Source organism: Pseudomonas sp. 05N433 (assembly GCF_056396925.1).
The window spans coordinates 57,672-173,014 of the sequence record NZ_JBFTML010000004.1 but is presented as its reverse complement, the minus strand read 5'-3'; the positions used below and the strand labels follow the sequence as shown (position 1 = coordinate 173,014).

91 protein-coding genes, 1 other RNA gene and 3 pseudogenes (2 of these 95 cut by a window edge) are annotated in these 115,343 nt (G+C 60.2%); 48 read left to right on the top strand and 47 right to left on the bottom strand.

Annotation, left to right across the window (positions count from 1 at the left end; translation table 11 throughout):
* A protein-coding gene (thrH, locus tag AC1DIS_RS02885) for a bifunctional phosphoserine phosphatase/homoserine phosphotransferase ThrH (protein WP_038979889.1) crosses the window boundary here: on the top strand, positions 1 to 95 show its 3' end. 523 nt of this gene lie to the left of the window's left edge; only the last 95 of its 618 coding nucleotides appear in the window; the start codon falls outside the window, past its left edge; the stop codon is at positions 93 to 95.
* A 100-nt stretch (positions 96 to 195) separates the two neighbouring features.
* Here thrH and pabB read toward each other — a convergent pair whose 3' ends face one another.
* From pabB to rloA, 4 genes are all read right to left on the bottom strand, one after another.
* Positions 196 to 1,533 carry an aminodeoxychorismate synthase component I gene (gene pabB, locus AC1DIS_RS02880; RefSeq protein ID WP_477743798.1) on the bottom strand — a complete coding sequence of 446 codons (1,338 nt, stop codon included), beginning with the start codon at positions 1,531 to 1,533 and terminating at the stop codon, positions 196 to 198.
* 257 nt (positions 1,534 to 1,790) lie between these two features.
* Complete coding sequence (locus AC1DIS_RS02875) at positions 1,791 to 2,777, bottom strand: alpha-L-glutamate ligase-like protein (protein WP_477780758.1); 987 nt, start codon at positions 2,775 to 2,777, stop codon at positions 1,791 to 1,793.
* Complete coding sequence (gene rloB, locus AC1DIS_RS02870; protein WP_018925249.1) at positions 2,777 to 4,312, bottom strand: osmotic stress tolerance membrane protein RloB; 1,536 nt, start codon at positions 4,310 to 4,312, stop codon at positions 2,777 to 2,779. The genes AC1DIS_RS02875 and rloB overlap by 1 nt, the downstream gene beginning before the upstream one ends.
* Before the next feature lie 5 nt (positions 4,313 to 4,317).
* A complete protein-coding gene (gene rloA, locus AC1DIS_RS02865; RefSeq protein WP_019579744.1) occupies positions 4,318 to 4,854 on the bottom strand; it encodes a retropepsin-like aspartic peptidase RloA in 537 nt (178 codons plus the stop codon).
* A gap of 297 nt (positions 4,855 to 5,151) precedes the next feature.
* Between rloA and AC1DIS_RS02860 the strand changes: the two genes are divergently transcribed.
* From AC1DIS_RS02860 to prpD, 6 genes are all read left to right on the top strand, one after another.
* Positions 5,152 to 5,874, top strand: coding sequence for a GntR family transcriptional regulator (locus AC1DIS_RS02860; RefSeq protein ID WP_007902102.1), 723 nt, complete (start codon positions 5,152 to 5,154; stop codon positions 5,872 to 5,874).
* Positions 5,871 to 6,761, top strand: a complete 891-nt coding sequence (prpB, locus tag AC1DIS_RS02855; protein WP_018925250.1) for a methylisocitrate lyase — start codon at positions 5,871 to 5,873, stop codon at positions 6,759 to 6,761. Before AC1DIS_RS02860 ends, prpB begins: the two co-directional genes overlap by 4 nt.
* 56 nt (positions 6,762 to 6,817) lie before the next feature.
* Entirely contained in the window at positions 6,818 to 7,945 is a 1,128-nt protein-coding gene (gene prpC / locus AC1DIS_RS02850; RefSeq protein ID WP_018925251.1) for a bifunctional 2-methylcitrate synthase/citrate synthase, read from the top strand.
* 111 nt (positions 7,946 to 8,056) lie between these two features.
* On the top strand, positions 8,057 to 10,651 hold the full coding sequence (gene acnD / locus AC1DIS_RS02845) for a Fe/S-dependent 2-methylisocitrate dehydratase AcnD (RefSeq protein WP_477743797.1): 2,595 nt from the start codon (positions 8,057 to 8,059) through the stop codon (positions 10,649 to 10,651).
* Positions 10,652 to 10,703: 52 nt separating this feature from the next.
* Entirely contained in the window at positions 10,704 to 11,894 is a 1,191-nt protein-coding gene (gene prpF, locus AC1DIS_RS02840) for a 2-methylaconitate cis-trans isomerase PrpF (RefSeq protein WP_477743796.1), read from the top strand.
* A gap of 139 nt (positions 11,895 to 12,033) precedes the next feature.
* Positions 12,034 to 13,518: a 2-methylcitrate dehydratase gene (gene prpD / locus AC1DIS_RS02835; RefSeq protein ID WP_477780757.1), complete on the top strand. Its 1,485-nt coding sequence runs from the start codon at positions 12,034 to 12,036 to the stop codon at positions 13,516 to 13,518.
* A gap of 35 nt (positions 13,519 to 13,553) precedes the next feature.
* On the opposite strand, the gene ppsR is transcribed toward prpD, so the two are convergent.
* Entirely contained in the window at positions 13,554 to 14,372 is an 819-nt protein-coding gene (ppsR, locus tag AC1DIS_RS02830) for a posphoenolpyruvate synthetase regulatory kinase/phosphorylase PpsR (protein ID WP_018925255.1), read from the bottom strand.
* Between the two features lie 173 nt (positions 14,373 to 14,545).
* On the opposite strand from ppsR, the gene ppsA reads away from it, so the two are divergent.
* The 8 genes from ppsA to AC1DIS_RS02790 all read left to right on the top strand — a co-directional run bounded on the left by ppsA (position 14,546) and on the right by AC1DIS_RS02790 (position 22,678).
* A complete protein-coding gene (gene ppsA, locus AC1DIS_RS02825; RefSeq protein ID WP_064619183.1) occupies positions 14,546 to 16,921 on the top strand; it encodes a phosphoenolpyruvate synthase in 2,376 nt (791 codons plus the stop codon).
* A 95-nt stretch (positions 16,922 to 17,016) separates the two neighbouring features.
* On the top strand, positions 17,017 to 18,006 hold the full coding sequence (locus AC1DIS_RS02820; protein WP_477780756.1) for an alpha/beta fold hydrolase: 990 nt from the start codon (positions 17,017 to 17,019) through the stop codon (positions 18,004 to 18,006).
* Positions 18,007 to 18,198: 192 nt separating this feature from the next.
* Entirely contained in the window at positions 18,199 to 18,690 is a 492-nt protein-coding gene (rraA, locus tag AC1DIS_RS02815; RefSeq protein ID WP_018925259.1) for a ribonuclease E activity regulator RraA, read from the top strand.
* Between the two features lie 37 nt (positions 18,691 to 18,727).
* Complete coding sequence (locus tag AC1DIS_RS02810; protein WP_018925260.1) at positions 18,728 to 19,723, top strand: zinc transporter ZntB; 996 nt, start codon at positions 18,728 to 18,730, stop codon at positions 19,721 to 19,723.
* A gap of 63 nt (positions 19,724 to 19,786) precedes the next feature.
* Positions 19,787 to 20,035, top strand: coding sequence for a hypothetical protein (locus AC1DIS_RS02805; RefSeq protein ID WP_007940635.1), 249 nt, complete (start codon positions 19,787 to 19,789; stop codon positions 20,033 to 20,035).
* Between the two features lie 2 nt (positions 20,036 to 20,037).
* Positions 20,038 to 20,862: a mechanosensitive ion channel family protein gene (locus AC1DIS_RS02800; protein ID WP_007940637.1), complete on the top strand. Its 825-nt coding sequence runs from the start codon at positions 20,038 to 20,040 to the stop codon at positions 20,860 to 20,862.
* A gap of 86 nt (positions 20,863 to 20,948) precedes the next feature.
* Positions 20,949 to 21,539, top strand: coding sequence for an RNA polymerase sigma factor SigX (sigX, locus tag AC1DIS_RS02795; RefSeq protein WP_017337463.1), 591 nt, complete (start codon positions 20,949 to 20,951; stop codon positions 21,537 to 21,539).
* A 107-nt stretch (positions 21,540 to 21,646) separates the two neighbouring features.
* Entirely contained in the window at positions 21,647 to 22,678 is a 1,032-nt protein-coding gene (locus AC1DIS_RS02790) for an OmpA family protein (RefSeq protein ID WP_018925262.1), read from the top strand.
* 84 nt (positions 22,679 to 22,762) lie between these two features.
* Here AC1DIS_RS02790 and cobA read toward each other — a convergent pair whose 3' ends face one another.
* The 8 genes from cobA to AC1DIS_RS02750 form a co-directional block, all read right to left on the bottom strand.
* Entirely contained in the window at positions 22,763 to 23,527 is a 765-nt protein-coding gene (cobA, locus tag AC1DIS_RS02785; RefSeq protein WP_086945139.1) for a uroporphyrinogen-III C-methyltransferase, read from the bottom strand.
* 10 nt (positions 23,528 to 23,537) lie between these two features.
* Entirely contained in the window at positions 23,538 to 26,255 is a 2,718-nt protein-coding gene (locus tag AC1DIS_RS02780) for a nitrate reductase (RefSeq protein ID WP_086945138.1), read from the bottom strand.
* Entirely contained in the window at positions 26,255 to 26,572 is a 318-nt protein-coding gene (nirD, locus tag AC1DIS_RS02775; protein ID WP_018925265.1) for a nitrite reductase small subunit NirD, read from the bottom strand. The genes AC1DIS_RS02780 and nirD overlap by 1 nt, the downstream gene beginning before the upstream one ends.
* Positions 26,569 to 29,022, bottom strand: a complete 2,454-nt coding sequence (gene nirB, locus AC1DIS_RS02770) for a nitrite reductase large subunit NirB (RefSeq protein ID WP_086945137.1) — start codon at positions 29,020 to 29,022, stop codon at positions 26,569 to 26,571. The genes nirD and nirB overlap by 4 nt, the downstream gene beginning before the upstream one ends.
* A 385-nt stretch (positions 29,023 to 29,407) precedes the next feature.
* Positions 29,408 to 31,078, bottom strand: a complete 1,671-nt coding sequence (locus tag AC1DIS_RS02765; protein ID WP_064619175.1) for a bifunctional protein-serine/threonine kinase/phosphatase — start codon at positions 31,076 to 31,078, stop codon at positions 29,408 to 29,410.
* A 7-nt stretch (positions 31,079 to 31,085) separates the two neighbouring features.
* On the bottom strand, positions 31,086 to 32,297 hold the full coding sequence (locus AC1DIS_RS02760) for a nitrate/nitrite transporter (RefSeq protein WP_477743794.1): 1,212 nt from the start codon (positions 32,295 to 32,297) through the stop codon (positions 31,086 to 31,088).
* A 317-nt stretch (positions 32,298 to 32,614) separates the two neighbouring features.
* Positions 32,615 to 33,190 carry an ANTAR domain-containing response regulator gene (locus tag AC1DIS_RS02755; protein WP_018925269.1) on the bottom strand — a complete coding sequence of 192 codons (576 nt, stop codon included), beginning with the start codon at positions 33,188 to 33,190 and terminating at the stop codon, positions 32,615 to 32,617.
* Positions 33,191 to 33,205: 15 nt separating this feature from the next.
* Positions 33,206 to 34,417, bottom strand: coding sequence for a CmpA/NrtA family ABC transporter substrate-binding protein (locus AC1DIS_RS02750; protein ID WP_477743793.1), 1,212 nt, complete (start codon positions 34,415 to 34,417; stop codon positions 33,206 to 33,208).
* Between the two features lie 226 nt (positions 34,418 to 34,643).
* Here AC1DIS_RS02750 and AC1DIS_RS02745 point away from each other — a divergent pair, with 226 nt between their 5' ends.
* A complete protein-coding gene (locus AC1DIS_RS02745) occupies positions 34,644 to 35,663 on the top strand; it encodes a quinone-dependent dihydroorotate dehydrogenase (RefSeq protein WP_026286344.1) in 1,020 nt (339 codons plus the stop codon).
* A 312-nt stretch (positions 35,664 to 35,975) separates the two neighbouring features.
* Here AC1DIS_RS02745 and rmf read toward each other — a convergent pair whose 3' ends face one another.
* On the bottom strand, positions 35,976 to 36,191 hold the full coding sequence (rmf, locus tag AC1DIS_RS02740; RefSeq protein ID WP_003223300.1) for a ribosome modulation factor: 216 nt from the start codon (positions 36,189 to 36,191) through the stop codon (positions 35,976 to 35,978).
* Between the two features lie 531 nt (positions 36,192 to 36,722).
* On the opposite strand from rmf, the gene rlmKL reads away from it, so the two are divergent.
* Positions 36,723 to 38,993, top strand: a complete 2,271-nt coding sequence (rlmKL, locus tag AC1DIS_RS02735; RefSeq protein WP_477743791.1) for a bifunctional 23S rRNA (guanine(2069)-N(7))-methyltransferase RlmK/23S rRNA (guanine(2445)-N(2))-methyltransferase RlmL — start codon at positions 36,723 to 36,725, stop codon at positions 38,991 to 38,993.
* A 143-nt stretch (positions 38,994 to 39,136) separates the two neighbouring features.
* Positions 39,137 to 41,527, top strand: coding sequence for a sensor domain-containing diguanylate cyclase (locus tag AC1DIS_RS02730; protein ID WP_477743790.1), 2,391 nt, complete (start codon positions 39,137 to 39,139; stop codon positions 41,525 to 41,527).
* 95 nt (positions 41,528 to 41,622) lie between these two features.
* Here AC1DIS_RS02730 and dacB read toward each other — a convergent pair whose 3' ends face one another.
* Positions 41,623 to 43,083, bottom strand: coding sequence for a D-alanyl-D-alanine carboxypeptidase/D-alanyl-D-alanine endopeptidase (dacB, locus tag AC1DIS_RS02725; RefSeq protein WP_477743789.1), 1,461 nt, complete (start codon positions 43,081 to 43,083; stop codon positions 41,623 to 41,625).
* Positions 43,084 to 43,317: 234 nt separating this feature from the next.
* On the opposite strand from dacB, the gene AC1DIS_RS02720 reads away from it, so the two are divergent.
* Positions 43,318 to 43,662, top strand: coding sequence for a YggL family protein (locus AC1DIS_RS02720; RefSeq protein WP_018925275.1), 345 nt, complete (start codon positions 43,318 to 43,320; stop codon positions 43,660 to 43,662).
* 38 nt (positions 43,663 to 43,700) lie between these two features.
* Here the strand turns inward: AC1DIS_RS02720 and AC1DIS_RS02715 are convergent, their stop codons facing one another.
* Complete coding sequence (locus tag AC1DIS_RS02715) at positions 43,701 to 44,891, bottom strand: benzoate/H(+) symporter BenE family transporter (RefSeq protein ID WP_018925276.1); 1,191 nt, start codon at positions 44,889 to 44,891, stop codon at positions 43,701 to 43,703.
* A 409-nt stretch (positions 44,892 to 45,300) separates the two neighbouring features.
* Between AC1DIS_RS02715 and AC1DIS_RS02710 the strand changes: the two genes are divergently transcribed.
* The gene (locus tag AC1DIS_RS02710) at positions 45,301 to 46,065 is read left to right on the top strand and encodes a GntR family transcriptional regulator (RefSeq protein ID WP_007941070.1); all 765 of its coding nucleotides are present in this window, start codon (positions 45,301 to 45,303) and stop codon (positions 46,063 to 46,065) included.
* Positions 46,066 to 46,155: 90 nt separating this feature from the next.
* Here the strand turns inward: AC1DIS_RS02710 and guaD are convergent, their stop codons facing one another.
* From guaD to xdhA, 4 genes are all read right to left on the bottom strand, one after another.
* The gene (guaD, locus tag AC1DIS_RS02705; RefSeq protein WP_477780755.1) at positions 46,156 to 47,454 is read right to left on the bottom strand and encodes a guanine deaminase; all 1,299 of its coding nucleotides are present in this window, start codon (positions 47,452 to 47,454) and stop codon (positions 46,156 to 46,158) included.
* Positions 47,455 to 47,515: 61 nt separating this feature from the next.
* Positions 47,516 to 48,361, bottom strand: coding sequence for a xanthine dehydrogenase accessory protein XdhC (gene xdhC / locus AC1DIS_RS02700; RefSeq protein WP_477780754.1), 846 nt, complete (start codon positions 48,359 to 48,361; stop codon positions 47,516 to 47,518).
* 124 nt (positions 48,362 to 48,485) lie between these two features.
* Complete coding sequence (gene xdhB, locus AC1DIS_RS02695; protein WP_477743787.1) at positions 48,486 to 50,882, bottom strand: xanthine dehydrogenase molybdopterin binding subunit; 2,397 nt, start codon at positions 50,880 to 50,882, stop codon at positions 48,486 to 48,488.
* Positions 50,875 to 52,329, bottom strand: coding sequence for a xanthine dehydrogenase small subunit (gene xdhA, locus AC1DIS_RS02690; protein WP_477743786.1), 1,455 nt, complete (start codon positions 52,327 to 52,329; stop codon positions 50,875 to 50,877). Before xdhA ends, xdhB begins: the two co-directional genes overlap by 8 nt.
* Before the next feature lie 266 nt (positions 52,330 to 52,595).
* Here xdhA and AC1DIS_RS02685 point away from each other — a divergent pair, with 266 nt between their 5' ends.
* The 6 genes and pseudogenes from AC1DIS_RS02685 to ffs all read left to right on the top strand — a co-directional run bounded on the left by AC1DIS_RS02685 (position 52,596) and on the right by ffs (position 61,997).
* Positions 52,596 to 53,255 carry a GntR family transcriptional regulator gene (locus AC1DIS_RS02685; RefSeq protein WP_064619154.1) on the top strand — a complete coding sequence of 220 codons (660 nt, stop codon included), beginning with the start codon at positions 52,596 to 52,598 and terminating at the stop codon, positions 53,253 to 53,255.
* A gap of 2 nt (positions 53,256 to 53,257) precedes the next feature.
* Positions 53,258 to 56,746, top strand: coding sequence for a chromosome segregation protein SMC (gene smc / locus AC1DIS_RS02680; RefSeq protein ID WP_477780753.1), 3,489 nt, complete (start codon positions 53,258 to 53,260; stop codon positions 56,744 to 56,746).
* Positions 56,747 to 57,004: 258 nt separating this feature from the next.
* Positions 57,005 to 57,856 carry a cell division protein ZipA gene (gene zipA, locus AC1DIS_RS02675; protein WP_018925283.1) on the top strand — a complete coding sequence of 284 codons (852 nt, stop codon included), beginning with the start codon at positions 57,005 to 57,007 and terminating at the stop codon, positions 57,854 to 57,856.
* 213 nt (positions 57,857 to 58,069) lie between these two features.
* Complete coding sequence (gene ligA / locus AC1DIS_RS02670) at positions 58,070 to 60,427, top strand: NAD-dependent DNA ligase LigA (RefSeq protein ID WP_086945129.1); 2,358 nt, start codon at positions 58,070 to 58,072, stop codon at positions 60,425 to 60,427.
* A 154-nt stretch (positions 60,428 to 60,581) separates the two neighbouring features.
* A pseudogene (locus AC1DIS_RS02665) lies at positions 60,582 to 61,745 on the top strand (zinc-binding metallopeptidase family protein).
* A 155-nt stretch (positions 61,746 to 61,900) separates the two neighbouring features.
* Positions 61,901 to 61,997, top strand: an RNA gene (gene ffs, locus AC1DIS_RS02660) — signal recognition particle sRNA small type.
* 184 nt (positions 61,998 to 62,181) lie between these two features.
* On the opposite strand, the gene AC1DIS_RS02655 is transcribed toward ffs, so the two are convergent.
* The gene (locus AC1DIS_RS02655; RefSeq protein WP_018925286.1) at positions 62,182 to 62,496 is read right to left on the bottom strand and encodes a helix-turn-helix domain-containing protein; all 315 of its coding nucleotides are present in this window, start codon (positions 62,494 to 62,496) and stop codon (positions 62,182 to 62,184) included.
* A 408-nt stretch (positions 62,497 to 62,904) separates the two neighbouring features.
* Here AC1DIS_RS02655 and AC1DIS_RS02650 point away from each other — a divergent pair, with 408 nt between their 5' ends.
* Complete coding sequence (locus AC1DIS_RS02650; RefSeq protein ID WP_477743784.1) at positions 62,905 to 64,605, top strand: putative bifunctional diguanylate cyclase/phosphodiesterase; 1,701 nt, start codon at positions 62,905 to 62,907, stop codon at positions 64,603 to 64,605.
* Between the two features lie 30 nt (positions 64,606 to 64,635).
* On the opposite strand, the gene AC1DIS_RS02645 is transcribed toward AC1DIS_RS02650, so the two are convergent.
* On the bottom strand, positions 64,636 to 65,379 hold the full coding sequence (locus AC1DIS_RS02645) for a substrate-binding periplasmic protein (RefSeq protein WP_018925288.1): 744 nt from the start codon (positions 65,377 to 65,379) through the stop codon (positions 64,636 to 64,638).
* 145 nt (positions 65,380 to 65,524) lie between these two features.
* Between AC1DIS_RS02645 and dnaX the strand changes: the two genes are divergently transcribed.
* From dnaX to recR, 5 genes and pseudogenes are all read left to right on the top strand, one after another.
* Entirely contained in the window at positions 65,525 to 67,618 is a 2,094-nt protein-coding gene (gene dnaX / locus AC1DIS_RS02640) for a DNA polymerase III subunit gamma/tau (protein ID WP_477780752.1), read from the top strand.
* 67 nt (positions 67,619 to 67,685) lie between these two features.
* Positions 67,686 to 68,024, top strand: coding sequence for a YbaB/EbfC family nucleoid-associated protein (locus AC1DIS_RS02635; protein ID WP_018925290.1), 339 nt, complete (start codon positions 67,686 to 67,688; stop codon positions 68,022 to 68,024).
* Positions 68,025 to 68,275: 251 nt separating this feature from the next.
* A pseudogene (locus AC1DIS_RS02630) lies at positions 68,276 to 68,365 on the top strand (hypothetical protein); the annotation flags it as partial.
* Entirely contained in the window at positions 68,340 to 69,338 is a 999-nt protein-coding gene (locus AC1DIS_RS02625) for an NADP-dependent oxidoreductase (protein WP_370741117.1), read from the top strand. The pseudogene AC1DIS_RS02630 and the gene AC1DIS_RS02625, both read left to right, overlap by 26 nt.
* 75 nt (positions 69,339 to 69,413) lie before the next feature.
* Positions 69,414 to 70,016, top strand: a complete 603-nt coding sequence (gene recR, locus AC1DIS_RS02620) for a recombination mediator RecR (RefSeq protein ID WP_064619124.1) — start codon at positions 69,414 to 69,416, stop codon at positions 70,014 to 70,016.
* 36 nt (positions 70,017 to 70,052) lie between these two features.
* On the opposite strand, the gene AC1DIS_RS02615 is transcribed toward recR, so the two are convergent.
* From AC1DIS_RS02615 to ccoG, 8 genes are all read right to left on the bottom strand, one after another.
* A complete protein-coding gene (locus tag AC1DIS_RS02615) occupies positions 70,053 to 70,601 on the bottom strand; it encodes an adenine phosphoribosyltransferase (RefSeq protein WP_086945126.1) in 549 nt (182 codons plus the stop codon).
* 79 nt (positions 70,602 to 70,680) lie between these two features.
* The gene (fnr, locus tag AC1DIS_RS02610) at positions 70,681 to 71,415 is read right to left on the bottom strand and encodes a fumarate/nitrate reduction transcriptional regulator Fnr (protein ID WP_018925294.1); all 735 of its coding nucleotides are present in this window, start codon (positions 71,413 to 71,415) and stop codon (positions 70,681 to 70,683) included.
* A gap of 93 nt (positions 71,416 to 71,508) precedes the next feature.
* Positions 71,509 to 72,891, bottom strand: coding sequence for an oxygen-independent coproporphyrinogen III oxidase (gene hemN / locus AC1DIS_RS02605; RefSeq protein ID WP_477743783.1), 1,383 nt, complete (start codon positions 72,889 to 72,891; stop codon positions 71,509 to 71,511).
* A gap of 117 nt (positions 72,892 to 73,008) precedes the next feature.
* Positions 73,009 to 73,692, bottom strand: a complete 684-nt coding sequence (locus tag AC1DIS_RS02600; RefSeq protein WP_018925296.1) for a sulfite exporter TauE/SafE family protein — start codon at positions 73,690 to 73,692, stop codon at positions 73,009 to 73,011.
* Positions 73,685 to 73,903 (bottom strand): cbb3-type cytochrome oxidase assembly protein CcoS, encoded by a 219-nt coding sequence (gene ccoS, locus AC1DIS_RS02595; RefSeq protein WP_007933363.1) that lies wholly within the window; start codon positions 73,901 to 73,903, stop codon positions 73,685 to 73,687. Before ccoS ends, AC1DIS_RS02600 begins: the two co-directional genes overlap by 8 nt.
* 22 nt (positions 73,904 to 73,925) lie before the next feature.
* Positions 73,926 to 76,376, bottom strand: coding sequence for a heavy metal translocating P-type ATPase (locus AC1DIS_RS02590; RefSeq protein WP_477743782.1), 2,451 nt, complete (start codon positions 76,374 to 76,376; stop codon positions 73,926 to 73,928).
* 187 nt (positions 76,377 to 76,563) lie between these two features.
* Positions 76,564 to 77,103, bottom strand: a complete 540-nt coding sequence (locus AC1DIS_RS02585; protein ID WP_018925298.1) for a FixH family protein — start codon at positions 77,101 to 77,103, stop codon at positions 76,564 to 76,566.
* A gap of 11 nt (positions 77,104 to 77,114) precedes the next feature.
* The gene (ccoG, locus tag AC1DIS_RS02580) at positions 77,115 to 78,530 is read right to left on the bottom strand and encodes a cytochrome c oxidase accessory protein CcoG (protein ID WP_007933370.1); all 1,416 of its coding nucleotides are present in this window, start codon (positions 78,528 to 78,530) and stop codon (positions 77,115 to 77,117) included.
* A gap of 486 nt (positions 78,531 to 79,016) precedes the next feature.
* On the opposite strand from ccoG, the gene AC1DIS_RS02575 reads away from it, so the two are divergent.
* On the top strand, positions 79,017 to 80,021 hold the full coding sequence (locus AC1DIS_RS02575) for a metallophosphoesterase family protein (protein WP_477743781.1): 1,005 nt from the start codon (positions 79,017 to 79,019) through the stop codon (positions 80,019 to 80,021).
* A gap of 55 nt (positions 80,022 to 80,076) precedes the next feature.
* Here AC1DIS_RS02575 and ccoP (AC1DIS_RS02570) read toward each other — a convergent pair whose 3' ends face one another.
* From ccoP (AC1DIS_RS02570) to AC1DIS_RS02535, 8 genes and pseudogenes are all read right to left on the bottom strand, one after another.
* Positions 80,077 to 81,060: a cytochrome-c oxidase, cbb3-type subunit III gene (ccoP, locus tag AC1DIS_RS02570; RefSeq protein WP_018925300.1), complete on the bottom strand. Its 984-nt coding sequence runs from the start codon at positions 81,058 to 81,060 to the stop codon at positions 80,077 to 80,079.
* A complete protein-coding gene (locus AC1DIS_RS02565; RefSeq protein ID WP_003175465.1) occupies positions 81,057 to 81,242 on the bottom strand; it encodes a CcoQ/FixQ family Cbb3-type cytochrome c oxidase assembly chaperone in 186 nt (61 codons plus the stop codon). The genes ccoP (AC1DIS_RS02570) and AC1DIS_RS02565 overlap by 4 nt, the downstream gene beginning before the upstream one ends.
* A 5-nt stretch (positions 81,243 to 81,247) precedes the next feature.
* The gene (gene ccoO / locus AC1DIS_RS02560; RefSeq protein WP_477780751.1) at positions 81,248 to 81,856 is read right to left on the bottom strand and encodes a cytochrome-c oxidase, cbb3-type subunit II; all 609 of its coding nucleotides are present in this window, start codon (positions 81,854 to 81,856) and stop codon (positions 81,248 to 81,250) included.
* On the bottom strand, positions 81,856 to 83,298 hold the full coding sequence (gene ccoN, locus AC1DIS_RS02555; RefSeq protein WP_477780750.1) for a cytochrome-c oxidase, cbb3-type subunit I: 1,443 nt from the start codon (positions 83,296 to 83,298) through the stop codon (positions 81,856 to 81,858). Before ccoN ends, ccoO (AC1DIS_RS02560) begins: the two co-directional genes overlap by 1 nt.
* A 482-nt stretch (positions 83,299 to 83,780) precedes the next feature.
* Complete coding sequence (ccoP, locus tag AC1DIS_RS02550) at positions 83,781 to 84,734, bottom strand: cytochrome-c oxidase, cbb3-type subunit III (protein ID WP_413695647.1); 954 nt, start codon at positions 84,732 to 84,734, stop codon at positions 83,781 to 83,783.
* On the bottom strand, positions 84,731 to 84,931 hold the full coding sequence (locus AC1DIS_RS02545) for a cbb3-type cytochrome oxidase subunit 3 (protein ID WP_018925303.1): 201 nt from the start codon (positions 84,929 to 84,931) through the stop codon (positions 84,731 to 84,733). Before AC1DIS_RS02545 ends, ccoP (AC1DIS_RS02550) begins: the two co-directional genes overlap by 4 nt.
* Before the next feature lie 3 nt (positions 84,932 to 84,934).
* On the bottom strand, positions 84,935 to 85,543 hold the full coding sequence (gene ccoO, locus AC1DIS_RS02540) for a cytochrome-c oxidase, cbb3-type subunit II (protein WP_007942211.1): 609 nt from the start codon (positions 85,541 to 85,543) through the stop codon (positions 84,935 to 84,937).
* A gap of 10 nt (positions 85,544 to 85,553) precedes the next feature.
* Positions 85,554 to 86,724: pseudogene (locus tag AC1DIS_RS02535) on the bottom strand (cbb3-type cytochrome c oxidase subunit I).
* Between the two features lie 111 nt (positions 86,725 to 86,835).
* Here AC1DIS_RS02535 and AC1DIS_RS02530 point away from each other — a divergent pair.
* The gene (locus tag AC1DIS_RS02530) at positions 86,836 to 87,510 is read left to right on the top strand and encodes an alpha/beta family hydrolase (protein ID WP_258612443.1); all 675 of its coding nucleotides are present in this window, start codon (positions 86,836 to 86,838) and stop codon (positions 87,508 to 87,510) included.
* A gap of 99 nt (positions 87,511 to 87,609) precedes the next feature.
* Here AC1DIS_RS02530 and AC1DIS_RS02525 read toward each other — a convergent pair whose 3' ends face one another.
* The 3 genes from AC1DIS_RS02525 to acnA all read right to left on the bottom strand — a co-directional run bounded on the left by AC1DIS_RS02525 (position 87,610) and on the right by acnA (position 92,928).
* Positions 87,610 to 89,175 carry a methyl-accepting chemotaxis protein gene (locus tag AC1DIS_RS02525; RefSeq protein ID WP_477743780.1) on the bottom strand — a complete coding sequence of 522 codons (1,566 nt, stop codon included), beginning with the start codon at positions 89,173 to 89,175 and terminating at the stop codon, positions 87,610 to 87,612.
* A 107-nt stretch (positions 89,176 to 89,282) separates the two neighbouring features.
* Positions 89,283 to 90,074, bottom strand: coding sequence for a CPBP family glutamic-type intramembrane protease (locus AC1DIS_RS02520; RefSeq protein ID WP_477780749.1), 792 nt, complete (start codon positions 90,072 to 90,074; stop codon positions 89,283 to 89,285).
* Positions 90,075 to 90,186: 112 nt separating this feature from the next.
* The gene (gene acnA, locus AC1DIS_RS02515; RefSeq protein ID WP_018925307.1) at positions 90,187 to 92,928 is read right to left on the bottom strand and encodes an aconitate hydratase AcnA; all 2,742 of its coding nucleotides are present in this window, start codon (positions 92,926 to 92,928) and stop codon (positions 90,187 to 90,189) included.
* A gap of 222 nt (positions 92,929 to 93,150) precedes the next feature.
* Between acnA and rlmM the strand changes: the two genes are divergently transcribed.
* Both rlmM and tusA read left to right on the top strand, forming a co-directional pair.
* Positions 93,151 to 94,224: a 23S rRNA (cytidine(2498)-2'-O)-methyltransferase RlmM gene (rlmM, locus tag AC1DIS_RS02510; RefSeq protein WP_477780748.1), complete on the top strand. Its 1,074-nt coding sequence runs from the start codon at positions 93,151 to 93,153 to the stop codon at positions 94,222 to 94,224.
* A gap of 77 nt (positions 94,225 to 94,301) precedes the next feature.
* Entirely contained in the window at positions 94,302 to 94,553 is a 252-nt protein-coding gene (gene tusA, locus AC1DIS_RS02505; RefSeq protein WP_007907805.1) for a sulfurtransferase TusA, read from the top strand.
* A gap of 47 nt (positions 94,554 to 94,600) precedes the next feature.
* Here the strand turns inward: tusA and AC1DIS_RS02500 are convergent, their stop codons facing one another.
* Complete coding sequence (locus AC1DIS_RS02500; protein ID WP_477743778.1) at positions 94,601 to 96,010, bottom strand: MATE family efflux transporter; 1,410 nt, start codon at positions 96,008 to 96,010, stop codon at positions 94,601 to 94,603.
* A gap of 335 nt (positions 96,011 to 96,345) precedes the next feature.
* On the opposite strand from AC1DIS_RS02500, the gene pdxB reads away from it, so the two are divergent.
* Positions 96,346 to 97,488, top strand: a complete 1,143-nt coding sequence (gene pdxB, locus AC1DIS_RS02495; RefSeq protein WP_477743777.1) for a 4-phosphoerythronate dehydrogenase PdxB — start codon at positions 96,346 to 96,348, stop codon at positions 97,486 to 97,488.
* 91 nt (positions 97,489 to 97,579) lie between these two features.
* On the opposite strand, the gene AC1DIS_RS02490 is transcribed toward pdxB, so the two are convergent.
* Positions 97,580 to 97,759: a PA1571 family protein gene (locus AC1DIS_RS02490; RefSeq protein WP_018925311.1), complete on the bottom strand. Its 180-nt coding sequence runs from the start codon at positions 97,757 to 97,759 to the stop codon at positions 97,580 to 97,582.
* A gap of 266 nt (positions 97,760 to 98,025) precedes the next feature.
* On the opposite strand from AC1DIS_RS02490, the gene AC1DIS_RS02485 reads away from it, so the two are divergent.
* Positions 98,026 to 99,810 carry an ABC transporter transmembrane domain-containing protein gene (locus AC1DIS_RS02485; protein WP_477780747.1) on the top strand — a complete coding sequence of 595 codons (1,785 nt, stop codon included), beginning with the start codon at positions 98,026 to 98,028 and terminating at the stop codon, positions 99,808 to 99,810.
* Between the two features lie 79 nt (positions 99,811 to 99,889).
* Here AC1DIS_RS02485 and AC1DIS_RS02480 read toward each other — a convergent pair whose 3' ends face one another.
* Positions 99,890 to 101,818 (bottom strand): transglycosylase SLT domain-containing protein, encoded by a 1,929-nt coding sequence (locus tag AC1DIS_RS02480; RefSeq protein WP_018925313.1) that lies wholly within the window; start codon positions 101,816 to 101,818, stop codon positions 99,890 to 99,892.
* 213 nt (positions 101,819 to 102,031) lie between these two features.
* On the opposite strand from AC1DIS_RS02480, the gene AC1DIS_RS02475 reads away from it, so the two are divergent.
* Positions 102,032 to 103,954, top strand: coding sequence for an ATP-binding cassette domain-containing protein (locus AC1DIS_RS02475; protein ID WP_477780746.1), 1,923 nt, complete (start codon positions 102,032 to 102,034; stop codon positions 103,952 to 103,954).
* Positions 103,955 to 104,032: 78 nt separating this feature from the next.
* Here AC1DIS_RS02475 and AC1DIS_RS02470 read toward each other — a convergent pair whose 3' ends face one another.
* Positions 104,033 to 104,470 (bottom strand): universal stress protein, encoded by a 438-nt coding sequence (locus AC1DIS_RS02470; RefSeq protein WP_007933196.1) that lies wholly within the window; start codon positions 104,468 to 104,470, stop codon positions 104,033 to 104,035.
* 104 nt (positions 104,471 to 104,574) lie between these two features.
* Between AC1DIS_RS02470 and AC1DIS_RS02465 the strand changes: the two genes are divergently transcribed.
* From AC1DIS_RS02465 to AC1DIS_RS02435, 7 genes are all read left to right on the top strand, one after another.
* On the top strand, positions 104,575 to 105,012 hold the full coding sequence (locus AC1DIS_RS02465) for a hypothetical protein (protein ID WP_007933194.1): 438 nt from the start codon (positions 104,575 to 104,577) through the stop codon (positions 105,010 to 105,012).
* Between the two features lie 513 nt (positions 105,013 to 105,525).
* Positions 105,526 to 107,673, top strand: coding sequence for a fatty acid oxidation complex subunit alpha FadB (fadB, locus tag AC1DIS_RS02460; RefSeq protein ID WP_018925315.1), 2,148 nt, complete (start codon positions 105,526 to 105,528; stop codon positions 107,671 to 107,673).
* Positions 107,674 to 107,703: 30 nt separating this feature from the next.
* Complete coding sequence (gene fadA, locus AC1DIS_RS02455) at positions 107,704 to 108,879, top strand: acetyl-CoA C-acyltransferase FadA (RefSeq protein WP_007933190.1); 1,176 nt, start codon at positions 107,704 to 107,706, stop codon at positions 108,877 to 108,879.
* 99 nt (positions 108,880 to 108,978) lie between these two features.
* The gene (locus AC1DIS_RS02450) at positions 108,979 to 109,215 is read left to right on the top strand and encodes a DUF1653 domain-containing protein (RefSeq protein WP_477780745.1); all 237 of its coding nucleotides are present in this window, start codon (positions 108,979 to 108,981) and stop codon (positions 109,213 to 109,215) included.
* Between the two features lie 114 nt (positions 109,216 to 109,329).
* Positions 109,330 to 111,957 (top strand): type I DNA topoisomerase, encoded by a 2,628-nt coding sequence (topA, locus tag AC1DIS_RS02445; protein ID WP_018925317.1) that lies wholly within the window; start codon positions 109,330 to 109,332, stop codon positions 111,955 to 111,957.
* A 142-nt stretch (positions 111,958 to 112,099) separates the two neighbouring features.
* The gene (locus AC1DIS_RS02440; protein WP_477780744.1) at positions 112,100 to 112,624 is read left to right on the top strand and encodes a DUF6586 family protein; all 525 of its coding nucleotides are present in this window, start codon (positions 112,100 to 112,102) and stop codon (positions 112,622 to 112,624) included.
* A gap of 141 nt (positions 112,625 to 112,765) precedes the next feature.
* Complete coding sequence (locus AC1DIS_RS02435) at positions 112,766 to 112,999, top strand: hypothetical protein (protein ID WP_007933173.1); 234 nt, start codon at positions 112,766 to 112,768, stop codon at positions 112,997 to 112,999.
* 94 nt (positions 113,000 to 113,093) lie between these two features.
* Here the strand turns inward: AC1DIS_RS02435 and sulA are convergent, their stop codons facing one another.
* Both sulA and lexA read right to left on the bottom strand, forming a co-directional pair.
* The gene (gene sulA, locus AC1DIS_RS02430; RefSeq protein WP_018925320.1) at positions 113,094 to 113,567 is read right to left on the bottom strand and encodes an SOS-induced cell division inhibitor SulA; all 474 of its coding nucleotides are present in this window, start codon (positions 113,565 to 113,567) and stop codon (positions 113,094 to 113,096) included.
* Positions 113,568 to 113,577: 10 nt separating this feature from the next.
* On the bottom strand, positions 113,578 to 114,186 hold the full coding sequence (gene lexA / locus AC1DIS_RS02425) for a transcriptional repressor LexA (protein ID WP_026286346.1): 609 nt from the start codon (positions 114,184 to 114,186) through the stop codon (positions 113,578 to 113,580).
* A gap of 230 nt (positions 114,187 to 114,416) precedes the next feature.
* On the opposite strand from lexA, the gene AC1DIS_RS02420 reads away from it, so the two are divergent.
* Together AC1DIS_RS02420 and nagZ are read left to right on the top strand one after the other, a co-directional pair.
* Entirely contained in the window at positions 114,417 to 115,124 is a 708-nt protein-coding gene (locus tag AC1DIS_RS02420) for a TetR/AcrR family transcriptional regulator (RefSeq protein ID WP_018925321.1), read from the top strand.
* A 155-nt stretch (positions 115,125 to 115,279) separates the two neighbouring features.
* Positions 115,280 to 115,343 carry the start of a beta-N-acetylhexosaminidase gene (gene nagZ, locus AC1DIS_RS02415; RefSeq protein ID WP_019579917.1) on the top strand. The gene runs 947 nt beyond the window's last position, so the window shows 64 of its 1,011 coding nt (coding positions 1-64); its start codon is at positions 115,280 to 115,282; its stop codon lies off the right edge, out of view.

Here is a 115,343-nt window from a genome sequence, read left to right as displayed (position 1 = left end):
TGATTCGCGAGTTCCCGCAGTTCCCGGCGGTGCACAGCTTTGCCGAGTTGAAGCAGGAGTTCATCAAGGCCTCGAACCGGGCTTTGAGTTTGTAGTCGTCTGCGAGGATGCCTTCGCGGGCAAGCCTCGCTCCTACAGGGCATGGTCGATTCCACGACCTGAATTCTGTAGGAGCGAGGCTTGCCCACGAAGCTTTTAGAGGCCCTGCAACGTTTCGAGCAGCACCTTCACCTTGGTAATCGATTCCTGATACTCCGCCTGCCAATCCGAATCCGCGACGATCCCCCCGCCGCCCCAGCAGCACACCTGCCCATCCTTGACCAACAAACTGCGAATGGCGATGGAGCTGTCCATCTCCCCGCGCACGTCCAGATACAGCAATGAACCGCAATACAACCCGCGACGGGTCGGTTCCAGTTCATCGATGATCTGCATGGCGCGAATTTTTGGCGCGCCGGTAATCGAGCCGCCGGGGAAGCTGCCGGCGATCAAGTCCAGCGCGTCCTTGTCATCCGCCAGTTCGCCGGTAACGCTGCTCACCAGGTGATGCACGTTCGGATAGCTTTCCAGGCTGAACAGCTCCGGCACCCGTACCGAACCGATGCGGCAGGTACGACCCAGATCGTTGCGCAGCAAGTCGACGATCATCAGGTTTTCCGCGCGGTCCTTGGGACTGGCCAGCAGTTCGGCGGCGTTCGCCGCATCTTCGGCAGCGGTCAGCCCGCGGGGGCGGGTGCCTTTGATCGGGCGGGTTTCGACGTGGCGCTCGCTGACTTTGACGAAGCGCTCCGGCGACAGGCTTAGCACCGCGTCGCCGTCGGGCAGGCTCTGGAAGCCGGAAAACGGTGTCGGGCAAGCCGCCCGCAGCGCGCAATAGGCCGCCCACGGATCGCCCTGGCATTGGGCGCGAAAGCGCTGGGCGAAGTTGACCTGATAGCAGTCGCCAGCCTGGATGTACTGCTGAATGCGTTCGAAGGCTTGCCGATAGTCGTCAGCGCTCAGGTCAGCACTCATCGGGCCGTCCAGTTTGAATGGCTGGATATTCTCGGTGGTGGGCTGAGTGAACAGTTCGATCAGCCGTTGTCGTTCACTGTCGATGAGCGTCGGGTGGAACACCAATTGACTGGTAGCCAGATGGTGATCGCTGATCAGCGCCCAGTCATACAGCCCGAAGCGTGCGTCGGGCAATTGCAGATCGTCCCGCGCCTGGCTCGGCAGGTTTTCCAGATGCCGGCCGAAGTCGTAGCTCAGGTAGCCGATCAGGCCGCCGGCGAAGGGCAAGTCGTCAGGGACGGTTGCTTCACCGAGCCGTGTAAGGTTCTTGCGAAGGCGTTGCAGGAAATGGCTGCCGCTTTCATCCGGCAACACGGCCAGTTGCTCCAGCGGCCAGGCGCTGAGCAGGTCAAAACGCCCACGTTCGGCACTCGGCCGGCCGCTGTCGAGCAGCACGGCACCGGGGGCATGACGAATCGCCGCGAAGTACTCGGCAGGGTTGGCGCGATAGGGCAGCGGGTGTACAGAACAGGTCAACATGGGCGGGGCAGATCAGCCAACGAGGCGGGGGAGCGATTGTAGTCCTCTGCAGGATTTGCTCCTAGAGGGGATGTCGGCAAGAGATACATCTGCGGCGAGGGAAGTTTGCCTGTGGCGAGGGAGCTTGCTCCCGGCGGACTGCGAAGCAGGCCCAAAGAAATCAGCCCCTCGGTTTTCAGAGAAACCGAGGATGCCGTTTTATGACTGCTGCGCAGTCAAGCGGGAGCAAGCTCCCTCGCCACAAAGAGCCAGAGGGGTCAGCCCTCAATCGTCGGAATATGCCCAAACAGTTCCTGAACGAACGCCACACGTTCCTGCGCCGTTTCGGTGATCCCGCGCGCCTTCAGCTCTTCGAGTCGCRCCTCGACCGCGTGGGTACGGGACGTCAGGCCGCAATCGTTGGCGATCTGAATGTTCAACCCAGGCCGGGCATTGAGCTCAAGAATCAGCGGCCCTTTCTCCTGGTCAAGCACCATGTCGACGCCGATGTAGCCCAGCCCGCACAACTCGTAACAGCCGGCGGCCAGTTTCATGAAACCGTCCCAGTAGGGCAGTTGCACGCCGTCTACCGCGTTGGTGGTGTCCGGGTGTTTGTTGATGATGTTGTTCAGCCAGGTGCCGCGCAATGTCAGGCCAGTGGCCAGGTCGACACCGACGCCGATGGCGCCCTGGTGCAGGTTGGCCTTGCCGCCGGACTGGCGGGTCGGCAGGCGCAGCATGGCCATCACCGGATAACCCATCAGCACGATGATGCGGATATCCGGCACACCTTCATAGCTGATGCTTTTGAAGATCTGGTCCGGGGTCACGCGGTATTCGATCAGCGCACGGTCGCGGTGCCCGCCCAGGGAATACAGGCCGGTGAGGATGCTCGAGATATGGTGCTCGAGTTCCTCATGGTCAATGATCTTGCCGGACACTGTGCGATAGCGCCCCTCGAACCGGTCGGCAACCACAATGATGCCGTCGCCGCCGGCGCCCTGGGCCGGTTTGATCACGAAGTCGGTGCGCCCGCCGATGATCTCCTTGAGGTTATCGATTTCCTTCTCGGTGGAGATCACGCCGTACAGCTCCGGCACGTGGATGCCGGCGGCGATGGCGCGTTCCTTGGTGATGATCTTGTCATCGACGATCGGGTACAGGCTGCGCTTGTTGTACTTGAGCACGTAGTCGGCGTTACGCCGATTGATCCCCATGATGCCCCGGGCCTCCAGGGCTTTCCAGGTCTTCCAGAGACCGAACATCAGGCGTCAGCCTCCTTCAGGAAAGCCTTGAAACGCACCAGTTCGGTCAGGCGGTAACCGCGATAGCGACCCATGGCCAGCATGAAAGCCACCAGAATCAGCAGGACCGCCGGGAAGGTGAACACGAAGTACACCAACTCCGGCACGCTCATGATCAGGTGCGCCAGGGAGGCGGCGAACAGTGTGCCGATCGCCACTTTCATGGCATGGCCGCCACCGCGCTCTTCCCAGGTGATCGACAGGCGTTCGATGGTCATGGTCAGAATCACCATCGGGAACAGCGCCACCGACAACCCGCGCTCCAGGCCGAGTTTGTGGCTGAACAGGCTGATCGCCGCGATCAGCACCACCACGAAGGTCAGCACCACCGACAATCTCGGCAGCATTTGCAGTTTCAAGTGCTCAAGGTAGGAACGCAGCGACAGCCCCAGCGCCGTGATGATGGTAAACAGCACGATGCCGAAGCCGAGCTGGGTTTCCCGGAAGGCCAGGGCGATCAGCACCGGGGTAAAGGTGCCGAGTGTCTGGATGCCGATCAGGTTGCGCAGGATCAGGATCACCAGCACGCCGATCGGGATCATCACCATGATCATGAAGGTCTGCTGGGTTTGCAGCGGCAGGCCGTACAGCGAGTAGTCGAGGAAATTGGCGTCGGAATTCTCGTCGGTCAGCTTGGCCAGGCGAATGGCGTTCATTTCGCTGTTGTTCAGGCTGAAGGTGACGTTGGCTTTCTTGCCGCCATCGACGGTGATCAGGTTTTCATCGCCGGTCCACCACAGCAAGCGGTCGGTGGGCAGGCCCTGTTCGCCGGTTTCCGGGTTGAAGTACAGCCAGTCGGTGCCGTTGAAACTGCGCAACCAGAGTTCAGGCGTTTGCGGCTGATCGGCCACCAGGCGGATGGTGTGGACCTTTTCCACCGGCACGTGGGCGATGGACAGAACCAGCTCGACGATTTTGGCTTTGTTCGCGGTGGACGTATCGCCGGCCAGCAGCAGTTTCACGTTGTCGTCGTTGAGGTTGTTGACACGTTTGATGGCTTCGCCGATGAAAGTTTCGACGTCGGCCGAATGCTGGCGGATCGGCGCGAGCAAGGCTTCGGCGGCGATTTTTTCCGGGCCTTCGACGGCGATGCTGTCGCGGAAGGTCGCCCCTTTGACCTTGGATTTTTCGCCGGTGTAGCGCTTGGTCAGCACCAGGCGGTAATAAAGGGTCTGGTTGCCCTTGGCCCGACGTGCCGACCAGGTGACCTTGCGGTTGCCGTCGACACGGTTCACTGCCACACCGTAGTTATTGGAAATGAAACTCTCGTTAAGGCTCACGTAGTCGCGGCTCAGCGGCGGCACGAACATCTGGATCTTGATCGGGTCTTTGGCGTTGGCGACGAACTCGACCTTGGCGTCAATGTTCCACAAGTCATCGGTGGCATCTTCAGTCACCGGAATACCGAGCACGAAAATCTGATAGGCCGTAACTGAAATGCCCAGCACCACCAGGATGGCGATCAGCAATTTCAGATGGAGGGTAAGAGAGCGCATTGGAATTACTCTGCGGTATGTGCGTCGGTGGCGCAGGCAGGTTTGCCAGCAGCGTATTTAAGACTTGGATCGACCAGCGCATCGAAACGCTTGAGTGCCTCGGAGCCGATCAAGAGCGGGTATTGGAAGGCGCTGCGGTCGGTCAGGTTCACTTCAATACTGCGTAAAGCCGACCCCATGCAGATATCCAGCTCGATGACCGGACGGGCGGTGTACTTCTTGCCTTCTTCCGGGTCGTAGTCACCGGCCCGGCGCTTGATCTTGCTGACACGGGCCAGCGGTCGTTCAATCGGGTGCGAATGCGCGGCGTCGATGGCCAGATAGAAGCGCACCCAGGATTCGCCATTGCGTTTGAAACGTTTGATGTCGCGGGCGCTCAGCGAGGCGGTTTTCGCCCCGGTGTCGAGTTTGGCGGCAACTTCCAGGTTGATGCCATCCAGCGACGCGTACTCATTGAGGCCGTACACAGTCTTTTCCCCTGCCGCGGCAAAACCTGACAGGCCAAGAAGACAAAGAAATGTGGTGAAGAGCTTGAGTCTCATAAATCCTGATGCGCAGCGGTCCGTTCTTCAATTCAAGGCCCTGGCATTGCTGCACAAGCTCCCTCGTATGCCTATCCTTTTTTTATGACAGGCAATGCAGATGACAAGCAAATGCGGGCGGCATTCTAGCACGGTGGTTTTATGGCGCCAGCGCTGGCGGACGGCTGTAACCGGGGGTGCTGCTTCTTTATGGTGCAAGCGGTTATTAGACGATTGTCGACAATGTCTATTTATCCTTTGACGTAACCGGCCTTATTCGCTAATTTTTGCGGCATTGCTTTTAAAGGTGTCGACAATATGCTGGATCAACTCGATCCCCCGGTCACGGTTCAGGACGACTCGGAAACACTTTCCGAAAACGTCTTCCGACGCATTCAGGCGGCCATCGTCAAGGGTGAGATCGCCCCGGGCAGCAAGATCTCCGAGCCGGAGCTGGCGCGCACCTACGGCATCAGCCGCGGGCCGTTGCGTGAGGCGATCCACCGACTGGAAGGCCAACGCCTGCTGGTTCGCGTGCCGCACGTCGGGGCGCGGGTGGTGTCGTTGAGTCACGCCGAATTGCTGGAACTCTACGAAATCCGCGAATCCCTGGAAGGCATGGCGTGCCGTCTGGCGGCTGAACGCATGACCGTTGAAGAAATCGACGAACTGCGCCGGGTGTTGGAAACCCACGAGCGTGATGCGGCGTTTCAGGCGGGCGTCGGCTATTACCAGCAGGAAGGCGATTTCGACTTTCATTACCGGATCATCCAGGGCAGCGGCAACCGCACCCTGACCCAGATGCTCTGCGGCGAGCTCTATCAACTGGTGCGCATGTACCGCATCCAGTTTTCCACCACGCCCAATCGGCCACGCCAGGCGTTTGCCGAGCACCACCGAATTCTCGATGCCATCGCCGACCGTGACGGTGAACTGGCCGAGTTGTTGATGCGCCGTCACATCGGCGCCTCCAAACGCAATATCGCCCGTCACTACCAGGACGGCGCTAACCCGACAGCCACTGAACGAGGTGAGTCATGAGTTCCAACAAGAGCACTCCAGGCCAGCGTTTCCGCGATGCGGTCGCCAGCGAGCATCCGCTGCAAGTGGTCGGCACGATCAACGCCAACCACGCGCTGTTGGCCAAGCGCGCCGGTTTCAAGGCTATCTACCTGTCGGGGGGCGGGGTGGCTGCCGGCTCCCTCGGCGTGCCGGACCTGGGCATTACCGGCCTGGATGACGTGCTGACCGACGTGCGCCGCATCACCGACGTTTGCGACCTGCCGCTGCTGGTGGACGTGGACACCGGTTTCGGTTCCTCGGCGTTCAACGTCGCCCGTACCGTCAAGTCGATGATCAAGTTCGGCGCGGCGGCAATTCACATCGAAGACCAGGTCGGCGCCAAGCGCTGCGGTCACCGTCCCAATAAAGAGATCGTTTCGCAGCAGGAAATGGTCGACCGCATCAAAGCCGCTGTTGATGCGCGCACCGACGACAGCTTCGTGATCATGGCCCGCACCGATGCCCTGGCGGTGGAAGGTCTGGAGTCTGCACTGGATCGCGCCGCCGCGTGCATCGAGGCCGGCGCCGACATGATCTTTCCGGAGGCCATCACTGAACTTGAGATGTACAAACTGTTCGCCAGCCGCGTGAAAGCGCCGATCCTGGCCAACATCACCGAGTTCGGCGCGACACCGCTGTACACCACCGAGCAGCTCGCCGGTGCCGATGTGTCGCTGGTGTTGTACCCGCTGTCGGCGTTCCGCGCGATGAACAAGGCTGCGGAAAACGTCTACACCGCGATCCGCCGCGACGGCACGCAACAGAACGTCATCGACACCATGCAGACGCGCATGGAGCTTTACGATCGCATCGATTACCACACGTTCGAGCAGAAGCTCGATGCGTTGTTTGCGGCGAAGAAGTAAGGCGCAATCCCCCACAACTTGCCGATTCCCTAACAAATTCAAGATTGGAGACAGCAATGGCCGAAGCAAAAGTACTCAGTGGCGCCGGGCTCCGTGGCCAGGTTGCCGGGCAAACCGCACTGTCCACCGTGGGCCAGTCGGGTGCCGGCCTGACCTATCGCGGTTACGACGTGCGCGAACTGGCGGCTGACGCACAGTTCGAAGAAGTGGCTTACCTGCTGCTGTACGGCGAACTGCCGACCCAGTTACAACTGGCCGGCTATACCGAGAAACTGAGCAAGCTGCGCGACCTGCCGCAAGCGTTGAAGGAAGTGCTGGAGCGCATCCCCGCCGACGCCCATCCAATGGATGTGATGCGCACCGGTTGCTCGTTCCTGGGCAACATCGAGCCGGAGAAAGATTTCTCCGAGCAGCACGACAAAACCGACCGCCTGCTGGCCGCGTTCCCGGCGATCATGTGCTACTGGTATCGCTTCAGCCACGACGGCAAGCGCATCAACTGCGTGACCGACGAAGCCTGCATCGGCGGCCATTTCCTGCACCTGTTGCACGACAAGAAGCCGAGCGAGTTGCACGTCAAGGTGATGAACGTTTCGCTGATCCTCTACGCGGAGCACGAATTCAACGCCTCGACCTTCACCGCTCGGGTGTGTGCCTCGACGCTGTCGGATCTGTATTCCTGCATCACCGCTGCCATCGGTTCCCTGCGCGGCCCGCTGCACGGCGGGGCCAACGAAGCGGCGATGGAAATGATCGAGCGCTTCAGCTCGCCGGAAGAGGCGGTCGAGGGCACCCTCGGCATGCTGGCACGCAAGGACAAGATCATGGGCTTCGGCCACGCGATCTATAAGGACAACGATCCGCGCAATGAGGTGATCAAGGGCTGGTCGAAAAAACTCGCCGACGAAGTGGGCGACACGGTGTTGTTCCCGGTTTCAGAAGCCATCGATGCAACCATGTGGGAACAGAAGAAACTGTTCCCGAACGCCGACTTCTACCACGCCTCGACGTACCACTTCATGGGCATCCCGACCAAGTTGTTCACACCGATCTTCGTCTGCTCACGCCTGACCGGCTGGGCGGCGCATGTGTTCGAACAACGTGCCAACAATCGCATCATCCGCCCGAGCGCCGAGTACGTCGGCGTTGAACAGCGCAAGTTCGTGCCAATCGAACAACGCTGACCGGGGAGGGCGCCGGTACTGGTTACTGAAGGAACCGGGAACCCTGCAGGTCGGGGTTCAGCCCGGTGCCAGGCGCCCACCTATTGAAATTACCGTGACCGAGTCCTGACGATGAATACTGAATTCCGCAAACCGCTGCCCGGCAGCTCTCTGGATTATTTCGACGTCCGTGCGGCGGTCGATGCCATTGCACCCGGCGCCTACGACACCCTGCCGTACACCTCCCGCGTGCTGGCGGAAAACCTCGTGCGTCGCTGCGACCCGGCCACGCTCACCGATTCCCTGAAACAACTGATCGAGCGCAAACGCGACCTCGACTTCCCATGGTTTCCGGCCCGCGTGGTGTGCCACGACATTCTCGGCCAGACCGCCCTGGTGGACCTTGCCGGCTTGCGCGATGCCATCGCCCTGCAAGGCGGCGACCCGGCGCAAGTGAACCCGGTGGTGCCAACGCAATTGATCGTCGATCACTCGCTGGCCGTCGAGTCCGGCGGCTTCGATCCCAAGGCGTTCGAAAAGAACCGCGCCATCGAAGACCGTCGCAACGAAGACCGTTTCCACTTCATCAACTGGACCAAGAAAGCCTTCAAGAACGTCGACGTGATCCCGCCAGGCAACGGGATCATGCACCAGATCAACCTGGAGAAAATGTCGCCGGTGATCCAGGTGCGCGACGGCGTGGCTTTCCCCGATACCTGCGTCGGCACCGACAGTCATACCCCGCACGTTGATGCGCTGGGCGTGATCGCCATTGGCGTTGGTGGTCTGGAAGCGGAAAGCGTGATGCTCGGTCGCGCCTCGTGGATGCGTCTGCCGGAAAGCGTTGGCGTCGAACTCACCGGCAAGCTGCAACCGGGCATCACCGCCACCGACATGGTGCTGGCGCTGACCGAATACCTGCGCAAACAAAAAGTCGTTGGCGCATGGCTGGAGTTCTTTGGTGAAGGCGCGTCAAACCTCACCCTTGGCGACCGCGCGACCATTTCCAACATGGCCCCGGAATACGGCGCCACTGCGGCAATGTTCTACATCGACCAGCAGACCATTGACTACCTGAAACTCACCGGTCGTGAAGACAAGCAAGTGCAACTGGTCGAGAACTACGCCAAACAGACCGGCCTGTGGGCCGATAGCCTCAAAGGCGCGCAATACGAGCGCGGGCTGAGCTTCGACCTGTCCTCGGTGGTGCGCAACATGGCAGGCCCGAGCAACCCGCATGCGCGTGTTGCGACCTCGGATCTGGCTGCCAAAGGCATCTCCGGCCAGTGGGAAGACGTGCCCGGCCAGATGCCGGACGGTGCGGTGATCATCGCTGCCATCACCAGTTGCACCAACACCAGTAACCCGCGCAACGTCATTGCCGCCGGCCTGCTGGCGCGCAATGCCAACCAGCTTGGGCTGACCCGTAAGCCATGGGTCAAGTCGTCCCTGGCACCCGGTTCGAAAACCGTGGCGCTGTATCTGGATGAAGCCGGCCTGACCAACGAGCTGGAGCAACTCGGCTTCGGCGTCGTGGCCTTCGCCTGCACCACCTGCAATGGCATGTCCGGCGCGCTGGATCCGGTGATCCAGCAAGAGATCATCGACCGCGACCTGTATGCCACCGCCGTACTCTCTGGCAACCGCAACTTCGACGGGCGGATTCACCCGTACGCCAAGCAGGCGTTCCTCGCATCGCCGCCATTGGTGGTGGCTTATGCCATCGCCGGCACCATCCGTTTCGACATCGAAAAAGATGTACTGGGCGTGGTCGATGGCAAGGAAATCCGCCTGAAAGACATCTGGCCGAGCGACGAAGAAATCGACGCGGTGGTCAAGGCCTCGGTCAAGCCGGAGCAGTTCCGCCAAGTGTACATTCCGATGTTCGCCATCCACGAAGACACCGGCCCGAAAGTCACGCCGCTGTACGACTGGCGCGAGATGAGCACCTACATCCGTCGTCCGCCGTACTGGGAAGGCGCGCTGGCCGGCGCGCGTCCGCTCAAGGGCATGCGCCCGCTGGCGGTGCTGCCGGACAACATCACCACCGATCACCTGTCGCCTTCGAACGCGATCATGCTCGACAGCGCAGCGGGTGAGTACCTGGCGAAAATGGGCCTGCCGGAAGAGGACTTCAACTCCTACGCCACGCACCGCGGCGACCACTTGACCGCGCAGCGCGCAACCTTCGCCAACCCGAAACTGTTCAATGAAATGGTGCAGGAAAACGGCAAGGTCAAGCAGGGTTCTCTTGCCCGCGTGGAGCCGGAAGGCAAAGTGATGCGCATGTGGGAAGCCATCGAAACCTACATGGAACGCAAGCAGCCGCTGATCATCATTGCCGGTGCCGACTATGGCCAGGGTTCGTCCCGGGACTGGGCGGCCAAAGGCGTGCGTCTGGCGGGGGTGGAAGCGATTGCCGCCGAAGGTTTCGAGCGCATTCACCGCACCAACCTGGTGGGCATGGGCGTGTTGCCGCTGGAGTTCCTGCCGGGCACCAATCGTAAAACCTTAGGGATAGATGGCAGCGAAACCTATGACGTGATCGGCGATCGCACCCCGCGCGCGACGCTGACGCTGGTGATCAACCGCAAGAACGGTGAACGCGTCGAAGTGCCGGTGACCTGCCGCCTCGACACCGCCGAAGAAGTGTCGATCTACGAGGCTGGCGGCGTGTTGCAGCGTTTCGCTCAGGACTTCCTCGAAGAGTCGGCGGTTGCCGTTTAACACGACGAGCCGCGCGGGATTTCAAGTCCCGCGCTGGCCATACAGGATCAATATGGCTCACGCATCTCAGATAAAAATCCCTGCCACCTACATGCGCGGCGGCACCAGCAAAGGCGTGTTCTTCAGCCTCAAGGATTTGCCCGAAGCGGCGCAGATGCCAGGCACCGCCCGCGATGCCTTGTTGCTGCGCGTGATCGGCAGCCCCGATCCGTACGAGAAGCAAATCGACGGCATGGGCGGCGCGACGTCCAGCACCAGCAAAACCGTGATCCTGTCGAAAAGCATCAAGGCCGATCACGACGTCGATTACCTGTTCGGTCAGGTCGCCATCGACAAACCTTTCGTCGACTGGAGTGGCAACTGCGGCAACCTGTCGGCGGCGGTCGGTTCGTTCGCCATCAGCAATGGCCTGGTGGATGCCGGCCGCATTCCGCACAACGGTGTGGCGGTGGTGCGCGTGTGGCAGGCCAACATCGGCAAGACCATCATCGCTCATGTACCGATCACCAATGGCGAGGTGCAGGAAACCGGTGATTTTGAACTCGACGGCGTGACCTTTCCGGCCGCCGAAGTGCAGCTCGAATTCATGGATCCGGCGGCGGAAGAAGAGGGTGGCGGTGGCTCGATGTTCCCCACCGGCAATCTGGTGGACGACCTTGAAGTGCCAGGTGTCGGCACGCTCAAGGCTACCCTGATCAACGCTGGCATCCCGACCATATTCATCAACGCCGAAGACATAGGCTACACCGGCACCGAGTTGCAGGGCGCGATCAACAGTGACCTGGAGGCTTTGGCAATGTTCGAAACCATCCGGGCTTACGGTGCGCTGCGCATGGGGCTGATTGAACACCTGGATGAAGCCGCCAAGCGCCAGCACACGCCGAAGGTCGCGTTCGTCGCCCCACCTGCGGATTACATTGCGTCCAGCGGCAAGAAAATCGCAGCCGCCGACATCGACCTGCTGGTGCGCGCGTTGTCCATGGGCAAGCTGCACCACGCCATGATGGGCACGGCAGCGGTGGCGATCGGCACGGCGGCGGCGATTTCCGGCACCTTGGTCAACCTGGCAGCGGGCGGTATCGAACGCAACGCCGTGCGCTTCGGCCATCCGTCCGGCACCTTGCGCGTGGGCGCCGAGGCCGCAAAGGTCAACGGTGAGTGGACGGTGAAAAAAGCCATCATGAGCCGCAGTGCGCGGGTGTTGATGGAAGGTTATGTCCGGGTGCCGGGGGATTGTTTCTAACCTCAATCCAGGCATACACAAATCCCTGTGGGAGCGCCGCTCCCATAGGTGATGCATTTCCAAAACAAGAGTGTTGTACCGACTGAGACTACCCTGAACCGAGGTCCCATCAACGAACCACTTCAAGAGTGAATCGAACATGAGCGCCAACGTCGACCTGAACACCCGCCCCGACTACGACACGGTTCTGCAGGACATCGCCGACTACGTCCTCAATTTCAACATCCAGTCGCCCGAGGCGCTTGATACTGCCCGCAATTGCCTGATGGACACCCTCGGCTGCGGCTTGCTGGCGCTGCGTTTCCCCGAATGCACCAAACACCTGGGTCCTATCGTCGAAGGCACTGTCGTCCCCTTCTGGGCCCGCGTGCCCGGCACCAGCTATCGTCTCGACCCGGTCAAGGCCGCTTGGGACATCGGTTGCATCGTCCGCTGGCTCGATTACAACGACACCTGGCTCGCCGCCGAATGGGGCCATCCGTCCGATAACCTCGGCGGTATTCTCGCGGTGGCCGACCACCTGTCGCAAAAGCGCCTGGCCAATGGCGACGCCCCACTGACCATTCGCGCTGTGCTGGAAGCCATGATCATGGCGCACGAGATTCAGGGCGTGATCGCCCTGGAAAATTCGTTCAACCGCGTCGGTCTCGATCACGTGATTCTGGTGAAAGTCGCCTCGACCGCCGTCACTGCCAAACTCATGGGCGCCAATCGCGAGCAGCTGCTGTCGGCGTTGTCTCATGCCTTTGCCGATGGCCAGGCGCTGCGCACTTACCGGCATGCGCCGAACGCCGGATCGCGTAAATCCTGGGCGGCCGGAGACGCGACCAGTCGGGGCGTGCGTCTGGCGGACATTGCGATGCGTGGTGAGATGGGCATCCCCGGCGTACTGACCGCCAAGCAATGGGGTTTCTACGATGTACTGTTCAGCCACACCAACAACGACCTGGGGCTCAAGCCTGAAGGCAAGCGAGCTTTCAGTTTTTCCCGGCCGTTCGGCAGCTATGTGATGGAAAACGTGCTGTTCAAGATCAGCTTCCCCGCTGAGTTCCACGCGCAAACGGCCTGCGAGGCTGCCGTCACCCTGCATCCATTGGTCAGGAATCGCCTGCATGAAATCGACAGGATCGTTATCACCACCCACGAATCAGCGATCCGCATCATCTCCAAGGTCGGCCCGCTGGCCAACGCTGCGGACCGCGATCACTGCCTCCAGTACATGACCGCCGTACCCCTGGTATTCGGCAATCTGGTGGCCGAGCAGTACGAAGACGACTTCCACGCCGCGCACCCGATTATCGATGTGCTGCGCGACAAAATGGTCATTGTCGAAGACCCGCGTTTCACCCGCGAATACCTGGAGGCGGACAAACGCTCCATCGCCAACGCTGTACAGGTGTTCTTCAAGGACGGTTCCAGCACCGATAACGTGATGGTGGAGTACCCGATCGGTCATCGCCGGCGCCGTGCTGATGGCATTCCGTTGCTGGAAGACAAGTTCAAGGTCAACCTGACGACGCGCTTCACGGCTCAGCGAAGCGCCGAGATCCTTGCGCTGTGCAAGGACCCGGCAGCACTTGAAGCGACGCCGGTGAACCGGTTTGTGGATTTGTTTGTGATCTAGCTGGCCGCGAAGGCGGCATAACTGCCGCCGACTATCTACTTGAACCGCCGTTCCACACCTTTCTCCACCAGAATCTTCGCCGAGATCTCTTCCACGGAGAAATGCGTGGAATTGATGTGGGGAATGTTCTCGCGTCGGAACAGATTCTCCACCTCGCGCACTTCGAATTCGCACTGCGCGTAGCTCGAATAGCGGCTGTTGGGCTTGCGTTCGTTGCGGATCGCGGTGAGGCGGTCCGGGTCGATGGTCAGGCCGAACAGCTTGTGATGATGGGCGCGCAGGGCGGTCGGCAGTTGCAGGCGCTCCATGTCGTCTTCGGTCAGCGGATAGTTGGCTGCGCGGATGCCGAATTGCATGGCCATGTACAAACACGTCGGTGTTTTGCCGCATCGCGACACGCCTACTAGTATCAAGTCAGCTTTGTCGTAATAGTGCGTGCGGGCGCCATCGTCATTGTCGAGGGCGAAGTTCACCGCCTCGATACGCTCCATGTAATTGGAGTTATGGCCGATGGAGTGGGATTTGCCGACGGTGTAGGAAGAATGCTCGGTCAGCTCCTGTTCAAGGGGCGCCAGGAAGGTCGAGAAAATGTCGATCATGAAACCATTCGACGTTGCGAGAATCTCACGAATGTCCTGATTGACAATGGTGTCGAAAATAATCGGACGAAAACCATCGTTTTCGGCGGCTTTGTTGATTTGTTGTACCATGGCCCGCGCTTTATCAGCGTCGTCGATGTACGGTCGTATGATTTTGCTGAAGGTAATGTTTTCGAACTGCGCCAGCAGGCTTTGGCCGAGGGTTTCGGCGGTAATGCCGGTGCCATCGGAGATAAAGAAAGCAGATCGTTTCATTTGCACCTTGGGCCTTAAGCTAGTGACGATTCTTGGATATAGTAGGCGCGATTTGTCGGCCACCGATGCCCGCATTCTCACTTATTTTCCAGGTCCAGGCCATACAGCCGGCAAAGGCTCCCCCGAGTCGCCGGCTTCTGAGCTTTTCCAACACAGTTAGTGGAGAGATCACCTTGGTAGAGTACGTAGTTTCCCTCGATAAGCTCGGCGTCCATGATGTAGAGCATGTGGGGGGCAAGAACGCATCCCTGGGCGAGATGATCAGTAACCTTGCAGGCGCCGGTGTATCGGTGCCAGGTGGCTTTGCCACGACAGCTCAGGCTTATCGTGATTTTCTGGAACTGAGCGGCCTGAACGATCAGATCCATGCCGCCCTCGACGCCCTGGACGTCGATGATGTAAACGCCTTGGCCAAGACCGGCGCCCAGATCCGTCAATGGATCATGGAAGCCGAGTTCCCCGAGAAGCTCAACGCCGAGATCCGCACCGCGTTCGCCACGCTGTCGGCCGGCAACCCTGACATGGCCGTGGCCGTGCGCTCTTCCGCTACCGCCGAAGACCTGCCGGACGCTTCCTTCGCCGGTCAGCAGGAAACCTTCCTGAACATCCGTGGTGTCGAAAACGTCATTCGCGCCGCCAAAGAGGTGTTCGCCTCCCTGTTCAACGACCGCGCCATTTCCTACCGCGTGCACCAGGGCTTCGACCACAAGCTGGTGGCCTTGTCGGCTGGCGTGCAGCGCATGGTCCGCTCCGAAACCGGCACCGCCGGGGTGATGTTCACCCTCGATACCGAATCAGGCTTCCGTGACGTGGTGTTCATCACCGGCGCCTACGGCTTGGGTGAAACCGTCGTACAAGGCGCGGTGAACCCGGATGAGTTCTACGTCCACAAAGGCACGCTGGAAGCCGGTCGCCCGGCCATCCTGCGTCGCAACCTGGGCAGCAAAGCCATCAAGATGATCTACGGTGACGAAGCCCGCGCCGGTAAATCGGTCAAGACCATCGACGTGGACAAGGCCGATCGTGCGCGTTTCTGCCTGACCGACGCCGAAGTCAGCGAGCTGGCCAAGCAGGCGATGATCATCGAGAAGCACTACAAGTGCCCGATGGACATCGAATGGGCCAAAGACGGCGACGACGGCAAGCTCTACATCGTGCAGGCCCGTCCGGAAACCGTGAAGAGCCGCACCCAGGCCAACGTCATGGAACGTTACCTGTTGAAAGAAACCGGCACCGTGCTGGTGGAAGGTCGCGCCATCGGCCAGCGCATCGGCGCCGGCAAGGTGCGGATCATCAAGGACGTGTCCGAGATGGACAAAGTCCAGCCGGGCGACGTGCTGGTTTCCGACATGACCGACCCGGACTGGGAACCGGTCATGAAGCGCGCCAGCGCCATCGTCACCAACCGTGGCGGCCGTACCTGCCACGCGGCGATCATCGCTCGCGAGCTGGGCATCCCGGCCGTGGTCGGTTGCGGCAACGCCACCCAGCTGTTGAAAGACGGCCAGGGCGTGACCGTTTCCTGCGCTGAAGGCGACACCGGTTACATCTTCGAAGGCGAACTGGGCTTCGACATCAAGAAAAACTCCGTGGATGCCATGCCGGAGCTGCCGTTCAAGATCATGATGAACGTCGGCAACCCGGACCGCGCCTTCGACTTCGCGCAACTGCCGAACGCCGGTGTGGGCCTGGCCCGTCTGGAATTCATCATCAACCGCATGATCGGCGTGCACCCCAAGGCGCTGTTGAACTACGGTGGCCTGCCGCAGGAAATCAAGGACAGCGTCGACAAGCGCATTGCTGGTTACAACGACCCGGTTGGCTTCTATGTCGACAAACTGGTCGAAGGTATCAGCACCCTGGCGGCAGCGTTCTGGCCGAAAAAGGTCATCGTGCGTCTGTCGGACTTCAAGTCCAACGAATACGCGAACCTGATCGGCGGCAAACTCTACGAGCCGGAAGAAGAAAACCCGATGCTGGGTTTCCGTGGCGCTTCGCGTTACATCAGCGAATCGTTCCGTGACTGCTTCGAGCTCGAATGCCGCGCCCTCAAGCGCGTGCGTAACGAGATGGGCCTGACCAACGTTGAAATCATGGTGCCGTTCGTCCGTACCCTGGGCGAAGCGAGCCAGGTGGTCGATCTGCTGGCTGAAAACGGTCTGGCCCGTGGCGACAACGGTCTGCGCGTGATCATGATGTGCGAACTGCCGTCCAACGCGATCCTGGCTGAAGAGTTCCTCGAGTTCTTCGACGGTTTCTCCATCGGCTCCAACGACCTGACCCAGCTTACCCTGGGCCTGGACCGTGACTCCGGGATCATCGCGCACCTGTTCGACGAGCGTAACCCTGCAGTCAAGAAGCTGCTGGCCAACGCCATTGCCGCGTGCAACAAGGCCGGCAAGTACATCGGTATCTGCGGTCAGGGCCCTTCGGACCACCCGGACCTGGCCAAGTGGCTGATGGAGCAGGGCATCGAAAGCGTTTCGCTGAACCCCGATTCCGTACTGGAAACCTGGTTCTTCCTGGCTGAAGGTCAGGCTTCGGCCTGATGGTGTGAGTGAAAGGGCCGATCTGTGATCGACCCTTTCAGAGATTCAAGTAGGGCGGGCTCCTCTGGATGCCGCCCTTTTTTGTGCAAGAGCATATGCAAAGTAGCAGCAACCTATTTCCTGTCGCCCTGATCAGCGCCGAGCGGCGCGGCGATCTGAGCGAAGACGTCTATCGTTTGAAACCCGGCAACAGCCCCGACGGCACCGTTGAGCTGGCTGTGACACGCCTGGGCCTGGCCGATGAGCCGGCGGTGCGTGGCGTGCCGGTGATTCTGCTGCACGGCAGCTTTTCCAATCGGCGGTTCTGGTTTTCTCCCAAAGGTTTGGGCCTGGGCGCTTACCTGACGCGTCTGGGATTCGATGTGTGGATTCCGGAAATGCGCGGTCACGGCCTGTCTCAGCGCAACCAGAACTATCGCCAGAACAGCGTCGCCGACTATGCGCGTTACGATTTGCCGGCCATTGGCGCGTTCGTGCGCGAGCAAAGCGGCCAGATCCCGCACTGGATCGGCCATTCGCTGGGCGGCATTACCCTCGCCGCGGCGTTGGGCGGCCAGTACCTGGGCGAGCCCGCCGTGGCTTCCGCGGCGTTTTTCGGCACGCAAGTCAGCCGTACTTACTGGCCGTTGAAGTTTCCACCGGTGGAGTGGAGCGGGCGCTTCATTCTCAAGCGTTTTGYCCAACTGTCGGGCTCTCGGCTCAAGCGCGGCCCGGAGGACGAGCCGATAGGCCTGGCCCTGGAAAGCATGCGTTGGTACGGGCTGTTCGGCCGTTTCGGCGATGCCGACAAGGACTGGTGGGCGGGGTTGGCCGAGGTGCAATTGCCGGTGTTGGCCGTGAGCGCCGCGGGCGATCATCAGGACCCGACCTGGGCCTGCCATAAGCTGTTCGATCAAGTCGGGTCCGAGCACAAGCAGTTCATCACCCTTGGCCGCGAGCAAGGCTTTGGCGATAATTTCGGTCACGTGGAAATGCTGGTCAGCAAGGCTGCGCAGGCTGAAGTCTGGCCGTTGGTGGCTCGCTGGTTGGCGGATCAACAGACGCCTTTACTGGGTGAAAAGCCGGATTTGGCCACAGCGATTTGAGCCTGATGCTCTAACAAGGGCATTTCTCTCTGGTCGGCTTGCGGCTAATATGTGACGCATTGAGTGGTTCTGGTCACTTTGAGTGATTGATGCGGTCGCTGTGTTCGTGCGAACGGAGCGATTTGCAACCGTCCAGCCTTGGCCCGAGTATGCTGCATACTCGATTGTCTTCCTTGTTACAGGAGTTTCTCGATGAACCATTACCTCACGCCTGACCTGTGCGACGCCTATCCGGAGCTGGTGCAGGTGCTGGAACCGATGTTCAGCAATTTCGGCGGCCGTGATTCTTTCGGCGGCGAAATCGTGACCATCAAATGTTTCGAAGACAACTCGCGGGTCAAGGAGCAAGTCGAGCTCAAGGGCAACGGCAAGGTGCTGGTGGTCGACGGTGGCGGTTCCCTGCGCCGCGCGCTGTTGGGCGACATGCTGGCCGAGAAAGCCGCGAACAACGGTTGGGAAGGGCTGGTGATCTACGGTTGCATCCGTGACGTCGACGTCATCGCGCAAACTGATCTGGGGGTTCAGGCCCTGGCCAGTCACCCGATGAAAACCGACAGGCGCGGTGTTGGCGATCTCAACGTTGCCGTGACCTTCGCGGGCGTGACCTTTCACCCGGGCCACTACGTTTATGCGGACAACAACGGCGTGATCATCTCGCCAAGCCCGCTGAAAATGCCTGAATAAGCGCTGCCGGCTTTTTGTTTCAAGAATAGGGGTGAGGATGTTCGAGGAAGAAAACGCGCAGTGGGGGCTGGTGCATGCCCTGGTGCTGGACGGTAAAGGCGGTGCGCGTTCGATAGCCCGGACTGAACTCGATGACTTGCAGCTGCAGGCCCACGAAAGCCTGTGGCTGCACTGGGATCGCAGTCACCCGCAAACCCAGACCTGGCTGCGCAAATCCAGCGGGCTGAGTGAATTTAGTTGCGATTTGTTGCTGGAAGAGAACACCCGACCGCGTCTTTTGCCGCTGCCGGACTCTGAACTGCTGCTGTTTCTGCGCGGGGTCAACCTGAATCCGGGCGCGGAGCCGGAAGACATGGTCTCGGTGCGGATCTTCGGTTCGGCTCAACGGGTGATTTCCCTGCGTTTGCGGCCGTTGCGTGCCACCGAAGAGTTGTTGGTGCAACTGGCCGACGGCAAAGGGCCGAGAAGCGCTTCCGAGCTGATCCTGTATATGGCGCAATACCTTACCCATAAAGTGCAGGATCTGGTCGGCGACCTCTCGGAAGTTGTCGATGAGGAAGAAGAAAAGCTGGATGCCGACGAACGGTATACACCTGAGCATGGGGCTGTTTTGCAGATCCGCCGCAGGGCCGCTGGGCTGAAGCGTTTTCTGGCGCCGCAGCGGGATATTTTCGGTCAGCTGACGCGGATAAAACTGCCGTGGTTCTGCGAAGACGATGGCGATTACTGGAACGAATTGAACAACAGCCTGACCCGTTACCTCGAGGAACTGGAATTGACCCGGGAGCGCGTGGGGCTGGTCCTGGAGGCTGAAGACCGGCGTTTGAGCGTGCGCATGAACCGCACGATGTATCGCTTCGGGATCATCACCGGAATCTTTTTGCCGATGAGTTTTCTGACCGGTCTTTTGGGCATCAACGTCGGCGGTATTCCGTTCTCTGCCAACCCCTACGGCTTCCTGATCGCCTGCCTGTTGATGGTCTTGGTGGCGCTGGGGCAGTGGTGGTTATTCCGACGTTTACGCTGGGTCTGACGATGAGCCATGTGACCCGACCAAATCTAACCGCGTCTTTGACAGACATCACGAGAGGTGCGTATGCACGATCCGTTTGAACAGTCTTTGCGTGACATGCTCAAAGCATCGCCGTCCAGCCGTGACGACGATGCCTGTCTGGGGCGTGTACTGAAAACCGCCAACCGCCAGGTCGGTGCCGGCGATCTGTTCAGCCTTCTGGGCCGTTGGCTGCCCGCGCTGATGATCGCCCTGAATAACGGATCGGCCCATGTAGCGCCGGTTTCTCGTCTGCGTAAACCTACCGCCCGCACTGCTGATAAGGCTGATTGAATATGGAACTTGATCTCTGGACTCAGAGCCTCGTCACTGCAATGACTGCGTTGTGGACCAAAGTTGCGAACTTCATTCCGAACCTGTTTGGCGCACTGGTTGTGCTGCTGCTGGGTTTTGTCGTGGCCAAGCTGCTGGACACGCTGCTCTCAAAATTGCTCGCCAAATTGGGCCTTGATCGCCTGATGGGTGGCACCGGACTGACCAAATTGCTGTCCCGCGCCGGCCTCCAGGTGCCTATTTCGACGCTGATCGGCAAAATTGTCTACTGGTTCGTCCTGCTGATTTTTCTCGTTTCTGCCGCAGAATCCCTTGGACTTGAACGAGTTTCGGCTACGCTGGACATGCTGGCGCTGTATGTTCCGAAAGTATTCGGCGCGGCGCTGGTGCTGCTGGTGGGTGTCTTGCTGGCGCAACTGGCCAATGGGCTGGTACGTGGCGCGGCAGAAGGTGTAGGGCTGGATTACGCCGCGGGCCTGGGGCGGATTGCCCAGGGCCTGGTGATCATCATCAGTATTTCGGTTGCGATCAGCCAGTTGGAGGTCAAGACAGACCTGCTCAACCACGTGATTGTGATCGTCTTGATTACCGTTGGTCTGGCGGTTGCGCTGGCCATGGGGTTGGGAAGCCGGGAAATTGCCGGTCAGATTCTTGCGGGAATCTATGTGCGAGAGTTGTATCAGGTTGGGCAACAAGTGCGTGTTGGCGAGGTCGAAGGGCAGATCGAAGAGATCGGCACGGTGAAAACCACGGTGCTGACCGACGAGGGTGAGCTAGTCTCTCTCTCGAATCGGATTCTCCTGGAGCAGCATGTGAGTAGCCGCTAACCCGGCAAATCCTGCTAATGTATGCCGCCGCAAAATGCCCTGAGGGGTTGCGGCGGACATTGACCTGACTGTCGGCCCGACTTGTTTTGAATAAAGCTCAATCGCTCTCCACGCGCTACGACCCCCGCGAGCTCTCTGATGAGGAGTTGGTCGCGCGCTCGCATACCGAGCTGTTTCACGTAACGCGCGCCTATGAAGAACTGATGCGGCGTTACCAGCGAACATTATTTAACGTTTGTGCACGGTACCTGGGGAACGATCGTGATGCAGACGATGTCTGTCAGGAAGTGATGTTGAAGGTGCTGTACGGCCTGAAGAACTTCGAGGGCAAATCGAAGTTCAAGACGTGGCTCTACAGCATCACGTACAACGAGTGCATCACGCAGTATCGGAAGGAACGGCGTAAGCGTCGCTTGATGGACGCTTTGAGTCTGGACCCCCTCGAGGAAGCGTCTGAAGAAAAGGCGCCGAAACCCGAGGAGAAGGGCGGACTTGATCGCTGGCTGGTGTATGTGAACCCGATTGATCGTGAAATTCTGGTGCTACGTTTTGTCGCAGAGCTGGAGTTTCAGGAGATCGCAGACATCATGCACATGGGCTTGAGTGCAACAAAAATGCGGTACAAACGCGCTCTAGACAAATTGCGTGAGAAATTTGCAGGCATTGCCGAAACTTAGTTTGGCGCAAATATCTCTTACGTGTAGGCAAGTTCTGATAGACTTGCCGCCGAGTTGTCCCCCGGTTTGCGGGACTGCTTCACAATCACCAGATGGGGATTTAACGGATGAAACTGAAAAACACCTTGGGCTTGGCCATTGGTTCTCTTATTGCCGCTACTTCGTTCGGCGCGCTGGCACAAGGCCAAGGCGCAGTTGAAATCGAAGGCTTCGCCAAGAAAGAACAGTACGACAGCGATCGTAACTTCAAGAACAACGGCAACCTGTTCGGCGGCTCGGTTGGTTACTTCCTGACCGACGACGTAGAACTGCGTCTGGCCTACGACGAAGTACACAACGTACGTGCAGATGATGGTCGCAACGTAAAGGGCGCTGATACCGCTCTGGACGCTCTGTACCACTTCAACAACCCAGGCGACATGATCCGTCCATACGTTTCTGCCGGTTTCTCGGACCAGAGCATTGGCCAGAACGGTTCGGGTCGTAACCGCTCCACTTTCGCCAACGTTGGCGGCGGTGCCAAGCTGTACTTCACTGAAAACTTCTACGCCCGTGCTGGCGTTGAAGCTCAGTACAACATCGACCAGGGCGACACCGAGTGGGCTCCTAGCGTCGGTATCGGTGTGAACTTCGGTGGCGGCTCCAAGCCTGCTGCTGCTCCAGTTCCAGCACCGGCTGAAGTTTGCTCCGACAGCGACAACGATGGCGTTTGCGACAACGTTGACAAGTGCCCAGACACCCCAGCCAACGTAACTGTTGACGCTGATGGCTGCCCAGCAGTTGCTGAAGTTGTTCGTGTTGAGCTGGACGTGAAATTCGACTTCAACAAGTCGGTAGTCAAGCCTAACAGCTACGGCGACATCAAAAACCTGGCTGACTTCATGAAGCAGTACCCATCCACCACTACTGTTGTTGAAGGTCACACTGACTCCGTCGGTCCTGACGCTTACAACCAGAAACTGTCCGAGCGTCGTGCAAACGCCGTTAAGCAAGTTCTGACCAACCAGTACGGTGTTTCGCCGTCCCGCGTTCAGTCTGTTGGCTACGGCGAATCCCGCCCAGTTGCTGACAACGCCACTGAAGCTGGTCGCGCTGTAAACCGTCGCGTAGAAGCGAAGGTTGAAGCTCAAGCTAAGTAATTAGCTCGCAGCTCAAGAAAAGCCCGGCTTAGGCCGGGCTTTTCTTTGTCTGCGATTTGGTGAAGAGGGAGTAATAGGTAGGGTTCAGGCTGATTGATCGGCCACCATCGCGGGCAAGTCGCGCTCCCACAGAGATGAAGTTGCACAGGCTGCCACGGCACCGATCACCAGGATCGCCGGGCTCTTCAACTGAAAGCTGAGGGCATCCTCTTCCATTGCTGTCAGGTCGCTCCGGCATTCCCGTTGGTGCGGCAGCGAAGCGTTTTCGATCATCGCCACGGGAGTATCGGCGGCCATTCCACCGGCCAGCAGTTGCTCACGAATCTCGCTCAGTTTTGCGACACCCATATAGACCACCAACGTGGTGCCGCCTTGAGCCAGGGCCTGCCAGTTCAGGCTACTGTCATCCTGAGTGTGCGCCGTGACCAGTGTCACGCCACGGGCGACACCCCGCAGTGTCAGTGGAATATCACATTGGGTCGCGCCGGCAAGGCCAGCGGTGATGCCATTGACCAATTCAACCTCGACCCCTCGTTCACGTAACCACTGCGCCTCTTCACCGCCGCGTCCGAAGATGCACGGATCGCCACCCTTGAGCCGCACCACGCATTTGCCGTGGCGGGTATAACGCAGCATCAGGCGATGAATGAAGGCTTGAGGCGTGGAGCGACAGCCGCCGCGCTTGCCCACGGGAATAATTCGCGCATTCGGGCAATGCTCCAGTACCGCAGGATTGACCAGATCGTCGATCAACACCACGTCCGCTTCGCGCAACGCACGAACCGCCTTGAGGGTCAGCAATTCCGGATCGCCGGGACCCGCACCCACCAGCCAGACTTTTGCGCTCATAGTGTTTTCCTCACGAGGTGACGGCGACTGGCTGCGCAGTGGCGGCCAGTAAACGCTTGATTTCCGGGACGCAGGAGCCGCATTGCGTGCCGCAGCCCAATTCTTGTTTCAAACCTTGCAAGTCCAGGCCACGGCTGATTCCGGCACAGATTGCGTTCTGGCTGACGTTCATGCAGTTGCACAGGGTTTTGCTGCCGGATGCAGGGGCGCCAGCGTTGCCTGGTGGCGCACTCAACGGTGCCAGCAGCCAACGGCGCAGTTGTTCGTCGGCGCGACCTTCGAGCCACAGGCTTTGCAGCCAATGTTGGGCGAGTGTTTCACCGGCCAGGCGAATCGCGGTGATCCGGCCGTTCTCGATACGCACCCGTTTACCGATCGAGCGCCGGGGGTCGTCGTAGGCCAATACCGGGCCGTCGTTGAGCCCCAGGCATTGATCGATATCACGCAACAACTGCGGCTCTGGCGCGGTGGCGCTGGCGGCGCGTATCAGCAGCGCGGGACGCTCACGGCCGGCCAAGCTGAGGCTGGCGTAGGAAAACGCCTCGCAGAGTGGTCGCAACGTCTCCAGGTGCTGTTGAACATCACCTTCGATCAGGGCGAAAAGCTGCCAGGGCAAATGCACAGGCTCGAGCCGCACACCGCTGTGTTTGAGTTCCGGTTGCTTCGACAACGGATCGAAGGCGGGAAGGGTGAGGGTATTCACACCGCCCTTGAGAAAGCGGTCGCCCCAATGCATCGGCAGGAAAGCCTGGCCCGGACGTACGCTGTCGTCGCTGCTGACCGGCAGGATCACCGCGCCCCGGCGACTTTTCAGATTGATCAGGTCGCCAGGTTGCAGGCGATGCCGACGCAGTTCATCCGGGTGTAGGCTCAACACGGCTTCGCTGACATGGCCGAACAGTTGCGCGGCGGTGCCGGTGCGGCTCATGCCGTGCCATTGATCGCGCAGGCGACCGGTGATCAAGGTCAGCGGGAAACGCGCATCGCGTTGTTCCTTGGCGGCGCGATAGGGGTCGGTCACGAACTGCGCACGCCCGCTGGCGGTCGGGAATACCCCGTCAAGGTACAACCGCGCGGTGCCTTCGCGGGCTCCGGCGGGGAAGGGCCATTGCTGCGGTCCGAGCTGGTCGATCAACTCATGACTGATCCCGGACAGGTCGAGGTCGCGGCCGCGAGTCAGTTGTTTGTATTCGTCGAAGACCTGTGCCGGGGTTTCAAAGGCAAACAGGCTGGAGGCTCCGGGACGCAGGTGTTTTTCCAGACGCTGTGCGAAATCCACGGTGATCGCCCAATCGGGCCGTGCTTCACCGGGGGCGCCGATGGCTCGGCGGACGTGGGAAATGCGTCGCTCGGAGTTGGTAACCGTGCCGTCCTTTTCACCCCAACTGGCGGCGGGCAGCAACAGGTCGGCGAATGCGGCGGTTTCGGTGGTGTGGAAGGCTTCCTGCAACACCACGAACGGGCAGGCTTGCAGTGCCTCGCGCACAGAGGTCTGGTCCGGCAGCGACTGGGCAGGGTTGGTGCAGGCGATCCACAGGGCTTTGATCTTGCCGCTGCGCATCTGCTCGAACAGTTCGATGGCCGTGAGCCCGGTGTTTTCGGGCAGTTGATCGACGCCCCAGTAGGCGGCCACTTGCGCCCGGTGCTCGGCATTGGCCGCTTCGCGATGACCCGGCAGCAGGTTTGACAAACTGCCGGTTTCCCGGCCGCCCATGGCATTGGGCTGACCGGTCAGCGAGAAAGGTCCTGCACCGGGCCGGCCGATCTGCCCGGTAGCCAAGTGCAGGTTGATCAGCGCGCTGTTCTTCGCGCTGCCGGCGGTGGACTGATTCAGCCCCATGCACCACAGCGACAGAAAGCTCGGTGACGTGCCGACCCATTCCGCGCATTGGTGCAGTTGCTCGACGCTGATGCCACAGAGTTGCGAGACCATTGCCGGGGTGTAGTCGCGTACCAGGTTTTTCAGCTCGGCCAGGCCTTCGGTGTGGGCCTTGATGAAGTCGCGGTCGATCCAGTCTTCCCACAGCAGCAAGTGCAAAATCCCATGGAACAACGCGACATCGGTACCGGGCAGAATCGCCAGGTGCAGGTCAGCCAGATCGCAGGTGTCGGTGCGCCGTGGGTCGATGACGATGACTTTCATCTGCGGACGATGGGATTTGGCTTCTTCCAGGCGACGAAACAGGACCGGGTGGGCGTAGGCCATGTTGCTGCCGACGATCATCACGCAGTCGCTCAGTTCCAGGTCTTCGTAGTTGCAGGGCGGAGCATCGGCGCCGAGGCTGCGCTTGTAGCCGACCACCGCTGAAGACATGCACAGCCGTGAATTGCTGTCGATGTTGTTGGTGCCCACCAGCGCCCGCGCCAGTTTGTTGAAGGCGTAGTAATCCTCGGTCAGCAATTGCCCGGAGATATAGAACGCGACGCTGTCCGGGCCGTGTTCGGCGATGGTCTTGGCGAAGACACTGGCGGCGTGATCGAGTGCGCTGTCCCAATCTGTGCGGCTGCGAGCCAGTCCTTTGCCCAGGCGCAGTTGCGGGTACAAGGCCCGCGCGGTCAGGTCGCCGGTCAGATGCAAGGTCGAACCTTTACTGCACAATTTGCCGAAGTTGGCCGGGTGCGCCGGATCGCCGCTGACGCCGAGAATGCGCTCGCCGTCGTGCTCGATCAGCACGCCGCAGCCGACCCCGCAGTAGCAGCAGGTGGAGGCGGTGATTTGGCGGTCCATCAGCTTGCTTCCCGCAGAGCCAGCAGCACCCGGCCATTTTCGACCCGTGCCGAATGATGGTGGGCACAGCCGATATCGGGAGCCTGGGCTTCGCCGGTTTCCAGGTCGATCTGCCAGTTGTGCAGCGGGCAGGCGACCCGTTTGCCGTAGATCAAACCCTGGGACAGCGGCCCGCCCTTATGCGGGCAGCGGTCGTCGAGGGCGAAAACCTCATCGTCGCTCGTACGAAAAATCGCAATGTCGCCTTTCGGGCCGGCGACGATCCGCGAGCCAAGGGTGTTGATCTCTTCCAGTGCGCAGATATCCAGCCAGTTCATACCGACACCTCCAGGTTCTTCACGGGAATGACTTCGAATTCTTTTTTCAGCAGTGGTTGCTCGAGGCGTTCTTTCCACGGGTCCTGTTCGAACGACAGGGAGAATTGCAGGCGTTCGTTGAGTGCCTTGCGCCGTACCGGGTCTTCCAGCACGGCTTTCTTGATGTGTTCCATGCCGACTCGTTGCAGGTAATGCACGGTGCGCTCGAGGTAGAAGGCTTCTTCACGGTACAGCTGCAGGAAAGCGCCGTTGTATTCGCGCACCTCTTCAGCGGTTTTCAACTTGACGAAGAATTCAGCGACTTCGGTCTTGATCCCGCCGTTGCCACCGATGTACATCTCCCAGCCGGAATCCACGCCGATAATTCCGACGTCCTTGATCCCCGCTTCCGAGCAGTTGCGTGGGCAACCGGAGACAGCCAGTTTCACTTTGTGTGGCGACCACATGTTGAACAGGTCATGTTCGAGCTCGATGCCCAGTTGCGTGGAATTCTGGGTGCCGAAGCGGCAGAACTCACTGCCGACACAGGTTTTCACGGTGCGGATGGATTTGCCGTAGGCGTGGCCGGACGGCATGTCCAGGTCTTTCCAGACGCCCGGCAAGTCTTGCTTTTTGATCCCCAGCAAGTCGATGCGTTGGCCGCCGGTGACCTTGACCATCGGCACGTTGTACTTGTCGGCCACGTCGGCGATGCGCCGCAGTTCTGAAGGATTGGTCACACCGCCCCACATCCGCGGGACGACAGAGTAAGTGCCGTCTTTCTGAATGTTGGCGTGGGCGCGTTCGTTGATCAGGCGCGATTGCGGATCGTCCTTGGCTTCGCCGGGCCAGGTGGAAATCAGGTAGTAGTTGAGCGCCGGGCGGCAGGTGGCGCAGCCGTTCGGCGTGCGCCAGTTCAGGTAGCTCATGGTGCCGGCGATGGTCAGCAGATGCTGGTCGCGGATGGCCTGGCGGATTTGCCCGTGGTTGAGGTCGCTGCACCCGCAGATGGCTTTTTCGCTTTTCGGTTTGACGTCTGCCGCACCGCCCACGGTGTTGATCAGGATCTGTTCGACGAGGCCGGCACAAGAGCCGCAGGAGCTGGCGGCCTTGGTGTGTTTCTTCACGTCGTCGACGCTGAACAGCCCGTGTTCCTGAATGGCTTTGACGATGGTGCCTTTGCACACGCCGTTACAGCCGCAGACTTCGGCGGTGTCGGCCATGCTCATGGCTTTGTCCTGGCCTTGATGTCCTACATCGCCTAAAGCATTTTCGCCAAACATCAGGTGATCGCGGATCTCGCCGATGGCATGGTTCTCACGGATCTGCCGGAAATACCAGCCGCCGTCTGCCGTATCGCCGTACAGGCAGGCGCCGACCAGCACGTCATCCTTGATCACCAGTTTTTTGTACACCCCGCCAATCGGGTCGGAGAGGGTGATGGTCTCGGTGCCTTCGCCGCCCATGAAGTCGCCGGCGGAGAACAGGTCGATGCCGGTGACTTTCAATTTGGTCGACGTCACCGAGCCCTTGTAAGTGGCGAAGCCCAGTTGGGCGAGGTGGTTGGCGCACACCTTGGCTTGTTCGAACAGCGGTGCGACCAGGCCGTAGGCGGTGCCGCGGTGGCTGGCGCATTCACCGATGGCGTACACCCGAGGGTCGTAGGTTTGCATTGTGTCGTTGACCAGAATCCCGCGGCTGCAAGGGATGCCGGCTTTTTCCGCCAGTTTGGTGTTGGGGCGAATGCCGGCGGCCATCACCACCAGATCGGCGGGGATGATGTCGCCGTTCTTGAACTGCACTGAGCCGACCCGGCCATTGCCGGCGTCGTGCAGGGCCTGGGTCTGTTCGCACAGGCGGAAATGCAGGCCACGGGCTTCCAGGGCGGTTTGCAGGAGTTGGCCGCTGGTTTTGTCCAGTTGGCGCTCCAGCAGCCATTCGCCGATGTGCACCACGGTGACGTGCATGCCCCGCAGCATCAGGCCGTTGGCGGCTTCAAGGCCCAGCAGGCCGCCACCGATGACCACGGCGTGCTTGTGGGTCTTGGCGGTGTCGATCATCACCTGGGTGTCGGCAATGTCGCGGTAGCCGATCACGCCCTGCAAGGTATTGCCGGGGATCGGCAGGATGAACGGGGTCGAGCCGGTGGCAATCAGCAGGCGGTCGTATTCAGCCTCAGTGCCGTCTTCGGCGATGACCCGGCGTTTGACCCGGTCGATCTCCACCACTTTGCGGTTGAGCAGCAGCTTGATGTTGTTTTCCAGGTACCAGTCCAGATCGTTGAGCACGATCTCTTCGAACGTCTGTTCGCCAGCCAGTACGGGGGACAGCAGGATGCGGTTGTAGTTGGTATGCGGTTCGGCGCCGAAGACCGTGATGTCGTACAGCTCATTACTCAGCTTGAGCAGTTCTTCCAGGGTACGAACCCCGGCCATGCCGTTGCCGATCATCACCAGTTTTAGTTTTTTCATCAGGTTCTCCGGGGAGCTCGGGCCTGCCTCATCAGGGCATTCAGGCCTTGCTCGACAAAATTTTGCGCAAACAAAAAAAGGCGTCCCGCTAGCTAACTAGCGAGGACGCCTTTGTCCTTGTCCCGTTCTCTCGGGCAGCGCAGCCTTCTACGTTGAAGGCCGGGCTTTATGTCTGTTGGGAAAGGTAATGCAGTGGTTGTGCCAAGTCTCGCAAGGGCCGGATTTATGGGCTCTGGTCATGGGAGGAGGGTGTTTGCGTGCACCGGTTCAAGGCGCGATGCCCGGTTTTGAAGCAGAAAAATCAAAAGCTCGCAGCCTACGGCAGCTCCCGCAGGAGATCGTGGGCTCCCGAAGGAGCTGCCGCAGGCTGCGATCTTTTGATCTTTTAACCGTGAAACAACAAAAACAGCAGCACCAGATTCACCAGCAACGACACCAGTGCCAACGTCCGCCAAACCTTCAACGGCTCGCGCTCCAGCAACGGTCTGGGTCGCACGCTCAAACTGCGTCGTTCTCCCTGTTCCAGCAGCAACAACCATTCTTCGGCCGTTTCAAAGCGCTGATCCGGGGCTACCGCCACCGCGCGCTCCAGACTTTGCGCGATCCATTCCGGCAGGTCGGGCCGGTAGCGACTGGCGCTGACAGGCACGCCAAACCGTGGGCGCTGGAACGCTTCGATTTCGCCGTAGGGATAATGCCCGGTGAGCAGGTAGTACAAGGTCACGCCGACGGCATACAGATCCTGTTGTGGTGTCGGCAGGTCGCCGCGAAACGCTTCTGGCGCGATATAGCTGGGCGTTCCAGGCAGGGCGAAGGCTTGATCTTCGGACAGCCCCGGACAGTAGGCGAGGCCGAAATCCAGCAGGCGCAACTCGCCGTCGTCCCCCAGCAGCAGGTTCTCCGGTTTGATATCGCGATGCAGGATCTGCCGTCGATGCAGGATGCCGACAGCCCGCAGCAAGCGTTCGGCCAGGTCCTGCCATTGCGCCAGTGGCAGCGTTGTGACGCGCTCATGCAACTCAGCCAGGGTCGACCCGGAATACTCACGCATCACGTAATACAAATGCTGACGCTGACTGGCGGCATGGACTTCAGGGAAATGCCGACCGGCTACACGCTTGAGAAACCATTCCTCCGACAACAATGCCTGCCCGGCCTGGTGATCGTCACGCAGAGCGCCGGGCAAGGTTTTCAGTAGCCAGCGCTGTTGTTGTGCATCGCGCACCCGGTAGAGCAGCGATTGCTGGCTCTGGCCGAGGATCCCTTCGACCTGCCAGCCTTCGAAGGTCTGGCCCGGTTTCAGTGCAGGCGGCAGAGGCCATTGCTGCAGGTGAATCAGTGCATCGCCAATGCTGGTTTCGCCAAGGGCATCGACCCGCACCAGCAGGGCGCTGGCATTATCCTGGCTGCCGGCCAGGTGCGCGGCGCTGACCAGGGTCTGCGCGGCACTGTTGAGGTCAGGTTGATCGCGCAGAATCGCCGCGATGGCGGTGTCGCCCAGCACGGCCCAGATGCCGTCGCTGAGCAGCACGAAACTCTCGTTCAGGCGCAGTTCGCCATCCAGAAAGTCCAGCACCAGATGTTGATCCAGCCCCAGGGCCCGCTTGAGCACATGCTGCATGCCCGGCTGGTCCCAGACGTGATCCTCGCTCACCCGTTGCAAGGTGTCGGCGTGCCAGCGGTAAACCCGGCAATCGCCGACATGCGCCAAAGTGAAACGCCTGCCACGCATCACCAAGGCACTGACCGTGGTCAGCAGCGGTTGCCCACCGCCGTTGGCCTGCAACCAGCGGTTTTGCGCCAGTAGCAGGCGATCGAGTGCCTGGGCGACACCCCAGGTTTCCGGTGTGGCGTAATAATCCAGCGCCAAGGCCTGCAAGGTCGAACGGGCCGCGAGACCGCCATCGGCGCATTGGCTGACGCCGTCGGCGATGGCGAACAGGTAACCCTTGCTCGCCGCCAGTGCCGGAGCCGGAGTGACCAGGCGCAGAGCGTCCTGGTTCTCTTCGCGAGGGCCGATGGCGCTGGCTTCGGCAAAACTCAGTTGCAGGCTCATTCAATCCTCACACGCGAGCAGCGGTGACGGCTGCCGAACCCCAAGTGGTTCTCCAGCGACGTTTCACCCCGTGCAGACCGAACCAGGCGAGTACGCCGAGACTGGCGAACAACCACAAGGCCATTTGATAGCTGCCGGTACTTTGCTTGATCGCGCCCATGCCGGCCGCCAGTGCGAAGCCACCGATGCCGCCGGCCATGCCGATCAAACCGGTCATCACACCGATCTCCCGACGAAAACGCTGTGGGACCAACTGGAATACCGCACCGTTACCTGCACCTAAACCGAGCATAGTGCAGACGAAAAGCGCCAATGCTGCGTAGGAACTCGGCAGATTGAAACCCACGGTCGCAATGCAGATCGCTGCCACGGTGTACATCGCCAACAGGGTGCGAATCCCGCCGAAGCGATCCGCCAGCGCGCCGCCCAGCGGACGCATCAGGCTGCCACCGAACACGCAAGCAGCGGTGTAGTAACCGGCAGTGACCGGGCTCAGGCCGTACTGGTCATTGAAGTAGCCGGGCAGGGCGCTGGCCAGACCGATGAAGCCGCCGAAGGTCACGCTGTAGAAAAACATGAACCACCAGCTGTCGCGGTCACCCAGGGCCTTGAGGTAGTCGGCCATGGACTTGGCTTTCGGCCGCTCAGGGGCGTTCTTGGCCAGCCAAGCGAAGACGATCAGGGTCAGGATCAACGGGATCAGGGCGAAGCCGAACACGTTGCTCCAGCCATACGCGGCGGCCAGCACCGGAGCGATCAGGGCGGCCAGCACGGTGCCCGAGTTACCGGCACCGGCGATGCCCATGGCTTTGCCTTGGTGCTGCGGCGGATACCATTGCGAGGCCAGCGGCAGGGCGACGGCGAAAGACGCACCGGCCATGCCGAGGAACAGGCCCAGCAACAGCGCCTGCTCGTAACTGTGGATGCCGACTTTCCAGGCAACGAGCAGGGCGCTGATGACGATTATCTGGCCGATGATCCCGGCGGTTTTTGGCGACAGGCGATCAGCCAGCAGGCCCATCGTAAAGCGCAATACGGCACCGGCCAGAATCGGCGTGGCCACCACCAGCCCGCGCTGTTGGGTGGTCAGGTGCAGGTCAGCGGCGATCTGCACCGCCAGGGGGCCGAGCAGGTACCAGACCATGAAGCTCAGATCGAAATAGAGGAAGGCTGCGAACAGTGTCGGGGTATGGCCGGATTTCCAGAAGCTTGAATTCATCGCGCACCTCAGCTGTCAGGCGTATCAAGAAGGAGTCATGAGCTTGCAGGTGGGGCGCCGCAACGGCCGCACCACCAGCCCCGGTCTCTGGGGCCAAAACGGAAAAACGCCGCTACCTGATTCGCAAAAGGGGGCGAATGAGGTGAGCGACGTCTTTGTCGTAGGTGGGGCAACCGCCGTTGGTTACCTTGCAGGGATTACTTAGCGAGATCTGTGCCAACAAGGGAAACCGAGTCGCGGCCTTCGCGGGCAAGCCTTGCTCCTACAGGTATTGTGCTTGCACTTGTAGGAGCGAGGCTTGCCCGCGAAGGTGTCCTTCAGCCAAGCAACTCACTCATGGCAATGATCTGTTCCGCCACCTGTATCAGCTTCTGCTGGCGGCTCATGGCCTGGCGGCGCATCAGGGTGTAGGCCTCTTCTTCGTTGCAGTCCTTCATCTTCATCAGCAGCCCCTTGGCCAGCTCGATGCGCTTGCGCTCGGCCAGTTGCTGGTCGCGGGCGTGCAGTTGCGCGCGCAGGGCCTGATCGCTTTCAAAGCGAGCCATGGCCACGTCGAGAATCGGCTGCAAGCGTTGTGCGTGAATGCCTTCGACGATGTAGGCACTGACGCCGGACTTGATCGCCTGGCGCATCACGCCGGGATCGTGCTCGTCGGTGAACATCACGATTGGCCGTGGTTGGTCGCGAGTAACCAGCACCACTTGTTCCATCACATCGCGGCTCGGTGACTCGGTATCGATCAGAATCACGTCCGGACGCACCGTTTCGACGCGCGCGGGCAGGTCAATGGTCAGGCCGGACTCGTCGATGACTTCGAACCCGGCTTCGGTCAGGGCCGCTTTCAGACGCCCGACTTTTTTCGCGGTGTCATTGATCAGCAGGATACGCAACATATTCGCAGGCTCCTGTCAGCGGCTGGCGAGAAGGGGAGCGCTGTCGCTCATGGCGTGCAGCGTAAAACTGCGGGCATAGCCGACCGGGTCCGAACCGTCCCAGATCTTGCCGTCGATCAGTTGACTGCTGCGCATTTCCTGACCACGGGCGGGCACGCCGACAGCGGCGGCGGCCTCACTGTATAAGTCTAGTTGCTGGACTTGGCGGGCCACGCCGAGGTAATCCGGGTCGTCACGCAGCAAACCCCAGCGACGGAACTGGGTCATGAACCACATGCCGTCGGACAGATACGGCAGATTGACCTCGCCGTCACTGTGGAAACGCACCGCGTGCGGGTCTTGCCAGCGATTGCCCAGGCCGTCGGTATAGTCACCGAGCAAGCGCGGTTCGATGCAATCGAGCGGGGCATCGAGGTATTCGGGGGCGCTCAACAGTTGCGCGGTGCTGCGGCGATTTTCGCGGCTGGCTTCGATGAAGCGGCTGGCCTCGAGGATCGCCATCACCAGGGCCCGGGCGGTATTGGGGTATTGCTCGACGAAGGCGCGGGTGCAGCCGAGGACTTTTTCCGGGTGGTCGGGCCAGATGGTCTGGGTGGTGGCCATGGTGAAACCGAGATTCTGTTGCACCGCACTGGCAGCCCACGGTTCGCCGACGCAGAACCCGTCGATGCGCCCGGCTTGCAGGTGCGCGACCATTTGCGGCGGGGGCACCACCACGCTGTCGACATCCTGCAACGGATGAATGCCCTGGCTCGCCAGCCAGTAATACAGCCACATGGCGTGGGTGCCTGTGGGAAATGTCTGGGCGAAGGTCAGTTTTGGGCGACTTTGGTGCACGTGATGGTCCAGTGCTTCAGGACTGGTCACGCCCAGGGCCTGCAAGCCGTGGGAGAGGTTGATGCTCTGGCCGTTCTGGTTCAGGCCCATGAGCACGGCCATGTCGGTGGAGGCTACGCCGCCGATGCCCAGGTGCACTGCGTAGATCAGGCCGTACAGGCTGTGGGCGGCGTCGAGTTCGCCGCTGACCAGTTTGTCCCGCAGGTTGGCCCAGGACGACTGGCGCTTGAGGTTCAGGGTCAGACCGTAAGGCTGGGCGAAGCCCTGGGTGGCGGCGACCACCACTGAGGCGCAGTCGCTCAGAGCCATGAAGCCAAGGTTTATTTCGGTTTTTTCCGGGGCATCGCTGCCGTTGACCCAGGCCAGTGGGCCGGCTGATGGTTCGTTCATCGATTTGCACCTTCCAAAAAAAACGTCGTCCCATGGCCTCTGCGCGAGCAGAGCCGGTGACGACGCCATTGTCCTTCCACTCATTCCGTCGTTGGCATGAGTGCTGATGATCATGTTGGTGCAAGGCATATGCCATCGCTGGCTGATTTTGTCGTGCGCCTCGCCTGTGGGCTCGATGCGCGGCTATAATCGCCGCCTCTCATCGCCACCCGAGTCAAGCCTGCCCATGTACACCCTGGCCCGTCAGCTGCTGTTCAAACTTTCCCCGGAAACCTCCCACGATCTGTCCCTGGACCTGATCGGCGCGGGCGGGCGTTTGGGCCTCAACGGCTTACTGTGCAAGGCGCCGGCGAAAATGCCGGTGACGGTCATGGGCCTGGAATTCCCGAACCCGGTGGGGCTGGCGGCCGGTCTGGACAAGAACGGCGCGGCGATCGACGGGTTTGCCCAACTGGGTTTCGGTTTCGTCGAAATCGGTACCATTACCCCGCGTCCGCAACCGGGTAATCCGAAACCACGGATTTTCCGCTTGCCCCAAGCCGAGGCGATTATCAACCGCATGGGTTTCAACAACCTCGGCGTCGATCACTTGCTCGCTCGCGTGGCGGCAGCCAAGTACAAGGGCGTGCTGGGTATCAATATCGGCAAGAACTTTGATACGCCGGTTGAACGTGCGGTTGACGACTACCTGATCTGCCTGGACAAGGTCTACGCACACGCCAGCTACGTGACGGTCAATGTCAGCTCGCCGAACACACCGGGCCTGCGCAGCCTGCAATTCGGCGATTCGCTCAAGCAATTGCTCGCCGACCTGGCCACGCGCCGGGCGGAATTGGCCCTGCGCCACGGCAAACATGTGCCGCTGGCGATCAAGATCGCACCGGACATGAGCGATGAAGAAACCGCTCAAGTCGCCCAGGCGTTGATCGAAACCGGGATGGATGCGGTGATCGCCACCAACACCACCCTGAGCCGCGTCGGCGTCGAAGGCCTGGAGCACGGTGACGAGGCGGGCGGATTGTCCGGCGCCCCGGTTCGCGACAAGAGCACCCACACCGTGAAGGTGCTGGCGGCGGAACTGGCCGGTCGCTTGCCGATCATCGCCGTGGGCGGTATCACCGAAGGCAAGCACGCGGCTGAGAAAATCGCCGCGGGTGCGAGCCTGGTGCAGATCTATTCGGGCTTTATCTATAAAGGCCCGGCACTGATTCGTGAATCGGTAGATGCCATCGCCGCGTTGCGCTGAAGCCTGATTTGGGCCCTGATGGTGGGGGCTTTTGTGGCGAGGGAGCTTGCTCCCGCTCGGCTGCGAAGCAGTCGTAAATCCTGCAACCGCGTTTTACCTGACACTCCGGGTTGATTGGTTTTGGGGCCGCATCGCAGCCCAGCGGGAGCAAGCTCCCTCGCCACAGAAACGACCTCACCACCGTAGTTTCTTTGCAGGCATAAAAAAGGGCTCCCCGAAGGAGCCCCTGGGCCGAAGCCCGCCGTCCGGATAGGACGTGCGTGGTTAAGTCGTAGCGTAATCAGATTGTCGTGTCGGAGTGTGTGCCCTGTATTAGCCGACGGCGTGAAGTTCGTTGAGTCTGTGGATTCCCGCAGTGCCGGTCATACCGTCCCAATTGTCGCCGCGTCCTTCTCGCCAGCCATTGATCCAGGCTTGGCGTACCGACGGTAGAGTAAAAGGGCAAAGCTCACGGGATTTACCACCAACGCCATATTGATATCCGCGCAAAAATGCTCTTTCCAACGGATCACGCTTAAGTCTTCTCATAGGGTGTTTCCCTCACTTGTTGACTGTATGTATCGCGTCGACCTCAATCGAGGTCAGGCAGAAAAATTCTGCCGTTGGTGGCTCGCTGCCGGCGTCGCGAGCCAAGGTGTTGACGCCGTTGCGACGTCAACCTGAGTGGAGTTCTAACCAATGCGTCACATCGAGGGAATGACCGTTTTGTCATAAGAACGTAACCATAAAGATGGTATGGCCATAAGTAACACGATATTTGTGCCGTGTTGATTGGCCAAAGCCCGGTATGATCGGCCCTTCGCTGGGATGCTGGGGGTTGCGCCTTAACGAGAATGACACCCGTTGCTCTTGGGTATTATTCGACGAAGGGTCGACTTATGACATTTTGTTTCATCAACTTTTTTATCTGCCCTGGCATCTAAGCTCTTTTAACCCGAGCAGTCAGGGTGGGACGGCACACCTTCGTGCCACGCGGGCGTTCTGTTAGAAAAACGCCTGATTGAAAACCGGATCGGCAACGCGTTGCCGGTTCACTTAGCTAAAGGCTCTGGAATTACCATGTCCGATCGTTTCGAACTCTTCCTCACTTGCCCCAAAGGCCTTGAAGGTCTGCTCATCGAGGAAGCCGTCGGGCTTGGCCTTGAGGAAGCACGCGAGCACACCTCGGCTGTGCGCGGCATGGCCACCATGGAAACCGCTTATCGCCTGTGCCTGTGGTCGCGTCTGGCGAACCGGGTGCTGTTGGTGCTCAAGCGCTTCCCGATGAAGGACGCCGAAGATCTCTATCACGGCGTGCTGGATATCGATTGGCAAGACCACATGCTCAACGACGGCACCCTGGCCGTCGAATTCAGCGGTCACGGCTCTGGCATCGACAACACGCACTTCGGCGCCTTGAAGGTCAAGGATGCCATCGTCGACAAACTGCGCACCCCGCAAGGCGATCGCCCGTCCATCGACAAGCTCAACCCCGACCTGCGCGTTCACCTGCGTCTGGACCGTGGCGAAGCCATCCTGTCCCTCGACCTGTCCGGGCACAGCCTGCACCAGCGCGGTTATCGCTTGCAGCAAGGCGCGGCGCCGCTGAAGGAAAACCTCGCGGCAGCGATTCTGATCCGTTCCGGCTGGCCGCGCATTGCCGCCGATGGTGGCGCGCTGGCTGACCCGATGTGCGGTGTCGGCACGTTCCTGGTGGAAGCCGCCATGATCGCCGCCGATATGGCGCCGAACCTGCGCCGTGAGCAGTGGGGCTTCACCGCCTGGCTCGGTCACGTACCGGCGCTGTGGAAAAAACTCCACGAAGAAGCCACTGAACGCGCCGCGGCCGGCCTGGCCAAGCCACCGCTGTGGATTCGCGGTTACGAAGCCGACCCACGCCTGATTCAACCGGGCCGCAACAACGTCGAACGTGCCGGCCTGAGCGAGTGGATCAAGATTTACCAGGGCGAAGTGGCAACGTTCGAGCCGCGCCCGGACCAGAACCAGAAAGGCCTGGTGATCTGCAACCCTCCGTACGGCGAGCGTCTGGGCGATGAGGCGAGCCTGCTCTACCTCTACCAGAACCTCGGCGAGCGTCTGCGTCAGGCGTGCTTGAACTGGGAGGCGGCGGTGTTCACCGGCGCTCCGGATCTGGGCAAGCGCATGGGCATCCGCAGCCACAAACAGTATTCGTTCTGGAACGGCGCGTTGCCGTGCAAATTGCTGTTGATCAAGGTCACGCCAGACCAGTTCGTCACCGGCGAGCGTCGCACCCCGGAACAGCGTCAGGCCGAGCGTGAACAGGCGGCCTACGATGAAGCACCGAGTGAGCCGCAAGAGCGCAAGTACAACAAGAACGGCAATCCGATCAAACCGGCTCCGGCACCCGCCCCGGTGATTGAGCAACCGCGCTTGAGCGAAGGTGGGCAGATGTTTGCCAATCGTCTGCAAAAGAACGTCAAGGCGCTGGGCAAGTGGGTCAAGCGTGAAGGCATCGACTGCTACCGCGTCTACGATGCCGACATGCCGGAATATTCCATGGCCATCGACCTGTATCACGACTGGGTCCACGTTCAGGAATACGCCGCGCCGAAATCCATCGATCCGGAAAAAGCCTCGGCGCGGATGTTCGATGCCCTCGCGGCAATCCCGCAGGCGTTGAACATCGACAAGAGCCGCGTGGTGGTCAAGCGTCGCGAACGTCAGAGCGGCACCAAGCAGTACGAACGCCAGAGCGCCCAGGGCAAGTTCAACGAGGTTAACGAAGGCGGCGTGAAGCTGCTGGTGAACCTCACCGACTACCTCGACACCGGGTTGTTCCTCGACCACCGGCCGATGCGCATGCGGATTCAGAAAGAGGCGGCCGGCAAACGCTTCCTCAACCTGTATTGCTACACCGCGACGGCCAGTGTGCATGCGGCCAAGGGCGGTGCGCGCAGCACCACCAGCGTCGACCTGTCGAAAACTTACCTGGACTGGGCGCGGCGCAATCTGTCGCTGAACGGTTTCTCCGACAAGAACCGTCTGGAGCAGGGCGACGTGATGGCCTGGCTCGACGCCTGCCGTGACGAATACGACCTGATCTTCATCGACCCGCCGACCTTCTCCAACTCCAAACGCATGGAAGGGATCTTCGACGTGCAGCGTGACCAGGTGCAGTTGATCGACCTGGCCATGGCGCGACTGGCACCGGGTGGGGTGTTGTACTTCTCCAACAACTTCCGCAAGTTCCAGCTCGAGGAAAACCTCACCGAGCGTTATGCCATTGAAGAAATCACGGCCCAGACCATCGATCCGGATTTCGCCCGTAATGGCAAGATCCACCGTGCCTGGAAGATCACTGCTCGCTGACACTTAAGCCTGATTGGATCCACAGAGCCTTGATTTTTAAAGGCTCTTTGGTTCTTTCAGTGCTGGTCAAATTAGTGGCTAATAGCTATAACTCAACTCATGGCCAATGGGCTTTCCGGCACCTGGCGTTATGAGTTGCGTTTATGTCGTTACACGCCGTGCGCCCCAAGATCCTGGGTTTTATCAGCGAAGATGTCTCGGCCTGGCTGGTCGCGCTGCTGGTATTGCTCGTCGGCGGGATTCTTACGGGGTTGCTGGCCTGGGCAACACTCAATCAGTTTCATCAGCAAATGCGGCAACGTTTCCAACTGCTCGCCAGTGAACGCTACAGCCGTATCGTAGAACGTTTCGAAGATCAGGAGCAGCGCCTTGATGGCCTGCGCCGGTTCTTCGCCAATTCCGAGTCGGTGTCCCGCGAGGAATTCGACGGTTACGCCAAACCTCTTTTGCGGCGCACTCAAGCCTATTCCTGGGCACCACGGGTTTCCCGCGCCGAACGCCCCTTGCTTGAACGCTTCGTGCATGACGAAGGCTTGAGCAATTTCACCTTTCGCGAACTCACCGCCGACGGCCAGTTGCAACCGGCCGCGGAACGGGACGAGTACGTGCCGGTGCTCTATACCCAAACCCAGAGCCGACTGCCCACGCCGCTGGGTTACGACCTGCTGGCCCAGCCCCTGCGCCGTTTGACCCTGGAGCGTGCCGATCGAACTGGCGGCATGGTTGTCTCGCAACCATTGCATCTGGTAGGCATTGAGCCTGCCTATTCACGGGGTGTGTTGCTGGTGGCACCGGTCAGCCGTCAGCAGCTGCCGGGCACCACGCCCGCCGGGTATGTGATGGCGGTGATCAGCATGCGCCAGCTGCTGGCGGACGGGCTGCCGGAAGAGAATCATGATTCTCTCTCGGTGCGCATTCTCGACTTGTCCACCGATGACCAACACGAAGTGCTGTACGAGTCGACCAACCCGGCGGGGGCCAGTGACTTATCCTCCACGCGCTTGCTGCGCCTGGCCGACCACGATTATCAAGTGGATATGCGCCCCAGTGCTGCGTTCCTGCAAGCCAACCATTCTTCAGTGACCAGCCAGGTGGTGCTGGGTGGTTTACTCAGCTTGTTGCTCAGTGTGTTTCTCTATGTGTTGGTCAGCCAGCGGCAACGGGCGCTGAAAATGGTCGAGCAACGGACCGAGGAACTGCACGCCCGTGAGCAAGAGCTGCGCGGCACGCATGGCCAATTGCGCGGCGTGCTGGATGCTGCGACTCAGGTGGCGATCATCGCCACCGACCTGCGGGGGATCGTCAGCACTTTCAATGCCGGTGCCGAGCACATGCTCGGTTACTCCAGTGCGCAGGCCGTGGGCCACATGACCCTGGAAAACCTGCACCTGCCCCGGGAGCTCGAGGCGCGGTCGGCGGAGTTGAGCGCGCGCTATGGCAAGCCGATTCCGACCTGTCAGGCCATGTTGGTCGAAGGCGGGGAAGAGGGCGGTCATGAAGCCCGGGAGTGGACGCTGGTGCGCCGCGACGGTAGCCATTTGACGGTGAACATGCTGGCGACCCCAGTTCTCGACGAACAAGGGCTGTGGGTTGGGCACCTGGCGATCTGTATCGACGTCACCGAGCGCAAGCGTGTCCACGAGGCTCTGGCGGCGCGGGACCTATTGTTGAAGAAGCTCAGTGCCCATGTGCCCGGCGGGATTTACCAGTTCAAGATGGAGTTCGATGGGCGCTTCAGCATTATCTACGCCAGCGACGGGATGCGCGAGATCTACGAACTCGAATTGGAGGTACTGCTGAGCAATGCCGAAGCGGTGTTCTCGCGGATTCATCCTCAGGACTCGCGCCGGGTCCGCGCGTCGATCCAGGTGTCGGCGGACAACCTCAGCCCCTGGCGCGAAGAGTATCGCGTGCAATTGCCCGAGCGTGGCCTGCGCTGGGTCCGCGGCGAAGCAACGCCGGAGGAACTGCCCGGTGGCGGTGTGCTGTGGCATGGCTACATTTCGGACATTTCCGACCTCAAGCGGGTGGAAGAGGAGTTGCGCGCACTGTCGGTGACCGACTCATTGACCGGGATCTATAACCGCCGCTACTTCCAGGAGCGCCTGACCACCGAAATGGCCCGGGTCGAGCGCGGCGGTGGCGAGTTGTCGGTGATCATGCTCGACATCGACCACTTCAAACGCATCAATGACCAGCACGGCCATGCCGTGGGCGATCGGGTATTGCAGGCGGTGTGTGAGCGTATTGGCCGTCGCCTGCGGCGCACCGATGTGTTCTGTCGCCTGGGGGGCGAAGAGTTCATGGTGCTCTGTCCGGACATCGACGGCGAGCAGGCTCATGTGCTGGCCTTGGAACTATGGCAAGGGTTGCGCAGTTCGCCGATCGACGAGGTGGGTATCGTTACCGCAAGTTTCGGGATTGCCAGCTGGCGGGCCGGGGAAGGCGCGGATGCGTTGCTGTTGCGGGCGGATTCGGGGGTTTACGCGGCGAAGCAGGCGGGAAGGGATCGGGTTGAGGGGCAGATGAGTTAGGTCTGCATACAGACCCTGTTGGAGATTCTATGTTGCAGGGTTGCCCTGCAACATAGAATCTCCAACATTGGATCTGGGGTGTTCTATGGATCCGGTTACAACACCGATGCCGTGGTCGGCAGCTTCGGCTGGCGATACAAGTCCAGCAGCACCTGATCCAGCACCGAAGACGCGCCAAACGGAGCCTTGTCGTTAAGGATCGCCACCACTGCCCAGGTATTGCCATTGACATCGCGGCTGAAGCCGGAGATGGCACGCACGGTGTTCAGGGTGCCAGTCTTGACGTGGGCTTCACCGGTCATGGCCGTGCGCTTCAGGCGTTTGCGCATGGTGCCGTCGGTGCCGGCAATCGGCATCGAGCTGATGAACTCGGCGGCGTACGGGCTGCGCCAGGCGGCTTGCAGCATCGCGGCCATTTCACGCGCGCTTACCCGTTCGGCGCGGGACAGGCCGGAGCCGTTCTCCATCACCAGGTGCGGTGCGGTGATGCCTTTCTGCGCCAGCCATTGACGCACCACGCGCTGGGCCGCTTTGGCGTCATCACTGTCGGCGTCGGTGCGGAATTTCTGGCCCAGGCTCAGGAACAACTGCTGAGCCATGGTGTTGTTACTGTACTTGTTGATGTCGCGAATGATTTCCGCCAGGTCTGGCGAGTAGGCCCGGGCCAGCACCTTGGCGCTGCTCGGCGTCGGTGCCAGACGATCCTGGCCCTGGATGCTGCCGCCCAGTTCCTTCCAGATCGCGCGCACGGCGCCGGCGGTGTAGGTCGCGTGGTCGAGTAGCGACAGGTAGGTCTGGGAGCTGCAACCTTCGCCCAACTGGCCGCCGACGGTCACGGTGACGCTGCCATCAGCCTGGGTCACCGGGTTGTAGCGCACGCCCCCGGTGCATTGCTTGGAGTTGAGCGCCTTGACCTGATTGTCGATGCGGATGCTGGCAATCGGCGGCTCGACCGACACCAGGACCTTGCCCGAATCGTTGCGGGCCACGAAACGCAGGGCCTTGAGGTTGACCAGCAGTGCGTCGGGCTTGACCAGGAACGGTTTGTTCTCGTCATTGCCGTCGTCGTTGAACTCGGGCAGTTGCGGCTGCACGAAGAAGCCGCGGTCCAGCACCAGGTCACCGGTGACCTGGGTCACGCCATTGGCGCGCAAGTCGCGCATCAGCAGCCAGAGTTTTTCCATGTTCAGCTTCGGATCGCCGCCACCCTTGAGGTAGAGGTTACCGTTGAGGATGCCACCGCTGAGGGTGCCGTCGGTGTAGAACTCGGTTTTCCACTGATGGTTCGGGCCAAGCATTTCCAGCGCCGCATAGGTGGTGACCAGTTTCATGGTCGAGGCCGGGTTGACCGAAACGTCAGCGTTATAAACGGTTGAGGTGCCCGGGCCATTAAGCGGGATCATCACCAGCGACAAGGCACTGTCCGGCAATTTGCTGGCCTTGAGGGCCTTTTCAACGTTGGGCGACAGGGCGGTGTTGATCGGTGCGGCGGAAACGGGGAGGGCCAGGGGCAGAAGAAGGCTGGCCAGCAGCAATGGACGCAAAGATTTGATCATCTGAAATAAAACCCTACAGCCGAGGGGAAAAAAGACGAGGGCATGGTGATAAATTCCCTCAGCGGTCATGAAAGTGTCGGCATTATGCCCCAAGGTGCAAGGGCTTGTGCCGCACCTTGGTCGACTAATCCGCTATTTTTTTACCGACGGTAGACGTCGCGCCGTTCTGAGGCGGGTAATCGGCGCCTTAAACTGCTAAAGTGCCGCCCGTTATTACTTATGAGGATTGTTCCAATGGCGACTAACCGTTCCCAGCGTCTGCGCAAAAAACTGTGCGTCGATGAATTTCAAGAGCTGGGTTTCGAACTGAACCTGGATTTCAAAGAAGATTTGGCTGATGAAGCCATTGATGCTTTCCTCGACGCGTTCCTGAAAGAAGCCATGGAAGCCAACGGTCTGGGTTATGTGGGCGGCGATGACTTCGGTCTGGTTTGCCTGCAGAAGCGTGGCTCGGTGACCGAAGCACAGCGTGCCGCTGTTGAAGCCTGGCTCAAGGGCCGTAGTGAATTGACCAGCGCTGAAGTCAGCCCGCTGATCGACGTCTGGTACCCGGAAAAGCCGATCAATCCGGTAGCCTGATGTTCAAAAAAACGGCGACCCAAGGGTCGCCGTTTTTTTCAGGCCTTGCGCCAATTCAGAATCACCAGCGTCAACACCCCCGCGACAATCCCCCAGAACGCCGAACCGATGGAAAACAGCGTCAGCCCCGATGCCGTCACCATAAAGGTAATCAGCGCCGCTTCCCGTTCCTGCACTTGCGCCATGGCAATGCTCAGCCCGTTGATGATTGAGCCGAACAGCGCCAGCGCGGCAATCGACAGCACCAGTTCTTTAGGCAACGCGGCAAACAACGCCGCCAGTGTCGCGCCGAACACTCCGGCAATCCCGTAGAAAATCCCGCACCAGACCGCTGCCGTGTAGCGCTTGTTGCGATCCTCATGGGCGTGCGGCCCGGTGCAGATCGCTGCGCTGATGGCGGCCAGGTTGATGCCGTGGGAGCCGAACGGTGCCAACAGCAGCGAGGCAATCCCAGTGGTGGTGATCAGCGGCGAGGCCGGGACGTTGTAGCCGTCGGCGCGCAAAACGGCGATGCCCGGCATGTTCTGCGAGGTCATCGCCACCACGAACAGCGGGATGCCGATGCTGATGGTCGCGGCCAGGGAGAAATGCGGCGTGGTCCAGACCGGCGTCGCGACTTCCAGGTGAAAGCCACTGAAATCCAGCAACCCCATGAAACCGGCCAGCGCGGTGCCGATCAACAGTGCCGCAAGCACGGCGTAGCGTGGCGACAGGCGCTTGACCAGCAGATACGTGAAGAACATCCCCAGGACCAGCGCGGTGCGGTGCTGGGCGGCGACGAAAATCTCGCTGCCGATCTTGAACAGAATCCCCGCCAGCAACGCCGCCGCCAACGAGGCCGGAATCTTTTTCACCAGCCGTTCGAAACTGCCCGTCAGGCCGCACACGGTCACCAACACTGCGCAAGTAATGTAGGCGCCGATGGCCTCGCCGTAGCTGACACCGCCCAGGCTGGTGATCAGCAACGCCGCGCCGGGGGTCGACCAGGCAATGGTAATCGGGGTGCGATAGCGCAAGGACAGGCCGATCGAGCACACCGCCATGCCGATGGAGATCGCCCAGATCCACGACGAAATCTGCCCGCTGCTCAGGCCCGCCGCTTGGCCTGCCTGGAACATCAGCACCAGCGAACTGGTGTAACCGGTCATCATGGCGATGAACCCGGCGACAATGGCCGAGGGCGACGTGTCGGTCAGGGGACGAAGCTGCGTGTGCGTGGCGTCGGTCATGACAGCGGTGTTCCTTGTTTTATAGAAATAATCAACTCCGGGGAGCTTTTGTGGCGAGGGAGCTTGCTCCCGCTGGGCTGCGAAGCGGCCCCCCAAACAATCCAATGCGCTCAGATAGATGAAGCGCGTTAGCAGCATCAACGACGGCTTCGCCGCCGAGCGGGAGCAAGCTCCCTCGCCACAATGGTCTCTTCACTTCAGTTCCCGCCCACAGGTTTGCGCGTTCAAGCCTAAACTGAAACGTAACCGGGCGTTGCGATACAGCAAAGGCGACAAACAGCCGTACAGTCGTGTTGCCACCCGCCATTGTGTACAATTGCAGTGTTTTTTACGCGATACTTGCCAGTGACCCACTGTGCCGTATTACAGTCACGGTCAATTCGCCGCAGTTCTCCCGACTCGAGTGCCCATGAACGAACAGTTGCAACCCCTCAAGAAACAACCGCGAGCAGGCAAAGCCGGCCGCAGCGGTACCCAGGACGATATTGTCTACGCGCATATCTTCGAGGCCATCCTCGAACAGCGTCTGGCGCCCGGCACCAAGTTGAGCGAAGAAGCGCTGGGGGAAATTTTCGGGGTCAGCCGCACCATCATTCGCCGCGCGCTGTCGCGTCTGGCCCATGAAGGCGTGGTGTTGCTGCGTCCGAATCGCGGCGCTGTCGTTGCCAGCCCGAGTGTCGAGGAGGCTCGCCAGGTGTTCATGGCGCGGCGGCTGGTGGAGCGGGCGATCACTGAGTTGGCGGTGCAGCACGCCACTGCCGAGCAGATTGCCGACTTGCGGCAGATGGTCAACGACGAGCGCGACAGCTTCTCCCGTGGCGATCGCGGTGCCGGTATTCGTCTGTCGGGCGAGTTTCACTTGAAACTGGCCGAGGCGGCGAAGAACGCGCCGCTGATCAGCTTCCAGCGCAGCCTGGTGTCCCAGACATCGCTGATCATCGCCCAGTATGAGAGCGGCAACCGTTCCCACTGTTCCTACGATGAACACACCCAGCTGATCGACGCCATCGAAGCGCGGGACGCGACGCTGGCGGTGGATTTGATGATGCATCACATGGACCACATCGACAGCAAACTCAACCTCGACGAAGAAAGCGCGTCGGATGATTTGCATGCGGTGTTCTCGCATCTGTTGCAGACCAAGAAGCCAGGGCGCTCGACTGCCAAGCTATAAATCGGGCCGAGTCGCGATAGCGGTCTGACAGGCGACAAAAAAATCCCCCGCAATCAATGAATGCGGGGGATTTTTTATGCCCGAAAAACCTTAACGCTGATGCACCAGATTCCCCGCCGCGTACGTCTGCAGCACAGTCCGATCATCCCCCAGCGTCATCAACACAAACAACGTCTCGGCAATGTTATTGGCCTGCTTCAGGCGATAGCTCAGCAGCGGCGTCGCGTTGTAGTCCAGCACCAGGAAGTCCGCGTCGGTGCCCGGTTGCAGGGTGCCGATCTTGTCTTCCAGGCGCAGCGCGCGGGCACCGCCGAGGGTGGCGAGGTAAAGCGACTTGAACGGGCTCAGCCGTGCGCCTTGCAGCTGCATGACCTTGTACGCTTCGTTCAGGGTTTGCAGCAGCGAGAAACTGGTGCCGCCGCCGACGTCCGTGCCCAGTCCGACATTCAGTTTGTGCTTCTCGGCCATCGGCAGGTTGAACAAGCCGCTGCCGAGGAAGAAGTTCGAGGTCGGGCAGAACGCAATCGCCGATCCGGTCTGCGCCAGGCGCGCGCATTCGTCGTCGCACAGGTGCACGCCGTGGGCGAACACCGAGCGCTCGCCGAGCAGTTGGTAGTGATCGTAGACGTCCAGGTAGCCCTTGCGCTCCGGGAACAGTGCCTTGACCCACTCGACTTCCTTGAGGTTTTCGCTGATGTGAGTCTGCATGTACAGATCCGGGTATTCGCTGAGCAACTGGCCGGCGAGGGTCAGTTGCTCCGGGGTGCTGGTCGGGGCGAAGCGCGGGGTGACGGCGTAATGCAGGCGGCCCTTGCCGTGCCAGCGTTCGATCAGCGCCTTGCTTTCGACGTAGCTCGATTCGGCAGTGTCAGTCAGGTAGTCCGRCGCGTTGCGATCCATCATCACCTTGCCGGCGATCATCCGCAGATCCAGTTGCTCGGCAGCCTCGAAAAACGAGTTCACCGATTGCGGATGCACGCTGCCGAAGACCAGGGCGGTGGTGGTGCCGTTGCGCAGCAGTTCCTTGATGAAAATATCCGCCACTTCGTCAGCGTGAGCCTTGTCGGCGAACTGGCTTTCGCACGGGAAGGTGTAGGTGTTCAGCCAGTCCAGCAGTTGCTCGCCGTAGGCGCCGACCATGCCGGTTTGCGGCAGGTGAATGTGGGTATCGATGAAACCGGGGGTGATCAGTGCGTCCTGATGATGGGCGATCTCGATGTCGGCCGGCAGCGTTGGCAGCAATTCGCTGGCGTGGCCGATGGCGTTGATCTGGCCGTTCTCGACCACCAGCAGGCCGTCTTCGAAATACTCATACGAGGCTTCGATACCCACTTCGGCAGGGTCGGCGATGCTGTGCAGAATGGCGGCGCGGTAGGCTTTGCGAGTCATTGGCTTGGGTTCTCAATTGGTTCGAAGCTTTTCAATTCGAGGCTTTTCAGTTCGAAGCTCTTCAGTTAGAAGCTTGGCTGCGGCGCGAAGCAGGCAGCAGTTTGGCGATCGATGATCCGGCGCTGGCGGTGTGCTGGCCGAAATTCGCGTTATAGGTGGCGATGATTTCGCCGGCGATGGAGATGGCGATTTCCACAGGTAACTTGCCTTTGACTTCGCCCAGCCCCATCGGGCAGCGCATGCGTTGCAGCACGGCGCTGTCGAAACCACGATCACGCAGGCGGTGTTCGAATTTCACCCGTTTGGTTTTCGAACCGATCAGGCCGAAGTAGGCGAAGTCGTTGCGCTTGAGGATCGCGGCGGTGRGTTCGAGGTCGAGCTGGTGGTTGTGAGTCATGACAATGCAGTAGCTGCCAGCGGGCAGGTCATCGACTTCATCCAGCGGTTCTTCGGTGACGATTTTGCGCACACCGTGGGGGATCTGTTCGGGGAATTCGGCTTCCCGCGAATCGATCCAGCGCACCCGGCAGGGCAGGCTGGCGAGCAGCGGCACCAGCGCCCGACCGACGTGTCCGGCGCCGAATACAGCAATCTGCGCTTGCACCTGGCCCATCGGTTCGAACAGCAGCACGGTCACGCCGCCGCAGCACTGGCCCAGGCTGGCGCCGAGGCTGAAGCGCTCCAGATGGGTGTCCTGCCGGCCGCTGGCAAGCATCTCGCGGCCGATCTGCATGGCCTTGTATTCCAGATGCCCGCCACCAATGGTGTCGAACGTTTGCGTGGCGCTGATGACCATCTTCGAGCCGGCATTGCGCGGCGTCGAGCCGAGCTCTTCGATGATGGTCACCAACACACAGGGTTCACCCCGGTTTTGCAGGTCGGCGAGGGCGTCGATCCAGTTATACATGTTCACCTCTCAAGATCGTTCCCACGCTCGGCGTGGGAATGCATCTCTGGACGCTCCGCGTCCGCTGTTCACAATGCGACGCAGAGCGTCGCGGGCTGTATTCCCACGCAGAGCGTGGGAACGATCAAACCACTACTTCCGACTCAGTTTCGACGGCCTTCACCGCCTTCAACTGACGCATCTGCTCACAGCCCCACAACACCCGCTCTGGCGTCGCCGGCGCGTCGATTTTCGGTTGATGCCGGTAGTCGCCCAAACTCGCCACGGCGTCCTTGATCGCGCACCAGACGGCGATGCCAAGCATGAACGGCGGCTCACCCACAGCCTTGGAATGGAACACCGTGTCTTCCGGGTTCTTGCGGTTTTCCACCAGCTTCACCCGCAGGTCCAACGGCATGTCCGCCACGGCCGGGATTTTGTAGCTGGCCGGGCCGTTGGTCATCAGTTTGCCTTTGTCGTTCCACACCAGTTCTTCCATGGTCAGCCAGCCCATGCCCTGGATGAAACCGCCCTCGACCTGACCGATGTCGATGGCCGGGTTCAGCGAGGCGCCGACGTCGTGGAGGATGTCGGTACGCAGCATCTTGTACTCGCCGGTCAGGGTGTCGACGATCACCTCGGCGCAGGCCGCGCCGAAGGCGTAGTAGTAGAACGGCCGACCGCGAGCCTGACTGCGGTCGTAGTAGATTTTCGGAGTCTTGTAGAAGCCAGTGCTCGACAACGACACCTGGGCGAAATACGCCTGCTGGATCAGCGCTTCGAACGTCAGGATGTGATCGCGAACCCGCACATGACCGTTGTGGAATTCCACGTCTTCTTCGCTGACCTTGTATTGTCGCGCGGTAAATTCCACCAGGCGTTTCTTGATGATTTCCGCGGCATTCTGTGCGGCTTTACCGTTGAGGTCGGCGCCGCTGGAAGCGGCGGTCGGCGAGGTGTTCGGCACTTTGTCGGTGTTGGTCGCGGTGATCTGCACCCGGTCCATTTCCACCTGGAATACTTCAGCCACCACTTGTGCAACCTTGGTGTTCAGGCCCTGGCCCATCTCGGTGCCGCCGTGGTTCAGGTGGATGCTGCCGTCGGTGTAGACATGCACCAGCGCACCGGCCTGGTTGAGGAAACTGGCGGTGAAGGAAATACCGAATTTCACCGGGGTCAGCGCCAGGCCTTTTTTCAGGATCGGGCTGTTGGCGTTGTAGCGACGAATCGCTTCGCGACGCTCGGCGTACTGGCTGCTGGCTTCCAGTTCGGCGGTCATTTCCTCGAGCATGTTGTGCTCGACGGTCTGGTAGTAATGGGTGACGTTGCGCTCGGTCTTGCCGTAGTAGTTGGCCTTGCGCACCGCCAGCGGATCGAGGGCCAGATGACGGGCTATGGCGTCCATCACTTCTTCGATCGCAACCATGCCTTGTGGGCCACCGAAGCCACGGTAAGCGGTGTTCGATGCGGTGTTGGTCTTGCAGCGGTGACCATTGATGGTCGCATCGCCCAGGTAGTACGAGTTGTCGGCATGGAACATCGCGCGGTCGACAATCGACGCCGACAAATCCGGTGAGCAACCGCAGTTACCGGCCAGCTCCAGGGCGATGCCGTGCAGGCGGCCGGTGCTGTCGAAGCCTACGTCGTACTCGACGTAGAACGGGTGACGCTTGCCGGTCATCAGCATGTCTTCAACACGCGGCAGGCGCATTTTTGTGGGTTGACCGGTCAGGTGCGCGATCACCGCGCACAGGCACGCCGGGCTTGCCGCCTGGGTTTCCTTGCCGCCGAAACCACCGCCCATGCGGCGCATGTCGACGACGATCTTGTTCATCGACACGTCCAGCACTTCGGCCACCAGTTTCTGCACTTCGGTGGGGTTCTGGGTCGAGCAGTAAACGATCATCCCGCCGTCTTCAGTCGGCATCACCGAGGAGATCTGGGTTTCCAGATAAAAGTGTTCCTGGCCGCCGATGTGCAGCGTGCCCTGGATACGATGCTCGGCAGTGGCCAAGGCATTGGCCGAATCGCCGCGCTGGTGGGTATGGCTGTCGAGCACGAAATGGCGTTTGCGCAGGGCTTCGACCACGTCCAGAACCGGTTCGAGGTCTTCGTATACGATGATCGCTGCCATCGCGGCTTTGCGCGCGGTTTCCAGGTCTTTCGCGGCGACGGCGAGAACCGGTTGGCCGACGAACTGCACATCATCGATGGCCAGCAGCGGATCGCCCGGCAACAGCGGGCCGATGTCTTTCAGGCCCGGCACGTCTTCGTGGGTGATGGCGATGCGCACGCCTTCGAAGGCGTAGCAGGGCTGGGTGTCGATGCTGATGATTTTCGCGTGGGCGCGATCCGACAGCCGTGCGTATACGTGCAGCTGATTGGGGAATTCCAGCCGATCGTCGATGTACTGCGCTTCACCGGACACATGCTTGGCGGCGCTGTCGTGCTTGACGCTGCGGCCGACGCCGGTGGTCAGGTCCTTGGCGAACAATTCAGCCAGTTCGGCTTGGGTCTTCTCTACGGCGTGATGATTAGACATAAGCGGTCACCCGAGTCTCGATGTGCGGTGTTTGCAGTTCGATGAAGTATTTGCGCAGCAGGTTCTGCGCGCTGAGCAGGCGGTATTCCTTGCTGGCGCGGAAGTCCGAGAGCGGTGTGAAATCTTCGGCCAGTGCGGCGCAGGCGCGTTCAATGGTGGCGTTGTTGAACGGTGCGCCAACCAGCGCGGCTTCGCAGTTTTTCGCACGTTTCGGGATGGCCGCCATGCCGCCGAAAGCAACGCGGGCGTCGGCGACTACGCCATTGTCGATGCGCAGGTTGAATGCTGCGCAGACTGCGGAAATGTCGTCGTCCAGACGCTTTGACACCTTGTAGGCGCGGAACAGTTGTTCAGCGCTGGCGCGGGGCACGATGATCTTCTCGATGAACTCGCTTTCCTGGCGTGCGGTGACCCGGTAATCGATGAAGTAATCTTCCAGGGCCAGGGTGCGGCGAGTCTCGCCTTTGCACAGCACGATCTGCGCGCCAAGGGCGATCAGCAGCGGTGGCGAGTCACCGATCGGCGAGGCGTTGCCGATATTGCCGCCGAGGGTGCCCTGGTTGCGAATCTGCAACGAAGCGAAGCGCTGCAGCAATTCGCCGAAGTCCGGGTACTCGGCCTTCAAAGCGTCGTAACAGTCGGAGAGGGCGGTGGCGGCGCCGATTTCCAGGCGATCGTCGAAGCGATCGATGCGCTTCATTTCGGCGACGTTGCCGACGTAGATCATCACCGGCAAGGTGCGGTGGAATTGCGTGACTTCCAGCGCCAGGTCGGTACCGCCGGCCAGCAGGCGGGCCTGTGGATAAGCGTCGTAGAGGTCGGCCAGATCGGCCACGGTCAACGGCACCAGGCAGCGTTTGTCGCCACTGTTGAGTTCACCGATGTCGGTGGGGGCGATGGCTTTCAGGCGAGCGATGGTTTGCGCTTCGCGAGCATCGAACTGGTCCGGTTGCTTGTTGCAGCAGGATTGCTCGGCGGCGGCCAGGATCGGCCGATAACCGGTGCAGCGGCAGAGGTTGCCGGCCAGCGCTTCATGGGCCTTGTGGGAGTCCGGTTGATCGCTGTTCTTTTGCAGGGCGAACAACGACATGACAAAGCCCGGGGTGCAGAAGCCGCACTGCGAGCCGTGGCACTCGACCATGGCTTTTTGTACGCTGTGCAGTTGGCCTTGGTGCTTGAGGTCTTCGACGCTGATCAGTTGCTTGCCGTGCAGCGACGAAATAAAGGTCAGGCACGAGTTGAGGCTGCGATAGCGAATGTGTTCGCGGCCATCGTCATCCGTCTGCAGCTCGCCGACCACCACAGTGCACGCGCCACAGTCACCGCTGGCGCAGCCTTCTTTGGTGCCGGGTTTGCCCACATGTTCGCGCAAGTAATTGAGCACAGTCAGGTTCGGGTCCAGGGCGTGCTCGCTACGGAGTTCCTGGTTGAGTAAAAACTGGATCACGGATGGCCTCGCAAACTCATTATTGTTGTTAACCGACATGAGCCGAATTTATCAGGTCTGACTTTCCGGTCAATGATTTTCTGACTTAAAGGTCAGGAAATGGCATTTTGTCGATCAACGACTCGTTCCTTCATTATTGACCCTCACGGGATAGCCTGCTTTTTGCTTGAATCGTGCCAAAAACCGCTGGGTGGGCACTCCGCCATGACCCCTCAATTGCGCTACACTGCGCCGCTTGTGCAGATCGAAGAGTTTGAAGGACAACCATGACGTTCAAGGCGCCGGACAGCCTCGCCGAGCAAATCGCTCACCACCTCGCCGAACGTATCATTCGCGGCGAAATGAAGCCGGGGGAGCGCATCCAGGAACAGAAGGTCACGCTGGCCCTCAATGTCAGCCGCGGTTCAGTCCGTGAGGCCTTGCTGATCCTCGAGCGCCGCCACTTGATCGCGATTTTGCCGCGACGTGGCGCCCACGTGACCGAACTGACGGCGCACAAGGTGCAGAGCCTGTGCACGCTGATGAGCGAGTTGTACATATTGCTCGGCAATGCCGTGGCCAGCGGTTGGCAAGTCCAGGCCGACATGGCGCCATTCCTGCAGATCCAGCAGCGCCTGACCGCCAGCTACGAACGCCAGGACATCCGCACGTTCGTCGACGACAGCTTCAGCGTGATGCGTGCCGCGTATCCGTTCGCCAACAACCCGTACTTGCAGGAAACCGTCGAGAATCTGCAGCCGGCCATGAGCCGTGCGTATTTCCTGGCGTTGGAGCAGCGCAAGGCCTCGATGAGCGAGTTCCTGGAACTGTTCGAACGCCTGCTGGCCGCCGTGCTGGCCCGTGACTTTGCGCAGATCCGCGTGGTGCTGACGGCGTATGCCCAGCGCAGTTGCGATCTGGTGGTTTCTGCCTTGACGGTCGCTTAAGCGTGCGGCTCAAGTGCATCAAACTGGCGGGGTTCAAATCCTTCGTCGACCCGACCACGGTGAACTTCCCCAGTAACATGGCGGCGGTGGTCGGGCCCAATGGCTGTGGCAAGTCGAACATCATCGACGCCGTGCGTTGGGTGATGGGCGAGAGCTCGGCCAAGAACTTGCGCGGCGAGTCGATGACCGACGTCATCTTCAACGGCTCCACCAGCCGTAAACCGGTGAGCCAGGCGAGCATCGAGCTGGTGTTCGATAACTCCGATGGCACCTTGATCGGCGAATACGCCGCCTACGCGGAAATTTCCATCCGCCGCAAAGTGACCCGCGACAGCCAGAACAGTTATTTCCTCAACGGCGCCAAATGCCGTCGTCGTGACATCACTGACATTTTCCTCGGCACCGGTCTCGGCCCGCGCAGCTATTCGATCATCGAGCAGGGGATGATCTCCAAGCTGATCGAAGCCAAGCCGGAAGACCTGCGTAACTTTATCGAAGAAGCGGCGGGCATCTCCAAGTACAAGGAGCGCCGGCGCGAAACCGAAAACCGCATCCGCCGCACCCATGAAAACCTGGCCCGCCTGACCGACCTGCGCGAAGAGCTCGAGCGTCAGCTTGAACGCTTGCACCGCCAGGCCGAGGCCGCCAAGAAGTATCAGGAATACAAAGGCGAAGAGCGTCAGCTCAAGGCTCAGCTGTCAGCCTTGCGCTGGCAGGCGCTGAACGAGCAGGTCGGCCAGCGCGAAGCGATCATCGGCACCCAGGAAATCACCTTTGAAGCCCTGGTGGCCGAGCAGCGCAACGCCGACGCGGCCATTGAACGCCTGCGTGACGGGCATCACGACCTGTCCGAGCGCTTCAATCTGGTGCAGGGGCGCTTCTATTCGGTCGGCGGCGACATCGCCCGGGTCGAGCAGAGTATCCAGCACGGTCAGCAGCGCTTGCGTCAATTGCAGGACGATCTGAAAGAAGCCGAGCGCGCGCGGCTGGAAACCGAATCGCACTTGGGCCATGACCGCACCTTACTGCTGACTTTGGGCGAAGAGCTGGACATGCTCACGCCGGAACAGGAAGTCACCAGCGCCGCCGCCGAAGAGGCCGCCGCCGCACTGGAAGAATCCGAAACCACCATGCATGGCTGGCAGGAGCAGTGGGACACCTTCAACCTCACCGCCGCCGAGCCGCGTCGCCAGGCTGAAGTTCAGCAGTCGCGGATCCAGCAGCTGGAAACCAGCATGGAGCGATTGGCCGATCGCCAGAAGCGTCTGGCCGAAGAGCGCGCGCTGCTTTCGGCGGACCCGGAAGACGCGGCGATCATGGAGCTCAGCGAGCAGTTGGCCGCGTCCGAGGCGACGCTGGAAGACTTGCAGGCCAGTGAAGAGGCGCAAGTCGAACGTCTTGAGCAACTGCGTCAGGAGTTGCAGCAAGCGTTGTCGGCGCAGCAGCAAGCCCAAGGTGATTTGCAGCGGCTCAACGGTCGGCTGGCATCGCTGGAAGCCTTGCAGCAAGCCGCGCTCGATCCGGGCACCGGCACCGCCGAATGGCTGCGCGAACAGCATCTGGCGGATCGTCCGCGTTTGGCCGAAGGCCTGAAAGTTGAAGCGGGTTGGGAGCTGGCGGTGGAAACCGTGCTCGGCGCCGACCTGCAAGCGGTGCTGGTGGACGACTTCGGTGATTTCGATCTGGCCGGGTTCGCCCAAGGCGATCTGCGCCTGCTCAGCCCGGCCAGCGATGGCGTGCGCATGCCCGGCAGTTTGCTCGACAAGGTTGAGGCGCAGATCGATCTGTCACCTTGGCTGGGGCAGGTCAAACCGGTCGACAGCCTTGAACAGGCCTTGGCCTTGCGCGGGCAATTGGCTGCTGGCCAAAGCCTGATTAGCCGCGACGGCTACTGGGTTGGCAGGCACTTTTTACGCGTACGTCGGGCTAGCGAGGCAGAAAGCGGCGTACTCGCCCGTGGCCAGGAAATCCAACGGCTGGGCCTGGAGCGTGAAGAACGCGAAGCCACGGTTGAAACTCTGGAAACCCAACTTCAGAATCTCAGGGCGCAACAGCGTCAGCAGGAAAACGGCCGCGAACATTTGCGCCGTCTGCTGCAAGACGAAGCGCGTCAGCAGGGCGAATTGAAAGCCCAGTTGTCGGCTGGTAAAGCCAAGGTCGAACAGTTGACCCTGCGCCGCAGCCGTCTCGATGAAGAACTCACCGAGCTCAGCGAACAGCGCGCCCTGGAACACGAAAACATCGGCGAAGCGCGCCTGCAATTGCAGGAAGCCCTCGACAGCATGGCGCTGGATACCGAGCAGCGCGAGTTGCTGCTGGCCCAGCGCGACAGCCTGCGCGAACGCCTCGACCGGGTGCGCCAGGAAGCCCGGCAGCACAAGGACCATGCGCATCAATTGGCGGTGCGCCTGGGGTCGTTGAAGGCGCAACACGATTCCACCCGTCAGGCCCTTGAGCGGCTGGAAATGCAGGCAGAGCGCCTGACCGAGAAGCGCGAACAGCTGAGCCTCAATCTGGAAGAGGGCGAGGCACCGCTGGAAGAGCTGCGGCTGAAGCTCGAAGAGTTGCTCGACAAACGCATGACCGTCGACGAAGAGCTCAAGACCGGGCAAATCGCCATGGAAGACGCCGACCGTGAACTGCGCGATGCTGAAAAGCGCCGGACTCAGGCCGAGCAGCAATCCCAGTTGATTCGCAGCCAGCTCGAACAGCAACGCATGGAATGGCAAGCGTTGACGGTGCGGCGCAAGACCTTGCAGGATCAATTGCTCGAAGATGGCTACGATCTCAATGGCGTGCTCGCCACCCTGGTGGCCGGGGCCAGCGAGAAAGACGCCGAAGAAGAACTCGAGCGTATTGCCGCGCGGATTCAGCGCCTCGGCGCGATCAACCTCGCGGCCATCGACGAATACCAGCAACAATCCGAGCGTAAACGTTATCTGGATGCCCAGAACGACGATCTGGTGGAAGCACTGGACACTCTCGAGAACGTGATTCGCAAGATCGACAAGGAAACCCGAAACCGCTTCAAAGATACCTTTGATCAGATCAATGGCGGTTTACAGGCCCTTTTCCCAAAAGTTTTCGGTGGAGGCAGCGCCTATTTGGAACTGACGGGCGAAGATCTACTCGATACAGGGGTAACGATCATGGCGCGGCCGCCAGGAAAGAAGAACAGCACCATCCATTTGCTCTCCGGTGGCGAAAAAGCCCTGACCGCATTGGCCCTGGTATTTGCCATCTTCAAGTTGAATCCGGCGCCGTTCTGCATGCTCGATGAAGTTGACGCGCCATTGGATGACGCTAACGTTGGACGCTACGCACGGCTGGTCAAAGAGATGTCGCAGACGGTGCAGTTCATCTATATCACCCACAACAAGATCGCCATGGAAATGGCCGATCAATTGATGGGGGTGACGATGCATGAACCGGGTTGCTCGCGTCTGGTGGCAGTGGATGTGGAGGAGGCGATGGCCATGGTGGACGCCTGAGTCATTGCATGTAGGACAGGTAATTTTAAGCTGTAGGGCTTTTTTACCTGGCTTGACTTGCTGGCCAATCGACATATTCGCGCAAGCCATTGTGACAGACGGTGTAAAGTTATCTTTGGTCGTGCTAGTTTAATGTCAATTTTTCGTATACGTGGGCAAAACGCCTGTCAGAACATAGAGTTGGCGCCACGTTTTAAAGCGGTTTACACAATGTAAACCCCTTATTTTTCAGCATTTTTTATAGAGGCACGGGATTACATGGAAATCGGTCTGCGCGAGTGGCTGATCGTCATCGGCATTATTGTCATTGCCGGTATTCTTTTCGATGGCTGGCGTCGCATGCGCGGCGGCAAGGGAAAACTGAAATTCCGTCTTGACCGAAGTCTGTCCAACCTGCCGGACGAGGACACCAGCGCCGAGCTGTTGGGCCCGCCCCGCGTGCTGGACACCCAGAAAGAACCGCAACTGGACGAGCACGACCTGCCGTCGGTGAGCATGCCTGCCCGTGAACCGCGCGAATCGGGTTCCAAGCGCGGCAAGCGTGGCCATGGCGAGCCGTCGCAAGGCGATATGAACCTCAGCCTGGACCTGGACGGTGGCCCGAGCTTCAGCAGCCGTGACAACGATTTCCCGGATGACCGCAAGTCCGCCAGCTCACCTGAAAAAGATCAGCCACAAGCCGAAGAAGTGCTGGTGATCAGTGTGATCTGCCGCGACCCGGCCGGCTTCAAGGGCCCGGCGCTGTTGCAGAACATTCTGGAAAGCGGTCTGCGTTTCGGCGAGATGGACATTTTCCACCGCCACGAAAGCATGGCCGGTAACGGCGAAGTGCTGTTCTCGATGGCCAACGCGGTCAAGCCGGGCGTTTTCGATCTGGATGATATCGACCACTTCAGCACCCCGGCGGTGAGCTTCTTCCTCGGTCTGCCAGGCCCGCGTCATCCGAAGCAAGCCTTCGACGTGATGGTGGCGGCGGCACGCAAGCTGTCCCAGGAGCTGAACGGCGAACTGAAGGACGACCAGCGCAGCGTGCTGACCGCCCAGACGATTGAGCACTACCGTCAGCGCATCGTCGAGTTCGAACGCCGCGCATTGACCCAGAAGCGCTAAACGAATGACTGGGGCAGGCTTCTGTGGCGAGGGAGCTTGCTCCCGCTGGGCCGCGAAGCAGCCCCATCCAGATACACCGCATTCACTGGATTTACGACGGCTTCGCCGCCGAGCGGGAGCAAGCTCCCTCGCCACAGTGTCCACAGCTTTGCGCTACCGTATTTAAAAGATTGAGCAGCCTCGGCTGCTCTTTTGCTTTATGAGAGAACACCCATGACTGCCGCCGAAACCCGCATTCTAGAGCTGCGCGCCGAGCTCGATCAGCACAACTATCGCTACCATGTGCTGGATGAGCCGAGCATTCCGGACGCCGAATACGATCGCTTGTTCCATGAACTCAAGGCGCTCGAAGCGGCCCATCCCGAACTGATCACCAGCGACTCGCCGACCCAGCGCGTCGGCAGTGCGGCGCTGTCGGCGTTCACTCAGGTGCGTCATGAAGTGCCGATGCTCAGCCTTGGCAACGCCTTCGAAGAAACCGACATGCGCGAATTCGATCGCCGGGTGACGGAAGGTCTGGACTTGCCGGTCGGCGACCTGTTCGGTGGCGGCGCAGCGGTGGAGTACAGCTGCGAACCCAAGCTCGATGGCCTGGCGGTCAGCCTGCTGTATCAGGATGGCATGCTGGTGCGCGGCGCCACTCGCGGAGATGGCACCACGGGCGAAGACATCAGCGTCAACGTGCGCACCGTGCGCAATATCCCGCTCAAGCTGCATGGCAGCGGCTGGCCGGCGACCCTGGAAGTGCGCGGCGAAGTGTTCATGTCCAAGGCCGGTTTCGAGCGGCTCAACGCCACGCAACTGGAAATGGGCGGCAAGACCTTCGCCAACCCGCGGAACGCGGCGGCAGGTAGCTTGCGGCAGCTGGATTCAAAGATCACCGCCAACCGTCCGCTGGAATTCTGCTGCTACGGCATCGGCCAGGTTTCCGCCGATATCGCCGACACGCACATTGGCAATCTGCAGCAACTCAAAGCCTGGGGTATGCCGATCAGTCATGAATTGAAATCGGCTCGTGGCATCGATGAGTGCCTGGATTACTACCGCGACATCGGCGAACGCCGCAATGCGCTGCCCTATGAAATCGACGGCGTGGTGTTCAAGGTCAACAGCATTGCCTCCCAGCGCGAGTTGGGTTTCCGTGCCCGCGAACCGCGTTGGGCCATCGCGCATAAATTCCCGGCGATGGAAGAGCTCACCGAGTTGCTCGATGTGGAGTTTCAGGTCGGTCGCACCGGTGCCGTGACGCCGGTGGCACGCTTGAAACCGGTCAAGGTCGCCGGTGTTACCGTGGCCAATGCGACGTTGCACAACATGGATGAGGTCGCGCGGTTGGGGCTGATGATCGGCGACACCGTGATCATCCGTCGCGCCGGTGACGTGATTCCGCAAGTGGTGCAAGTGGTCATCGAGCGTCGTCCTGAGGATGCACGGCCGGTACAGATTCCCGAGCATTGCCCGGTCTGCGGTTCGCATGTCGAGCGTACGCAACTGGTCAAGCGCAGCAAGGGTCGCGAGACTGTCAGCGAAGGTGCGGTGTATCGCTGCGTCGGCCGTCTGGCCTGCGGTGCTCAACTCAAGCAGGCGATCATTCACTTCGTTTCACGCCGGGCCATGGACATCGAAGGGCTGGGCGAGAAGAGCGTCGAGCAACTGGTGGACGAAGGTCTGGTGAATTCGCCAGCCGATTTGTACGCATTGACCTTCGAACAAATCGTCGACCTCGAAGGCTTTGCCGAGCTGTCGAGCAAGAACCTGCTCGGCGCCATCGAAGACAGCAAGCGCCCGAGCCTGGCGCGGTTCATCTATGCCTTGGGTATCCCTGATGTCGGCGAAGAGACGGCCAAGGTGCTTGCACGGTCTCTCGGCTCGCTGGAGCGGGTTCAGCAGGCGTTGCCACAAGTGCTCACGTACTTGCCGGATGTCGGGCTGGAAGTGGCTCACGAGATTCACAGCTTCTTTGAAGACCCGCATAACCAGCAGGTGATCGCCAATCTGTTGAAGCACGGCCTGCAGATTCAGGATCAGGGAGCGTTGGCTGCCGAATTCGCTGCAAGCACCACGCTTGGCGGTTTTCTCGACAAGCTGAACATTCCTTCGGTCGGGCCGGGCGGGGCGCAGAAGCTTGCCGACAAATTCGGCTCGCTTGAAGCGGTGATGAATGCTGACTGGCTGGACATGCGCCAGGCGTTGCCGGAGAAGCAGGCGACCTCGGTGCGTGAGTTTTTTGCGGTCGCAGAAAACCGTCAGCTCGCCGAGTCCGCTGAAAAGCAGCTGCGCGATTTCGGCATGCATTGGCAGAGCGAGAAAAAAGTCGTCGAAGGATTGCCGCTGGCTGGGCAGACCTGGGTGCTGACCGGTTCGCTGGAACTGATGAGTCGCGACGTTGCCAAGGACAAACTTGAAAGCCTCGGGGCCAAGGTGGCCGGTTCGGTGTCGGCCAAGACCCATTGCGTGGTCGCCGGGCCGGGCGCAGGTTCGAAGCTGGCCAAGGCCAATGAGCTGGGGTTGAAAGTGTTGGATGAAGAGGCGTTTGTCGAGTTTCTTGGCAAGCACAATATTTCGGTTTAACTGATCGTTCCCACGCTCTGCGTGGTAACGCATCCCGTGACGCTCTGCGTCACAGCGGACGCGGAGCGTCCGGGGCGGCATTCCCACGCAGAGCGTGGGAACGATCATGTCTGAGCAATGATCTAGTCTTGGCAGTCCCCAAAGAGAGATCGCCATGTACCGCTTCTTCGAACAGCTCAGTTCACGCATCGCCGCGCCCTTCATGGGTGAGCGTTCGCGCAACAGCAAGGTCTGGCATTGTCGCTGCGGGCAGTCGCTGTTCTTTCGCAACAGCCAGTGCCTGGCCTGTTCGGCGGCACTGGGCTATCAGCCGCAGCAAAGTCGCTTGTCATCGCTGCAACCCGGCCCGCAAGCGGATACCTGGTTGCTCGATGCCGACCCTGACGCCGGTATTTTCCGCCGTTGCGCCAATCTCGATTCCCCGGCTGCGTGCAACTGGTTATTGCCGGCCAATCATCACGATGGGTTGTGCATCGCCTGTAGCCTGAATCGCACCATCCCCGACCTGTCGATTCCCGAGAATCACGAACGCTGGCGCAAAGTGGAAACCGCCAAGCGTCGTCTGGTGGCGCAGTTGCTCAGCCTGGGCTTGCAGGTCATTCCCAAAACGGTGGACGAAGGTGCTGGTCTGGCCTTCGATTTCATCGGTATCGACCTCGAAGGCAAGCCGCCGACCACCGGGCACGCCAACGGCCTGATCACCCTCGATATCAAAGAAGCCGACGACGCCCACCGCGAGCAGGTTCGCGTGCAGATGCACGAACCCTATCGCACGCTGCTCGGTCACTTTCGGCACGAGACAGGGCATTACTACTGGGACCGACTGATCGCCAACAGTGCCTGGCTGGAACCGTTCCGCGGCCTGTTCGGCGACGAGCGTGCCAGCTACGCCGAGGCTCTTGAGCAGCATTATCAACAAGGTGCGCCGCTCGACTGGCAGCAACATTAGGTCAGCGCCTACGCCACCATGCACCCTTGGGAAGACTGGGCGGAAACCTGGGCTCACTACCTGCACATGATGGATGCGGTGGACACCGCTCTGTGTTTTGGCATGAGTGCCCAGGAAATGGAGTTCGACTATCAGCCGTTTCCACCCAGTACGCTGTTCGACCCGCAACATCCCGGCGGGCCGGCGTTCCTGTCGTTCGTCAACGCGTGGATCGAACTGGCCGGCATGCTCAACGAGTTGTCACGCAGTATGGGCCAGCCGGACTTCTATCCGTTCGTCTTGCCGCCGGCGGTGATCGCCAGGCTGCACTTCATTCACCTGGTGATCCAGCAAGAGGGCGGCCGGGCGGGTGAAGTGTTGGTGCAATAGGATCAAAAGACCGCGGCCTGGTCGCGATCTTTTGAAGGCCGGCGCATGTCCTTGAAGCAGCTCATGTTTTTTAATCCGCCCGAACGGTTGTAACTTCGTCTCAGATAGGTACAATGGCGCGGCTCGCCGTCAGGTGAGCGTCGTTATGGTGACCCCATCGGTCCCCCCGCAACGATTACCCGTGAACCTGGTCAGATCCGGAAGGAAGCAGCCACAGCGGGAACATTGTGTGCCGGGGTGTGGCTGGTGGGGTTGCCTCCATAACGCAACACGAACCCTCTCTCGTGTTTTCTATCTAAAAATACTGTTTTTCTTTACCTGCCATGGAGTTCATCCAGGGCGGCTTTTCGTCGTTTCCGAATGAAACAGCGGGATATATAAAAGGAGGCCGATCTGTCGCGTTCGACAGGTCGGCCTCCTTTTTTATTTGTTAGCATCAAGGCTTGGACAAGGCCTGGTCAACCGCTGCGATCAGCTTTCCCAGATCCTTCGGGGTGGCTTTGTGTATGACGTTGAACAGGTACGCTCGCTGTTCATCCTCGTCGCCTAGATCTGCGAAAAAGGCTTTCAGCTTCACACCCAGCACGTCGGCAAGCAGGAACAATGCTTCCACGCTGGGGGTATAGGTGCCAGTTTCGAAGCGGCTGATGGTTTTGGGGTCAAAACCGGTTTTTTCGCCGAGTTCAGCCTGAGTAAGCCCTGCGACCTTGCGGTAGCGTCGGATGGCTGGACCCAAACTTGAAATTTGCATCGCTCAATTCCCATTTAGAATCAAGAACTTAACGATAGATTTTTGCATTAGGCAACTGCATGATCCATCACCTTGCTTTGCAAAATGTGATGCATTTCGTAGAATCGCCGCTTCGGAGGGGGTTTTGGTGATCTGCTGTCTGAAGTTTAGGCGATATGAAACAGCCAGCATTGTCTTCCCTTGCCGGGTGTGCAGAGAAGTCGTTGGCGGTCTGAAACCCTCGCGAAATGTTACCAGAGTCGGTGTTGCTACCTTGCCCGAGACTAGTTGATCTTCGGCGGTCCAGGGGCCATCAAATGCTGTTCATGGAGTGATAACGTGTCTCTGCGCTGTACGTCTCAAAACATCTCTTCCGGGCATCCTGCACTGGTCGAGCGGTACCTCCGCTAGCGACAGTGAGCCTCACTCATGGATGAGAAATACCGCAGGGCCGTGGATGCCGCCGCAATTTTTTCCGAGACTGATCTCAACGGCCGGATTACTTACGTCAACGATCAATTCTGCGTCGTGTCCGGCTACAGCCGCGAGGAATTGCTGGGGCAAAACCATCGCCTGCTGAACTCCGGCCTGCATTCCGCCGATTTCTTCGCTGCCATGTGGCGCACCATTGCTCTGGGCAATGTCTGGAAGGGCGAAATCTGTAATCGCGCCAAGGATGGCAGGTTGTATTGGGTCGACAGCACAATGGTGCCGGTGCTCGACGACACCACCGGGCTCGTTGACCGATACCTGTCGATTCGTTTCGACATCAGCGAAAAACGCCAATTGCTGCAATCCCTGCAATGGCGGGTCGGGCATGACGTGCTGACCGGGCTGCCCAATCGCGCGTTCCTGTCGGATCTGCTGGATCAGGCGCTGGAGTTTTCCCGGCAGGAAAACATTCCGCTGGCAGTGTGCATGCTTGACCTCGACGGGTTCAAAGCGGTCAACGACGGCTACGGTCACGCCAGTGGCGATATGTTGCTGGTGGAAGTGGCCAAGCGTCTGCGTGACATTGTGCGCGGCGAAGATGTGGTGGCGCGATTGGCCGGTGACGAGTTCGTGCTGGTGTTGCGTTACGTGCGTGATCTGCCGGAATTGCGCGCGGCGTTGAGTCGCGTGCTGGGGGCGATCTCGGCGCCATACACATTGCACGGCAAGGACATCAATGTGTTTGCCAGTATCGGCGTCACCCTGTTTCCCCATGACAACGAAGATGCCGAAACCCTGCTGCGCCACGCCGACCAGGCGATGTATGTGGCCAAGCAGCGCGGGCGAAACCGCTTCCATCTGTTCGATGTGTCCCGGGATCAAGAGGTCAAAGCCACGCACCAGACCGTCGAGCGGGTGCGTCAGGCGCTGGTCGCCGGTGAATTTCGCCTGCACTTTCAGCCCAAGGTGAACATGCGTCGTGGCGAGGTCGTCGGTTTCGAGGCCTTGTTGCGTTGGCAGCACCCGCAAAACGGCATGGTGCCGCCTCGGGAGTTTTTGCCGCTGGTAGAGGATACCGACCTGATCATCGATATCGGCGAATGGGTGATGGACCAGGTGCTGGCGCAGTTGCACCGCTGGCAGCAAGCGGGGCAGGGCTGGCCGATCAGTATCAACATCGCGGCGCGACATTTTCAGCGCGCGGATTTCGTCGACCGGCTCAGACAGGTACTCGCTCGGCATGCTCAGGTTGCCCCGCGGATGCTCGACCTGGAAATCGTCGAGTCGGTGGCGATCGAGAATATCCAGCATGTCAGCGCCTGTTTGCAGGCCTGTCAGGCGTTGGGGGTGCAGTTTTCCCTGGGTGATTTCGGCACCGGTTATTCGTCCCTGAGTTATCTCAAGCGTTTACGCACCCAGACTATCAAGATCGACAAGTCATTTGTGCGTGACATTCTGAATGACCGGGATGACCTGGCCCTGACCACGGCGGTGATTGGCCTGGCCCGGGCATTCGGCCGGCAGGTGATTGCCGAGGGGCTGGAAAGCCTTGAGCACGGTGAGCTGTTGTTGCGACTGGGGTGCGAAGTCGCTCAAGGCTATTTCATCGCCCGCCCGATGCCGCCCGCCGAGGTGCCGGCCTGGGTGGCGGGGTTTGTCGCCCCGTCGCAATGGCAGGCACTCGATCAAATAGCCTGACTCGCTCTATATGGCAGCCTTCGGCAGCTGCTACGGGGTCGGGTTACCGGTATAGAGTCGGATGATGTCATTGATCTCCCCCGACGTTTTCATTTGCTGCAACGTACGCAAAATGCGTTGTACTGGCACTTTGGGGTCATTGCGCATGTAACAACTGATAGGCTGTTCCTGCACCAGCGCGACACTTTTCAGTTGCTGGTCGGGCAGCAGGCGCTGGTTGAACCAGTCCAGGGTCCATTGGTTGCTCACCGCGTAGCGATAGCGTCCAGCCAGCAGTTTTTCCAGCACCTGTTCCTGATTGCGTGCGTCCTCGCGGTGCAGCCGGTCGGCGTCGAACAGCGGTTGCAGGGTCGGGTAGCTATAGCCGAGCACGGTGCCGATCGACTGTCGTGGCAGGTCCGCTGGATTGACAGAGTCGGGTGGGCCTTGCCGGCCAATCAGCATGTCGCGCTGAACCAGCAGCGGAACGCTCCAGATATAGTCGCCGGACGGGGTCGACAACCAGTCTTGTGAGACGAAACAGCGCACATCGGCTTCGCCGTGCTCCATGGCGTTCTGTACTCGCGGCCGAGGCAACACGTGAAATTGCGCCGGCGCGCCGACCTGGGTCGCCAGGCTAAGCATGATGTCGTGCAGAATGCCCTGGGTCGGCCGGTCGCGCTCGATTTGCACCAAGGGCATGGCCCAGCTGTCCGGCACGACAAAGCGCAACGGCACTTCGGCGGCCGCGACGCTCAGGCTGACGAATAGCAGTGCCCCCAAGGCAAAGTGCATAAATGCTCCGGTACGGCTCAAGCCTGAGCTGATAAAAGCTCCTCAAAGTGCAGCTTAGCCAGAATAGACGAGCGCACCGGATGCAATTTTGGCCTTGCTCCGCTAGCATTAGCCGCTTCTGCTTCCTTCGCTGCGACGGTTTTCGATGAGTTATCAGGTTCTTGCACGTAAATGGCGTCCGCGCTCGTTCCGCGAAATGGTCGGCCAGACCCATGTGCTCAAGGCTCTGATCAATGCCTTGGACAGCCAGCGGCTGCACCACGCCTGCCTGTTTACCGGTACCCGCGGGGTCGGCAAGACCACCATCGCGCGGATCATCGCCAAATGCCTGAATTGTGAAACAGGTATCACTTCGACGCCCTGTGGCGAGTGCTCGGTGTGCCGCGAAATCGATGAAGGCCGCTTCGTCGACCTGATCGAGATCGACGCCGCGAGCCGGACCAAGGTCGAAGACACCCGCGAGCTGCTCGACAACGTGCAGTACGCGCCGAGCCGCGGGCGCTTCAAGGTCTACCTGATCGACGAAGTGCACATGCTTTCCAGCCATTCCTTCAATGCGCTGTTGAAAACCCTCGAAGAGCCGCCTCCCTACGTCAAGTTCATCCTGGCTACCACCGATCCGCAGAAACTTCCTGCAACGATTCTCTCGCGGTGCCTGCAGTTCTCCCTGAAGAACATGACCCCTGAGCGGGTGGTCGAGCATCTGAGCCATGTGCTGAGCGTCGAGAACGTGCCGTTCGAAGACGATGCGCTGTGGTTGCTGGGTCGCGCCGCCGACGGTTCGATGCGCGATGCCATGAGCCTGACCGACCAGGCCATCGCCTTCGGTGAAGGCAAGGTTTTGGCCGCCGACGTGCGGGCGATGCTCGGCACCCTCGATCACGGCCAGGTCTACGACGTCCTGCATGCGCTGATCGAAGGCGACGCCAAGGCGTTGCTCGAAGCCGTGCGCCATCTGGCCGAGCAAGGCCCGGACTGGAACGGCGTGCTCTCGGAAATTCTCAACGTGTTGCACCGTGTTGCCATCGCCCAGGCCCTGCCTGAAGGTGTCGACAACGGCCATGGCGACCGTGATCGCGTATTGGCACTGGCCCAGGCACTGCCGGCCGAAGATGTGCAGTTCTATTACCAGATGGGCCTGATCGGTCGCCGGGATTTGCCGCTGGCACCGGATCCGCGCGGCGGCTTCGAAATGGTCCTGCTGCGAATGCTCGCATTCCGGCCAGCAGACACCGAGGACGCTCCGAGGCAACCGCTAAAGCCAGTGGGGATCAGCCAGGCCACAGTTGATTCCGCAAACTCAGTGGCTGCCGCGCCGATTGTTGCGCCGGTAGTCGCTGCGGCCGTGGTACCGGTTCCGGTGGCGCCCGTGGTTGCACCAGCACCCGCGCCTGTCCCGGCCGTTGCGCCTGAACCTGTTGCGCTGGTGGCGGTGCCTGAGCCCGAGCCCGTGGTCGAGCCTGTAGCGGTCGAAGAAGTCGTCGATCTGCCCTGGAACGATCCGGTAGAGCCCGAGGTTGTCCAGCAGCCCGCCGTCGAGCCAATGCTGGAGACGGCCGGCGAACAACCCGAATTACCACCGATGCCCATGCCGACGCCGGACAGCGTGGTGCCGGATGCGCCTGAGTGGGCCGCTGCGCCGATTCCGGAACCGTCCGTGGCCGAAGTCGATGCCGCCACGCCAGGCATCGACCTGGATGACGAGCCGCCGCTGGACGAGGATTACATCGAGCCGGACATGGATTCGGCCTACAGCTACCTCGACGATCTGGCCAGTGAGCACACCGCCGAACCTGCGGCGCAGCCCGAGCCTGAACCGGCCGCGATGCCGGCCACCGGCCTGGCCCTGCAATGGCTGGAGTTGTTCCCGAAATTGCCGGTGTCCGGCATGACCGGCAGCATCGCCGCCAACTGCACGCTGATCGCCGTCGATGGCGACAATTGGCTGTTGCATCTGGACCCGGCTCACAGCGCCCTGTTCAACGCGACGCAACAACGTCGCCTCAACGATGCGCTGAACCAGCACCACGGGCGCACGCTGACCCTGAGCATCGAGCTGATCAAGCCTGAGCAGGAAACCCCGGCCCAGGCAGCGTCCCGGCGTCGTGCCGACCGTCAGCGCGAGGCCGAGGAGTCGATCCATGGCGATCCGTTCATCCAGCAAATGATGCAGCAGTTCGGGGCGGTGGTCCGTCACGATACTATTGAACCTGTCGAAGCCCTGGTCAGTCAGGGCTAATAACTGAAGGCGCTTGGCCGCACTCGCCGGGCGCTGTTTTTATCCAAGTACTTTTGAGGTGATTCCCATGATGAAAGGTGGCATGGCCGGCCTGATGAAGCAGGCGCAGCAGATGCAGGAAAAAATGGCCAAGATGCAGGAAGAGCTGGCCAACGCCGAAGTCACCGGTAAGGCCGGTGGCGATATGGTCACCGTGGTAATGACCGGTCGTCACGACGTCAAGCGCGTGACCATCGACCCAAGCCTGGTCGAAGGCCTGAGCGAAGACGACAAAGAGATGCTGGAGGCTGTATTCGCCGCCGCCGTCAACGATGCTGTGCGCAAGATCGAAGCCAACAGCCAGGAAAAAATGGGCAGCATGACCGCTGGCATGCAACTGCCACCGGGTATGAAATTGCCATTCTGATTCGCCAACGCGCGTCGGATGGGTTAAAAAAATGCCAGGCATCGCGCCTGGCATTTTTGTTTCCGGCTGGTTTTTGCCAACCCCTGTGGCGAGGGAGCTTGCTCCCGTTGGACTGCGCAGCAGTCCCCCTCTTTTCAGGTAGAGAGTGGGGCCGCTACGCGCCCCAGCGGGAGCAAGCTCCCTCGCCACAGTGAAAAGTAGAAACATCGAACGCGCCATCCCCACAACGGTCTGCTCCCTATACCGCCGAAATTCATCGATCAAGGAGACGCTCACATGCCACAAGCATTGACCCTCAACCAACGAATCGTCCTGGTGTCTCGCCCGGTGGGAGCGCCGACACCGGAGAATTTCCGCCTGGAACGGGTAGCGTTGCCGGATCTGGCCGACGGTCAGGTGCTGCTCAAGACGCTGTATCTGTCGCTGGATCCCTACATGCGCGGTCGTATGAGTGACGCGCCGTCCTACGCGGCACCGGTAGAAATCGGCGAAGTAATGACCGGTGGGGCTGTCAGTCGTGTCGAGCGTTCGCTGAATCCGAAATTCCAGGAGGGCGATCTGGTGGTCGGCGCCACGGGATGGCAGAGCCACAGCATCAGCGACGGGCGCAACATCATTCCGCTCCCGTCCGGGCTGCCAAGTCCATCGATGGCGCTGGGGGTGTTGGGCATGCCCGGCATGACCGCCTACATGGGGCTGATGGACATTGGCCAACCCAAAGAGGGCGAAACCCTGGTAGTGGCGGCCGCTTCCGGCGCGGTGGGTTCGGTGGTCGGCCAGGTGGCGAAGCTCAAAGGCCTGCGGGTGGTCGGCGTGGCCGGTGGTGCTGAAAAATGTCGCTACGTGGTCGAGGAGTTGGGCTTCGATGCCTGCATCGACCACAAGCGCCCGGACTTCGCCGACGAATTGGCGCTGGCCTGCTTCAAAGGCGTCGACATCTACTTTGAAAACGTCGGTGGCAAGGTGTTCGATGCGGTGTTGCCGCTGCTCAACCCCAAGGCGCGGATTCCTCTTTGTGGTCTGATCGCTTCCTACAATGCCCATGAAGCCCCGAGCGGGCCGGATCGCTTGCCACAATTGCAGCGCACGCTGCTGACCAAGCGCGTGCGGATTCAGGGGTTTATTGTGTTCGACGACTACGGCGACCGTCAGCCAGAGTTCATCAGCGCCATGGCGCCTTGGGTGCGTGACGGCAAGGTGAAATTCCGTGAAGACGTGGTCGACGGCCTGGAGAACGCGCCCGAGGCATTTATTGGCCTGCTGGAAGGACGCAACTTTGGCAAACTGGTGGTGCGGGTGGCGCCGACTGAGTAATTGGCGCTGCTATTTGACGCTAAACAGAGGCGCGGGTATAAACCGCGTCTCGTTGTTATGTCGGACTTTTTCCCCATGAGCTTCAGCCCTTTGATTCGCCAACTGATCGATGCCCTGCGAATTTTGCCGGGTGTGGGTCAGAAAACTGCCCAGCGCATGGCGTTGCAACTGCTTGAGCGCGATCGCAGCGGCGGTTCGCGACTGGCCCAGGCGCTGAGCCAGGCCATGGAAGGGGTGGGCCACTGCCGTTTGTGCCGCACGCTGACCGAAGACGATCTGTGCCCGCAATGCGCCGATTCACGCCGCGACGACACCTTGCTGTGTGTGGTGGAAGGTCCGATGGACGTGTACGCGGTGGAGCAGACCGGTTTTCGCGGTCGCTACTTCGTGCTCAAGGGCCACTTGTCGCCTCTGGACGGGTTGGGGCCGGAAGCCATCGGCATTCCACAACTGATGGCGCGGATCGAAGAGGCGGGCACGTTTACCGAAGTCATCCTCGCCACCAACCCGACGGTGGAAGGCGAGGCCACGGCGCATTACATCGCCCAGTTGCTCAGCAACAAGGGCCTGATCGCCTCGCGCATTGCCCACGGCGTGCCGTTGGGTGGCGAGCTGGAACTGGTGGATGGCGGGACATTGGCGCATTCGTTTGCCGGGCGTAAGCCGATTTCGCTGTAACGGTGCTGTCTGGGCTGACTCCTTCCAGGCGCTGCCTTACTTATCGCTCAACGCAAACTGCGTCAGACAGAAAGTCGCAATCCCCATGTCTTCCAGCCGTTGCGAACCACCCAGCTCCGGCAAGTCAATGATCGCCGCCGCTTCATGCACCCGCGCGCCCATGCGCCGAACCAGGTTGGCCGCCGCAATCAGCGTGCCGCCGGTGGCGATCAGGTCATCGAACAGCACCACCGAATCCCCCTCGCACAGGCTGTCGGCGTGGACTTCGAGGAAGGCTTCGCCGTATTCGGTCGCGTAACCTTCGGCCAGCACGTCGGCAGGCAATTTGCCCTGCTTGCGGAACAACACCAATGGCTTGTTCAGCTGATACGCCAATATCGAACCGATCAGGAACCCGCGCGCGTCCATGGCGCCGATGTGGGTGAAGTCGGCCTCGACGTAGCGATGGGCGAAGCTGTCCATCACCAGGCGCAGGGCTGTGGGCGACTGAAACAGCGGGGTGATGTCGCGAAAGATCACGCCCGGCTTGGGGAAGTCGATCACGGGGCGGATCAGTGATTTGATGTCGAAGGAGTCGATGACCATCGTCGAAGTGTCCTGGCGGGCTGCAAACGTCGCAGTATAACGGTGGCTGAACCGTTTCGCTCAGCCACCGTCAACAGGGTCAGCCTTCGATCGAGCCACCGGCCAGGGCGCAGAGCTGGATCGGGTCGAGGATGTGCACTTCCTTGCCCTCGGCGGCGATCAGTTCGTTTTGCTGGAAGCGCGTGAACACCCGGGACACGGTTTCCACCGCCAGGCCCAGGTAATTACCGATTTCGTTGCGCGACATGCTCAGCCGGAACTGGTTGGCCGAGAAGCCTCGGGCGCGGAAACGGGCCGACAGGTTGACCAGGAAGGTGGCGATGCGCTCGTCGGCGGTTTTCTTCGACAGCAGCAACATCATTTGCTGATCGTCACGAATCTCGCGGCTCATCACGCGCATCAACTGACGGCGCAGTTGTGGCAGTTGCAGGGCCAGTTCGTCGAGGCGCTCGAACGGGATCTCGCACACCGAAGTGGTTTCCAGGGCTTGCGCCGAGACCGGATGCTTTTCGGTGTCCATGCCCGACAGACCGACCAATTCACTCGGCAAATGGAAACCGGTGAGTTGTTCTTCGCCGCCATCGCTCAGGCTGAAGGTCTTCAGGGCGCCGGAGCGTACTGCATAAACGGAATCGAACGTGTCGCCCTGGCGAAACAGGAATTCGCCTTTTTTCAGCGGGCGACCACGTTTGACGATATCGTCCAGCGCATCCATGTCTTCCAGATTCAGAGAAAGTGGCAGGCAGAGAGGGGCCAGGCTGCAATCCTTACAATGGGCCTGGTTATGAGCGCGCAGCTTTACTGGCTCGGACATTTCTTTAATCCTTGTGGGAAAACACGCATAAGACGTAAGGGTACCCCACGGGAGGACATTCGGACCAGCCTGCGACAATTTAACCGCAAGGCATTAGATCACTCGTGAAAAGCGCTGGCGATTGGTGTGTTCCAGGTATGCATCGAACACCATGCACACCGAGCGCACCAGCAGTCGGCCTGCGGGGAGTACGGTGATCCGTTCATTGTCGAGCTCGATCAACCCGTCCTTGGCCATGTCCTGCAGCTGTGGCCAGAGCTCGCCGAAGTAACCGCGAAAATCGATGTTGAAGGCCTGCTCGATTTCCGCGAATTCCAGGTTGAAATGGCAAATCAGTTGCTGAATCACCGCCCTGCGCAAGCGATCGTCGGCATTGCACAGCAGGCCACGGGCGGTGGCCAGTTGCGCGGACGCCAAAGCGTTCTGGTACTGGGTCAGGTCGCTGCTGTTCTGGCAGTACAGGTCGCCGATCTGGCTGATGGCCGATACCCCCAGACCGATCAGATCGCAATGACCGTGGGTGGTGTAGCCCTGGAAGTTGCGTTGCAAGGTCGACTCTTCCTGGGCAATCGCCAGTTCATCATCGGGCAGGGCGAAGTGGTCCATGCCGATGTAGCGGTAACCGGCGGCCGTCAGTTGTTCGATGGTGCGCTGGAGCATTTCCAGCTTCTGCGCCGGTTCCGGTAGATCGTTGCTGTTGATCCGCCGTTGCGGCATGAAGCGCTCTGGCAGATGGGCGTAGTTGAACACCGAGAGCCGGTCCGGTTGCAGGTTGATGACTTCGTCGACGGTGCGGGCGAAGTTCTCGGGCGTCTGCTTCGGCAAGCCGTAGATCAGATCGATGTTGATCGAGCGATATTGCAGAGTCCGGGCGGCGTCGATCACCGCGCGGGTTTCTTCCAGGCTTTGCAGGCGATTGACCGCCCGCTGTACCGTCGGGTCAAGGTCTTGCAGGCCGATGCTGACCCGGTTGAAGCCCAGTTCCCGGAGCAGGCCCATGGTCGACCAGTCGGCCTCGCGCGGGTCGATCTCGATGCCGTAGTCGCCGGAATCGTCGTCCAGCAGATTGAAATGCTTGCGCAGCCGGGCCATCAGCTGACGCAGTTCATCGTGACTGAGAAAGGTCGGTGTGCCGCCGCCAAAATGCAGTTGCTCGACTTTTTGCATGGGGTCGAGGTGGCAGGCGATCAGCTGGATTTCCTGTTCCAGGCGCTGCAAATAGGGCAGGGCACGGCCACGGTCCTTGGTGATGACTTTGTTGCAGGCGCAGTAGTAGCAGATGTTCGCGCAGAACGGCACGTGCACATACAGGGATAACGGTCGCAGCGCCTTGCGGCTGTCGCGCAGGGCATGAAACAGGTCGAAGGTGCCGACCTGGCTGTCGAATTGCACGGCCGTCGGATACGAGGTATAGCGTGGCCCCGCCAGGTCGTAACGGCGGATCAGATCTGTGTCCCAACGAATGGCGTCGAGCATGCGGGCATTCCCCCGGATAGGCTGGCAGTGTCGGCGAGTCTAGGGGGTGCGGCGTTGCGGCATCTTGATTTGCATCAACGGTGATTGGCGATAGCGATAGTTTTTGTGGCGAGGGGGCTAATGCCCCATGAGCCAATGCTGATGCGGCCCCGGCAAGGTCCAGATGCCGAACACCATCACCAACAAGCCGCCGGTCATGCGCACGCTGCGTTTACGCAACAACGCCGTGACCCGCTCGGCGGCCAGGCCTGTGGCGAGCAGCACCGGCCAGGTGCCCAACCCGAACGCCAGCATCAGCAACGCACTGTCCAGCGCATTACCCTGACTCGCCGACCACAGCAATGTGCTGTAAACCAGCCCGCACGGCAGCCAGCCCCACAGCGCGCCGAGCAGCAAGGCGCGGGGCAGGTTCGACACTGGCAACAGTGTGTTGGCCACCGGCTGGATATGCCGCCACAGGCCGCGACCGAGGCTTTCGATGCGGGTCAAGCCGCTCCACCAACCGGCCAGGTACAGCCCCATGGCGATCAGCAGCAATCCGGCGAGGATGCGCATGAACATCGCCGCCGGGCTATTGGCCACGGCCCAGCCAGCCAGGCCGATCAGCAGGCCGGCCGCGGCGTAGCTGAGAATCCGCCCCAGGTTGTAGGCCAGCAACAAGCGCAAGCGTCGGCTGCGCTGCTCCTTGGGGATCGCCAGGGTCAACGCGCCCATCAAACCGCCGCACATGCCCAGGCAATGGCCGCCACCGAGCAGGCCGAGGATCAGCGCAGAGACCAGCAGTGGCGCCAACTCAAGCATGGGGTGGCGCCTTGTCGTCGGGTTTGGCCGGATGGCCACTGGCCTCGTCGACCGCTGCCGTGTGCTTCGGGTCCTGGTCGTCGAACAGGATGCTGTGGGCCGGGCCGTCGAGGTCGTCGTACTGACCGCTGTCGACCGCCCAGAAGAAGATGTAGATAGCGATGGCCACGATCAGCAGCGCGGCCGGGATCATCACGTAGAGAGCTGGCATCTGGACTCCATGCCCGCGCGGCTCAGGCCGGCAGCGGGCGGGTTTCTGGCGTGGCGCTGGTGGCTGGCGCGCTCGGCAGGCGAGTCAGGCGCAAAGCATTCAACACCACGGTCAACGAACTGATGGACATGCCGACCGCGGCCCACACCGGAGTGATCCAGCCGAGGGCGGCGAATGGCAACATGAGGCCATTGTACAGCGCTGCCCACAGCAAGTTCTCGATGATGACCCGACGGGTGCGACGGGCCAGGCTGAAGGCTTGCACCAGCGCGTCGAGGCGGTTCGACAGCAACACCGCGTCGGCACTGGTTTTTGCCAGATCGGTGGCCGAGCCCATCGCCACGCTGATGTCGGCGGCGGCCAGCACCGGCACGTCGTTGACCCCGTCACCGAGCATCAACACCTTGCGGCCTTCCTGGTGCAGTTGTTGCAGCACCTGCAATTTATCGTCCGGACGCAAACCGCCACGGGCCTCGTCGATGCCCAGTTCGGCGGCGACGCTGGCGACCATCGGCGAGCTGTCGCCGGACAGCAGCAAGGTGCGCCAGCCGCGAGCCTTGCAGGCCGCCAGCAGAGCGGGGGCGTCGGCGCGCAAACGGTCGTCGAGGACGAACCACGCCAGTGGTCCCTGGCTGTCGCCGAGCAGCAGCCATTGGCCGGGTTCATCGGGCATCATCGGCACTTGAGCACCGCTGAGCTCGCAGACAAAACCCGGTTGGCCAATGCGCAGGCGTTGCGCGCCGACCAAGCCTTCGAGACCCAGGCCCGGCGTGCTGTGGACCTCTTCGGCGGCCAGCGGCGCGCGGCCAAAAGCCCGGGCGATCGGGTGTTCGGAACGGTTTTCCAGGGCGGCGGCGAGGCTCAGGCATTGATCGCTCGCCAGTGCCCCAAGCGGCCGGATCGAACGCAAGGCCAGCCGACCTTCGGTGAGGGTGCCGGTCTTGTCGAAAATCACCGTGTCGATCTGGTTCAGGCCTTCCAGTACATGGCCGCGCGTCAGCAAAAGCCCCAGTTTGTGCAGCGTGCCGGTGGCGGCGGTGAGGGCGGTCGGCGTGGCCAGGGACAAGGCGCACGGGCAGGTCGCAACCAGCATCGCCAGGACAATCCAGAACGCTCGCGATGAATCCAGCTCCCACCAGAGCAGGCCGATGGCGGCCACTGCGATAAGCGTCAGCAGCAAGAACCATTGCGCGGCGCGGTCGGCGATTTCCGCCAGCCGTGGCTTTTCGGCCTGGGCGCGATCCAGCAGGCGGACGATGGCCGACAGGCGCGTGTCCTGACCCAGCGCCAGGACCTCCACGGTCAACGCACCCTCGACGTTCAAGGTGCCAGCGGTGACAGCGTCGCCCAGGGTTCGTGGTTGCGGCAGGTATTCGCCGGTGAGCAGGGATTCGTCAATGCTCGACTGACCGTCGAGGATCTTGCCGTCGGCCGGCAGGATCGCGCCGGGGTGCACCAGCACCTGATCGCCCACGCGCAGCTCGCTGAGCAGAATCCGCTCGCTCTGGCCGTCGGCACTCAGCCGCAGGCAGGAGGCGGGCAACAGATTGACCAGTTGTGCGGTCGCGGCGGCGGTTCGTTCCCGGGCGCGGCGTTCCAGGTAGCGCCCAGCCAGCAGGAACAGCGCAAACATTCCCACCGCATCGAAATACAGCTCGCCGACCCCGGTGATCGAGGTCCAGATCCCGGCGATATAGGCACTGCCAATTGCCAGTGACACCGAGACGTCCATCGTCAGGTGCCGGGTGCGCAGATCGCGCATCGCCCCTTTGAAGAACGGCGCACAGCTGTAGAACACGATCGGCGTGGTGAGAAACAACGCGACCCAACGCAAGATGGTGTGCAGTTCGGGGCTGAGGTCAATGTTGAATTCCGGCCAGGTGGCCATGGTCGCCATCATCGCCTGGAACCACAGCAACCCGGCGACCCCGAGTTGGCGCAGGGCCAGACGGTTTTCGCTGGCCAGTTGTTCGCTGGCACGGTCGGCCTGATAAGGGTGAGCGGCGTAACCGATGTGGCGCAATTCGCTGAGCACCTGGCTCAACGGCAATTGCGCGTCGGCCCAGCGCACGTGCAGGCGATGGTTGGACAGGTTCAGGCGTGCTTCGGCCACCGCCGACAGGCTGCGAAGATGCTTTTCGATCAGCCAGCCGCAGGCGGCGCAGCTGATGCCTTCCATCAACAGGGTGGTTTCGGCGAGTTCGCCTTCGTGACGGACAAAGGGTTGCTGCACGTCGGCGCGATCATACAGCGCCAACTCGTCGACCAACTGCACCGGCAAGGCTTCGGGGTTGGCCGAGGCTTCGCTGCGATGCTGGTAGTAACTTTCCAGCCCACCGGCCACGATGGCCTCGGCCACCGCCTGGCAACCCGGGCAGCAGAATTCGCGGGTATCCCCGAGGACAGCGGCGGTGAAGCGGCTACCGGCCGGGACGGGCAGGGCGCAGTGGTAGCAGGGGGTTGGACTGGTCATGTTTGTTGCCATGAAAACCATTGTGGCAGGCCCAAAGGCCTCTGTGGCGAGGGGGCTTGCCCCCGTTGGACCGCGCAACGGTCCCAAAGACAGTCAGCGCGAACTTCTCGATAGATCGAGTAGACAACTTGCGGCTGCTGCGCAACCGAACGCGGGCAAGCCCGCTCGCCACAGGAGATCGTTGTGACTATTTCTTCAGGTCTTCGGCACCTTGCAACGGCTCATCACCGAGCAGCAGATCCTTGGCATGGCTGACCTGTTCTTCCTCGAACATGCGCCAGGTCTTGTCATCCTGCACACCCAGCAATTCGACGAAGCGGCGGCCTTCGACCTTGTCGCTCAACTGGCCAATGTAGCGGCCCTGTTCAGTTTCACTGCGGGCCAGGGTGATCTTGCGATCCTTCTCCGGCTGGGTCGGCGAAATCAGATTCAGCTCAAGGGTTTTCGGTTGGCTGTTGCCGCTCAGGCGCAGGTCGACTTCGCCGGTCAGCTCATCCAGGTGCACGCTGGCTCGCAGTTGCAGGGTCTGGGCCAGCAGTTCACGGTCCAGGGAGCGGTTGATGCCTTTGCCGGCCTCGTAATAGTTGTCGTTGACCAGGTTGTCCGGGTTGTTCACCGCGATGGTCACCATCGACAGGGTCAAGGTCACCGAGCAGGCCAGGATGGCGATGATGATCCACGGCCAAAGGTGCTTGTACCAGGGACTTGCGGCAGTTGCTGCGGGCATGATCACTTCTCTCAACGAATTTGTGGGCCGATGAATCGGCTCTTGGCTTCAACGTGGACGCTGGCGTCATCGGCATCCTTGAGGATGAACTTCACCTCGTTGGTGCTCGACGGCAGTTGCTCCGGCGAGCTGGACAACTCGACCGGCTGGCTGAAAATTTCCCCGGCGGCGACTTTGATCTCGCGCTTGCCTTGCAGCTTGAGGTCCGGCAGGCCGGTGGCTTCGAGCACGTAGGTGTGGTCGCGCTGGTCCTTGTTCATGATCTTCAGGCTGTAGACGTTTTCGATCCGGCCTTCGGCGTTCTCACGGTACAGTACGCGGTCTTTGCTGACATCGAAACCGACCAGCGAGCGCATGAAGAACGCAGTCACCAGCAACGCGATCATGGTCAGCAACACCAGGGCGTAGCCGATCAGGCGAGGGCGCAGTTTATGGGTTTTTTGCCCCGACAGGTTGTGCTCAGTGGTGTAGCTGATCAGGCCGCGCGGGTAATCCATCTTGTCCATGATGCTGTCGCAGGCGTCGATGCAGGCCGCACAGCCGATGCATTCGATTTGCAGGCCGTCGCGGATGTCGATGCCGGTGGGGCAGACCTGGACGCACATGGTGCAGTCGATGCAATCGCCCAGGCCCTGAGCCTTGTAGTCGATGCCTTTCTTGCGCGGGCCACGGCTTTCGCCACGGCGCGGGTCGTAGGAGACGATCAGCGTGTCCTTGTCGAACATCACGCTCTGGAAGCGTGCATACGGACACATGTAAATGCACACCTGTTCGCGTAGCCAGCCGGCGTTGCCGTAGGTGGCGAGGGTGAAGAAACCGACCCAGAAATACGACCAGCCATCGGCTTCACCGGTGAAGAAGTCGATCACCAGTTCACGAATCGGCGAGAAGTAGCCGACGAAGGTCATGCCGGTCACGAAACCGATCAGCAGCCACATCGTGTGCTTGCTGAATTTGCGCAGGAATTTGTTGGCGCTCATCGGCGCCTTGTCGAGCTTGATGCGYTGGTTGCGGTCGCCTTCGGTGACCTTTTCGCACCACATGAAGATCCAGGTCCAGACGCTTTGCGGGCAGGTGTAGCCGCACCAGACCCGACCGGCATACACGGTAATGAAGAACAGGCCGAAGGCGCTGATGATCAGAATGCCTGAGAGCAGGATGAAATCCTGGGGCCAGAAGGTCGCGCCAAAAATGAAGAACTTACGCTCCGGCAGGTTCCACCAGACGGCCTGATGACCGCCCCAGCTCAGCCACACCGTGCCGAAATACAGCAGAAACAGTGCGGCACCACCCGTCATCCGCAGGTTGCGGAACAGACCGGTGAAGGCGCGGGTGTAGATCTTTTCTCGAGAGGCGTAGAGGTCGACGCTGTTGTTCGCGTTCTTGGCGGGTGGAGTGACGTCGTGTACCGGAATCTGATTGCTCATCATTGCATCCCACGGCAGTGGAAAAATGCCTCGGTCAGTACGTGCCGACCGCGGTCAAAAAGAGGTGTTGCAGTGGCGCAATGATACGCCTGTAGCTCTAACTCAAGGGTGCGACCTTTGGTCACGTTGGTGGAAATCAACTGACAGTGTAATGACTTGAATCAATTGACTTGTGAATTATGGACGGTTTTGAGGGGGCGGCGAGCTCATTCGAGCGCTACGGTGGCATCGACCGGCAAAATCCTGGCATCGAAGGCGGTATGACGTGGCGGCGCTTCAGCCAGGCGCGCATTACGTTTCCCTGTACGGGAGTCCTATGCTGCTGGCGAAAGCATCGACGTCAGTTGTTATAAGCAAGTCGGAAATATATTAACTGAATTGCCCGCTGTTTGATGTTTGCGGTTTTCTATTTTCTGGAATAAGTTGTTCTGGCATGCCGTTGTTATATAACGGCGTGCCTATCTAATATTACGGAAATGGAATTCTATGAACATTGTAAAAGGTGCGAAGTTATTCGCATGCATGTGGATCCTGTCGCTGGCATCTGTCGCACATTCAAATGAAGGTACACCTATTCATATGGTCTTCGCGTCTGATCCGCAGTATCCGTGGACGGATAAAACGGACAGTGAGGAATATGAACCTGACAGCGAGTTTGAACAGCGTGCCAAATGGCTGGTGGAGACCCAGTTCGCGAGTATTGCGGATTTCAGAAGCAAGATGGGCGGTCAGTCGCAGGTGCCATTGATGATCAACGGTGACATGACGGCGTTTGGTCATGGTTGGCAGCGTTCGTATATCAATTCGACGCTGCAGAAGTACTTTAATAAAGACTATCTGTACGGCTTGGGTAATCATGACTATCAGAACAATGTCGATGATTGTTTTACTAATAGTTGTGCGGCGGGCAGTATTGTCGAATATCAAGAGCATCATGCCGGCAAGGTAGATGATTTCGATTTGAAGATTACGGGCTTTTTGTTCAATAAGATGTATTCGGGCAGTCTTGCCTATTCCAAAAATATAGGGGAGGTTCATCTGGTCCAGCTTAATAATGAGCCGACTTACGCAACCAAAATTTCCCATCCCCTGAATCCTACAACTTTTAACATTACCGCTGCGCTGGATTGGCTTGAAAATGATTTACGAGTCGCCCGGGCCCAAGGTTACGCGATCATTATCAACATGCATAAACCCTATGACTGGCAGGGTGACTGGGGTCAGGAAAGTCGTTTCAGGGACATGATCGCAAAATATGAAGTGACGGCCATATTCGCCGGTCATCTTCATGAAAACGGCGGTTCCATGTCCTATAGGGGGAATGTGCCCGTTTTCCTCAGTGGCAGCGCTTCCCAGGAGACCTATCTGATTGCCAGTTTTTCCGCGGATCGCAAGCAACTGCAGGTCGATCTGGTCGAAAACAACCAGTGGCATAACCGCAAGCTTGTAGCGAAAGTGCCGGTGAAATCAATTTTCACCAGTCGCCCATGAAAAAGGCCCCGCCAGATCACTGGCGGGGCCTTTTTTGTTGCATCGAGCGTTTGCCTTACTGGGCGTCTGCCACCGGCGCTTTCTCACCGTGAGAGAGGCTGTAGACGTAAGCGGCCAGCAGGTGAACCTTGTCGTTGCCTTGCAGCTGTTCCTGCGCAGGCATCTGGCCCTGACGGCCGTAACGGATGGTCTGCTGCAGTTGAGCGAAGCTCGAACCGTAGATGAACGCTGCCGGGTGAGTCAGGTTAGGGGCGCCCATGGCCGGGGTGCCTTTGCCTTCCGGACCGTGGCAAGCCACGCAGTTGGCAGCGAACAGCTTCTGGCCGGCAACCGGGTCAGCCTTGGCGCCCTCCGGCAGTTTGCGGCCATCGAGGCTGGTCAGCACGTAAGCGGCAACGTCGCTGACGCCTTGTTCGCCGATCACTTCGGCCCAGGCCGGCATCACGGCGTGACGGCCGCCCATGATGGTGGTCTTGATGGTTGCCGCTTCACCGCCCCAGCGCCAGTCGGCGTCGGTCAGGTTAGGGAAGCCATAAGCGCCTTTGGCGTCGGAACCGTGGCAGACCGAGCAGTTGGAGGCGAACAGGCGGCCACCCATCTTCAGGGCTTGCGGGTCCTTGGCGACTTCTTCGATTGGCATGGAAGCGAACTTGGCGAAGATCGGGCCGAACTTGGCGTCCGACCTGGCCATTTCCTTTTCCCACTCGTGGACGCCGGTCCAGCCGGTCTGGCCGTTGGCGAACGCGGTCTGCTTCTCGTTATCCAGGTAGTTGTAACCTGGCAACAGGCCTTTCCAGTTACCCAGGCCCGGGTACAGGACCAGATAGCCAAGGGCGAAGATGATGGTGCCCACGAACAGCATGAACCACCATTTCGGCAGTGGGTTGTCGTACTCCTCGATCCCGTCGAAGGAGTGGCCGACCGTCTCGTCGGTCTGCTCGGCGCGCTGGCCCTTGCGGGTGGACAGCAGCAGCCAGGTCAGGGCGAAGATGGTGCCGAGACTGAGGACTGTGACGTACAGACTCCAGAACGTAGTCATTCTTTGTTACTCCTAGAAGCTTGCTCGACGTGCTTGATGGCTTCGGGATCATCCGCGAAAGGCAGCAAGGTCGCGTCTTCAAACTCCGACTTGCGCTTGGGGCTGAATACCCACAACGCCAGACCGATGAAGGCCACCATCACAACAACGGTGCCCAGGCCACGAATCATCCCGATATCCATCTAAATCACCGTTTGCTTTTGATGATGGTGCCCAGGCCTTGCAGATAGGCCACCAGCGCGTCCATTTCGGTTTTGCCCTTCACAGCATCCTTGGCGCCGGCGATGTCTTCGTCGGTGTAAGGGACGCCGAGCGTGCGCAAGACTTCCATTTTCTTGGCGGTGTCTTTGCCGTCGAGCTTGTTTTCCACGAGGAACGGGTAAGCCGGCATTTTCGACTCGGGCACCACGTTGCGCGGGTTGTACAAGTGCGCACGCTGCCAGTCATCGGAGTAACGACCGCCGACACGGGCCAGGTCCGGACCGGTACGCTTGGAACCCCACAGGAACGGGTGATCCCAGACGCTTTCACCGGCGACCGAGTAGTGGCCGTAGCGTTCGGTTTCAGCACGGAACGGGCGGATCATCTGCGAGTGGCAGCCGACCCAACCGTTGGCGATGTAGATGTCGCGGCCTTCCAGTTCAAGGGCGGTACGAGGCTTCATGCCCTCGACCGGCTTGTTGGTMACGTCCTGGAAAAACAGSGGRACGATCTGGGTCAGGCCGCCGATGCTGACGGCGATAACCATGAAGAAGGCCAGCAGGCCAATATTCTTCTCGACTGCTTCATGCTTCATCAGTGAGCTCCAACTACAGCAATCTTGGCGGCGGCTTCAGCTTCAGCCGGGTCCGAGGCACGAACGGTACGGAACACGTTGTAGGCCATCAACAGCATGCCGCTGGCAAAGAACGCGCCGCCCAGGGCACGAACGATGAAACCAGGGTGGCTGGCTTGCAGCGCTTCCACGAACGAGTAGGTGAGGGTGCCGTCGTCGTTGATTGCACGCCACATCAGGCCCTGGGYGATGCCGTTGACCCACATCGARGCGATGTACARCACGGTRCCGATGGTMGCGAGCCAGAAGTGCGCGTTGATCAGGCCGRTGCTGTGCATYTGYKCRCGGCCGAASASTTTCGGGATCATGTGGTAGATGGCGCCGATCGAGATCATCGCTACCCAGCCCAAGGCGCCGGCGTGTACGTGGCCGATGGTCCAGTCGGTGTAGTGCGAGAGCGAGTTGACGGTCTTGATGGCCATCATCGGGCCTTCGAAGGTCGACATGCCGTAGAACGCCAGCGACACGACCAGGAAACGCAGGATCGGGTCGGTGCGCAGCTTATGCCAGGCGCCCGACAGGGTCATCATGCCGTTGATCATGCCGCCCCAGCTCRGAGCCAGCAGGATGATCGACATCGCCATGCCCAGGGACTGAGCCCAGTCCGGCAGTGCGGTGTAGTGCAGGTGGTGCGGACCGGCCCAGATGTACAGGGTGATCAGCGCCCAGAAGTGCACGATCGACAGGCGATAGGAGTAGATCGGACGCTCGGCCTGCTTCGGCACGAAGTAGTACATCATCCCCAGGAAACCGGTGGTCAGGAAGAAGCCCACGGCGTTGTGGCCGTACCACCACTGGATCATCGCGTCGGTCGCACCCGCGTAGGCCGAGTAGGACTTGAACAGGCTGACCGGTAGCGACATGTGGTTGACGATGTGCAGCATCGCGGTCACGACGATGAAGGCACCGTAGAACCAGTTACCGACATAGATGTGCTTGGTCTTGCGCTTGACGATGGTGCCGAAGAACACCAGACCGTAGGTGACCCAGACGATGGCCAGCAGAATAGCCAGGGGCCATTCCAGTTCCGCGTATTCCTTGGTGGTGGTGAAACCCATCGGCAAGGTCACGATCGCGCCGACGATCACCGCTTGCCAACCCCAGAAGGTGAAGGCCGCGAGGCTGTCGGAGATCAGTCGCGTTTGGCAGGTTCGCTGCACGACGTAATAAGAAGTGGCAAACAGAGCACAACCACCGAAGGCGAAAATCACCAGGTTGGTGTGCAACGGGCGTAAGCGTCCAAAAGTCGTCCACGGCAGACCGAAGTTCAATTCCGGCCATACGAGCTGTGAGGCGATGAAGACACCAAGCCCCATGCCAAGGATCCCCCAGACCACCGTCATGATGGCGAACTGGCGGACTACCTTATAGTTATAAGCAGTCGGACTGATTGCTGTGCTCATTCTAAGGTTCCACGGTTTGGGTGTTTTATTAGGAGTAAAAATCGGCCGCAAGTATGGAGAAAGCGGGGGGTCATTGCAACGCGCCATGACCTGGGTCAATGCTTTCAAAACCTGATTCTGCGGCCTTTCCATGCGCCGCGTAAGGACAAAATTGCCCTCTGACAAAATGTCGCAGCGGATGAAAAAGGCGAGGGGTTCAAGTCAGATGTAACGGGGTGTGTTCAAACGCAACGATCGAGGGACAGACGGCAATTTGCGCGACAGCCGGTATCTACCAGCCTTTGCGGCCTGTCATCGAACAGAATCGTCGAACACATCGGGTAAAATCGACCTGGAACCGGCTCATGCCAGTCCGCACCGAGGAAGCTTAGACCCGAATCTGGTGAACCGAAAGGAAGGGGAACGGCAGGGTGCGACAATGGGTCGCAAAGAGGCAGGGAACTGCCGCATTCCGCAGAATGCGGCAGCAGAGCGGTCAAAAATTATTCGTTTTTGCCTTGTGCCTGCAAACGCTCGGTGCCGACTCCGTGGGACAAGCTGTACACATAAGCGGCCAGCAATTGCACCTTGTCGTTGCCCAGCAGTTCGTTTTGCGCCGGCATATGGCCCTGGCGGCCATGGCGAATAGTCTGTTGCAGTTGCGCCAGGCTGGTACCGTAGATAAAACCGGCCGGGTGCGTCAGATTCGGCGCGCCCATGGCTTCAGTGCCCTGGCCGTTTGCCCCATGACAGGCTACGCAGGTGGTGCTGAACAGTTGCTGTCCGGCTTGCACGTCGGCACCACTGTCGGCTGGTAGCGGCAGGCCGGCCAATTCGTGACGCACGTACGCGGCGACGTTCTTCACCCCGGTCTCACCCAACACTTCACCCCAGGCCGGCATGGCCGCCATCCGGCCACCCATGATGGTGGTCTTGATGGTCTCGGCACTGCCGCCCCAGCGCCAATCGCTGTCAGCCAGGTTGGGGAAGCCGAATGCGCCCTTGGCGTCCGAGCCGTGACACACCGAGCAGTTGGAGGCGAACAGGCGGCCGCCCATTTTCAGCGCTTGCGGGTCTTTCGCTACTTCTTCCACCGGCATTGCCGCGAATTTGGCGAAGATCGGCCCGAATCTGGCGTCCGCCTTGCTCATCTCCTTTTCCCATTCATGGACACCAGTCCAGCCGTTTTCATAACCGGGCAGGATGCCTTTCCAGTTGCCCAGGCCCGGATAAAGAATCAGGTAGCCGACCGAGAACACCAGGGTGCCGGCGAACAGCATGAACCACCACTGCGGCAGCGGGTTGTCGTACTCCTCGATGCCGTCGAAGCTGTGGCCCATGGTCTGGTCGACGCTGCCCTTGGTTTCGCCGCGGCGGGTGCCGATCAGCAGCCAGGTCAGGCCGATCAGGCTGCCGATGGTCAGTACGCAGATCCACGCACTCCAGAAGGTGGTCATGGCCKGGCGCTCCTTGTTGTTGCAGATTCTTGGGTAGTTTCGGGTTGCGGCTCGTCAGCGAACGGCAGCAGGCGCGCTTCGGCGAATTGCGGATTGCGCTTGCTGTTGAACACCCACAGTGTCAGGCCGACGAAGGCCACGAACACCACGACTGTGCCGAGGCCGCGGATCAGGCCTGTGCTCATATCAATGACCATGACTCACCTCTTGCTCTTGATGGCAGTGCCGAGCACTTGCAGGTAGGCAACCAGCGCGTCCATCTCGGTCTTGCCCTTGAGCGAAGCGACTGAGCCTGCGATGTCTTCGTCGGTGTACGGCACGCCGAGGGTGCGCATGGCGCGGATCTTGGTTTCGGTGTGGCTGCTGTCGAGCGGGTTGGCCACCAGCCATGGATACGCCGGCATCTTCGATTCCGGCACCACGTTGCGCGGGTTGTACAAGTGCGCGCGGTGCCAGTCTTCGGAGTAGCGCCCGCCGACTCGCGCCAAGTCCGGCCCGGTGCGCTTGGAGCCCCAGAGGAACGGGTGATCCCACACGCTTTCCCCGGCCACCGAGTAATGGCCGTAGCGTTCGGTTTCGGCGCGGAACGGGCGGATCATCTGCGAGTGGCAACCGACGCAGCCTTCGCGGATGTAAATGTCGCGACCTTCCAGTTGCAGCGCGGTGTAGGGCTTCATGCCTTCCACCGGTTTGTTGGTCACGTCCTGGAAGAACAGCGGGACGATCTGGGTCAGGCCGCCGATGCTCACGGCGAACACCATCAGCAACATCAGCAGGCCGACGTTTTTCTCGATTGTTTCGTGTTTCATGACGGACTCCTCAGGCGATCTGCGCGGCAGCGACGGCTTCGGCAGGCTGCGAGGCCCGCACGGTGCGCCAGGTGTTGTAAGCCATCAGCAGCATGCCGCTGAGGAAGATCGCGCCGCCGACCAGTCGCACGATGAAGCCAGGATGGCTGGCCACCAGGGTTTCGACGAAGGAGTAGGTCAGCGTGTTTCGTCTTGATCGCCATCATCGGCCCTTCGAAGGTCGACATGCCGTAGAACGCCAGGGACACCACGAGGAAGCGCAGGATCGGGTCGCTGCGCAACTTATGCCAGGCACCCGACAGGGTCATCATGCCGTTGATCATCCCGCCCCAGCTCGGCGCCAGCAGGATCAGCGACATCACCATGCCCAACGACTGTGCCCAGTCTGGCAGCGCGGTGTAGTGCAAGTGGTGGGGACCGGCCCAGATGTACAGGGTGATCAGCGCCCAGAAGTGCACGATCGACAAGCGATAGGAATACACCGGGCGTTCGGCCTGTTTCGGCACGAAGTAGTACATCATCCCGAGGAAACCGGCGGTGAGGAAAAAGCCTACGGCGTTGTGGCCGTACCACCACTGCACCATGGCATCGGTCGCACCGGAGTACAGCGAGTAGGACTTGGTCAGACTCACCGGCAATTCCAGGTTGTTGACGATGTGCAGGATTGCCACGGTGATGATGAATCCACCGAAGAACCAGTTACCGACATAGATGTGCTTGGTCTTGCGTTGCATGATCGTGCCGAAGAACACGATGGCGTAAGCCACCCAGACGATGGTGATCAGGATGTCGATCGGCCATTCCAGTTCGGCGTATTCCTTGGAGCTGGTGTAACCCAGCGGCAGGCTGATCGCCGCCAACAGGATCACCAGTTGCCAGCCCCAGAAGCAGAACGCGGCGATTTTCGGCGCAAACAATCGAGTCTGGCAGGTACGCTGTACCGAGTAGAACGAACTGGCGAACAACGCACAGCCGCCGAAGGCGAAGATCACCGCGTTGGTGTGCAGCGGGCGCAACCGGCCGAAACTGGTCCATGGCAGATTGAAGTTGAGTTCGGGCCAGACCAACTGGGCGGCGAGAAAAACCCCGAGCCCCATGCCGACGATGCCCCACACCACCGTCATAATGGCGAATTGGCGGACCACCTTGTAGTTGTAGGCGGTACTGATAGAAGTGTTCATGGTTCCCCATCCACGGTTCAGCCGAAGTGAGGGCCCGTCTTTGCGAGTAAACCGCGCAAGGCAGACGCTCCCTTCGCCTGGAGTTATAGGCAGACTAAAAGCGAGGCAAGCATGGACAAACAGCACAAGGCCAGTATTGACGGGGATCAATGGGCGCAGTGCGTGCGGGATCACGGATGGTTGTGGAATGCCGCCTCGGTGCCGGCCTCGGCGACACTGATTCTCGCCCATGGCGCCGGTGCGCCGATGGACAGCGGCTGGATGAGCGACATGGCTGCGCGCCTTGCCACGCAAGGCGTCAACGTGCTGCGCTTCGAGTTTCCGTACATGGCCCAACGGCGAGTGGACGGCGGCAAGCGCCCACCGAACCCGGCGCCGAAACTGCTGGAGTGCTGGCGCGAGGTGTACGCCGTGGTGCGACGCCATGTCACTGGGCGTCTGGCCATTGGCGGCAAGTCCATGGGCGGGCGGATGGCCAGTCTTTTGGCCGATGAGCTGGAAGCGGATGCGCTGGTGTGCCTCGGTTATCCGTTTTATGCCGTCGGCAAACCGGAGAAACCTCGGGTTGAGCATTTGGCTGCGCTAAAGACACGGACGTTGATTGTGCAGGGTGAGCGCGATGCGCTGGGCAATCGTGAGGCCGTTGAGGCTTATACGTTGGCGCCGGGTATCGAGGTGTTCTGGCTTGAGGCGGCGGATCATGATTTGAAGCCGTTGAAGGCTTCAGGGTTTACGCATGAGCAGCATTTGGACGCGACAGCGAAGAAGGTCGCCGGATTTTTGTGAGAAGCAAGATCAAAAGATCGCAGCCTTCGGCAGCTCCTACGGGGTGTACGCCGTTCAAATGTAGGAGCCGGCGCAGCCTGCGATCTTTTGACTTTGTTGTCAGCGGTTAAACCGCTCCACCAACGAATACTGGGTATTCGCCGTCTTGGTCAGTTCTTCACTCAGTAGCGCCGAGTTCTGTGCCTGTTCCGAGGTCTGATCAGCCAGTTGCGAGATGTTGCTGATGTTGCGGCTGATTTCTTCGGCCACCGAACTTTGCTCTTCGGTCGCGGCAGCGATTTGGGTGGTCATGTCGGTGATGTGGGCTACCGCTTCGCTGATGCCCACCAGCGCCTGATCCGCTTCCAATACCCGCGCCACACCTTCTTCAGCCTGGCGATGGCCGGCCTCCATGGTTTGCACCGCCGTGCTGGCGGTTTGTTGCAGCTTGGCGATCAGGGCGTGGATCTGCCCGGTGGATTCGCTGGTGCGCTGCGCCAATTGGCGCACTTCGTCGGCCACCACCGCAAAACCACGGCCCATCTCACCAGCACGGGCGGCTTCGATCGCAGCGTTCAAGGCGAGCAGGTTGGTCTGGTCGGCAATGCCTTTGATCACATCGACCACGCCACCGATTTCGTCGCTGTCCTTGGCCAGTTGAGTGACCGTCAGACCGGTTTCACCGACCACCACCGACAGGCGTTGAATGGCTTCGCGGGTTTCACCTGCGATGTCGCGACCGCGACCGGTCAGGCGATTGGCTTCCTGAGTGGCGTCGGCGGTGCGCTGCACGTGACTGGCGACTTCCTGAGTGGTAGCGGCCATCTGATTGACGGCGGTCGCCACTTGCTCGGTTTCGACGCGCTGACGTTCCAGGCCGGTGGAGCTGTTATGGGCCAGCGTGTCGGACTGTTTCGCTTGTTCGTTCAGATGCTCGGCGGTGTCTTGCAGGCGCGTCAGGCAGGTTTTCAGGCGAGCTTCCTGGCTGAGAATGGACATTTCCAAGCGTGCCTGGGCACCGCGGCTGTCGGTGTACATCTGCGCGATCAGCGGGTCGGACGTGGTCTGTTCGGCCAGGCGCAGCAAGCGCTTGATGCCGCGCTGTTGCCAGCTCAAGCCCATCAAGCCCAACGGCACCGAAAGACCGGCGGCGAGGGCGAAGCCCCATTGCGACGTCAGGGTGGCGCCGATCATGAAGCTCAACTGGCTGACCAGAATGAACGGCAGCCAGTCCTGAAGCACCGGCAACCACTTATCCCTTTGAGGAACGGCTGACTTGCCCTGATTGATGCGTTGGTAGAGCGCTTCGGCACGGCGGATCTGCTCGGCGGTGGGCTTGACCCGCACCGACTCGTAACCGATCACCTGATTGCCTTCGAACACCGGTGTGACATAGGCGTTAACCCAGTAGTGGTCACCGGTCTTGCAGCGATTCTTGACAATGCCCATCCATGGCAAGCCTTGTTTCAGTGTGCCCCACATGTGCGCGAACACCGCAGACGGGACGTCGGGATGACGAACCAGGTTATGCGGCGCACGGATCAGTTCTTCACGCGAAAACCCGCTGATTTCGACGAAAGCATCGTTGCAGTAGGTGATCATGCCCTTGGCATCGGTGGTGGAAATCAACCGTTGCTGCGCCGGGAAGGTCCGTTCGCGTTGTGTAATGGACTGGTTGTTACGCATGGCTTTTTCAATCCGCAAGGCTTTGATGGTGTATCGGCATCGTTGGGCATTTATTGAAGTTTTTTTTCAATAAATCAGTAACGCGTCGCAAAACGACCGCTGCGTCATCATCCCGCGAGCATCGGATACGTGAACAAGCCGAAATGCAGCAGATTCAAACCAAACTGGGTGGCGATGGCCGCACCCAGCCCACCGAAGCGGTAGGCCAGGCCATAGCCGACACCGGCCAGGCTGGCCAGCAACACCCATTGCCAGCCAGCGCCCAGATGAACGAGGCCAAATAGCAATGATGCGAGCACCAGCGCGAGGCTTTCACCATAAGGCAGGTGTTTAAACTGCCGGCTCAGACCGCCCTGGATGTAGCCGCGAAACAGCGCTTCTTCCACCAGCGTCACCAGCAACAGATTGTTCAGCATCCACAGCCAGGCCTGATCCGGCCATTTCGGTGCCCAACTGATCACCCCCAGCAATAGCGCACCACCCAGAGCCAGTACGGCACTCACGGTCAGGGCGAGGGCGGTGGCATACACCGACAGGCGCAGGGAGCGCCGGCCGACAATCCATGGGCAGACCAGTAACAGCCAGAAGCCGATCAGGGGTTTGTCCTGATTCAGGTACATGGCGAACCGCACGGCATCGTCGGTGAAACGCAGGGGATCGATAGCGCGACCGTTGTAGAAACCGGGAAGCCAGTGTGTCGCCAGCGCCACCGCCAAGACGATGAACAAGCCGTGGCCGAGGTAGCGGCCGAGGGGGATCTGTTGTTGGCGAACGGCGAAACCGGCGATCAGCAGTAACCCGAAAGAAATGGCAGCCAGCCAGCCGAGATGGCCGTAGATCAAAGCCAGGCTGTAGCCGAGCGAGAGAAGTGCCAGATAGATCCATGGCAGAGCGATCATTTGAAGTCCTTGAGGGCGGAGGTGCCTGTTTTCTTGGGGCGCGCAATTATAGAGACATACACCGCCCAAACAAAAACACCGCCCGAAGGCGGTGTCGTTGTCGGCGGAGGCGTTACGAGGCAATCAACTGCCGCAACACGTAATGCAAAATCCCTCCGGCCTTGAAGTACTCCACTTCGTTCAGGGTATCGATCCGGCACAATACCTCGACCTTCTCCTGGCTGCCGTCTTCACGGGTGATGACCAGCGTCAGGTTCATCCGCGGAGTCAGTTCGACGCCCGTCAGGCCAAGAATGTCCAGGGTTTCCTTGCCAGTGAGGTTCAGGCTCTTGCGGTTCTGATCCAGCTTGAACTGCAGCGGCAACACGCCCATGCCCACCAGATTTGAACGGTGAATCCGCTCGAAGCTTTCTGCGATGACGGCTTTGACCCCCAGCAGGTTGGTGCCCTTGGCCGCCCAGTCACGGCTCGATCCAGTGCCGTATTCTTGCCCGGCGATCACCACCAGCGGCGTGCCCGATGCCTGGTAACGCATGGCCGCGTCGTAGATCGGCAGTTTTTCCCCGGTCGGAATGTAAATCGTGTTGCCGCCTTCTTCACCACCGAGCATTTCGTTGCGAATGCGGATGTTGGCGAAGGTGCCGCGCATCATCACTTCGTGGTTACCGCGACGCGAGCCGTAGGAGTTGAAGTCCCGTGGTTCCACCCCTTGTTCGCGCAGGTAACGGCCGGCAGGGCTGTCGGTCTTGATGTTGCCGGCGGGGGAGATGTGGTCGGTGGTTACCGAATCGCCGAGCAGCGCGAGGACTTTCGCCCCTTCGACATCCTTGACCACTGGCGCAGGGCCGCCAATGTCATCGAAGAAGGGCGGGTGCTGGATATACGTCGAATCGTTGTTCCAGACATAAGTCGCTGCCTGCGGCACTTCGATGGCTTGCCACTGCTCGTCGCCGGCGAACACTTCGGCGTACTCCTTGTGGAACATTGCGGTGTTCACCTGAGTTACCGCGTCGGCGATTTCCTTGGTGCTCGGCCAGATGTCTCGCAGGTAAACCGGGTGGCCGTCCTTGTCGTTTCCCAAGGGCTCGCTGCTGATGTCGATGCGCACCGTGCCGGCCAGCGCGTAGGCGACGACCAGGGGCGGGGAGGCCAGCCAGTTGGTTTTCACCAGCGGATGCACGCGGCCTTCGAAGTTGCGGTTGCCCGACAGCACCGAGGCGACGGTCAGGTCGGCTTTCTGGATGGCTTTTTCAATCGGCTCCGGCAACGGCCCGGAGTTGCCGATGCAGGTGGTGCAGCCATAACCGACCAGGGCAAAACCGAGTTGGTCGAGGTATTGGGTCAGACCGGCTGCCTTGTAATAGTCGGTGACCACTTTCGAACCGGGGGCCAGGGAACTCTTGACCCAGGGTTTGCGCTTGAGGCCTTTTTCCACGGCTTTTTTCGCCACCAGTCCGGCTGCCATCATCACACTGGGATTGGAGGTGTTGGTGCAGGAGGTGATCGCGGCAATCACCACCGCACCGTTTTTCAGCCGATGCGTATGGCCTTCGTGGGCGTAGTCCGCTTCACCGATCAGATCGGCGTTGCCTACCGCGACGCCACCGCCGCCCTCACTTTCGAGGCGACCTTCTTCCTTGCTGGTCGGTTTGATTTGCAGGCCGAGAAAGTCAGTGAACGCTTGCGCCACATTCGGCAACGAGACGCGGTCTTGTGGGCGTTTCGGTCCGGCGAGGCTGGCCTCGACGCTGCCCATGTCCAGGGCCAGGCTGTCGGTGAACACCGGCTCCTTGCCGGGCAGGCGCCACAGGCCCTGGGTCTTGCTGTAGGCCTCCACCAGTTTCACGGTTTCCGAGGTACGGCCGGACAGGCGCAGGTACTCCAGGGTCACCTCGTCCACCGGGAAGAAGCCGCAGGTGGCGCCGTATTCCGGAGCCATGTTCGCAATGGTCGCGCGGTCGGCCAGCGGCAGGTCGGCGAGGCCGTCGCCGTAGAACTCGACGAATTTGCCGACCACGCCTTTCTTGCGCAGCATCTGGGTGACGGTCAGCACCAGGTCGGTGGCGGTGATGCCTTCCTTGAGCTTGCCAGTGAGTTTGAAGCCGATCACTTCCGGAATCAGCATCGACACCGGTTGGCCCAGCATCGCCGCTTCCGCTTCGATCCCGCCGACGCCCCAGCCGAGTACGCCGAGGCCGTTGATCATGGTGGTGTGGGAGTCAGTGCCGACCAGGGTGTCGGGGAAAGCATAGGTGCGGCCGTCCTCATCCTTGGTCCAGACCGTGCGTCCTAGGTATTCAAGGTTGACCTGGTGACAGATACCGGTGCCCGGCGGCACCACGCTGAAGTTGGCGAAGGCGCTCTGACCCCAGCGCAGGAAGGCGTACCGCTCGTGGTTGCGCTGCATTTCGATGTCGACGTTCTGTTCGAAGGCGCTTGAGCTGGCGAACTTGTCGACCATCACCGAGTGGTCGATCACCAGGTCCACCGGCGACAGCGGATTGATGCGCTGTGGGTCGCCACCGGCCTTGGCCATGGCGGCGCGCATGGCGGCCAGGTCGACCACGGCCGGGACGCCGGTAAAGTCCTGCATCAATACCCGCGCGGGGCGGTATTGGATTTCGCGGTCGGAGCGACGCTCCTTGAGCCAGGCGGCAATCGCCTTGAGGTCGGCGCCGGTGACGGTTTTCTCGTCCTCCCAGCGCAGCAGGTTTTCCAGCAGCACTTTCAACGACATGGGCAGCTTGTCGAGGTCACCCAGGCTCTTGGCGGCTTCGCGCAGGCTGAAATAGTGGTAGGTCTTGTCGTCGACTTGTAAGGTTTTAAGGGTTTTCAGGCTATCGAGGGACGGCATTGAAATGACTCCTTTAAGTCCGCACGGCTACGGACGGAGGGAAGGGCAGAGGTTTAAACCTAGTCCTGTTTGGTGCTTAAGGCTAATAACTGGACCCTAAGGGCAAGTCCAAGGTTCCGAACTCGGCTATCATGCGCCGGTTTTCGTGACAGGCTTTGCTTCAACGCAAGCCTGGGCATCGCGCAGTGGCGCAATTTTTCCGCCAACTGCCCAGGAGTAAGAATGAACACCCTCTTTATGCATTGCCGACCGGGCTTCGAAGGCGAAGTCTGTTCCGAGATTTCCGAACATGCCGCGCGGCTGAACGTGGCCGGTTATGCCAAGGCCAAAACCGCCAGCGCCTATGCCGAATTCATCTGCACCGAAGAAGACGGCGCCGAACGCCTGATGCGTGGCCAGCGTTTCGCCGACCTGATCTTCCCGCGCCAGTGGGCCCGTGGGATCTTTATTGATCTGCCGGAAACCGACCGCATCAGCGTGATCCTCGCCCACATGGCGGACTTCCCGCTGTGCGGCAGACTGTGGCTGGAAATGGTCGACACCAACGATGGCAAAGAGCTGTCGAACTTCTGCAAGAAGTTTGAAGTGCACCTGCGCAAGGCGTTGATGGCGGCCGGCAAACTGGTGGAAGACCCCAACAAGCCGCGCCTGCTGCTGACCTTCAAGAGCGGCCGCGAAGTGTTCATGGGGCTGGCGGAGTCGAACAACTCGGCGATGTGGCCGATGGGCATTCCGCGCCTGAAGTTCCCCCGTGAAGCGCCGAGCCGTTCGACGTTGAAGCTGGAAGAGGCGTGGCATCACTTCATTCCCCGCGACCAGTGGGATGAGCGTCTGCACAGCGACATGACCGGTGTCGACCTCGGCGCCGCCCCTGGCGGCTGGACCTGGCAACTGGTCAACCGCGGCATGCTGGTGACCGCCATCGACAACGGCCCGATGGCCGAAAGCCTGATGGATACCGGTCTGGTGCAGCACTTGATGGCCGACGGTTTCACCTTCAAGCCCAAACAGCCGGTGGACTGGATGGTCTGCGACATCGTCGAGAAGCCGGCGCGTAACGCGGCGATGCTGGAAGAATGGATTGGCGAGGGGCATTGCCGGGAAGCGGTGGTCAACCTCAAGCTGCCGATGAAACAGCGTTATGCCGAAGTGAAGCGCTTGCTGGAGCGTATTGCCGAGGGGTTCAAGGCGCGGGGCATTCGGGTTGAAATCGGCTGCAAGCAGCTGTATCACGACCGTGAAGAAGTGACCTGCCATTTGCGCCGGCTTGACGTGAAAAAACCGAAATCCCGCTGATTCATACGGTCCCGCTCCCATAGGTGACCGAACACCCGGCAATGCGCGACAATGCCGGCAAGTTTCAGGAGTAAACCATGAGTGAAATGATCGATACGCCGGTTGACGGCACCCTCGATGCCACCGGCCTCAATTGCCCGGAACCGGTGATGATGCTGCACCAGCACATCCGTGACCTGGTGCCTGGCGGCCTGCTGAAGGTGATCGCCACTGACCCGTCGACCCGTCGCGACATTCCCAAGTTCTGCGTGTTCCTCGACCACGAGTTGGTGGCGCAGCACGAAGAGGCAGGCACCTACCTGTACTGGATCCGCAAGAAGCTCGCTTAACGGGCACAAAAAAGGCCTGCATGTGCAGGCCCTTTTTTTGCGCTCGCTTAACCGGCCGAACGGCTGGTGCGGATCCGCTTGCGTGCGCTGCGCGCCAGGCGGATCGACAGCATCAGCGCCGCGCAACTCAAACCGACGATCAAACCCTGCCACAGCCCGCTCGGGCCGCTCGGCGCGCCGAACCAATCGGTCAGGCCCAAGGCGTAACCCACCGGCAAACCGATGCCCCAATAAGCGAACAGCGTCAGGATCATCGTCACTCGCGTGTCTTGATAGCCGCGCAGTGCACCGGCCGCCGTCACCTGGATCGCATCGGAAAACTGGAACAGCGCCGAGTACACAATCAGCATCGCGGCCACGTGAATCACCGTCGGGTCGGCGGTGTAGATCGCGGCGATGGGTTCACGCAGCAACAGCATCATGCTTGCGGAAATACACGCATAAGCCAGTGCCGTGCCCATGCCGACTCCGGCGGCGAAGCGTGCTTCGCGTGGTTCTTCGCGGCCCAGTGCCTGGCCGACCCGCACGGTCACGGCCATGCCCAGGGAGTAGGGGATCATGAACACCAGTGAGCTGAAATTCAGGGCGATCTGGTGCCCGGCGACCACAGTGGCGCCGAGGCTGCCGATCAGCAGGGCGATCACCGCAAAGATGCTCGACTCGGCGAAAACGGCGATGCCGATCGGCAGGCCGATGCCCAGCAAGCGTTTGATCACCGCCCACTGGGGCCAGTCGAGTCGGCTGAACAACTGGCTCGACTGATAGGCCGGCGCCCACCGTTCCCAGCCGGCCATCCCCAGCGCCATCACCCACATCACGATTGCCGTGGCCCAGCCGCAGCCGACACCGCCCATCGCCGGCACACCAAAGTGGCCATAGATGAAAATGTAATTGAGCGGAATATTCAGCGCGAGCCCGCACAAACCAAGGACCATGGCCGGACGCGTGCGACCCAGGCCATCACTGAAACAGCGCAATACGTGATAGAACGCGACGGCGGGCAGGCCGCTGGCGATGCCGTGCAGGTACTGCATGCACGGGCCGATCAGCTCGGGATCGACCTTCATGAAATGCAGGATCGGTTCGGCGCTGAACAGTAGGCCGGTCGCCATCAAACCCACCACCAGCGCCAACCACAAGGCCTGACGCACGATCGGGCCAATCTCGCTGTGAGTGCCGGCACCGAAGCGCTGAGCGACTTTCGGGGTGGTGGCCAGCAGCGTACCGGTCATCAACAGAAACACCGGCACCCAGATCGAGTTGCCCAGCGCGACGGCCGCAAGATCGCGAGGCCCGACCCGTCCCGCCATCACCGCATCGACGAAGCCCATGGCGGTGGTCGCCAGTTGCGCGATCATGATCGGCAACGCCAGGCCGAGCAGGTTTTTCAGCTCCAGGCGAACCCGGGCCGGGCGGTTGAGGGAAATAGCGGCGGTGGGGTCAGTCACGGAATTCAAGGCGAAACGTCCAAAGGATTTTGATGCGCGAGGCGGCGCATTCTACGCCTTGACGCAATGGTCAGGAAAAATCCTGTGTTGCGGATTTGTAATCGGTTTTACAGGCATCCCCCACTCCCTGTGGCGAGGGAGCTTGCTCCCGCTGGGCTGCGCAGCAGCCCCAAAAGCAGCTGTCCAGTTCCTTCAGACACACCGCGGCATCAGTCTTTGCGACTGCTTTGCAGCCGGACGGGAGCAAGCTCCCTCGCCACAGGGGGGCGACTAAGGTGCTTAATACCTGCTGGCCCATCACCTCCATCTGCGCCTAAACTGCCGGTCCGCCAAAGGAGCCTGCCATGTTGATTGTTGCCGACGAAAATATCCCGTTGCTCGATGCCTTCTTCGAAGGTTTCGGTGAAATCCGCCGAGTGCCGGGACGTTCCATCGAYCGCGCCACCGTCGAGCAGGCTGATGTACTGCTGGTGCGCTCAGTGACCAACGTCAACCGTGCATTGCTCGAAGGCAGCAACGTGCGCTTTGTCGGCACGTGCACCATCGGCACCGATCATTTGGACCTGGACTACTTTCAGCAGGCCGGCATCACCTGGTCCAGTGCGCCAGGCTGCAATGCCCGGGGTGTGGTCGATTACGTGCTGGGGAGTCTGCTGACCCTGGCCGAAATCGAAGGGGTCGACCTGGCTCAGCGCACTTACGGCGTGGTCGGCGCCGGCGAGGTGGGCGGGCGGCTGGTCAAGGTTCTGCAAGGCCTGGGCTGGAATGTGCTGGTTTGCGATCCGCCACGGCAAGCCGCTGAAGGGGGCGATTACGTCAGTCTCGAGCAGATCATCGAGCAATGCGATGTCATCAGCCTGCATACGCCGCTGGACAAGCAAGGCCCTCAGGCAACCTGGCATCTGTTCGATAAAAACCGTTTGAACCAACTCAAACCCGGCACCTGGCTGATCAACGCAAGTCGTGGCCCGGTGATCGACAACGCCGCCCTGCGTCAGGTGCTGTTGCAACGTGAAGATCTGCAAGCGGTGCTGGATGTCTGGGAGGCTGAGCCTGAAGTCGATGTAGCGCTGGCGGAGTTGTGTGTCATCGCGACGCCGCACATTGCCGGCTACAGCCTCGACGGCAAACAGCGCGGGACGGCGCAGATCTATCAGGCGTTTTGCAAATTTCTTGGGCAACCGGAACAGGTCAGCCTGAACGATTTGCTGCCAGCGCCATGGCTGTCGGCTGTTACGTTGAATACTGATACCGATCCGGCCTGGGCGCTGGCGATGTTGTGCCGTGGCGTGTACGACCCGCGCCGTGATGACGCGGATTTCCGTCGCAGCCTCGTAGGCAATGTGAGTGAACAGCGTGCGGCGTTCGATGGGCTGCGCAAGCATTACCCGCTGCGGCGTGAGATCGATGGGTTGAAAGTGCGAATTGAAGGGGATTCGCCGGCGTTGCAGCAGATCGTGGCGGCCTTAGGCGCAACCTCGGCCTAGCAAACTGACCGGATCCCTACAAAAGCCACACAAAACAGGCACCCATAAAAAACCCGGCCAACAGGGCCGGGTCAAGAAGACGGTGGCTATATCACTTTTGTTCGGCAGGCTTGACCAATCGCTTTTCCAGTTCGCGACAAGCGTCCTGGATCATGCTTTCAGTGATCGGTACTTCACGCCCATCCTCATCGATAATCGAGCAACCCAGAGACTGGTCTGGCTGTGTGCGGATCACTTGAATCTTGTCATCGCTGCTGTTTTGCAAGGACATGGCCTGTCTCCTCATCAGGTTGTGCGCTTACTGTAAAACCGCCAGGTGACCGGGCTGTGACAATTCCCTGCGATCTTTCAGGTCGGCCTCTTCAGTCCATCAGAAATACCCTGATGTTTCCACCCGGACTTTAGACCAATATTCTCTAGCCACTAGTCTAGGCGGTCATAATTAACCCGACTCATTGTGATTTACAGCGTTCAATCCGATTGAGCAGTGTAGGCTTGATCGGGTCAAACCATGGGTTACGCCTTCGGATGATCTTCATGCTTTCTGCCCGTCACCGCCGCGCCATTCGCCTGGCCAGCCGTTTCATCACGCCTTATCGCTGGCCGGCCTTCGGCGCCTTGCTGGCGTTGATTGTCACTGCCGGCATCACCTTGTCCATGGGGCAGGGGATTCGCCTATTGGTGGATCAGGKTTTCATGACCCAGTCGACGCATTTGCTCAATCAATCCATCGGCCTGTTCATGTTGCTGGTGATCGGTCTGGCGATCGGCACCTTTGTGCGCTTTTACCTGGTGTCGTGGATTGGCGAGCGCGTTGTCGCGGACATTCGCCGTCGGGTGTTCAACCACCTGGTCTATCTGCATCCGGGTTTTTATGAAGACAACCGCAGCTCCGAGATCCAGTCACGACTGACTGCCGACACCACGCTGCTGCAATCGGTGATCGGCTCTTCGCTATCGCTGTTCCTGCGCAACGGGCTGATGGTGATCGGCGGGATTGTCTTGTTGTTTATCACCAACCCCAAGCTGACCAGCATCGTAGTGGTCGCATTGCCGTTGGTGGTCGCGCCGATCCTGATTTTTGGCCGCCGGGTACGCACCCTGTCGCGCCAGAGCCAGGATCGGGTTGCCGATATCGGCAGTTATGTGTCCGAAACCCTGAGTCAGATCAAAACCGTGCAGGCCTACAACCATCAGGTGCAGGACGAGCAGCGTTTTGCCGCGACCGTGGAAGAGGCTTTCAATACCGCCCGCAAACGCATTTTCCAGCGAGCCTGGTTGATCACCCTGGTGATCCTGCTGGTGTTGGGCGCGGTCGGGGTGATGCTCTGGGTCGGCGGAATGGACGTCATTGCCGGGCGGATTTCCGCGGGTGAGTTGGCAGCGTTCGTCTTTTACAGCCTGATCGTCGGTGGCGCCTTCGGCACATTGAGTGAAGTGATCGGCGAACTGCAGCGAGCAGCAGGGGCTGCGGAGCGGATTGCCGAGCTGTTGCGTTCGGAAAACATCATCCAGCCACCGACCCATGGGCTGGTGACCCTGCCTGAACGGGTGAAGGGCGATCTGGTGCTGCAAGATGTGCGCTTTTCCTACCCGTCGCGTCCTGAGAGCTATGCCGTCGATGGTTTGAGTCTGACGATCAATGCCGGCGAAACCCTCGCTCTGGTCGGGCCGTCAGGTGCCGGCAAATCGACGGTGTATGACCTGCTGTTGCGCTTTTACGACCCCGCTGAAGGACGCATCCTGCTGGACGGTGTGCCGCTGACCCAACTCGACCCTCTGGACCTGCGTCGCTGCTTCGCCCTCGTCTCGCAAACCCCGGCGCTGTTCTTCGGCAGCATCGAAGAGAACATTCGCTACGGCCACCCGACGGCGACTTTGGCCCAAGTCCAGGAAGCCGCCAAAATTGCCTACGCCCACGACTTCATCGAGCAAATGCCCAACGGCTACCAGACCCACCTCGGCGACGCGGGTCTCGGTTTGTCCGGCGGTCAACGCCAACGCCTGGCGATCGCCCGGGCGCTGCTGGTGGACGCGCCGATCCTGTTGCTCGACGAAGCCACCAGCGCCCTCGACGCCCAGAGCGAGCACCTGATCCAGCAAGCCCTGCCCAGCCTGATGAAAAACCGCACCACACTGGTCATCGCCCATCGACTGGCGACAGGGAAAAACGCTGACCGAATCGCGGTGATGGACCAAGGGAAACTGGTGGCGGTGGGGACGCATCAGGAGTTGATTGCGAGCAATGCGTTGTATGCGCGATTGGCTGCGTTGCAGTTTAGTGATGGGCTCCATGCCCCAACCGACCAAGTAACCGAATAAGTAACCGACCAAGTCGAGCACCATAAAAAAAGCCCGCATCAATCGATGCGGGCATTTTTGTCAGCGTTTCAAAGCAGGCTCATTGATCGTCAAAGTAACGTTCATGCCAATCCACCAGCGGCTGCGGTGAATTGAGCTTCTGGCCGTAGATCACCGAATACGACAGCACGTTCTGCACGTACTGGCGGGTTTCGTCGAACGGGATGCTTTCCACCCACACATCGAAGCTCAGGTGGTCGGCGCCGCGCAGCCATTGACGCACGCGGCCGGGGCCGGCGTTGTAGGCAGCGGAGGCGAGCACGCGGTTGCCGTTGAACTGGCTATGGACCTGGCTCAGATAAGCGGCGCCGAGCTGGATATTCTTGTCCGGATCGAGCACTTGCTGCGGCGAGGCCAGGGGAATGCTGAACTTGCGCGCGGTTTCCTTGGCGGTGCCGGGCATCAGTTGCATCAGGCCGCTGGCGCCAACGCCGGAACGGGCGTCGTCCATGAAGGCGCTTTCCTGACGAGTGATCGCGAACACCCAGCTCGAGTGCAGGCCACGGACCTTGGCTTCACGCACCAGGGTATCGCGGTGAGCCATCGGGAAGCGGATGTCCAGGTCGTCCCAGTACTGCGCCTGACTGATGGTGCGGATCGCCGGGAAATACCACTTCAGGTCGTAAGCCAGTTTCGCCTGGGCAACCATTTCATCACGGCTGAAGTGCCGGCTGACGTGGTACCACTCGCGTCGGCCGTCGACGATCTGCCCGCGTGCATGGAACTCCAGCGCGCGGCGCACACCGGGGGTATTGCGTACCTTGTTGATCAGCGCCTGGCTGAGCATCAGCGGTTTGTTGATCAGCGAATAGGGAGACTGCGAGCGATCGGCCGCCAGGAAGCCGTAGAAGTCGCGTTCGCGAGCCAGGCCCTTGTAAAGCGTTTGCGCTTGCGGATTCTGTGGCTGCGCCAACTCCAGGGTGCGAGCCTGCCAATAACGCCAGCGGTTGGTGGTGGCCAGGTCCTGAGGCAGGCGGCGGGTCAACTGATAGGCGTCGTCCCAACGGGCCAGACGCAACAGCAGGCGCAAGCGCCATTCCGAAACGGTGTTGTCCCGCAGCTCCGGGTCGTATTTGGTCATCACGTCCAGCGCGCGACTGTCGAAACGTCGAGCGAGGGTCAGCCCGATTTCCCGGGCGATCGCGACTTTTTCGTCCCGGGAGAAGTGCATGCTGCTGGCGTAGCCGTCGAGCAGGGCCATGGCCCTGTCCGGATCCTGACGGGCCAGGCGGCGCAGGCCAAGGCTGACGATGTCGGACATCGGCTCATCGGCCGGGGTAAAGCGCGACGGCTGATTCAGCAGTTCGGGTTTCTGCGCCACATCCACCAGCAGGCGACCGCGCGGGGCGAGGGTCGTCAGGCCATTGATCAGGCTGTTGGCCAGCGGGTAGTTGCCGGCCTGGGCGGCGAGCTTGGTGCGTTCCCAGCGTTTCTGTTCAGTCAGTTGACCATCGGCGGCCCACATGCCGAACACTGCATCGCATGCCTCGGGGCGGGTTTTGCCGCTCAGCCAGAGTTTGTCGGCGTTGGCGTAACCTTCGGTCTTACGGTTATGGCTGATCTGATACTGCGCGTTCAGGCAGTCCAGTTCGGTGAAATTGAGCTTGGGGTCATAATATTTGACGAACGTTTCCCAATCGCCGCGTTCGGCCAGCCAGCGCAACCAGCGCAATTTCATCCAGTTGGCTTGAGGCAGGTCACCATGTTCGGCGAGGAAGTTCTCGATTTCGGCATTGTTTGCGGTTTTCAGCCGCGCGGTCAGTTCGTCATAAGCCAGGTAGGGGGTCAGCGGATAATCGCTGAGCGCCTGGCTATAACGGAAATAGGGGCCGGAATCGCCCTTGGCCAAGGCACGCTTGGCTTCGTCGTAATACTGGCGTTGGGTAGACAGGTCTACCGCCTGGGCGGATTGAACGGCAGCGGCTGTAAGAAGCAAACACGAAAAAAGACTGAAAAGGCGACTGCGCATGAGACATCCGGGCAGAAAAATCATGACAAGTGCTGGTAAGACCGGCACCTAATTATATGTAGCTTAGCCTTTTGCCAGCAGCGGGTGAAAGCTTTGCCGACATGCCAGCATAAGTTCGCAACAATTGTTGTGCAGAGTGCTTCGACATTGAAATTGCCGGCCTTCTGTAGCCTCAAGTCAGGTAGAATGCGCGCCCGGTTTTTGGAGAAGCTCATGACCCTGCTCAAATTCAGCGATGTGTCCCTTGCTTTCGGCGCTATGCCGTTGTTGGACAAGGTGTCCTGGCAGATCGCCCGTGGTGAGCGGGTGTGCATCATCGGCCGCAACGGCACTGGCAAGTCCAGCATGATGAAGCTCGTCAAGGGCGACCAGAAGCCCGACGATGGCTCCGTTTGGCGCGCACCTGGCCTCAAGATTGGTGAATTGCCGCAAGAATTGCCGGTAGCCGACGAGCGGACCGTGTTCGACGTGGTCGCCGAAGGCCTCGACGGCGTTGGTGCGTTGCTTGCCGAATATCACCATCTGAGCCAGAACATCGTCACTGACGCCGATCTGGACAAGCTGATGCACGTCCAGCACGACCTCGAAGCCCGAGATGGCTGGCGCTTGCAGCAACTGGTCGACAGCACCTTGAGCCGTCTGCAGTTGCCTGCCGACAAGACCCTCGCCGAATTGTCCGGCGGCTGGCGTCGTCGCGTCCTGTTGGCTCAGGCGCTGGTTTCCGAACCGGACCTGCTGCTGCTCGACGAACCGACCAACCACCTGGACATCGGTGCCATCGCCTGGCTTGAAGAAGCGCTGAAGGATTTCCAGGGCGCCGTACTGTTCATCACGCACGACCGTTCATTCCTGCAGAACCTTGCAACCCGTATCCTGGAACTGGATCGCGGCGGCTTGATCGACTGGAACGGCGATTACGCCAGCTTCCTCGTGCACAAAGAGGCCACACTGGCCGCTGAAGAAACCGCCAACGCGCTGTTCGATAAAAAACTGGCCCAGGAAGAAGTCTGGATCCGCCAGGGCATCAAGGCGCGTCGCACCCGTAACGAAGGCCGTGTCCGTGCACTGAAAGCCCTGCGCGTCGAGCGTAGCGAGCGTCGTGAGCGTACCGGCAAGGCCAACATTCAGCTCGATACCGCCGACAAGTCCGGCAAGCAGGTGATGGTGCTCGAGAACGTGAGTTTCGCTCACCCGGGCGGCCCGTTCCTGATCAAGGATTTCTCGATGGTCCTGCAGCGCGGCGACCGCATCGGTCTGCTCGGCGCCAACGGTACCGGCAAGACCACGCTGTTGAAGCTGATGCTCAACGGTCTGCAACCGACCAGCGGCACAGTGGAAGAGGGGACGCGCATCGACGTGGCCTATTTCGACCAGTTGCGCCATCAGTTGGACCTGGAAAAGACCGTGATCGACAACGTCGCTGAAGGTCGCGACTTCATCGATATCGATGGCCAGAGCCGTCACGTGCTGAGCTACCTTGGCGACTTCCTGTTCAGCCCGCAGCGTGCCCGCACGCCGGTCAAGGCGTTGTCCGGTGGTGAGCGTGCGCGTCTGCTGCTGGCCAAACTGTTCAGCAAACCGGCGAACCTGCTGGTGCTCGAAGAACCGACCAACGACCTCGACGTGGAAACCCTCGAACTGCTGGAAGAGGTCTTGCTGACCTTCAACGGCACTGTGCTGATGGTCAGCCACGACCGGGCATTCCTCGACAACGTGGTCACCAGCACCCTGGTCTTCGAAGGTGAAGGCAAGGTTCGCGAATACGTCGGTGGTTATCAGGACTGGCTGCGTCAGGGCGGCTCGCCGCGCCTGCTGGGTGTGACCGAGAGCAAGTCCGGCAAGGCCGACCTGAACTCGGCTGTCGTGACGGCCGAACCTGCGCCAGTTGCTGCAGTGGAAACGCCAGCGCCGGTGGCGAAAAAGAAACTCAGCTACAAGTTGCAGCGTGAGCTGGAAGCCTTGCCTGGCCAGATCGAAGCCATGGAGCAGCAGATCGCGGTGGTTGAAGCGCAGATGGCGGACGCCGGCTTCTATCAGCGTCCTCCTGCCGAGACGGCTGCAGTGATCGCTCAGCTTGAGCAGTTACAGGCTGAACTCGACGTGATGGTCGAGCGCTGGGCCGAACTGGATGCCTGATTGATCCGGCTATAAAARAGCCCGGCTTCACTCGTGTGAATGCCGGGCTTTTCGTAAGGGGTTTATTGTTGCTTGTTGTCAGCTTTTTTGCAGGCGCACGGCAAGTACATCGCAAGGCGCGCCGTGCAGCACGTCATTGGCAGTGGAGCCGAGCAACAGTGCCAGGCCATGCCGGCCATGACTGCCCACCACGATCAGGTCGCACGTTTGCTCCTTGGCGAGATGGTGAATCTCCTGTCGCGGCTGGCCGTAGGTCAAGTGGCTGTATTCCTTGGAGAGCTCCGGGTATTTCAGGATCAATCGCTCAAGGCGCTCCTTGGCCTGATCGAACTGTTGCTGTTGCAACTGGGAAAGGTCCATCGGCACGTCGCCGCCAAAGGCCATGGCCATCGGCTCGACGATATGCACCAGGGACAGCTTTGCGCCATTGCTCACCGAAAGTTCGCGGGCGCGGTGGATTACAGGATCGCACTCTTCGGTTAGATCTACAGCGACCAGAATATGGTGGTAGGGCATGAGGTGCTCCTCCTGAGGATTGCAATATTGGTAAGTATGGCTGGTTTCAAGCGCATTGGTTTCAACGTGACCCAATGGGCCCATCAAGAATCGGGAGTACAGATATGACGGTCTGGATAGTGGTGTCAATCCTGCTGGTGGTGCTGAGCCCGCTGGCCTGGTTGCGACCGTCTCGTGTCCAGAGCGGTCGCATGGCCCTGCGCATGGAGGCGCGGCGCATCGGCCTTGCCATGCAATTGGCGCCCCAGGAGTGGCCGCACTGGCTGAGCCAGGAGCCGCCAAGCCCTTGCGCCCAGTACCACCGACCGCGCCGTGGCACTCAGCCAGCGTGCTGGAGCTATTGGCAGAAGGCGCCGGGTGTGTGGGTCAATCAGTGGCAGGAAGTCTGCGAGGATGGAGTGCTCCTGAATCATTTCGAAAAACTGCCTGCCAACGTCTACAAGGTCGAGGCAGACAAGCAAATGATTGCCCTGTATTGGGGCGAGAAGGGCGAAGCCGAGGTTCTGCAACAGATCGACGCTACGCTCAAGGCACTCGCCTGAACCCCGATCTGTTACGGAAGGCAATAAAAAGCCCGACATCATCATCGGGCTGGGGTTGGCCAGGCAGGCCGGTAATTCTTTGTGGCACAGATCTTACGCTTGGCATTCGTCAAAAGCGTTCAATTTTTTCTTCAGGATCCCGCCAGCGTAGCCTGTTAAACACAGGTTGCCGCGAATTAGGGCGACTTTTCTAACTATTGATTCTATGAATGGCCTCACATGCATCCGCATGTTGCAGGGCTTCGTGGTACGGAAGTGACCGGAAAGTCGCGTTTCAACCAGTATTTTGGGCGATTGACAATTGCCGGAAATTCCGTGAAGGTGACACACCCAAATCAAACGGGCGTATGAATTGAGCGTTTGTATTACAGACTGCTCCTACAGAATCCCGACTATCGCGTTGGCGGGTGTGCCGGGTGAGTTGGCGTTAGCATTGACGATAAACGTCCCTGCCGAGCCAGCCGCCTGCGTCCGACGTGTACTGTTCAGCTTCCATATCGTGGAGATCAGTTGATGATTTACGAAGGTAAAGCCATCACGGTTAAGGCTCTTGAAAGTGGCATCGTCGAACTGAAGTTCGACCTCAAGGGTGAGTCCGTCAACAAGTTCAACCGTCTTACCCTGAACGAGCTGCGTCAGGCTGTAGACACCATCAAGGCAGATGCTTCGATCAAGGGTGTGATCGTCAGCAGTGGCAAGGACGTATTCATCGTCGGCGCCGACATCACCGAATTCGTCGACAACTTCAAGCTGCCGGATGCCGAGCTTGTTGCTGGCAACCTCGAAGCCAACAAGATTTTCAGCGATTTCGAAGACCTCAACGTCCCGACTGTTGCCGCGATCAATGGCATCGCACTGGGTGGCGGTCTGGAAATGTGCCTGGCGGCGGATTTCCGCGTCATGGCCAGCACCGCCAAAATCGGTCTGCCGGAAGTCAAGCTGGGCATCTACCCAGGCTTCGGCGGTACCGTGCGCCTGCCGCGTATCATCGGTGCCGACAACGCCATCGAATGGATTGCCGCCGGTAAGGAAAACCGCGCTGAAGACGCACTGAAAGTCGGTGCCGTCGACGCGGTGGTCGACTCGCAGAAGTTGCACGAAGCGGCGCTGAACCTGATCAAAGGCGCCATCTCCGGTACGTTTGACTACAAGGCCAAGCGTCAGCCGAAGCTCGAAAAGCTCAAGCTCAACGCCATCGAACAAATGATGTCGTTCGAAACCGCCAAAGGTTTCGTGGCCGGCCAAGCGGGCCCGAACTACCCGGCGCCGGTCGAAGCGATCAAGACCATCCAGAAAGCCGCGAACTTCGGTCGTGACAAGGCCCTGGAAGTCGAAGCCGCCGGTTTCGTCAAACTGGCCAAGACATCTGCCGCACAGAGCTTGATCGGTCTGTTCCTGAACGATCAGGAGCTGAAGAAAAAGGCCAAGGCCTACGACGAAATCGCCAAGGAAGTGAAGCAGGCCGCCGTATTGGGCGCCGGCATCATGGGTGGCGGTATCGCTTATCAGTCGGCCTCCAAAGGCACGCCGATCCTGATGAAGGACATCAACGAGCACGGTATCGAGCAAGGTCTGGCCGAAGCCGCCAAGCTGCTGGTTGGCCGCGTTGATAAAGGTCGCATGACCCCGGCGAAGATGGCCGAAGTGCTCAACGGCATTCGTCCGACCCTGTCCTACGGCGATTTCGGTCACGTCGACCTGGTGGTCGAAGCCGTGGTCGAGAACCCGAAGGTCAAGCAAGCCGTTCTGGCCGAAGTCGAAGACAAGGTCAAAGAGGACACCATTCTGGCGTCCAACACCTCGACCATTTCCATCACCTTGCTGGCCAAAGCCCTCAAGCGTCCGGAAAACTTCGTCGGCATGCACTTCTTCAACCCGGTGCACATGATGCCGCTGGTTGAAGTGATCCGTGGCGAGAAGTCCAGCGAAGTGGCCGTTGCCACCACCGTTGCCTACGCCAAGAAAATGGGCAAGAACCCGATCGTCGTCAACGACTGCCCGGGCTTCCTGGTCAACCGTGTGCTGTTCCCGTACTTCGGCGGTTTCGCCAAGCTGGTCAGCGCCGGCGTGGACTTCGTCCGCATCGACAAGGTCATGGAGAAGTTCGGCTGGCCAATGGGCCCGGCATACCTGATGGACGTGGTCGGCATCGACACCGGCCACCATGGTCGTGACGTCATGGCTGAAGGCTTCCCGGATCGCATGAAGGACGATCGCCGTTCGGCCGTCGACGTGCTCTATGAAGCCAAGCGCCTGGGCCAGAAAAATGGCAAGGGTTTCTACGCCTACGAGACCGACAAGCGCGGCAAGCAGAAGAAAGTCGCCGATCCGTCGGTGCTGGAAGTGCTCAAGCCGATCGTTTTCCAACAGCTCGAAGTCACTGACGAAGACATCATCAACTGGATGATGATCCCGCTGTGCCTGGAAACCGTGCGCTGCCTGGAAGACGGCATCGTCGAAACCGCCGCCGAAGCCGACATGGGTCTGGTCTACGGTATTGGTTTCCCTCCATTCCGTGGCGGTGCGCTGCGCTACATCGATTCGATCGGTGTTGCAGAGTTCGTTGCCCTGGCTGACCAGTACGCTGATTTGGGCGCGCTGTACCACCCGACCGCGAAGCTGCGTGAAATGGCCAAGAACGGTCAGAGCTTCTTCGGTTAAGCGCCCACACTAGAGCGAGAGTGAAAGTATATGAGCTTGAATCCTAGAGACGTCGTGATTGTCGACTTCGGTCGTACGCCGATGGGCCGCTCCAAGGGCGGCATGCACCGCAACACCCGCGCCGAAGACATGTCGGCACACCTGATCAGCAAATTGCTGGAACGCAACGTCAAGGTCGACCCGAGCGAAGTCGAAGACGTGATCTGGGGCTGCGTTAACCAGACCCTGGAGCAGGGCTGGAACATCGCCCGCATGGCGTCCCTGATGACTCAGATTCCACACACCTCGGCCGGCCAGACCGTCAGCCGTCTGTGTGGCTCGTCGATGAGTGCGCTGCACACTGCCGCGCAAGCGATCATGACCGGCAACGGTGACGTGTTCGTCGTTGGCGGCGTCGAGCATATGGGTCATGTGAGCATGATGCACGGTGTCGATCCGAACCCGCACATGTCCCTGTACGCGGCGAAAGCCTCGGGCATGATGGGCCTGACCGCAGAAATGCTCGGCAAAATGCATGGCATTACTCGCGAACAGCAGGACGCCTTTGGCGTGCGCTCCCACCAACTCGCCCACAAGGCGACCGTGGAAGGCAAGTTCAAGGACGAAATCATCCCGATGCAGGGCTACGACGAGAACGGTTTCCTGAAACTGTTTGACTACGACGAAACCATTCGTCCGGAAACCACCCTGGAAAGCCTGGCGGCTCTGAAACCAGCGTTTAATCCGAAGGGCGGCACCGTGACCGCTGGTACTTCGTCGCAGATCACTGACGGTGCTTCGTGCATGATCGTGATGTCGGCACAGCGTGCCCAGGACCTGGGCATCCAGCCGCTGGCGGTGATTCGCTCGATGGCAGTGGCAGGTGTGGACCCGGCGATCATGGGCTATGGTCCAGTACCGGCAACGCAGAAAGCATTGAAGCGCGCGGGCCTTGGCATCAACGATATCGACTTCTTCGAGCTCAACGAAGCTTTCGCTGCACAGGCCCTGCCAGTGCTGAAAGATTTGAAAGTGCTCGACAAGATGAACGAGAAGGTTAACCTGCACGGCGGCGCGATCGCCCTGGGTCACCCGTTCGGTTGCTCCGGTGCACGTATTTCGGGCACCTTGCTGAACGTGATGAAGCAGAATGGCGGCACCTTCGGGGTGGCTACCATGTGCATTGGTCTCGGCCAAGGTATCTCCACCGTCTTCGAACGCGTTTAAGCGTTTCGTCGATGGAAGCCGRGGCCAAGTGCCCCGGTTTTTGTTTTTCCGGATTTATTTTTGTTTTTATTTTGAAAAAATTTGAGTGAGGGCCAAAGCATGYCGATACAACCTGGGCTCTACCAACATTACAAAGGTCCGCAGTACCGCGTATTCAGTGTTGCGCGGCATTCGGAGACCGAAGAAGAAGTAGTCTTCTACCAAGCCCTGTATGGCGATTACGGCTTTTGGGTACGTCCCTTGAGCATGTTCCTGGAGTCGGTCGAGGTTGACGGCGAACAGGTGCCACGCTTTGCTTTGGTGCAAGCCGAACCGAGCATTTTTCCGCAGCCATAAGGGGAGTGCGCGCAGAACCCTGCGCTTGACCTCACCTTGTAGCCACTATATATAGCGGTGCCGCGTCAGGCGCCAACCGCCTTTCACTTCTAGAATTCAGGAATTTTCTGATCCATGGGCAAATCGCTGGTCATTGTGGAATCCCCGGCTAAGGCCAAGACCATCAACAAGTATCTGGGTAACCAATACGTGGTGAAGTCGAGTATCGGCCATATCCGAGACCTGCCCACCAGCGGTTCGGCTAGCGCCAGCAAAGAGCCTGCCGCCAAGCGTGGCAAGGCCGCCGCAGGCGAAGGTCCGGTGCTCACGCCGAAAGAGAAAGCGCGCAAGCAGCTGGTCTCGCGCATGGGTGTCGATCCCGATCATGGCTGGAAAGCCAAGTACGAGATCCTCCCGGGCAAGGAAAAGGTTATCGAAGAGCTGCGCCGGCTCGCCAAAGATGCTGACACCATCTATCTCGCAACCGACTTGGATCGCGAGGGGGAAGCCATTGCCTGGCACCTGCGCGAAGCCATCGGTGGTGACGACAGCCGCTACAAGCGCGTGGTGTTCAACGAAATCACCAAAAAAGCGATCCAGGAAGCTTTCTCCCAGCCGGGCGAGCTGGACATCGATCGCGTAAACGCTCAGCAGGCGCGTCGCTTCCTCGACCGCGTGGTGGGTTACATGGTTTCGCCGCTGCTGTGGGCCAAGGTTGCTCGTGGCCTGTCCGCCGGTCGCGTGCAATCGGTTGCCGTGAAGCTGGTGGTTGAGCGTGAGCGCGAAATCCGCGCGTTCAACCCGGAAGAGTACTGGGAAGTTCACGCTGACCTCGGCACCGCCAAGGGCGCGACTGTGCGCTTCGACGTGGCTCGCGAGAAAGGCGAAGCCTTCAAGCCGCTCAACGAAGCCCAGGCCATGGCCGCGCTGGAGAAGCTCAAGGCTTCCAGCTACAGCATCGTCAAGCGCGAAGACAAACCGACCAGCAGCAAGCCGTCGGCACCGTTCATCACCTCCACCCTGCAGCAGGCCGCGAGCAACCGCCTGGGCTTCGGTGTGAAGAAAACCATGATGATGGCCCAGCGTCTGTACGAAGCCGGCTACATCACTTATATGCGTACCGACTCCACCAACCTCTCGGCCGATGCCGTGACGATGGCGCGTACTTATATTGAAGGCGAATTCGGCAAGAAGTACCTGCCGGAAACCCCGAACGTCTACAGCAGCAAGGAAGGCGCACAAGAGGCTCACGAAGCGATTCGTCCGTCCGACGCCAATACCGAGCCAAGCAAGCTGTCGGGCATGGAGCGTGATGCCGAGCGGCTTTACGAGCTGATCTGGCGCCAGTTCCTCGCCTGCCAGATGCTGCCGGCCCAATACCTGTCGACCACGGTCACCGTCGGTGCCGGTGACTTCGAGTTGCGCGCCAAGGGCCGCATCCTGAAGTTCGACGGTTACACCCGCGTCATGCCGCAAATCACCAAGCCTGGTGATGACGATGTGCTGCCGGACATGGCCCAGGGCGATGCGATGAAGCTGATCAAGCTTGATCCGACCCAGCACTTCACCAAGCCGCCGGCGCGTTACTCGGAAGCGAGCCTGGTAAAGGAAATGGAAAAACGCGGCATCGGTCGTCCTTCGACCTACGCGGCGATCATTTCGACCATCCAGGACCGCGGCTACGTGGCGCTGCACAACCGTCGTTTCTATTCGGAAAAGATGGGCGACATCGTCACCGAGCGTCTGGCCGAGAGCTTCTCCAATCTCATGGACTACGGCTTCACCGCCGGCATGGAAGAGAATCTCGATGACGTGGCCCAGGGCGAGCGCGACTGGAAAAACGTGCTCGACGAGTTCTACGGCGACTTCAAGAAGAAACTCGAAGTGGCCGAAAGCGCCGAAGGCGGCATGCGCGCCAACCAGCCGGTAATGACTGATATTCCATGTGTGGTGTGCGGTCGTCCGATGCAGATTCGTACTGCATCGACCGGCGTGTTCCTCGGTTGCTCGGGCTACAGCCTGCCGCCAAAAGAGCGCTGCAAGGCCACCGTCAACCTGGTGCCGGGCGACGAAATCGCTGCGGACGACGAGGGCGAGTCGGAGTCGCTGGTTCTGCGCGGCAAGCACCGTTGCCCGATCTGCAGCACGGCGATGGACGCTTACCTGCTCGACGAGAAGCGCAAGCTGCACATCTGCGGTAACAACCCGGATTGCGCAGGCTACGAGATCGAAGAGGGCGCTTACCGCATCAAGGGCTACGAAGGTCCGAGCCTGGAATGCGACAAGTGCGGCAGCGAGATGCAGCTCAAGACCGGCCGTTTCGGCAAGTTCTTCGGTTGCACCAACGCAACCTGCAAGAACACCCGCAAGCTGCTGAAAAGCGGTGATGCGGCGCCGCCGAAGATGGATCCGGTGAAGATGCCTGAGCTCAAATGCGAAAAGGTCAACGACACCTATATCCTGCGTGACGGTGCTTCCGGCCTGTTCCTGGCGGCCAGCCAGTTCCCGAAAAACCGCGAGACCCGTGCGCCATTGGTCGTCGAGATCGTGCCGCACAAGGATGAGATCGATCCGAAGTACCACTTCCTCTGCGAAGCACCGAAGAAAGATCCTGACGGTCTGCCAGCAGTGATCCGTTACAGCCGCAAGACCAAAGAGCAATACGTGCAGACGGAAGTCGACGGTAAGCCGACTGGCTGGAAAGCGTATTACGATGGTGGCAAGTGGACGGTTGAAGACAAGCGTCCAGCAGCCAAGGCTTAAAAGCCGCTGCACATAAAAAGGCCGCATGACAACCCTCGGGTTTTCATGCGGCCTTTTTGTTTTGGGCTTGCGGTGAGCTTGGGTGATCCATGACACTGTCAGACCTGCGTGAAGCAATTATTTCGTTGTGGAGGCTGCCGTCATGGCCCACGAACTCTATACCCRTACCAACCAGAAAATTTATTTCGCCGGCTTGTCGCTGGAAGCGCTCGCCAAGGCCGAAGAGGGGCGAGCGATGAACTCCCTGGCGCTGATTCAGGCCGGTCGCGAATCGGCGTTGTTTCACCTGTACGGGGCGCTGTTGGGGCTGTGCCATGAAATCGCCGGTTTCTATCGCTTGCCTCAGGCCAATGCGCCACGGGCAGAGATGCTGCTGACCCGCGAAGTACTCGAAACCATCGCTATTCCGGAAATGGCCGAGATGGTCGAGTTGGCGCAAAACCCTGAAACCTGGCTGGCCAAGCTGCTGTCGGCTTATGCCGCACTGTTTCAACCGCCTCGTGCTCCACACAAGCCCAAGGGTGATGTGACGCAGCCGCTTATTCTGGCCGTCAACCTGGACGAAGAAGAGGCGTCTGAAGAGCTGAGCCGGGAAGAACTGGAGAGCTGGCGCCAGAATCTGAAAAGCTTGGCGATCCGGTTTCGCGACGGGCTGAACGAGTGCTGAAAGATTGAGTGCTCGGTGAATGGTGCGCTCAAGGAAGCGTGATGTCAGAAATTTCTCTTCGTGATGGCATCTGGTCAAGATCCTGAGCGAAGCTTGGCCGATGCCTATATAATCCCTGCCTTTCGTGGAGAACAGTCCTTTATGCCAACGTCCTTTCTAGAAATTGTCGAGTTACCAGACGGCCGAATCGAGCTGCGTAGGGCCGAGGACGAGGGTTCTCTGGTTACTTTGGATTTCTCCGAGGATGCCAAGGCTTTCCTGCAAGGCCAGCACGTGGAAGTCGCCAAGGCGATGTTGAGCGTCGGTGTTCAGATGGCAGGACGCCTGGTTGAAGGCGAATTTGATAAGGAAGAGGGGCCACGGGTTCTTCATTGATCCCGCCCGTCGGATTTTGCGGATACCTCTACAGACCGGCTTCTCTATCCTTGGAGAAGCCCCGCGCTGTTCAGTGCAAACACTGTTTTGTCAGTTAACCCAGCCGAATATTCAGACTTTGCGCATCCCCGGTACGGGCGGCGCTGATCAGCTGTTGCCGCGACGATGTGCTCAACGGGTTTAGCCAGCTGACGACCGTATGGCTGCGGCCAAGTCGCAAAGCTTCACAGGTCAGCTGCTGAGCGCTCTGTGTGCCGCGTGGTTGCAGCAGCAGAATGCGTTCACGGTTCAGGCCGGCGTCTCGCAGCCAGGCCTGGGTCAGGCTGGCGGGCGGGGCGATCAGCGTCAGCCAGCGAGCGTCCTGATCCTGGCTCAGCTCCCTGAGGATTGGTGCCAGAAGGTTCAGGCAGTTCCCGGCCGCGCCACGCAATGACAGCTCGCTGAAGACTTCGGGCTCGGCGCTCCAGGGCGACTCGACCACTTCTTTCAGGATCGGCGCCAGCGGCTGCGCCATGAATGCCTCGAACAACGGCAGTTGGGCTTGCTGTGAAGTGTGTGGGAACTGCATAAAGCCTCCTTTAGCGGCGAATCACGCCGACGCTCAAGCCTTCGATCACCAGTTCCTGATCTTTCAGGTTGACTTCGATAGGGGCAAATTCAGGGTTTTCGGCAATCAGCCAGACTTTGCTGCCGTCGCGCTTGAAGCGCTTGACGGTCACTTCGTCGCCAATCCGAGCCACCACGATCTGACCGTTACGGGCTTCGCGGGTGGTATGGACGGCCAGTAGGTCTCCGTCGAAAATGCCGACGTCCTTCATGCTCATGCCATGAACCCGCAACAGATAGTCAGCGCGAGGGTGGAAGAACGAAGGGTTGATGTTGCAGGATTCTTCGATGTGCTGCTGGGCGAGGATCGGAGCGCCTGCTGCCACTCGGCCGATGATCGGCAGGGTAGAATCGTCGGCCTTGGCTTCGAAGCCGGGGATGCGAATGCCACGGGAGGCGCCCGGGGTCATCTCGATCGCGCCCTTGCGGGCCAGTGCCTTGAGGTGTTCTTCCGCCGCGTTGGGCGACTTGAAGCCCAGTTCCTGAGCGATTTCCGCGCGGGTTGGCGGGTAGCCGTTGTCTTCGAGGCAGCGTTTGATGAAGGCCAGAATCTCTGCTTGGCGTGGCGTCAGCTTTAGCATATTGATCGCTCTGTCTTTTTATACAGTGACTGGGATTATATACAGTGAACCGGTCTTGGCAATGCCCCTTTTTTTGCCGGCCGCTGGACGGTCATTCAGCTCGCCGATTGAAGCGCCAGTGTTGTATGGTTAAATAGCTGACCGACCATTCCCAAAACGAACCCGCCAGACTTGACAAGGCCTGGGCTGAAACGTATGTTTCAAACAAGTGTTTGTCAGGCGGAGTAGCCATGGCCCAGTCGGAAACCGTTGAACGCATTCTCGATGCTGCCGAGCAATTGTTCGCGGAAAAAGGTTTCGCTGAAACCTCGTTGCGTCTGATCACCAGCAAGGCCGGTGTCAATCTGGCGGCGGTGAACTATCACTTCGGATCGAAGAAGGCGCTGATTCAAGCGGTCTTCTCGCGTTTTCTCGGGCCGTTCTGCCTCAGTCTCGATAAAGAGCTGGAGCGCCGTCAGGCCAAACCCGAGAACAAACCGACCCTCGAAGAATTGCTGGAGATCCTCGTCGAGCAAGCCTTGGTGGTGCAACCACGCAGCGGCAACGACCTGTCCATTTTCATGCGTTTGCTGGGGCTGGCTTTCAGTCAGAGCCAAGGGCACTTGCGTCGTTATCTGGAAGATATGTACGGCAAGGTTTTCCGCCGCTACATGCTGCTGGTCAACGAAGCCGCGCCACGCATTCCTCCGATCGAACTGTTCTGGCGCGTGCACTTCATGCTCGGTGCAGCGGCATTCAGCATGTCGGGGATCAAGGCCTTGCGTGCGATTGCCGAGACCGATTTCGGCGTCAACACTTCCATCGAGCAAGTGATGCGTCTGATGGTGCCATTCCTGGCTGCGGGCATGCGTGCCGAAACCGGCGTCACCGACACCGCCATGGCCGCCGCGCAATTGCGTCCGCGCAGTAAATCGACTCCGGTAGCCGCCAAGGTTTAACCGCACACGGGTGGGCGCGGTGGCGGACATCCGCTAAGCTAGGCGCCCATGCCGACTCTCGTTTTGAACCCCCTCATTGATATCGCCGACCTGCCGGGCTCAGCCCATGGCGGCGAATTCGTGCGAGCCGGGTTTATCGTATTCAAGGAATTTCCATGACTGCTGGCCTGCAAGGCTCGTTGATGGTGGACGTCGCCGGTACCTGGCTGACGTCTGAAG

Bases quoted from the DNA above. Each gene is read 5' to 3' on its own strand.
- pabB (WP_477743798.1), bottom strand. From the start codon at position 1,533: ATGTTGACCTGTTCTGTACACCCGCTGCCCTATCGCGCCAACCCTGCC.
- rloB (WP_018925249.1), bottom strand. From the start codon at position 4,312: ATGCGCTCTCTTACCCTCCATCTGAAATTGCTGATCGCCATCCTGGTG.
- rloA (WP_019579744.1), bottom strand. From the start codon at position 4,854: ATGAGACTCAAGCTCTTCACCACATTTCTTTGTCTTCTTGGCCTGTCA.
- AC1DIS_RS02860 (WP_007902102.1), top strand. From the start codon at position 5,152: ATGCTGGATCAACTCGATCCCCCGGTCACGGTTCAGGACGACTCGGAA.
- prpB (WP_018925250.1), top strand. From the start codon at position 5,871: ATGAGTTCCAACAAGAGCACTCCAGGCCAGCGTTTCCGCGATGCGGTC.
- prpC (WP_018925251.1), top strand. From the start codon at position 6,818: ATGGCCGAAGCAAAAGTACTCAGTGGCGCCGGGCTCCGTGGCCAGGTT.
- acnD (WP_477743797.1), top strand. From the start codon at position 8,057: ATGAATACTGAATTCCGCAAACCGCTGCCCGGCAGCTCTCTGGATTAT.
- prpF (WP_477743796.1), top strand. From the start codon at position 10,704: ATGGCTCACGCATCTCAGATAAAAATCCCTGCCACCTACATGCGCGGC.
- prpD (WP_477780757.1), top strand. From the start codon at position 12,034: ATGAGCGCCAACGTCGACCTGAACACCCGCCCCGACTACGACACGGTT.
- ppsR (WP_018925255.1), bottom strand. From the start codon at position 14,372: ATGAAACGATCTGCTTTCTTTATCTCCGATGGCACCGGCATTACCGCC.
- rraA (WP_018925259.1), top strand. From the start codon at position 18,199: ATGAACCATTACCTCACGCCTGACCTGTGCGACGCCTATCCGGAGCTG.
- AC1DIS_RS02810 (WP_018925260.1), top strand. From the start codon at position 18,728: ATGTTCGAGGAAGAAAACGCGCAGTGGGGGCTGGTGCATGCCCTGGTG.
- AC1DIS_RS02805 (WP_007940635.1), top strand. From the start codon at position 19,787: ATGCACGATCCGTTTGAACAGTCTTTGCGTGACATGCTCAAAGCATCG.
- AC1DIS_RS02800 (WP_007940637.1), top strand. From the start codon at position 20,038: ATGGAACTTGATCTCTGGACTCAGAGCCTCGTCACTGCAATGACTGCG.
- AC1DIS_RS02790 (WP_018925262.1), top strand. From the start codon at position 21,647: ATGAAACTGAAAAACACCTTGGGCTTGGCCATTGGTTCTCTTATTGCC.
- cobA (WP_086945139.1), bottom strand. From the start codon at position 23,527: ATGAGCGCAAAAGTCTGGCTGGTGGGTGCGGGTCCCGGCGATCCGGAA.
- AC1DIS_RS02780 (WP_086945138.1), bottom strand. From the start codon at position 26,255: ATGGACCGCCAAATCACCGCCTCCACCTGCTGCTACTGCGGGGTCGGC.
- nirD (WP_018925265.1), bottom strand. From the start codon at position 26,572: ATGAACTGGCTGGATATCTGCGCACTGGAAGAGATCAACACCCTTGGC.
- nirB (WP_086945137.1), bottom strand. From the start codon at position 29,022: ATGAAAAAACTAAAACTGGTGATGATCGGCAACGGCATGGCCGGGGTT.
- AC1DIS_RS02765 (WP_064619175.1), bottom strand. From the start codon at position 31,078: ATGAGCCTGCAACTGAGTTTTGCCGAAGCCAGCGCCATCGGCCCTCGC.
- AC1DIS_RS02760 (WP_477743794.1), bottom strand. From the start codon at position 32,297: ATGAATTCAAGCTTCTGGAAATCCGGCCATACCCCGACACTGTTCGCA.
- AC1DIS_RS02755 (WP_018925269.1), bottom strand. From the start codon at position 33,190: ATGTTGCGTATCCTGCTGATCAATGACACCGCGAAAAAAGTCGGGCGT.
- AC1DIS_RS02750 (WP_477743793.1), bottom strand. From the start codon at position 34,417: ATGAACGAACCATCAGCCGGCCCACTGGCCTGGGTCAACGGCAGCGAT.
- AC1DIS_RS02745 (WP_026286344.1), top strand. From the start codon at position 34,644: ATGTACACCCTGGCCCGTCAGCTGCTGTTCAAACTTTCCCCGGAAACC.
- rmf (WP_003223300.1), bottom strand. From the start codon at position 36,191: ATGAGAAGACTTAAGCGTGATCCGTTGGAAAGAGCATTTTTGCGCGGA.
- rlmKL (WP_477743791.1), top strand. From the start codon at position 36,723: ATGTCCGATCGTTTCGAACTCTTCCTCACTTGCCCCAAAGGCCTTGAA.
- AC1DIS_RS02730 (WP_477743790.1), top strand. From the start codon at position 39,137: ATGTCGTTACACGCCGTGCGCCCCAAGATCCTGGGTTTTATCAGCGAA.
- dacB (WP_477743789.1), bottom strand. From the start codon at position 43,083: ATGATCAAATCTTTGCGTCCATTGCTGCTGGCCAGCCTTCTTCTGCCC.
- AC1DIS_RS02720 (WP_018925275.1), top strand. From the start codon at position 43,318: ATGGCGACTAACCGTTCCCAGCGTCTGCGCAAAAAACTGTGCGTCGAT.
- AC1DIS_RS02715 (WP_018925276.1), bottom strand. From the start codon at position 44,891: ATGACCGACGCCACGCACACGCAGCTTCGTCCCCTGACCGACACGTCG.
- AC1DIS_RS02710 (WP_007941070.1), top strand. From the start codon at position 45,301: ATGAACGAACAGTTGCAACCCCTCAAGAAACAACCGCGAGCAGGCAAA.
- xdhB (WP_477743787.1), bottom strand. From the start codon at position 50,882: ATGTCTAATCATCACGCCGTAGAGAAGACCCAAGCCGAACTGGCTGAA.
- AC1DIS_RS02685 (WP_064619154.1), top strand. From the start codon at position 52,596: ATGACGTTCAAGGCGCCGGACAGCCTCGCCGAGCAAATCGCTCACCAC.
- zipA (WP_018925283.1), top strand. From the start codon at position 57,005: ATGGAAATCGGTCTGCGCGAGTGGCTGATCGTCATCGGCATTATTGTC.
- ligA (WP_086945129.1), top strand. From the start codon at position 58,070: ATGACTGCCGCCGAAACCCGCATTCTAGAGCTGCGCGCCGAGCTCGAT.
- AC1DIS_RS02655 (WP_018925286.1), bottom strand. From the start codon at position 62,496: ATGCAAATTTCAAGTTTGGGTCCAGCCATCCGACGCTACCGCAAGGTC.
- AC1DIS_RS02650 (WP_477743784.1), top strand. From the start codon at position 62,905: ATGGATGAGAAATACCGCAGGGCCGTGGATGCCGCCGCAATTTTTTCC.
- AC1DIS_RS02645 (WP_018925288.1), bottom strand. From the start codon at position 65,379: ATGCACTTTGCCTTGGGGGCACTGCTATTCGTCAGCCTGAGCGTCGCG.
- dnaX (WP_477780752.1), top strand. From the start codon at position 65,525: ATGAGTTATCAGGTTCTTGCACGTAAATGGCGTCCGCGCTCGTTCCGC.
- AC1DIS_RS02635 (WP_018925290.1), top strand. From the start codon at position 67,686: ATGATGAAAGGTGGCATGGCCGGCCTGATGAAGCAGGCGCAGCAGATG.
- recR (WP_064619124.1), top strand. From the start codon at position 69,414: ATGAGCTTCAGCCCTTTGATTCGCCAACTGATCGATGCCCTGCGAATT.
- AC1DIS_RS02615 (WP_086945126.1), bottom strand. From the start codon at position 70,601: ATGGTCATCGACTCCTTCGACATCAAATCACTGATCCGCCCCGTGATC.
- fnr (WP_018925294.1), bottom strand. From the start codon at position 71,415: ATGTCCGAGCCAGTAAAGCTGCGCGCTCATAACCAGGCCCATTGTAAG.
- hemN (WP_477743783.1), bottom strand. From the start codon at position 72,891: ATGCTCGACGCCATTCGTTGGGACACAGATCTGATCCGCCGTTACGAC.
- AC1DIS_RS02600 (WP_018925296.1), bottom strand. From the start codon at position 73,692: ATGCTTGAGTTGGCGCCACTGCTGGTCTCTGCGCTGATCCTCGGCCTG.
- ccoS (WP_007933363.1), bottom strand. From the start codon at position 73,903: ATGCCAGCTCTCTACGTGATGATCCCGGCCGCGCTGCTGATCGTGGCC.
- AC1DIS_RS02590 (WP_477743782.1), bottom strand. From the start codon at position 76,376: ATGACCAGTCCAACCCCCTGCTACCACTGCGCCCTGCCCGTCCCGGCC.
- AC1DIS_RS02585 (WP_018925298.1), bottom strand. From the start codon at position 77,103: ATGCCCGCAGCAACTGCCGCAAGTCCCTGGTACAAGCACCTTTGGCCG.
- AC1DIS_RS02575 (WP_477743781.1), top strand. From the start codon at position 79,017: ATGAACATTGTAAAAGGTGCGAAGTTATTCGCATGCATGTGGATCCTG.
- ccoP (WP_018925300.1), bottom strand. From the start codon at position 81,060: ATGACTACGTTCTGGAGTCTGTACGTCACAGTCCTCAGTCTCGGCACC.
- AC1DIS_RS02565 (WP_003175465.1), bottom strand. From the start codon at position 81,242: ATGGATATCGGGATGATTCGTGGCCTGGGCACCGTTGTTGTGATGGTG.
- ccoP (WP_413695647.1), bottom strand. From the start codon at position 84,734: ATGACCACCTTCTGGAGTGCGTGGATCTGCGTACTGACCATCGGCAGC.
- ccoO (WP_007942211.1), bottom strand. From the start codon at position 85,543: ATGAAACACGAAACAATCGAGAAAAACGTCGGCCTGCTGATGTTGCTG.
- AC1DIS_RS02530 (WP_258612443.1), top strand. From the start codon at position 86,836: ATGGACAAACAGCACAAGGCCAGTATTGACGGGGATCAATGGGCGCAG.
- AC1DIS_RS02525 (WP_477743780.1), bottom strand. From the start codon at position 89,175: ATGCGTAACAACCAGTCCATTACACAACGCGAACGGACCTTCCCGGCG.
- AC1DIS_RS02520 (WP_477780749.1), bottom strand. From the start codon at position 90,074: ATGATCGCTCTGCCATGGATCTATCTGGCACTTCTCTCGCTCGGCTAC.
- acnA (WP_018925307.1), bottom strand. From the start codon at position 92,928: ATGCCGTCCCTCGATAGCCTGAAAACCCTTAAAACCTTACAAGTCGAC.
- rlmM (WP_477780748.1), top strand. From the start codon at position 93,151: ATGAACACCCTCTTTATGCATTGCCGACCGGGCTTCGAAGGCGAAGTC.
- tusA (WP_007907805.1), top strand. From the start codon at position 94,302: ATGAGTGAAATGATCGATACGCCGGTTGACGGCACCCTCGATGCCACC.
- AC1DIS_RS02490 (WP_018925311.1), bottom strand. From the start codon at position 97,759: ATGTCCTTGCAAAACAGCAGCGATGACAAGATTCAAGTGATCCGCACA.
- AC1DIS_RS02480 (WP_018925313.1), bottom strand. From the start codon at position 101,818: ATGCGCAGTCGCCTTTTCAGTCTTTTTTCGTGTTTGCTTCTTACAGCC.
- AC1DIS_RS02475 (WP_477780746.1), top strand. From the start codon at position 102,032: ATGACCCTGCTCAAATTCAGCGATGTGTCCCTTGCTTTCGGCGCTATG.
- AC1DIS_RS02470 (WP_007933196.1), bottom strand. From the start codon at position 104,470: ATGCCCTACCACCATATTCTGGTCGCTGTAGATCTAACCGAAGAGTGC.
- AC1DIS_RS02465 (WP_007933194.1), top strand. From the start codon at position 104,575: ATGACGGTCTGGATAGTGGTGTCAATCCTGCTGGTGGTGCTGAGCCCG.
- fadB (WP_018925315.1), top strand. From the start codon at position 105,526: ATGATTTACGAAGGTAAAGCCATCACGGTTAAGGCTCTTGAAAGTGGC.
- fadA (WP_007933190.1), top strand. From the start codon at position 107,704: ATGAGCTTGAATCCTAGAGACGTCGTGATTGTCGACTTCGGTCGTACG.
- topA (WP_018925317.1), top strand. From the start codon at position 109,330: ATGGGCAAATCGCTGGTCATTGTGGAATCCCCGGCTAAGGCCAAGACC.
- AC1DIS_RS02435 (WP_007933173.1), top strand. From the start codon at position 112,766: ATGCCAACGTCCTTTCTAGAAATTGTCGAGTTACCAGACGGCCGAATC.
- sulA (WP_018925320.1), bottom strand. From the start codon at position 113,567: ATGCAGTTCCCACACACTTCACAGCAAGCCCAACTGCCGTTGTTCGAG.
- lexA (WP_026286346.1), bottom strand. From the start codon at position 114,186: ATGCTAAAGCTGACGCCACGCCAAGCAGAGATTCTGGCCTTCATCAAA.
- AC1DIS_RS02420 (WP_018925321.1), top strand. From the start codon at position 114,417: ATGGCCCAGTCGGAAACCGTTGAACGCATTCTCGATGCTGCCGAGCAA.